General features: G+C 58.4%; 99 protein-coding genes and 2 pseudogenes (1 of these 101 cut by a window edge). 61 read left to right on the top strand and 40 right to left on the bottom strand.

What is annotated here, in order from left to right; all coding sequences use genetic code 11:
- Positions 1-347 precede the first annotated feature (347 nt).
- Positions 348-1,856 (bottom strand): transcriptional regulator GcsR, encoded by a 1,509-nt coding sequence (gcsR, locus tag AC07ZE_RS23450; protein WP_207266819.1) that lies wholly within the window; start codon positions 1,854-1,856, stop codon positions 348-350.
- Positions 1,857-1,994: 138 nt separating this feature from the next.
- Between gcsR and AC07ZE_RS23445 the strand changes: the two genes are divergently transcribed.
- Entirely contained in the window at positions 1,995-2,858 is an 864-nt protein-coding gene (locus tag AC07ZE_RS23445) for a DNA-3-methyladenine glycosylase family protein (RefSeq protein ID WP_207266818.1), read from the top strand.
- 134 nt (positions 2,859-2,992) lie between these two features.
- Here AC07ZE_RS23445 and AC07ZE_RS23440 read toward each other — a convergent pair whose 3' ends face one another.
- From AC07ZE_RS23440 to gap, 10 genes and pseudogenes are all read right to left on the bottom strand, one after another.
- Entirely contained in the window at positions 2,993-4,339 is a 1,347-nt protein-coding gene (locus AC07ZE_RS23440) for a CoA transferase (RefSeq protein WP_207266817.1), read from the bottom strand.
- Between the two features lie 174 nt (positions 4,340-4,513).
- Positions 4,514-5,269, bottom strand: coding sequence for a methyl-accepting chemotaxis protein (locus tag AC07ZE_RS23435; protein ID WP_371807299.1), 756 nt, complete (start codon positions 5,267-5,269; stop codon positions 4,514-4,516).
- Between the two features lie 102 nt (positions 5,270-5,371).
- Positions 5,372-6,379 (bottom strand): annotated as a pseudogene (locus AC07ZE_RS23430) (methyl-accepting chemotaxis protein); the annotation flags it as partial.
- A 473-nt stretch (positions 6,380-6,852) separates the two neighbouring features.
- On the bottom strand, positions 6,853-7,230 hold the full coding sequence (locus AC07ZE_RS23425) for a YbaN family protein (protein WP_207266815.1): 378 nt from the start codon (positions 7,228-7,230) through the stop codon (positions 6,853-6,855).
- A 158-nt stretch (positions 7,231-7,388) separates the two neighbouring features.
- Positions 7,389-7,991, bottom strand: a complete 603-nt coding sequence (locus AC07ZE_RS23420; RefSeq protein WP_207266814.1) for a biliverdin-producing heme oxygenase — start codon at positions 7,989-7,991, stop codon at positions 7,389-7,391.
- A 113-nt stretch (positions 7,992-8,104) separates the two neighbouring features.
- The gene (locus AC07ZE_RS23415; protein WP_207266813.1) at positions 8,105-10,693 is read right to left on the bottom strand and encodes a TonB-dependent receptor; all 2,589 of its coding nucleotides are present in this window, start codon (positions 10,691-10,693) and stop codon (positions 8,105-8,107) included.
- Between the two features lie 122 nt (positions 10,694-10,815).
- Positions 10,816-11,781, bottom strand: a complete 966-nt coding sequence (locus tag AC07ZE_RS23410) for a FecR family protein (RefSeq protein ID WP_207266811.1) — start codon at positions 11,779-11,781, stop codon at positions 10,816-10,818.
- A gap of 109 nt (positions 11,782-11,890) precedes the next feature.
- Positions 11,891-12,409, bottom strand: a complete 519-nt coding sequence (locus tag AC07ZE_RS23405; protein ID WP_207266810.1) for an RNA polymerase sigma factor — start codon at positions 12,407-12,409, stop codon at positions 11,891-11,893.
- 77 nt (positions 12,410-12,486) lie between these two features.
- Complete coding sequence (locus AC07ZE_RS23400) at positions 12,487-12,951, bottom strand: methylglyoxal synthase (RefSeq protein ID WP_207266809.1); 465 nt, start codon at positions 12,949-12,951, stop codon at positions 12,487-12,489.
- A 24-nt stretch (positions 12,952-12,975) separates the two neighbouring features.
- Entirely contained in the window at positions 12,976-13,977 is a 1,002-nt protein-coding gene (gap, locus tag AC07ZE_RS23395) for a type I glyceraldehyde-3-phosphate dehydrogenase (RefSeq protein WP_095193197.1), read from the bottom strand.
- 220 nt (positions 13,978-14,197) lie between these two features.
- Here gap and edd point away from each other — a divergent pair, with 220 nt between their 5' ends.
- The 11 genes from edd (at position 14,198) to AC07ZE_RS23340 (ending at position 27,734) form a co-directional block, all read left to right on the top strand.
- Positions 14,198-16,024, top strand: coding sequence for a phosphogluconate dehydratase (edd, locus tag AC07ZE_RS23390; protein ID WP_207266808.1), 1,827 nt, complete (start codon positions 14,198-14,200; stop codon positions 16,022-16,024).
- A complete protein-coding gene (locus AC07ZE_RS23385; protein WP_207266806.1) occupies positions 16,021-16,971 on the top strand; it encodes a glucokinase in 951 nt (316 codons plus the stop codon). Before edd ends, AC07ZE_RS23385 begins: the two co-directional genes overlap by 4 nt.
- A gap of 159 nt (positions 16,972-17,130) precedes the next feature.
- Entirely contained in the window at positions 17,131-17,862 is a 732-nt protein-coding gene (locus AC07ZE_RS23380; protein WP_207266805.1) for a response regulator, read from the top strand.
- Between the two features lie 31 nt (positions 17,863-17,893).
- On the top strand, positions 17,894-19,321 hold the full coding sequence (locus AC07ZE_RS23375; RefSeq protein WP_404940900.1) for an ATP-binding protein: 1,428 nt from the start codon (positions 17,894-17,896) through the stop codon (positions 19,319-19,321).
- Between the two features lie 142 nt (positions 19,322-19,463).
- A complete protein-coding gene (locus AC07ZE_RS23370; RefSeq protein ID WP_207266803.1) occupies positions 19,464-20,723 on the top strand; it encodes a D-mannose isomerase in 1,260 nt (419 codons plus the stop codon).
- Between the two features lie 118 nt (positions 20,724-20,841).
- A complete protein-coding gene (locus AC07ZE_RS23365; protein WP_207266802.1) occupies positions 20,842-22,149 on the top strand; it encodes an ABC transporter substrate-binding protein in 1,308 nt (435 codons plus the stop codon).
- 152 nt (positions 22,150-22,301) lie between these two features.
- Entirely contained in the window at positions 22,302-23,210 is a 909-nt protein-coding gene (locus AC07ZE_RS23360; RefSeq protein ID WP_095193204.1) for a carbohydrate ABC transporter permease, read from the top strand.
- A complete protein-coding gene (locus AC07ZE_RS23355) occupies positions 23,203-24,048 on the top strand; it encodes a carbohydrate ABC transporter permease (protein WP_095193205.1) in 846 nt (281 codons plus the stop codon). The genes AC07ZE_RS23360 and AC07ZE_RS23355 overlap by 8 nt, the downstream gene beginning before the upstream one ends.
- Positions 24,049-24,052: 4 nt before the next feature.
- Positions 24,053-25,213 carry an ABC transporter ATP-binding protein gene (locus AC07ZE_RS23350; RefSeq protein WP_207266801.1) on the top strand — a complete coding sequence of 387 codons (1,161 nt, stop codon included), beginning with the start codon at positions 24,053-24,055 and terminating at the stop codon, positions 25,211-25,213.
- 208 nt (positions 25,214-25,421) lie between these two features.
- Positions 25,422-26,768 carry a carbohydrate porin gene (locus AC07ZE_RS23345; RefSeq protein WP_207266800.1) on the top strand — a complete coding sequence of 449 codons (1,347 nt, stop codon included), beginning with the start codon at positions 25,422-25,424 and terminating at the stop codon, positions 26,766-26,768.
- A 111-nt stretch (positions 26,769-26,879) separates the two neighbouring features.
- A complete protein-coding gene (locus tag AC07ZE_RS23340; RefSeq protein WP_207266799.1) occupies positions 26,880-27,734 on the top strand; it encodes a D-hexose-6-phosphate mutarotase in 855 nt (284 codons plus the stop codon).
- 154 nt (positions 27,735-27,888) lie between these two features.
- On the opposite strand, the gene AC07ZE_RS23335 is transcribed toward AC07ZE_RS23340, so the two are convergent.
- On the bottom strand, positions 27,889-28,749 hold the full coding sequence (locus AC07ZE_RS23335) for a MurR/RpiR family transcriptional regulator (protein ID WP_170948639.1): 861 nt from the start codon (positions 28,747-28,749) through the stop codon (positions 27,889-27,891).
- A gap of 228 nt (positions 28,750-28,977) precedes the next feature.
- Here AC07ZE_RS23335 and zwf point away from each other — a divergent pair, with 228 nt between their 5' ends.
- From zwf to AC07ZE_RS23320, 3 genes are read left to right on the top strand one after another with little or no spacing between them, the layout of a single operon-like run.
- Positions 28,978-30,447 carry a glucose-6-phosphate dehydrogenase gene (gene zwf / locus AC07ZE_RS23330; RefSeq protein WP_207266798.1) on the top strand — a complete coding sequence of 490 codons (1,470 nt, stop codon included), beginning with the start codon at positions 28,978-28,980 and terminating at the stop codon, positions 30,445-30,447.
- Positions 30,434-31,147 carry a 6-phosphogluconolactonase gene (gene pgl, locus AC07ZE_RS23325; protein ID WP_207266797.1) on the top strand — a complete coding sequence of 238 codons (714 nt, stop codon included), beginning with the start codon at positions 30,434-30,436 and terminating at the stop codon, positions 31,145-31,147. The genes zwf and pgl overlap by 14 nt, the downstream gene beginning before the upstream one ends.
- A gap of 17 nt (positions 31,148-31,164) precedes the next feature.
- Entirely contained in the window at positions 31,165-31,830 is a 666-nt protein-coding gene (locus AC07ZE_RS23320) for a bifunctional 4-hydroxy-2-oxoglutarate aldolase/2-dehydro-3-deoxy-phosphogluconate aldolase (protein WP_207266796.1), read from the top strand.
- A gap of 191 nt (positions 31,831-32,021) precedes the next feature.
- Here AC07ZE_RS23320 and AC07ZE_RS23315 read toward each other — a convergent pair whose 3' ends face one another.
- Both AC07ZE_RS23315 and AC07ZE_RS23310 read right to left on the bottom strand, forming a co-directional pair.
- Positions 32,022-33,203 carry an aminotransferase class V-fold PLP-dependent enzyme gene (locus tag AC07ZE_RS23315; protein WP_207266795.1) on the bottom strand — a complete coding sequence of 394 codons (1,182 nt, stop codon included), beginning with the start codon at positions 33,201-33,203 and terminating at the stop codon, positions 32,022-32,024.
- Between the two features lie 31 nt (positions 33,204-33,234).
- Positions 33,235-33,471 carry a DUF3820 family protein gene (locus tag AC07ZE_RS23310; RefSeq protein WP_003213031.1) on the bottom strand — a complete coding sequence of 79 codons (237 nt, stop codon included), beginning with the start codon at positions 33,469-33,471 and terminating at the stop codon, positions 33,235-33,237.
- Positions 33,472-33,675: 204 nt separating this feature from the next.
- On the opposite strand from AC07ZE_RS23310, the gene AC07ZE_RS23305 reads away from it, so the two are divergent.
- Positions 33,676-34,143: a ferritin-like domain-containing protein gene (locus AC07ZE_RS23305; protein WP_207266794.1), complete on the top strand. Its 468-nt coding sequence runs from the start codon at positions 33,676-33,678 to the stop codon at positions 34,141-34,143.
- A 76-nt stretch (positions 34,144-34,219) separates the two neighbouring features.
- Here AC07ZE_RS23305 and AC07ZE_RS23300 read toward each other — a convergent pair whose 3' ends face one another.
- Entirely contained in the window at positions 34,220-34,690 is a 471-nt protein-coding gene (locus AC07ZE_RS23300) for a MaoC family dehydratase (RefSeq protein WP_095193212.1), read from the bottom strand.
- A 41-nt stretch (positions 34,691-34,731) separates the two neighbouring features.
- The gene (locus AC07ZE_RS23295) at positions 34,732-35,676 is read right to left on the bottom strand and encodes an alpha/beta hydrolase (RefSeq protein WP_207266793.1); all 945 of its coding nucleotides are present in this window, start codon (positions 35,674-35,676) and stop codon (positions 34,732-34,734) included.
- Positions 35,677-35,948: 272 nt separating this feature from the next.
- Between AC07ZE_RS23295 and fadD2 the strand changes: the two genes are divergently transcribed.
- A complete protein-coding gene (gene fadD2 / locus AC07ZE_RS23290; protein ID WP_207266792.1) occupies positions 35,949-37,637 on the top strand; it encodes a long-chain-fatty-acid--CoA ligase in 1,689 nt (562 codons plus the stop codon).
- A gap of 353 nt (positions 37,638-37,990) precedes the next feature.
- Positions 37,991-39,691, top strand: a complete 1,701-nt coding sequence (gene fadD1, locus AC07ZE_RS23285; protein ID WP_207266791.1) for a long-chain fatty acid--CoA ligase — start codon at positions 37,991-37,993, stop codon at positions 39,689-39,691.
- 175 nt (positions 39,692-39,866) lie between these two features.
- On the opposite strand, the gene AC07ZE_RS23280 is transcribed toward fadD1, so the two are convergent.
- The gene (locus AC07ZE_RS23280) at positions 39,867-40,244 is read right to left on the bottom strand and encodes a hypothetical protein (RefSeq protein WP_095193216.1); all 378 of its coding nucleotides are present in this window, start codon (positions 40,242-40,244) and stop codon (positions 39,867-39,869) included.
- Positions 40,245-40,443: 199 nt separating this feature from the next.
- On the opposite strand from AC07ZE_RS23280, the gene AC07ZE_RS23275 reads away from it, so the two are divergent.
- The 3 genes from AC07ZE_RS23275 to def all read left to right on the top strand — a co-directional run bounded on the left by AC07ZE_RS23275 (position 40,444) and on the right by def (position 42,314).
- The gene (locus AC07ZE_RS23275; RefSeq protein WP_095193217.1) at positions 40,444-40,635 is read left to right on the top strand and encodes a CsbD family protein; all 192 of its coding nucleotides are present in this window, start codon (positions 40,444-40,446) and stop codon (positions 40,633-40,635) included.
- Positions 40,636-40,812: 177 nt separating this feature from the next.
- Positions 40,813-41,772 carry a YihY/virulence factor BrkB family protein gene (locus AC07ZE_RS23270; RefSeq protein ID WP_207266790.1) on the top strand — a complete coding sequence of 320 codons (960 nt, stop codon included), beginning with the start codon at positions 40,813-40,815 and terminating at the stop codon, positions 41,770-41,772.
- A 2-nt stretch (positions 41,773-41,774) separates the two neighbouring features.
- Positions 41,775-42,314 carry a peptide deformylase gene (gene def, locus AC07ZE_RS23265; protein ID WP_207266789.1) on the top strand — a complete coding sequence of 180 codons (540 nt, stop codon included), beginning with the start codon at positions 41,775-41,777 and terminating at the stop codon, positions 42,312-42,314.
- 122 nt (positions 42,315-42,436) lie between these two features.
- On the opposite strand, the gene AC07ZE_RS23260 is transcribed toward def, so the two are convergent.
- Positions 42,437-42,868 carry a GNAT family N-acetyltransferase gene (locus tag AC07ZE_RS23260; RefSeq protein WP_207266788.1) on the bottom strand — a complete coding sequence of 144 codons (432 nt, stop codon included), beginning with the start codon at positions 42,866-42,868 and terminating at the stop codon, positions 42,437-42,439.
- A gap of 381 nt (positions 42,869-43,249) precedes the next feature.
- Between AC07ZE_RS23260 and AC07ZE_RS23255 the strand changes: the two genes are divergently transcribed.
- The 7 genes and pseudogenes from AC07ZE_RS23255 (at position 43,250) to AC07ZE_RS23225 (ending at position 49,486) form a co-directional block, all read left to right on the top strand.
- On the top strand, positions 43,250-44,191 hold the full coding sequence (locus tag AC07ZE_RS23255) for a fatty acid desaturase (protein ID WP_207266787.1): 942 nt from the start codon (positions 43,250-43,252) through the stop codon (positions 44,189-44,191).
- A gap of 140 nt (positions 44,192-44,331) precedes the next feature.
- Positions 44,332-45,123 carry a phosphate/phosphite/phosphonate ABC transporter substrate-binding protein gene (locus AC07ZE_RS23250; protein WP_207266786.1) on the top strand — a complete coding sequence of 264 codons (792 nt, stop codon included), beginning with the start codon at positions 44,332-44,334 and terminating at the stop codon, positions 45,121-45,123.
- A 245-nt stretch (positions 45,124-45,368) separates the two neighbouring features.
- Positions 45,369-45,917 (top strand): sigma-70 family RNA polymerase sigma factor, encoded by a 549-nt coding sequence (locus tag AC07ZE_RS23245; RefSeq protein ID WP_207266785.1) that lies wholly within the window; start codon positions 45,369-45,371, stop codon positions 45,915-45,917.
- The gene (locus AC07ZE_RS23240; RefSeq protein ID WP_207266784.1) at positions 45,914-46,927 is read left to right on the top strand and encodes an ABC transporter substrate-binding protein; all 1,014 of its coding nucleotides are present in this window, start codon (positions 45,914-45,916) and stop codon (positions 46,925-46,927) included. The genes AC07ZE_RS23245 and AC07ZE_RS23240 overlap by 4 nt, the downstream gene beginning before the upstream one ends.
- A 142-nt stretch (positions 46,928-47,069) precedes the next feature.
- Positions 47,070-47,729: a peptidase inhibitor family I36 protein gene (locus AC07ZE_RS23235; RefSeq protein WP_207266783.1), complete on the top strand. Its 660-nt coding sequence runs from the start codon at positions 47,070-47,072 to the stop codon at positions 47,727-47,729.
- Between the two features lie 437 nt (positions 47,730-48,166).
- Positions 48,167-48,940: pseudogene (locus AC07ZE_RS23230) on the top strand (PAS domain-containing protein); the annotation flags it as partial.
- Between the two features lie 6 nt (positions 48,941-48,946).
- Entirely contained in the window at positions 48,947-49,486 is a 540-nt protein-coding gene (locus tag AC07ZE_RS23225; RefSeq protein WP_404940899.1) for a methyl-accepting chemotaxis protein, read from the top strand.
- A 66-nt stretch (positions 49,487-49,552) separates the two neighbouring features.
- Here AC07ZE_RS23225 and AC07ZE_RS23220 read toward each other — a convergent pair whose 3' ends face one another.
- From AC07ZE_RS23220 to gntR, 3 genes are all read right to left on the bottom strand, one after another.
- Entirely contained in the window at positions 49,553-50,113 is a 561-nt protein-coding gene (locus AC07ZE_RS23220; RefSeq protein WP_207266781.1) for a hypothetical protein, read from the bottom strand.
- Positions 50,114-50,281: 168 nt separating this feature from the next.
- On the bottom strand, positions 50,282-50,920 hold the full coding sequence (locus tag AC07ZE_RS23215; protein WP_207266780.1) for a glutathione S-transferase family protein: 639 nt from the start codon (positions 50,918-50,920) through the stop codon (positions 50,282-50,284).
- Positions 50,921-51,039: 119 nt separating this feature from the next.
- Entirely contained in the window at positions 51,040-52,071 is a 1,032-nt protein-coding gene (gene gntR / locus AC07ZE_RS23210) for an HTH-type transcriptional regulator GntR (RefSeq protein WP_095193229.1), read from the bottom strand.
- A gap of 214 nt (positions 52,072-52,285) precedes the next feature.
- Here gntR and AC07ZE_RS23205 point away from each other — a divergent pair, with 214 nt between their 5' ends.
- Both AC07ZE_RS23205 and AC07ZE_RS23200 read left to right on the top strand, forming a co-directional pair.
- Entirely contained in the window at positions 52,286-52,819 is a 534-nt protein-coding gene (locus AC07ZE_RS23205) for a gluconokinase (RefSeq protein WP_207266779.1), read from the top strand.
- An 82-nt stretch (positions 52,820-52,901) separates the two neighbouring features.
- Positions 52,902-54,254, top strand: coding sequence for a GntP family permease (locus AC07ZE_RS23200; protein WP_207266778.1), 1,353 nt, complete (start codon positions 52,902-52,904; stop codon positions 54,252-54,254).
- A gap of 58 nt (positions 54,255-54,312) precedes the next feature.
- On the opposite strand, the gene AC07ZE_RS23195 is transcribed toward AC07ZE_RS23200, so the two are convergent.
- Both AC07ZE_RS23195 and alaC read right to left on the bottom strand, forming a co-directional pair.
- Positions 54,313-55,125 carry an RHS repeat-associated core domain-containing protein gene (locus AC07ZE_RS23195; RefSeq protein ID WP_207266777.1) on the bottom strand — a complete coding sequence of 271 codons (813 nt, stop codon included), beginning with the start codon at positions 55,123-55,125 and terminating at the stop codon, positions 54,313-54,315.
- A 213-nt stretch (positions 55,126-55,338) separates the two neighbouring features.
- Positions 55,339-56,556 carry an alanine transaminase gene (gene alaC / locus AC07ZE_RS23190; RefSeq protein ID WP_207266776.1) on the bottom strand — a complete coding sequence of 406 codons (1,218 nt, stop codon included), beginning with the start codon at positions 56,554-56,556 and terminating at the stop codon, positions 55,339-55,341.
- Between the two features lie 139 nt (positions 56,557-56,695).
- Between alaC and AC07ZE_RS23185 the strand changes: the two genes are divergently transcribed.
- The 3 genes from AC07ZE_RS23185 (at position 56,696) to AC07ZE_RS23175 (ending at position 58,497) form a co-directional block, all read left to right on the top strand.
- The gene (locus tag AC07ZE_RS23185) at positions 56,696-57,358 is read left to right on the top strand and encodes a LysE family translocator (protein ID WP_207266775.1); all 663 of its coding nucleotides are present in this window, start codon (positions 56,696-56,698) and stop codon (positions 57,356-57,358) included.
- A 66-nt stretch (positions 57,359-57,424) separates the two neighbouring features.
- On the top strand, positions 57,425-57,910 hold the full coding sequence (locus tag AC07ZE_RS23180; protein WP_207266774.1) for a GyrI-like domain-containing protein: 486 nt from the start codon (positions 57,425-57,427) through the stop codon (positions 57,908-57,910).
- Between the two features lie 98 nt (positions 57,911-58,008).
- Positions 58,009-58,497 carry a GNAT family N-acetyltransferase gene (locus AC07ZE_RS23175; protein WP_207266773.1) on the top strand — a complete coding sequence of 163 codons (489 nt, stop codon included), beginning with the start codon at positions 58,009-58,011 and terminating at the stop codon, positions 58,495-58,497.
- 63 nt (positions 58,498-58,560) lie between these two features.
- On the opposite strand, the gene AC07ZE_RS23170 is transcribed toward AC07ZE_RS23175, so the two are convergent.
- A complete protein-coding gene (locus tag AC07ZE_RS23170) occupies positions 58,561-59,046 on the bottom strand; it encodes a GNAT family N-acetyltransferase (protein WP_207266772.1) in 486 nt (161 codons plus the stop codon).
- 140 nt (positions 59,047-59,186) lie between these two features.
- Between AC07ZE_RS23170 and AC07ZE_RS23165 the strand changes: the two genes are divergently transcribed.
- From AC07ZE_RS23165 to AC07ZE_RS23155, 3 genes are all read left to right on the top strand, one after another.
- Positions 59,187-59,612: a YybH family protein gene (locus tag AC07ZE_RS23165; protein WP_137804002.1), complete on the top strand. Its 426-nt coding sequence runs from the start codon at positions 59,187-59,189 to the stop codon at positions 59,610-59,612.
- Positions 59,613-59,691: 79 nt separating this feature from the next.
- Entirely contained in the window at positions 59,692-60,036 is a 345-nt protein-coding gene (locus tag AC07ZE_RS23160) for a YciI family protein (protein WP_095193239.1), read from the top strand.
- A gap of 1 nt (position 60,037) precedes the next feature.
- Entirely contained in the window at positions 60,038-61,273 is a 1,236-nt protein-coding gene (locus tag AC07ZE_RS23155) for an RNA polymerase sigma factor (protein ID WP_207266771.1), read from the top strand.
- A 43-nt stretch (positions 61,274-61,316) separates the two neighbouring features.
- Here the strand turns inward: AC07ZE_RS23155 and AC07ZE_RS23150 are convergent, their stop codons facing one another.
- Positions 61,317-62,171 carry a LysR family transcriptional regulator gene (locus tag AC07ZE_RS23150; protein ID WP_207266770.1) on the bottom strand — a complete coding sequence of 285 codons (855 nt, stop codon included), beginning with the start codon at positions 62,169-62,171 and terminating at the stop codon, positions 61,317-61,319.
- An 88-nt stretch (positions 62,172-62,259) separates the two neighbouring features.
- Here AC07ZE_RS23150 and AC07ZE_RS23145 point away from each other — a divergent pair, with 88 nt between their 5' ends.
- Positions 62,260-62,697 (top strand): multidrug/biocide efflux PACE transporter, encoded by a 438-nt coding sequence (locus tag AC07ZE_RS23145; RefSeq protein WP_207266769.1) that lies wholly within the window; start codon positions 62,260-62,262, stop codon positions 62,695-62,697.
- Positions 62,698-62,728: 31 nt separating this feature from the next.
- Here AC07ZE_RS23145 and AC07ZE_RS23140 read toward each other — a convergent pair whose 3' ends face one another.
- From AC07ZE_RS23140 to AC07ZE_RS23130, 3 genes are all read right to left on the bottom strand, one after another.
- Entirely contained in the window at positions 62,729-63,751 is a 1,023-nt protein-coding gene (locus tag AC07ZE_RS23140) for a transporter (RefSeq protein ID WP_207266768.1), read from the bottom strand.
- 246 nt (positions 63,752-63,997) lie between these two features.
- Entirely contained in the window at positions 63,998-64,303 is a 306-nt protein-coding gene (locus AC07ZE_RS23135; RefSeq protein ID WP_207266767.1) for a PepSY domain-containing protein, read from the bottom strand.
- A gap of 178 nt (positions 64,304-64,481) precedes the next feature.
- Positions 64,482-65,618, bottom strand: a complete 1,137-nt coding sequence (locus AC07ZE_RS23130) for a glycerophosphodiester phosphodiesterase (RefSeq protein WP_207266766.1) — start codon at positions 65,616-65,618, stop codon at positions 64,482-64,484.
- Positions 65,619-65,840: 222 nt separating this feature from the next.
- On the opposite strand from AC07ZE_RS23130, the gene AC07ZE_RS23125 reads away from it, so the two are divergent.
- Positions 65,841-66,167 (top strand): DUF2025 family protein, encoded by a 327-nt coding sequence (locus AC07ZE_RS23125; RefSeq protein ID WP_207266765.1) that lies wholly within the window; start codon positions 65,841-65,843, stop codon positions 66,165-66,167.
- A gap of 117 nt (positions 66,168-66,284) precedes the next feature.
- On the opposite strand, the gene AC07ZE_RS23120 is transcribed toward AC07ZE_RS23125, so the two are convergent.
- Together AC07ZE_RS23120 and AC07ZE_RS23115 are read right to left on the bottom strand one after the other, a co-directional pair.
- Positions 66,285-66,608, bottom strand: a complete 324-nt coding sequence (locus tag AC07ZE_RS23120) for an antibiotic biosynthesis monooxygenase family protein (RefSeq protein WP_207266764.1) — start codon at positions 66,606-66,608, stop codon at positions 66,285-66,287.
- On the bottom strand, positions 66,605-67,312 hold the full coding sequence (locus AC07ZE_RS23115; protein ID WP_207266763.1) for a CTP synthase C-terminal region-related (seleno)protein: 708 nt from the start codon (positions 67,310-67,312) through the stop codon (positions 66,605-66,607). Before AC07ZE_RS23115 ends, AC07ZE_RS23120 begins: the two co-directional genes overlap by 4 nt.
- A 15-nt stretch (positions 67,313-67,327) precedes the next feature.
- Between AC07ZE_RS23115 and AC07ZE_RS23110 the strand changes: the two genes are divergently transcribed.
- Positions 67,328-68,269, top strand: coding sequence for a LysR family transcriptional regulator (locus AC07ZE_RS23110; RefSeq protein ID WP_207267877.1), 942 nt, complete (start codon positions 67,328-67,330; stop codon positions 68,267-68,269).
- A 76-nt stretch (positions 68,270-68,345) separates the two neighbouring features.
- On the opposite strand, the gene AC07ZE_RS23105 is transcribed toward AC07ZE_RS23110, so the two are convergent.
- Positions 68,346-68,957, bottom strand: coding sequence for a TetR/AcrR family transcriptional regulator (locus AC07ZE_RS23105; RefSeq protein WP_207266762.1), 612 nt, complete (start codon positions 68,955-68,957; stop codon positions 68,346-68,348).
- A 187-nt stretch (positions 68,958-69,144) separates the two neighbouring features.
- Between AC07ZE_RS23105 and AC07ZE_RS23100 the strand changes: the two genes are divergently transcribed.
- Both AC07ZE_RS23100 and AC07ZE_RS23095 read left to right on the top strand, forming a co-directional pair.
- Entirely contained in the window at positions 69,145-70,203 is a 1,059-nt protein-coding gene (locus tag AC07ZE_RS23100; protein WP_207266761.1) for an MBL fold metallo-hydrolase, read from the top strand.
- 130 nt (positions 70,204-70,333) lie between these two features.
- Entirely contained in the window at positions 70,334-71,851 is a 1,518-nt protein-coding gene (locus tag AC07ZE_RS23095; protein ID WP_207266760.1) for an amidase family protein, read from the top strand.
- Between the two features lie 167 nt (positions 71,852-72,018).
- Here the strand turns inward: AC07ZE_RS23095 and AC07ZE_RS23090 are convergent, their stop codons facing one another.
- Positions 72,019-72,336, bottom strand: coding sequence for a helix-turn-helix domain-containing protein (locus AC07ZE_RS23090; protein ID WP_207266759.1), 318 nt, complete (start codon positions 72,334-72,336; stop codon positions 72,019-72,021).
- A gap of 236 nt (positions 72,337-72,572) precedes the next feature.
- Here AC07ZE_RS23090 and AC07ZE_RS23085 point away from each other — a divergent pair, with 236 nt between their 5' ends.
- Positions 72,573-72,920 carry a hypothetical protein gene (locus AC07ZE_RS23085; protein WP_207266758.1) on the top strand — a complete coding sequence of 116 codons (348 nt, stop codon included), beginning with the start codon at positions 72,573-72,575 and terminating at the stop codon, positions 72,918-72,920.
- Between the two features lie 33 nt (positions 72,921-72,953).
- Positions 72,954-73,643, top strand: coding sequence for a DUF6933 domain-containing protein (locus AC07ZE_RS23080; RefSeq protein WP_207266757.1), 690 nt, complete (start codon positions 72,954-72,956; stop codon positions 73,641-73,643).
- A 6-nt stretch (positions 73,644-73,649) separates the two neighbouring features.
- On the opposite strand, the gene AC07ZE_RS23075 is transcribed toward AC07ZE_RS23080, so the two are convergent.
- Both AC07ZE_RS23075 and AC07ZE_RS23070 read right to left on the bottom strand, forming a co-directional pair.
- Complete coding sequence (locus AC07ZE_RS23075; RefSeq protein ID WP_207266756.1) at positions 73,650-74,612, bottom strand: hypothetical protein; 963 nt, start codon at positions 74,610-74,612, stop codon at positions 73,650-73,652.
- Positions 74,613-75,191: 579 nt separating this feature from the next.
- Complete coding sequence (locus tag AC07ZE_RS23070) at positions 75,192-76,367, bottom strand: colicin E3/pyocin S6 family cytotoxin (RefSeq protein ID WP_207266755.1); 1,176 nt, start codon at positions 76,365-76,367, stop codon at positions 75,192-75,194.
- A gap of 195 nt (positions 76,368-76,562) precedes the next feature.
- On the opposite strand from AC07ZE_RS23070, the gene AC07ZE_RS23065 reads away from it, so the two are divergent.
- A complete protein-coding gene (locus AC07ZE_RS23065; protein WP_207266754.1) occupies positions 76,563-76,808 on the top strand; it encodes a type II toxin-antitoxin system Phd/YefM family antitoxin in 246 nt (81 codons plus the stop codon).
- 229 nt (positions 76,809-77,037) lie between these two features.
- On the opposite strand, the gene AC07ZE_RS23060 is transcribed toward AC07ZE_RS23065, so the two are convergent.
- Together AC07ZE_RS23060 and AC07ZE_RS23055 are read right to left on the bottom strand one after the other, a co-directional pair.
- Positions 77,038-77,547 (bottom strand): BRO-N domain-containing protein, encoded by a 510-nt coding sequence (locus AC07ZE_RS23060; RefSeq protein ID WP_207266753.1) that lies wholly within the window; start codon positions 77,545-77,547, stop codon positions 77,038-77,040.
- 388 nt (positions 77,548-77,935) lie between these two features.
- On the bottom strand, positions 77,936-78,355 hold the full coding sequence (locus AC07ZE_RS23055; protein WP_207266752.1) for a very short patch repair endonuclease: 420 nt from the start codon (positions 78,353-78,355) through the stop codon (positions 77,936-77,938).
- A gap of 515 nt (positions 78,356-78,870) precedes the next feature.
- Here AC07ZE_RS23055 and AC07ZE_RS23050 point away from each other — a divergent pair.
- From AC07ZE_RS23050 to AC07ZE_RS23030, 5 genes are read left to right on the top strand one after another with little or no spacing between them, the layout of a single operon-like run.
- A complete protein-coding gene (locus tag AC07ZE_RS23050; protein ID WP_207266751.1) occupies positions 78,871-81,486 on the top strand; it encodes a sigma-70 family RNA polymerase sigma factor in 2,616 nt (871 codons plus the stop codon).
- Complete coding sequence (locus AC07ZE_RS23045) at positions 81,483-82,979, top strand: ATP-binding protein (protein ID WP_259331993.1); 1,497 nt, start codon at positions 81,483-81,485, stop codon at positions 82,977-82,979. Before AC07ZE_RS23050 ends, AC07ZE_RS23045 begins: the two co-directional genes overlap by 4 nt.
- The gene (locus tag AC07ZE_RS23040; RefSeq protein WP_207266750.1) at positions 82,979-85,888 is read left to right on the top strand and encodes a Z1 domain-containing protein; all 2,910 of its coding nucleotides are present in this window, start codon (positions 82,979-82,981) and stop codon (positions 85,886-85,888) included. Before AC07ZE_RS23045 ends, AC07ZE_RS23040 begins: the two co-directional genes overlap by 1 nt.
- Positions 85,872-86,885 carry a PD-(D/E)XK motif protein gene (locus tag AC07ZE_RS23035; protein WP_207266749.1) on the top strand — a complete coding sequence of 338 codons (1,014 nt, stop codon included), beginning with the start codon at positions 85,872-85,874 and terminating at the stop codon, positions 86,883-86,885. Before AC07ZE_RS23040 ends, AC07ZE_RS23035 begins: the two co-directional genes overlap by 17 nt.
- Positions 86,882-88,654 carry an AIPR family protein gene (locus AC07ZE_RS23030; RefSeq protein ID WP_207266748.1) on the top strand — a complete coding sequence of 591 codons (1,773 nt, stop codon included), beginning with the start codon at positions 86,882-86,884 and terminating at the stop codon, positions 88,652-88,654. Before AC07ZE_RS23035 ends, AC07ZE_RS23030 begins: the two co-directional genes overlap by 4 nt.
- Positions 88,655-88,813: 159 nt before the next feature.
- Here AC07ZE_RS23030 and AC07ZE_RS23025 read toward each other — a convergent pair whose 3' ends face one another.
- The 3 genes from AC07ZE_RS23025 to AC07ZE_RS23015 all read right to left on the bottom strand — a co-directional run bounded on the left by AC07ZE_RS23025 (position 88,814) and on the right by AC07ZE_RS23015 (position 92,860).
- Positions 88,814-90,655: a DNA cytosine methyltransferase gene (locus AC07ZE_RS23025; RefSeq protein WP_259331992.1), complete on the bottom strand. Its 1,842-nt coding sequence runs from the start codon at positions 90,653-90,655 to the stop codon at positions 88,814-88,816.
- Positions 90,656-90,808: 153 nt separating this feature from the next.
- Complete coding sequence (locus tag AC07ZE_RS23020) at positions 90,809-92,056, bottom strand: ribonucleotide-diphosphate reductase subunit beta (protein WP_095193262.1); 1,248 nt, start codon at positions 92,054-92,056, stop codon at positions 90,809-90,811.
- A 540-nt stretch (positions 92,057-92,596) separates the two neighbouring features.
- A complete protein-coding gene (locus tag AC07ZE_RS23015; RefSeq protein ID WP_095193263.1) occupies positions 92,597-92,860 on the bottom strand; it encodes a DUF2790 domain-containing protein in 264 nt (87 codons plus the stop codon).
- A gap of 438 nt (positions 92,861-93,298) precedes the next feature.
- Between AC07ZE_RS23015 and acs the strand changes: the two genes are divergently transcribed.
- The 7 genes from acs to argR all read left to right on the top strand — a co-directional run bounded on the left by acs (position 93,299) and on the right by argR (position 101,322).
- Positions 93,299-95,254, top strand: a complete 1,956-nt coding sequence (acs, locus tag AC07ZE_RS23010; RefSeq protein ID WP_207266747.1) for an acetate--CoA ligase — start codon at positions 93,299-93,301, stop codon at positions 95,252-95,254.
- Positions 95,255-95,931: 677 nt separating this feature from the next.
- A complete protein-coding gene (locus tag AC07ZE_RS23005) occupies positions 95,932-96,708 on the top strand; it encodes an ABC transporter substrate-binding protein (RefSeq protein ID WP_207266746.1) in 777 nt (258 codons plus the stop codon).
- Between the two features lie 91 nt (positions 96,709-96,799).
- Positions 96,800-97,489, top strand: coding sequence for an ABC transporter permease (locus AC07ZE_RS23000; protein ID WP_095193266.1), 690 nt, complete (start codon positions 96,800-96,802; stop codon positions 97,487-97,489).
- Entirely contained in the window at positions 97,486-98,184 is a 699-nt protein-coding gene (locus AC07ZE_RS22995) for an ABC transporter permease (protein ID WP_207266745.1), read from the top strand. The genes AC07ZE_RS23000 and AC07ZE_RS22995 overlap by 4 nt, the downstream gene beginning before the upstream one ends.
- Before the next feature lies 1 nt (position 98,185).
- Positions 98,186-99,298: a M14 family metallopeptidase gene (locus AC07ZE_RS22990; protein ID WP_207266744.1), complete on the top strand. Its 1,113-nt coding sequence runs from the start codon at positions 98,186-98,188 to the stop codon at positions 99,296-99,298.
- Between the two features lie 28 nt (positions 99,299-99,326).
- Positions 99,327-100,091: an ABC transporter ATP-binding protein gene (locus AC07ZE_RS22985; RefSeq protein ID WP_007971015.1), complete on the top strand. Its 765-nt coding sequence runs from the start codon at positions 99,327-99,329 to the stop codon at positions 100,089-100,091.
- 250 nt (positions 100,092-100,341) lie between these two features.
- Positions 100,342-101,322 carry a GlxA family transcriptional regulator gene (argR, locus tag AC07ZE_RS22980; RefSeq protein ID WP_207266743.1) on the top strand — a complete coding sequence of 327 codons (981 nt, stop codon included), beginning with the start codon at positions 100,342-100,344 and terminating at the stop codon, positions 101,320-101,322.
- 45 nt (positions 101,323-101,367) lie between these two features.
- Here argR and AC07ZE_RS22975 read toward each other — a convergent pair whose 3' ends face one another.
- Positions 101,368-109,194 (bottom strand): dermonecrotic toxin domain-containing protein, encoded by a 7,827-nt coding sequence (locus AC07ZE_RS22975; RefSeq protein ID WP_259331991.1) that lies wholly within the window; start codon positions 109,192-109,194, stop codon positions 101,368-101,370.
- Positions 109,195-109,402: 208 nt separating this feature from the next.
- Between AC07ZE_RS22975 and AC07ZE_RS22970 the strand changes: the two genes are divergently transcribed.
- The 5 genes from AC07ZE_RS22970 to astB all read left to right on the top strand — a co-directional run.
- A complete protein-coding gene (locus AC07ZE_RS22970) occupies positions 109,403-110,623 on the top strand; it encodes an aspartate aminotransferase family protein (protein WP_207266742.1) in 1,221 nt (406 codons plus the stop codon).
- 227 nt (positions 110,624-110,850) lie between these two features.
- Positions 110,851-111,870: an arginine/ornithine succinyltransferase subunit alpha gene (gene aruF, locus AC07ZE_RS22965; RefSeq protein ID WP_207266741.1), complete on the top strand. Its 1,020-nt coding sequence runs from the start codon at positions 110,851-110,853 to the stop codon at positions 111,868-111,870.
- A gap of 73 nt (positions 111,871-111,943) precedes the next feature.
- The gene (astA, locus tag AC07ZE_RS22960; protein WP_207266740.1) at positions 111,944-112,969 is read left to right on the top strand and encodes an arginine N-succinyltransferase; all 1,026 of its coding nucleotides are present in this window, start codon (positions 111,944-111,946) and stop codon (positions 112,967-112,969) included.
- Complete coding sequence (gene astD / locus AC07ZE_RS22955) at positions 112,966-114,435, top strand: succinylglutamate-semialdehyde dehydrogenase (RefSeq protein ID WP_207267873.1); 1,470 nt, start codon at positions 112,966-112,968, stop codon at positions 114,433-114,435. Before astA ends, astD begins: the two co-directional genes overlap by 4 nt.
- Positions 114,436-114,595: 160 nt before the next feature.
- Positions 114,596-115,343 carry the 5' portion of an N-succinylarginine dihydrolase gene (gene astB / locus AC07ZE_RS22950; protein ID WP_207266739.1) on the top strand. 599 nt of this gene lie beyond the right edge of the window, so the window shows 748 of its 1,347 coding nt (coding positions 1-748); the start codon lies at positions 114,596-114,598; its stop codon lies off the right edge, out of view.

The following is a 115,343-nucleotide window of genomic DNA, read 5'->3' as shown; positions in this document are numbered from 1 at the left end:
TTTTAAATCAATGGCTTATGTGATTTTTTGAGAGATGGTCATTTGCTGTCTGTAGCGAAATCGCTACAGGCATGGCTCAAGAAAAAAGCTGAAGTGGATCAAAGCCTTGCGGGGCAGTGGTTGGAGAGGGGTGTAGCGATATCGTTCCGCTGTAGCGCTTTCAGTACAGGTGGAGGTCGTTTTCAGAGTGAAATTTACGGGTCGAACTCAAAACCTGTGGGAGCCAGCCTGCTGGCGATAGGGTCATCACATTCAACAGCTTTGTTGTCTGTGAGACTGCTATCGCCAGCAGGCTGGCTCCCACAGTAGATTTTTGTTGGCAGGGAGAGGTGTTTCAACTGTAAGGATTACGGCTTGTTGGGAATGCCGTACTTGCGCAACCGATGGGCGATTGCGGTGTGTGAGGTTTGCAGGCGATTGGCCAGTTGACGGGTCGAGGGGTAGCTGACGTAGAGTTTTTCCAACAGGGTTTTCTCGAACTCGTCCATCGCCTGTTCCAGGCTGTCGACGTCGTGGTCGCTCTGGCGCGCTACCGAGGTGCCGGCAATGTCGAGGTCGCCGATGTCCACCAGGCTGCTTTCGCAAATGGCCGCGGCGCGGAAAATAACGTTTTGCAGCTGACGCACGTTGCCCGGCCAGCGGTTGCCCAGCAGGGCCGGATAAGTGCCCGGCGCCAGGCGACAGACCGGGCGCTGGATCTGCGCGCAGGCTTGCTGCATGAAGTAGCGAGCCAGCAGCAGAATGTCCTGGCCGCGTTCGCGCAGCGGCGGGACTTCAACGTTGAGGACATTGAGGCGGTAGAACAGGTCTTCGCGGAACTGCCCTTCGCTGACCATTTTTTCCAGGTTACGGTGGGTCGCGCTGAGGATGCGTACATTGACCTTCACTTCGCGATCGCCGCCCACTCGCCGGAAACTGCCATCGTTGAGGAAACGCAGCAACTTGGCCTGCAAGTACGGTGACATTTCGCCGATTTCATCGAGGAATACCGTGCCCTGGTTGGCCAGTTCCATCAGTCCAGGCTTACCCCCTCGTTGTGCACCGGTGAAGGCGCCGGGGGCGTAGCCGAACAGTTCGCTTTCGGCGAGGTTCTCCGGCAATGCCGCACAGTTCAACGCCAGAAACGGTGCGTTGTGCCGGGCACTGATGGCGTGACAGGCGCGGGCTACCAGTTCCTTGCCGGTGCCGGTTTCACCCTGGATCAACAGCGGTGCGTCAAGGGCCGCCACCCGTTTCGCGCGAACCTTGAGCGTGCGGATCACAGGCGATTCGCCCAACAGCGCGTCAAAACCTTCGGCATGATCATGGTGTAATGCCGACAGGCGTTCGCCGATGCGGTTTGGTTGATACAGGGTCAGCAGGGCGCCGGCGTCGGTGATCGGTGTGGCGTCGAGCAACAACGTCTGGCCATTGACGGTGATTTCCCGCAGTGGCAGGCGAAAGCCGTGTTCGAGCAGGGTGTCGAGCAGCGCCGGGTCGGCGAACAGATCGGCAACGCTTTCACCGGCCGGTTCGCGGCCATACAGGGCAATCAGCGCGGGATTGCCCAGCAGCACCTTGCCGGCACTGTCTAAAGCCAGCACCGGATCGGTCATGGCTGCGAGCAGTGCATCGAGCTGCAAGTGCCGGCGCTGGCCCGGCAGGATATCGACCACCGTCATCGCCTGCACGCCACGCACGCTGAGCAACGCATCACGCAGTTCTTCAAGGACGTCCGGGCTCAGGGTCGGCGCGTCGATATAGACGTTGGGCGGAATCATTTCCACCGCATCCAGATTGAGATTGCGCCCACCGAGCAAGGCCAGGACTTCCTGGGTAATACCGACGCGGTCGATGAAACTGACGTGGATACGCATGGGGCGGTTTCAGGTTCTGGAGTGCGGAGGGTGGCAAGTATGCCTTGGGGCGGGCGATTGGTGAAATCCCTGTGGGAGCGAGCAGGCTCGCTCCCACAAAGGATAATCTGGTCACATTGATCAATTTGAGGGACCGCCATGAAGTTGTTGCTTGCGTTTCAACCACCCTACGACTGGCCAGCCATGCTTGGCTTCTTGTCGGCGCGGGCGATTGCCGGAATGGAAGAGGTGGTCGATGGCATTTATTCGCGCAGCATCGGTTTGAAGGGGCTTCACGGCACCCTGTCGATCAAGCCGGCGACAGCGGATTCCCTGGAGTTGGCCCTGGATTTTCCCGACCCGAAAGCCGTGCCGGAAATCGTCGCGCGAGTGCGGCGGATGTTCGACCTGGATACTGACCTGACCACGATCCATCGACACCTGGCGGTTGATCCGCTATTGGCGCGGTTGATTGCCGAGCGCCCGGGGCTGCGTGTACCCGGAACATGGGACGGGCTGGAGCTGGCGATTCGCGCGGTGTTGGGGCAGCAGATTACGGTGGGTGCCGCGATCAAACTGGCGGGGAAACTGGTGGCGCGATATGGCGCGCCATTGCCTTTACCATCTAACGGCGTGAGCCATGTGTTTCCCGAGGCGGCGGTGTTGGCGGCGGCGGACCTGGCGACACTGGGCATGCCGAAAAGCCGTGGCCGAACCTTGTCGGGCGTGGCTCAGGCATTGCTGGATGATCCGTTGTTGTTCGAGCCTGGTCGGCAGGGGGGCGTGACGCGGTTGCTGGCGTTGTATGGCATTGGTGACTGGACGGCGCAGTACATCGCTTTGCGGCAGTTGCGCGAGATGGATGGGTTTCCAACGGGGGATGTAGGGTTGATCAATGCCTTGGCGGCGCTCGAGGGGGAGGCGGTGACGGCGCGGCAGCTATTGATGCGGGCTGAGGGGTGGAGGCCGTTTCGGGGGTATGCGGCGCAGTTGCTTTGGACTTCGTTGAGTCGTTCTGACTGAATTGATCCGGCTTTTGTGTTGGCTGTTCTGGCGCCTTCGCGAGCAGGCTCGCTCCCACAGTTGACCGAGTTCCCCAGGAGGACCGGTAGCCGATGTGTGGAGCGAGCCTGCTCGCGAAAGCAATCGGACAGTCACTACCACTGCGCGCGATGGGAACCCAATTCAGAGGCTGCAATCGCCCATTGCAATGGCGTACCGGTGATCTTCAGCGGCACATGTAACCGATGCGCCGGTCCCCAGGGTGTCTGCTCGACCAACATTCCCTGGTCGCTTTCATCCTCTGTCCGCAAGGGTCCTTCGATCCCGCGCCCATTCTCGATCAACAACTTTGCCGTGCGTGCCAACGACAATCGCGCCGATCCACTGCGCCCACTGCGCAAGCGCTCGGCCAATAACTGGATCACGCTGGCCGCCATCAGATACCCGGTGGCGTGATCGAGGGCTTGCAACGGCAAAGGCGTCGGCTTATCCGTCTGCTTCCAATGCATGCCGGCCTCGGCAATGCCGCTGCTCATCTGTACCAGGCTGTCGAAGCCGCGACGGTTCAGCCACGGGCCGCTCCAGCCGTAGGCATTGAGGCTGGCGTCGATCAGGCCGGGAGCCAGTTTCTGCCGCTCAGTGGCACCGTAACCCAAGCGCTCCAGGGCATCGGCGCGGTAGCCGTGCAGCACGATATCGGCGTCCTTGAGCAGGCTTTCGAATACGCGGCGATCGGCGTTGTCATGCAAGTCCAGGCGTGCGCAGCGCTTGCCCAAGGTCATTTCCGGCACCACGCCCGGTTCGTTCCAGGTCGGTGGGTCGATGCGCAAGACGTCGGCGCCAAGGCCCGCGAGAAAACGGCTGGCGACGGGGCCGGCGAGTACGCGGGTCAGATCCAGCACCTTGATCCCGGCCAGCGGTTGCGCCACCGAACCCTGCCACGGTGTGCCGTTGTGACTGCTGTGATGGCCGAACTGAATCAGCGCTTCGGCGTTCACGGCCTGACCTTGTGGATGGGCCTGCCACTGTGCCCAGCTGCGCATTTCGGCGGCACAGCCTCCGGCATCGACCACGGCCTGCTCCAGATCGCGCTTGGCCCATTGCGCCACCTTGCTCGCCATCGCCGCACGGTCGGCACAGGCGCCAAGCACCGATTCGGCCGCGGCGCGGTGATGGGGGGCATTGGTGTGCAGGCGAATCCAGCCATCTTTGGCGGCATAGTCACCGGCGATCGGGTCCCACAACGGTGGGACGCTCCAGCCTACAGGCCGGATCGAACTGGAGAACCAGAACGAGGCCAGGCGCCGATCGACTTCCAGGCCGGGTAAGCGTCCGGTTTGTTGCTGCAACAACTCGCTGATTGCCTGGCCCGCGGCGGCGATGCTGGCGCAGGCCAGGTCCGTGACGGCGAACGCCGAGGGCAGGGCGCCCGTAGAGGTGAAAGGGATTGGCGTGTGCGGCAAGCCGAGTGCGGCTTGAATGGACGTGAGTAAATCAGTCATCGAAGGCCCTCCGGAGCGAGAGCCCGAGCATAGATCAAAACGCCGATGAAGCTGATGAAAAACCTGTGGGAGCGAGCCTGCTCGCGAAAGCGGTCTGTCAGTCAACATTCATGTTGACGGTCAATTCGTCTTCGCGAGCAGGCGCGCTCCCACAGGGGGTGTGCGATGGGATCATTACACCCGGAACTGATCCATCAGTTTCATCTGGTGGGTGGTCAGGTTGTTGAGCTGGCTGCTGATCTGCGCCGATTCGGTGGCTTGTCCGGTCAGGGTTTCGGTCACGGTGCGGATCGCCGAGACGTTGCGGTTGACCTCTTCGGCCACGGCGCTCTGTTGTTCGGCGGCGCTGGCGATTTGCAGGTTCATGTCGCTGATCACGGTGACCGCGTCGCTGATCTTGCTCAAGGCCTGGACCGCTTGCTGGATCTGGCCGGCGTTGCTGTGGGCCTGAGTCTGGCTCGAATGCATGGTGGCGACCACGCCGCGGGTGCCGCTCTGGATGCGTTCGATCACCAGGCGAATTTCTTCCACCGAATCCTGGGTACGTTTGGCCAGGTTGCGCACTTCGTCGGCGACCACCGCAAAGCCGCGTCCGCTTTCACCGGCACGGGCGGCTTCAATCGCTGCGTTGAGTGCCAGCAGGTTGGTTTGCTCGGCGATGCTGCGGATCACTTCCAGCACCGAGCCGATTTGCTCGCTGTTGACTGCCAACGCTTCGACCTCGGTCACGGCCTTGCTGACTTCGTCGGCCAACTGATTGATGTCGCGGGTACTGCGTTCGATGATCTGCATGCCATCGCGGGCCGACTGGTCGGCGCCCTTGGCGGCACTGGCCGCGTTCGACGCACTGTTGGCGACGTCGTGGGCGGTGGCGCTCATTTCGTTGGACGCGGTGGCGACCTGGTCGATTTCGCGAAACTGTACCTGCATGCCTTCGCTGGTCTGGCGGGCGATTTCCGAAGACTGGTCAGCAGTGCCGCGAGCGTCAGTGATGCTTTGCTTGATCTGCGCGATGGTCGGTTGCAGTTTGTCGAGGAATCGGTTGAACCAGCTGACCAGTTCGCCCAGCTCATCCTTCTTGCTGTAGTGCAGGCGTTGGGTCAGGTCGCCATCGCCGCTGGCAATCGCCTTGAGCATCTCGGCCACGCTGTTGATAGGCCGGGTGACGCCCGTAGCGGTGAGCCAGATCAACAGCAAGCCGATCAGTCCGGCGATGATCGCCACGCCCACTGCCTTGATCGTGCCGCTTTGCTGGGCGTCGTCGAGCACCGTTTGCAGTTTCACCGAATCGGCCAACAGCACTTGCTTGGGCAAGTCGATCACCACCCCCCAGGCTTTGGAGTCGGCGATCGGGCTGACCGGGTAGACCGCGCGGATCAGGTCACCCTGTTCAAGAATCTTCGGGGTGCCGGCGCTGAGCAATTGCAGGACATCCTTGCCGTCCGCGCCCAGGGTGTCGCCGATGCTTTTACCGACTTTGCCGGCGTCGACGCTGTAGGCGGCGAGCACACCGCTGCCGGAGACGATCAGCATGTGACCGGCGCTGTTGAACAGGTCGCGCTGGGAATCGACAGCCGCCGCTTGCAGGGCATCGAGAGCGATGTCGACACCGACCACGCCGATGGCCTTGCCATCGACCAGCAGCGGCACGGAAATGGTGGTCATCAGCATTTCCTTGCCGGCAACAGTGTCGGCATACGGGTCGAGCAGGCAGGTGCGTTTACTGTCGCGAGGGCAGGTGTACCAGACGTTGTACGGCGTGCCGCTGAGGTTAAGCTCGGTTTTGTTCATGTCGTCTTCGACCATGATCGTGTTCAACCCGGTGCCGCCGGCACGGCTCCAGTAAGTGGCAAAACGTCCGGCTTCGTTGGATTGGCGCGCCGCGTCATTGGCGAATTCACTGTCCTTGCCGTCCAGGCCATCGGGTTCGAACGCCAGCCAGATCCCCAGTACCTTGCTGTTGCGTTCGAAGGCAGTTTTCAGGCTCTGGTTCAGGTCCTCGCGCAAGGCACCGGCTTCAAGCGAACGCTTGGCAGCCATGGCGCGCATGTCCTTGATCTGATCGGCCAGGGCGGTGACCACCAGCAGACTTTCCCCGAAGGTCTTCTGCACCCGCACCGCCTGTTCGGCAGCCTTGGCCTGCAGCAGGTTCTGCACGCTCTCGGTGAGCATCTTGCTGCTGGAGGCGCTGACCAGTTCATCGTTCTGATTGGTCTGGTAGAAGTTCATGCCGACGATCAGCGTGACCACGCCGAGCAGGCACAGACCGGAGAGCAGGACAGTTTTCAGGCGGATGGACAGTGAGTCGAACATAGGGCGAACTCGCGAATGGATGAGTGTTGGCTGTGAGTCGGGTTGACTCGATACGCCAAATCCATTCAGCGCCATTCACTGCACATCGGCGCGGGAATGGCGTTGCATGAGAGGGGTTCCGACGAACGGTCATGGTTGAACGTTTGCGCGGGAAAATATGCCGCAAATCAATAAAAAAACAGAAAAAATCGCCAACGGGTTCAGGAGGATTCCGGTCGCGACCAGATCCAGAGATTGACCATCCCCATTGCGGCGACGGCCAGGTAGATCGGCCAGCCATGATCGAGCATCACCAGCATTAGCGTGGCGCACAGCAACATGCTGACGGTGGCGCTGACCTTGGCCCGACGCGCAATGATTTTGCCGTTGCGCCAGTTACTGAGCAGAGGGCCGAACAGTCGGTGGTTTTCCAGCCAGGCACTCAAGCGTGGCGAACTGCGGGTGGCAGCCCAGGCGGCCAGCAGGATGAATTCGGTGGTTGGCAGGCCGGGAATGACGATGGCAATCAGGCCGATGCCCAGGCTGATGCAGGCCAGCAGACCGAAGAGGAGGCGGATGAGTTTGGAGGAGGCTGGCATGGGCTCGGGGGGGCGTGAGGCGGATCGGGATCTTGCAGACTTGCTCGGACCATTGTGGGAGCGAGCCTGCTCGCGAATGCGGTGTGCCAGCCGACATAAATGCTGGATGTGCCGGCCTCTTCGCGAGCAGGCTCGCTCCCACAGGGGATAGTGTTTCTTCAGGCGAGTTCCGGGGTGTAAGCCTGCTCCAGCAACACGGTAAAGCGGTTGAACGCATCGATGGCGCCTTTATCCAGCTCGGCTTCTTCCTGGGCGCTGAACTCCAGCCCATCGAGTGTCTTGACGAAACGCTTCCAGCCTTCAGCACGGCCACCGGCCGGTTCACCCAGGTGACGGGCACCGAAGGTTTCGCTCAAGCCAAGGCCCACGGCGCGCTTGATCAGGAACGCCGCGCCCAGTTTCGAACCTTCGGAGACGAAGAGCCAGCCCAGCGCCTCAGCCTTGCTCGGGTTACTGACGGCACCAGCAATCGGCGCCGGCACGTCCGTTTCCAGGTCCGCCAGGTCAGCCTTGGCCGCTTCAGCACGGCAGCGATCAGGCAGGTCAGGGACGATGGCAGTCAGCTCGGCATCGTTGTACAGCGCTACCAATTCCGACTGGAACAAGTACTGCGCCACAACGAAACGGGCGAAGTTGGTCTGTGTTTCGAACGGGGCGTGGGCTTTGACCAGGGCGTCGAGTTTGCTGTGGGGTTCGTGGGTGATCTGGTTCAGGCGTTGCGAGCGCAAAGCCGGGCGTTGAGCGGTGTCCTGGGTGGTCATGGGAAGTCCTTGAGAAAGAGAAGTGCCTGCTAACGAGACGAATGAGCAGGCGCATGACAGTAAAAATCCTCACAACGCGACGTTCATCAAGTCGCGCTGCGTGGTGATCGTGGTCAGATATCCCAGATCAGGTTGACCGCGAAGTTGCGGCCCGGTTGAGTCAGGCGATCGAGGTTGGCCGGTTGTGTTACCGAGGCTTCGCCGACGTTGTCGTAGCCGCGCACGTCATCCCACAGCCAGTACTTTTTGTCGGTCAGGTTGTACACGCCACCGCTGACAGTCACGTCGTCGGTCACTTTGTAGTAGGCGCTCAGGTCCAGCACGCCGAAGCCCGGAGTCTTGAACTGGCTGCTGACGCCGTCCGGCGACTTGAAGTTGCTGTCGTCGACGCGATCCTTTTTCTTGACCAGGGTCCAGCTGAGCAAGCCGCCATAGTTGTCCTGGTCGTAACCGAGGCCGAGCACCCCGGTCAGCGGGTTGACGCTGTTGATCGGCTCGCCGTTGTCGTTGTTGCGCCCGTAGGCGTATGCCACCGATCCCTGGGTATAGAGGCCTTGTGGCGCACCAAGGGCGTCGAGGTTCAGGCGGCCCTTGATCTCAGCCCCCTTGATGGTGGCATGTTTGATGTTGGCGCTCTGGAAGGTCGGTTCGTCATAGCCTGGGGTCACGGCGTCTTCGTTGATGAAGTCGCGGTACTTGTTGTAGAACACCGCCACGTCGAAGTAGCCCTGCTCGAAGTTGCCCCGCAGACCGGTCTCGTAGCTTTGGCTTTTTTCCGGATCCAGATCCGGATTCGGTTCCACGCGGTAGCCGGCGGCGGTGTTATCGAAACGTCCGTAAAGTGCCTTCGCGGTCGGGGTGCGGAACCCTTCGGCGTATTGGCCGTACCAGGTGTAATGGTCGTTGAAGGCGTAGGTCAGGCCGAACTTGGGCGAGACTTTGTGCCAGGTCTTGTTGTCGTCGCTGACGGTGCCGCGACCATCGGCGGCCACGGTGTTGAGAAACGCCTGGGTGATGTGCGGCTTGAGCTCGGTGTAGTCGTAGCGCAGGCCCGGTAGAAAGGTCCAGTTGTTCCAGCTGATCTGATCCTGGGCGAACACGCTGTAGGTGTTGATGGTCGGGTCCGGGAAGTCGCTGGATTTCTTCAGTACGTCCGCCGTGCTGGTGGCACCGATGGCGGTGCAGCCGCGACCGACCGCCAGGCAAGTACCGTTACCGCTGCGCGAGCCAGTGACTTTTTGCTGCTTGAGGGTGGTGCCATAGGTCAGCACATGCTCGGTGTCGGCGATGCTGAAGGCTTTATCCAGTTGTGCATCGAACACCCACTGCTTTTCTTCGTAGATCGTGTCCCGGGTACGCAGGACCTGGCGGGTGATCGGAAAGTAGAACTCATCGGTGCTCTGATCGGTTTTGGCGATCTGGTGGTTCAGGCTCCACTTGACGTTGTCCGCCAGCCGACTGTCGAGGACGAAGCTGTGCTCCAGGCCAAAACGCTCGCGGGTAATGGTGTCGTTACCGGTGCGCCACTGGTACATGCCGCCGGGCAGTACGCTGGCGGGAATGGTGGGGGCGCCCGCGAAGAACGGGCCGCCGTAAGCGCTTTTCTGGTCGGTGTCCCGATCGTCCTTGTACTTCTCGTAAACCAGGCCCAGGCGCGAATCTTCGTTGTAGTTCCAGCCGATCTTGGCCAGCACGTTGCTGGCGCGCACGTCTTCCGGGTTGGCGGCGGTGCGTGTCAGGCCGGTGCTGTTGTTGCTGCCATAGGATTCGGTTTCATGACCGTCGCGCTGGCTGTAATGCAGCAGGCCGTCGAACTGATCGGCGCGACCGGCCACGGTGGCGGACTTGAGCCAGCTTTCGTCGGCGGAGCTGTAACCGGTCTTCAGGCGCGCACCGACGTCCTGGCCGGGCTTGATGATGTCGTCCGGGTCGAGGGTGAAGTAACTGACCGCGCCGCCGATGGCATTGCTGCCGTAGAGTACCGAAGCCGGACCGCGGAGAATTTCGACGCGTTTGATGATTTCCGGGTCGACGTAGTTGCGCTGGGTCTTGGCGTAAGGGCCGTTGAAGAAGCCGTTGGGTATTTCAACACCGTCGATCTGGGTCAGCACGCGGTTACCGTCGATACCACGGATGTTGTAGCCGCTGATTCCGCCCCGTGTACCGGCACCCCCCACGGAAACGCCGGGCTCGTAGCGCACCAGTTCCTTGATGGTATTGACGTTGTTGCGGTCCAGTTCTTCGCGAGTGTGCACAGTGACGGTGCTGGGCACGCTGTTCACGTCCTGCTCGTTACGCGTGGCGCTGATGGTCACCTGTTGCAGATTCAGGGTGCCGGCGCTGGTGCGGCGTTCCAGCACGATGTTGTTATTGCCCAGTTTGCGGTAGCTCAGGTTGGTCCCCACCAACAGGCGATCCAGGGCTTTTTCCGGCGCCAGCGACCCGCGCACCCCCGGCGATGTCACCCCTTCAGCCAGTTCTGCCGGCAAGCCGACCTGCCAGCCTGTCACGGCGGTAAAGTCATTGAGTGCCGAGACCAGCGGCTGGGGCGCGATGGCGAACGCGTAGTCGCCCATGTTGCGGCTGGGCTGTTCGGCAGTGGCGGCCATGACCGGTGCAGTGCCGGCCATCAGGATGGCAGCGGTCAGCAGTGAGAGCATGCGCGAAGGTGAAGAGGACTGGCGGGTAAGGCGAGAGGACATCGATAGCGCTCCGTGTCGCACGAATCTTTATAGGTGCTGATTGGCATTCGTAGATGCGAATCAATTGCATTGGCTATAACGAGACGTATGAGCTTTGGCTATCGAGTAAAAATAATTCGGGTTTAGTTGAGAATGACCAGCGCGGGGAACTCCTTGAGCCGTGCCGAGGTGATGTGGGCCAGTGAGCGGACCACGTCCAGCGGTTGGTCGAGACGGTAATTTCCGGTCACGGCGACATCGGCCAGCTGCTCATTGTTGTTGATGATCCAGCCCGGATAGTAGCGACGTAACTCCGCCAGCACCTGGTTCAGCGGGCAGTTTTCGAACACCAGGCGACCCTGGACCCAGGCCAGGTCGGTGGCGGCGTCCAGTTTGGCCGGACGGTCGAAACCATTGGGGCCGATGCGGATGCTTTCGCCGGCCGTCAGGCGAACCCTTGCGTCATCGCGGGTGGCGCGCAGATCGACATCGCCGCGCTGCACTCGAACCTGGGTCACGCCATCCAGATAACGCACGGCGAATGCTGTGTCGCGAACGCTGGCGGTGACCGGGCCGGCGTCGATCTCCAGCGGTTGGCCGCGATGGGGCTGCACCTCGAAAAACGCTTCGCCCTGATACAGGCGCGCCACACGCTGTTGGTCGTTGATGGTGCTGGAAAATGCCGAGTTGGTGTTGAGCAGGACTTTCGAACCGTCCTCCAGTTGCAGGCGCTGGCGTTCACCGACCACCGTCAGGTGATCGGCCTGCAGGCGCAGCGGCAGATTGCTGAAACTGAACAGGCCGAGGATCAGCACAGCAGCGGTGGCCAAGGGTTTCCAGTGCGGGCGCAGGCGCGACAGCAGGGTGACTTTGGCTGGCCGTGCTGCCAGGCTTTGCGCGCACTGCGTGACTTGCGGACCGTTCCAGATCGCCTGGGCCCTGGCGAACGCCTCTGCATGGGCCGGGTCGGCCGCCAGCCATTGGTGGAACTGGCGGGTCTGTTCTTCGCTCGGGCTGTCCAGCACGATCAGCCAGTCCAGGGCCTGGTCCATCGCCTCTGCAGTGGCCTGCGCCGGTGAGGGCGAAGGGGAGCGGTGGGTGTCCGTCACGGGGTTTCCTCAGGCTTTTGAAAAGCAGTTTCAAGCTTCAAGCTTCAAGCTTCAAGCTTCAAGCTTGGTTAGGCCTTTGACTTGCCGTTTTTAACTTGCGGCTTGCAGCTTAAAGCCTGGAGCTGCGTCCTGCGACGCCCATACAGATCGTCATGATCAGTTTCAGCTCCTTTTGCACGGTACTGAGAGACACGCCGAGTTTTTCGGCGATCTCCAGATAGCTGTGCCCGTGCAGGCGACTGAGGATGAAAATTTGTTGCTGACGGGGGCTGAGTTGACTGAGGCGCACGTTCAGACGCTCGAGCAATTGTTCGGCATGGGCGGCGTCCTCGGCACTGCTGGCGGAGGCGGCGACGCTTTCCACCACGTCCAGCGGCACGTCATCGACCATGGTGCGCGAGTGAATGCGTCGCGCACGCAAATGGTCCAGCGCCAGGTTGCGGGCGGTCTGGAAAACGAAGGGTTCCAGGTGATCAATGGTCCGCTCGCCGAGCGCGCGGGCCACGCGCAGGTAGGTCTCCTGCAGCAGGTCTTCAGCGGTGCTGTGATTGTTGACCATCCGCTCCAGCGTGCGCAGCAGGGACACTCGCTGGGTGATGAAGACGTCGTTGAAGCGCGATTGACTCACGGGAAGACCTGATCCGTTTCGAGCGAATGATAATGCTTATCATCCGCTCGAATGGTCAAGTATTGATTTGTGAAGCTTTACGCACGGCCCTGCAAATACGTCGCGTAATCCGGAATCCGGTGCTCGTGCGCCTGATCCATCAACGGGCTGCTGAGCAGGTAGTCAGCACTGCATTCGTTGCAGGCCACCGGGATGTTCCAGACCGCCGCGACCCGCAGTAGTGCCTTGATGTCCGGGTCGTGGGGTTGTGGTTCGAACGGGTCCCAGAAGAACACCAGCATGTCGACCCGTTGCTCGGCAATTCGCGCGCCGAGCTGTTGGTCACCACCCAGTGGGCCACTGATCATGCTCTCCACCGGCAGGTCGAGGCGCTGTTGCAACAACAACCCCGTGGTGCCGGTGGCGACCAGTTCATGCTGCGCCAGCCGGTCTTTCTGCCGCTCGGCCCAGTCCAGCAAAAACACTTTGCAATGGTCATGGGCGACCAGGGCGATACGCTTGCGCGCCGCCAGGGTCTTTTGCGTGAAGCTGATACCGATCATCGGGTGCTGCTCCTGCTTGGCGGCTTATTCGGCGTTGCACAGCGCCAGGCAGTTATCGAGCATGCGGTTGGAGAAGCCCCATTCGTTGTCGTACCAGGCCAGCACTTTGAGCAGTTTGCCGCTGGATTTGGTGTGGTTGGCGTCGAAAATCGACGACAGCGAGTTTTGGTTGAAGTCGCTGGAGACCAGTGGAAGGGTGTTGTAGCCGAGAATTTTCGAGTGCTGGCTGGCTTCTTTCATGATCGCATTGACTTCGTCGGCCGACGCTTCGCGCTTGAGCTGTACGGTGAGGTCCACCAGGGACACGTTGATCACCGGTACGCGCACCGCCATGCCGGTCAACTTGCCGGCCAGCTCCGGCAACACCAGGCCGACCGCTTCGGCGGCGCCGGTCTTGCTCGGGATCATGTTCTGGGTGGCCGAGCGCGCGCGGTACGGGTCGGTGTGATAAACGTCGGTCAGGTTCTGATCGTTGGTGTAGGCATGGATGGTGGTCATCAGACCGCTTTCGATGCCCAGTTCGCGGTGCAGCACCTGCGCCACCGGAGCCAGGCAGTTGGTGGTGCACGACGCGTTGGAAATAATCTGGTGCGACTGGCGCAGAATGTCGTGGTTGACCCCGTACACCACAGTGGCGTCGGCGCCCTTGGCTGGAGCCGAGATGATCACTTTGCGTGCGCCGGCCGTAATATGCGCGGCGGCTTTGGCCCGGTCCGTGAACAGACCGGTGCATTCGAATACCACATCAATCTTTTCCGCGGCCCAAGGCAGGTCGGCCGGATTGCGAATGGCGCTGACCGCGATACGGTCGCCGTTAACGGTGAGGCTTTCCTGATCGTGCTGGACATCGGCGTCGAACGTGCCGTGAACAGTGTCGTACTTGAGCAAGTGCGCATTGATTGCGCTGTCCCCCAAGTCGTTGATGGCGACGATCTGCAAATCCTGACGATAGCCTTGCGTATAGAGTGCGCGAAGGACGTTACGGCCAATACGGCCAAAACCATTGATTGCGATTCGAAGAGTCATTTATCAGCGCCGCCGTCGTTTTGTTGTTGGAATTACAAGATTATTCGCAAAAAAATAGAAAACAAGCCTTTTTAATGGCAATATTTTGTTCAATCTACAACGAGTGACCTGAATCAACTGGTCCGAATGGTCAAAAAAACCGTCTGTCATCCCATCGACACCGGTGTTTGATCAGCATAGACAATCAGGTCGCCACATCCGTTAGCCTGGAGTTCTACACATGCATCCCCGCGTCCTTGAGGTCACCGAACGGCTTATCGCCCGCAGTCGCGCCACGCGTGAGGCTTACCTTGCACTGATTCGTGGCGCGGCCAGCGACGGTCCGATGCGCGGCAAGCTGCAATGCGCCAACTTCGCCCACGGCGTGGCCGGTTGCGGCAGCGACGACAAGAACAGCTTGCGGATGATGAACTCCGCCAACATCGCAATTGTTTCGTCATATAACGACATGCTCTCGGCGCATCAGCCATACGAGGTCTTTCCGGAACTGATCAAAAAGGCCCTGCGCGAGATCGGCTCGGTCGGTCAGTTCGCCGGTGGCACCCCGGCCATGTGCGATGGCGTGACCCAGGGCGAACCGGGCATGGAGCTGAGCCTGCCCAGCCGTGAGGTGATCGCGCTGTCCACCGCCGTGGCGCTTTCCCACAACATGTTCGACGGCGCGCTGATGCTCGGTATCTGCGACAAGATCGTCCCGGGCCTGATGATGGGCGCATTGCGTTTTGGCCATCTGCCGATGATTTTCGTGCCGGGCGGGCCGATGGTGTCGGGCATTTCCAACAAGCAGAAAGCCGACGTGCGCCAGCGCTACGCCGAGGGAAAGGCCAGCCGCGAAGAGCTGCTGGAGTCGGAAATGAATTCCTACCACAGCCCCGGCACCTGCACCTTCTACGGCACCGCCAACACCAACCAGTTGCTGATGGAAGTCATGGGCCTGCATTTGCCGGGTGCTTCCTTCGTCAACCCGAACACGCCATTGCGCGACGCCCTGACCCGCGAAGCGGCGCATCAGGTGACGCGCATTACCAAGCAGAACGGCGACTACCTGCCGATCGGCGAAATCGTCGACGAGCGTTCGCTGGTCAACTCCATCGTTGCCCTGCACGCCACCGGCGGCTCGACCAACCACACCTTGCACATGCCGGCCATCGCCATGGCGGCGGGTATCCAGTTGACCTGGCAGGACATGGCCGATCTCTCCGAAGTGGTGCCGACCCTGAGCCACGTCTACCCGAACGGCAAAGCCGACATCAACCACTTCCAGGCCGCGGGCGGCATGTCGTTCCTGATCCGCGAACTGCTGAACGCCGGGTTGCTCCACGAAAACGTCAACACCGTGCTGGGCCATGGCCTGAGTCGCTACACCCAGGAACCGTTCCTCGACAACGGCGAGCTGGTCTGGCGTGAAGGCATCACCGAAAGCCTCGATGAAAGCATCCTGCGCCCGGTCGCTCGCGCGTTCTCGCCAGAGGGCGGCTTGCGGGTGATGGAAGGTAACCTCGGTCGCGGGGTGATGAAGGTCTCGGCCGTGGCCCTGGAAAACCAGATCGTCGAAGCCCCGGCCATGGTGTTCCAGGATCAGCAGGACCTGGCCGACGCGTTCAAGGCCGGTTTGCTGGAGAAGGATTTCGTCGCGGTGATGCGCTTCCAGGGGCCGCGCTCCAACGGCATGCCGGAACTGCACAAGATGACGCCGTTCCTCGGCGTGCTGCAGGATCGCGGCTTCAAAGTCGCCCTGGTGACCGACGGACGCATGTCCGGCGCATCGGGGAAAATCCCGGCGGCCATTCACGTCAGCCCCGAGGCTTATGTGGGCGGCGCTTTGGCGCGGGTGCAAGAGGGCGATATCATCCGCGTCGATGGCGTCAAAGGCACCCTGGAGCTTAAGGTGGACGCCGAAGAATTCGCAGCGCGCACGCCGGCCAAGGGCCTGTTGGGTAACAACATTGGCACCGGTCGCGAACTGTTTGGTTTCATGCGCATGGCCTTCAGCTCGGCGGAGCAGGGCGCCAGCGCCTTTACTTCTGCCCTGGAGACGCTTAATTGAAACTGGCTTTGGTCGGTGACATCGGTGGGACCAACGCACGGTTCGCGTTGTGGAAAAACCAGCAGCTGGAATCGGTCCAGGTGCTGGCGACGGCCGACCATGCCAGCCCGGAAGAGGCCATCAGTCTCTATCTGAGCCGGTTGGGTCTGGCGCCGGGTTCGATCGGTTCGGTGTGCCTGTCGGTGGCCGGCCCGGTCAGCGGCGACGAATTCAAATTCACCAATAATCACTGGCGCCTGAGCCGCACGGGATTTTGCGAGACCTTGCAGGTGGAGCAGTTGCTGCTGGTCAACGACTTCTCGGCCATGGCCCTGGGCATGACCCGTTTGCAGCCGGGCGAATTCCGCGTGGTCTGCGAAGGCACGCCGGAGCCGTTGCGTCCGGCGGTGGTGATCGGTCCGGGCACCGGGCTGGGCGTCGGCACCTTGCTCGATCTCGGCGAAGGGCGTTTTGCCGCGCTGCCGGGGGAGGGCGGCCATGTCGATTTGCCGCTGAGCAGCCCGCGTGAGACTCAACTGTGGCAACACCTCTTCAATGAGATCGGTCATGTCAGCGCCGAAACGGCGTTGAGCGGCGGCGGCTTGCCGCGAGTCTACCGCGCGATCTGCGCGGTGGATGGCCACGCGCCGGTACTCGACACCCCGGAATCGATCACCGCAGCCGGCCTGGCGGGCGACCCGATTGCACTGGAAGTACTTGAGCAGTTCTGCTGCTGGCTCGGTCGCGTGGCCGGCAACAACGTGCTGACCACCGGTGCACGCGGTGGCGTTTACATCGTCGGCGGCGTGATTCCGCGCTTCGCCGATTTCTTCCTCGAAAGCGGTTTCGCCCGGTGCTTTGCCGACAAGGGCTGCATGAGCGATTATTTCAAGGGGATACCGGTGTGGCTGGTGACGGCGCCGTATTCGGGTTTGGTTGGCGCGGGTGTGGCGCTGGACCAGGCCTGAAACCGCGTCGCCCCCTTTCGCGAGCAGGCTCGCTCCCACAGGATCGCCGATAACCTTGTGGGAGCGAGCCTGCTCGCGAAGAGGTTCTCACAGACACCAAAGATTTACGCACGATCAGGCATAATCCGCCCCAATTCCAACAACAAGGATGCCTTCGAAGTGAGCTCAATCAACAAGTCGATATTGTTGGTCGATGACGATCAAGAGATACGCGAGTTGCTGGACACCTACCTGACCCGCGCCGGTTTCCAGGTACGTACCACGCCCGATGGTGCCGGTTTTCGCCAGGCCCTGAACGATGAACCGAGCGACCTGGTGATCCTCGACGTAATGCTGCCGGACGAGGACGGTTTCAGTTTGTGCCGCTGGATTCGCCAGCATCCGAAGCGGGCGCAAGTGCCGATTATCATGCTCACCGCCAGTTCCGACGAGGCCGACCGGGTCATTGGCCTGGAACTGGGTGCCGACGATTACCTGGGCAAACCTTTCAGTCCCCGTGAATTGCAGGCACGCATCAAAGCCCTGTTGCGCCGTGCGCAGTTCGGTCAGGAACGTTCCGGCAGTGAAGTGCTGGCCTTCGATGACTGGCGGCTGGACATGGTCAGCCACCGACTGTTTCACATCGATGGCGAAGAAGTGATTCTGTCCGGCGCGGATTTCGCCCTGCTGAAACTGTTCCTCGATCACCCCCAGGAAATCCTCGACCGCGACACCATCGGCAACGCCACCCGTGGCCGTGAATTGATGCCGCTCGATCGCATCGTCGACATGGCAGTCAGTCGTCTGCGTCAGCGCCTGCGCGACACGGAAAAACCACCTCGGCTGATTCGCACCGTGCGTGGCAGCGGCTACCAGTTGGCCGCCAATGTGATTGCCAGCAATGGCCACTGAATCCCTGCGCAAGCTTGCCGGACGAATACCCGTGCCACGCTCGCTGCTCGGGCGCATGTTGCTGCTGACCCTGCTGGCGGTGTTGTTCGCCCAGGCGCTGTCGAGCGTGATCTGGGTTTCGCAATTGCGTGCCACGCAACTCGAAGGGCTGGTCACCAGCGCCCGCAGCCTCGCCCATTCGATGACCGCCAGCGTCAGTTATTTCCGTTCGTTGCCGGTGGCGTTTCGGCCGTTGGTGCTCGACCAATTGCGCAGCATGGGCGGCACGCGGTTCGTGGTCACGCTCAACGACAAACCCTTGGGCATGGAGGTGCTGCCGATCACCCCGCGCAAGGCCGCGGTGATCAAGGCGGTGGACGAAGTGCTGCGCCAATCCCTGGGGCAAGACACCGATCTTTCGGTGAACTTTGTCAGCCCCGAAGACCTGCGAATTTTCAATGGCGGCCTGAAACTCGATGAGTTGCCACGCTCCTGGGCGCACTACGCGCTGACGCTGGAGCCGGTGAACCCGCCGGTGCTGGTGACGCAAATCCAGATGGCGCCGGGCGAATGGCTGTACATCGCTTCGCTGTTGCCCGAGCCCTACACCAGTCTTGAAGAGCAAGGCCTGCCGGCGCAGCAGGTGTGGTTCATCGTCCTCACCAGCGGCTTTCTGCTGTTGTTCATTGGCCTGCTGGTGCACTGGCAGAGCCGGCCACTCAAGCGCCTGGCGCGTGCTGCGCGGGACTTGTCGCTGGGTGCCGACGTCGAGCCGGTGGCCGAGGGCGGGGGCAGTGAAGTAGTCGAAGTCGGTCGTGCCTTCAACACCATGCGCGAGCGCATCAGCCGTTACCTGACCGAACGCAGCCAGTTGTTCAGTGCGATTTCCCATGACTTGCGCACGCCGATTACCCGGCTGCGGCTGCGGGTCGAATTGCTCGAAGATGAAAAGCTGCAAGCCAAGTTCGGCCGCGATCTGGATGAGCTGGAGCTGCTGGTCAAGGGCGCGCTGCAATGTGTGAAAGACACCGATATCCATGAAAACATCGAGCAGGTGGATCTCAACTATGTGCTCGACTGCCTGGTGGAACCGTATCTGGCACCGAACGGCAACGGTCGCGTGACCCAACAGGGGCGGGCGCTGGCCACCTATCCGGGCAAACCGCTGGCGCTCAAGCGCTGCATCGGCAACCTCATCGACAACGCCCTGAAATACGGCCAGAACGCGCACCTGCACATCGATGACGATGAGAGTGCGTTTGTGCTGCATGTCGACGACGAAGGCCCCGGGGTTCCCGAGCAGCGGTTGGAGCAGGTGTTCGAACCGCATTTTCGCCTGGCCGGGCAGCAGCAGGGGTATGGGTTGGGGCTGGGGATTGCGCGCAATATTGCCCATAGCCATGGGGGGGAAGTCAGCCTGCAGAATCTGCGTGAAGGTGGTTTAAGGGTGACTCTTCAATTGCCGCGCAGTGTTGATTAGGGATACCGCGTCATCGTGCTTCGCGAGCAGGCTTCAAGGCAATTGTCACTGGTTGGTGACATAACTCGCCCCCTTCGTTACAAGCCCGCCCCGGCCGGTTGTTTAGACTGCCTCTCAGTCATAACAACAAAAAAGGCCCCCCATGGACCACTTCCAACCTGCCTTCAGCAGTTGGCTGAACGCCCCCGCCCATCAGCAATGGCTCGCTGCCGAAGGCCTGCGCCTGCTGGGTTTCGCCAAGGCTTCGAAGCTACCTGAAGGTTTCGGCAATCTCGACGAACGAGGCCATCTGCCTGCGCACGTGCAAGCCGAAACCATGAACACCGCGCGCATGACCCACAGCTTCGCCATGGCCCACATTCAGGGCCTGCCAGGTTTCGCCGAGCTGGTGGATCACGGCATCCAGTCCCTGCGCGGACCGTTGCGCGATGCACTGCATGGCGGCTGGTTCGCCGTTGCCGAACACCGTGACGGCAACACCGGCAAGAACGCCTACCTGCATGCCTTCGTGGCGCTGGCCGCGAGTTCCGCGGTGGTGGCGCAACGTCCCGGGGCGCAAGCCTTGCTCGACGATGCCATCGACATCATCGACACGTATTTCTGGTGCGAGGAAGAGGGCGCCATGCGCGAATCCTTCAACCGTGACTGGAGTGAAGAGGAAGCCTACCGCGGCGCCAACAGCAACATGCACGCCACCGAAGCCTTCCTCGCCCTGGCCGATGTCACCGACGACAACCGCTGGCTGTGCCGTGCCCAGCGCATCGTCGAACGGGTGATTCATGGTCACGCTGCCGCCCATGATTATCGGGTGATCGAGCATTTCGACCGCGACTGGCAGCCGCTGCGCGAGTACAACCGTGACAACCCGGCCGACGGTTTCCGCCCCTATGGCACCACGCCGGGTCACGGTTTCGAATGGGCGCGGCTGTTGTTGCACCTCGAAGCGGCGCGGGTGCGCGCCGGCATGCTCACGCCGGGTTGGCTGGTCACCGACGCGCAGAAACTCTTCGAGCAAAACTGTCTGCATGGCTGGGACATCGATGGCGCGCCGGGCATCGTCTACACCCTCGACTGGGACAATCGCGCGGTGGTCCGCCATCGCCTGCACTGGACCCATTGCGAAGCCAGCGCTGCCGCCAGTGCCTTGCTCAAGCGCACGGGCGATGAGCAGTACGAGCGCTGGTACCGACTGTTCTGGGAATTTTGTGACCGTCATTTCATCGACCGCGAAGGTGGCAGTTGGCACCACGAGCTCGACCCGCTGAACCGTCCGAGCGCCGATATCTGGGCCGGTAAACCCGATCTTTATCACGCCTGGCAAGCACTGCTGATACCTCGCCTGCCCCTGGCGCCGAGCATGGCCAGTGCGCTGGCAGCATTGTCCCAGAGCGCTTCTGTGTAACCATGTGGTGACATTCGCGCGTCCCTTCGTTACCTGCGAAGGGGCATCCCCTGTTTAAAATCCTGTGTAGCGCAAGCACCAGACTTGCAATGCATAACAACAAGAAAGGTACTACTAGATGAATGCGATTTCTCGCCTCGCTACTGTCATTTCTCTCGCCTCCCTGGTTCCTCTGTCCGCGTTCCCGCTCAGTGCCCTTGCCGCCGATTCCAAAGGTTCGGTGGAAGTCGTTCACTGGTGGACATCCGGTGGTGAAAAGGCAGCGGTCGATGTCCTCAAGGCGCAAGTCGAAAAAGACGGCTTCACCTGGAAGGACGGCGCAGTCGCCGGTGGTGGCGGTTCCACGGCCATGACCGTTCTCAAGAGTCGCGCCGTCGCCGGCAACCCGCCGGGCGTTGCCCAGATCAAGGGGCCGGACATCCAGGAGTGGGGCAGCACTGGCCTGCTCAGCACCACCACGCTGACAGACGTCGCCAAAGCGGAAAACTGGGACGGCCTGCTGTCGAAGAAAGTCTCCGATACCGTGAAATATGAAGGCGACTACGTGGCCGTGCCGGTGAACATTCACCGTGTGAACTGGCTGTGGATCAACCCGGAAGTGTTCAAGAAAGCCGGGATCGACAAGGCACCGACCACCCTCGAAGAATTCTATGCCGCCGGCGACAAACTCAAGGCCGCAGGCTTTATCGCGCTCGCCCATGGTGGCCAGCCTTGGCAGGACAGCACCGTGTTTGAAGACGTGGTGCTGTCGGTCATGGGCGCTGACGGTTACAAGAAAGCCCTGGTGGAACTCGATCAGAAAACCCTGTCGGGCGCTGACATGACCAAGGCCTTCACTGAGCTGAAAAAAATCACCACCTACATGGACCCGAACCGCGCCGGTCGTGACTGGAACATCGCGGCCGCCGACGTCATCAACGGCAAGGCCGGCATGCAGATGATGGGCGACTGGGCCAAGAGCGAATGGACCGCTGCGAAGAAAGTTGCCGGCAAGGACTATCAGTGCGTGCCGTTCCCGGGTACCGACAAGGCCTTCACCTACAACATCGACTCGATGGCCGTGTTCAAGCTCAAGGCTGATCGCAAGGGTGACATCGCCGCGCAGCAAGATTTGGCCAAGGTCGCGTTGGGCACCGACTTCCAGAAAGTCTTCAGCATGAACAAGGGTTCGATCCCGGTCCGCACTGACATGCTGAACGAGATGGACAAACTGGGCTTCGACGCCTGCGCGCAAACCGCGGCCAAGGACTTCCTGGCGGACGACAAGACTGGCGGCCTGCAACCGAGCATGGCGCACAACATGGCCACCTCCCTGGCTGTGCAAGGCGCGATCTTCGATGTGGTCACCAACTTCATGAACGACAAGGACGCCGACCCGGCCAAGGCCAGCGCCCAACTGGCATCGGCCGTAAAAGCCGCCCAGTAACCCCCTGCACTGAGTAACCCTGTGGGAGCGAGCCTGCTCGCGAATGCGGTCTGACATTCAAAACAATTGTCGACTGATACACCGCTTTCGCGAGCAGGCTCGCTCCCACAAGGGGTCACTCTGATCCTTACATCTAAACCTGGATTATCCCGATGAGCTCTGTGGCGGTTTTCAGCAAAGCCTCACCGTTCGATGCGCTGCAACGCTGGTTACCCAAGTTGGTACTGGCGCCGAGCATGCTGGTCGTGTTGGTTGGCTTCTACGGTTACATCATCTGGACGTTCATTCTGTCCTTCACCAATTCCAGCTTCATGCCGAGCTACAAGTGGGTCGGCCTGCAGCAATACATGCGCCTGATGGACAACGATCGCTGGTGGGTCGCGAGCAAGAACCTCGCGCTGTTCGGCGGCATGTTCATCGGTATCAGCCTGGTGCTGGGGGTGTTCCTCGCGGTGCTGCTGGACCAGCGCATCCGCAAGGAAGGCTTCATCCGCACCATCTATCTGTACCCGATGGCGCTGTCGATGATCGTCACCGGTACCGCGTGGAAATGGCTGCTCAACCCAGGCCTGGGCCTGGACAAGATGCTGCGTGACTGGGGCTGGGAAGGCTTTCGTCTCGACTGGCTGGTGGACCAGGATCGCGTGGTGTACTGCCTGGTGATCGCTGCTGTCTGGCAAGCCTCCGGGTTTGTGATGGCGATGTTCCTGGCAGGCCTGCGCGGTGTCGATCAGTCGATCATCCGTGCCGCGCAAGTCGACGGTGCGAGCCTGCCGACCATCTACCTGAAGATCGTGCTGCCGAGCCTGCGCCCGGTGTTCTTCAGCGCCTTCATGATCCTTGCGCACATCGCGATCAAGAGCTTCGACCTGGTGGCGGCGATGACCGCCGGCGGGCCTGGCTACTCGTCCGACCTGCCGGCGATGTTCATGTATTCCTTCACCTTCAGCCGTGGCCAGATGGGCATCGGTTCGGCCAGCGCCATGCTGATGCTCGGTGCCGTGCTGACCATCCTCGTGCCGTACCTGTACTCCGAGCTGCGAGGCAAACGCCATGACTAATCAACTCGGCAAACCGGGCATCAGCTTCAGCCGTATCGCGATTTACGCCACGCTGCTTTTGGCCGCTGCGGTGTACCTGATCCCGCTGGTGGTGATGTTGCTGACCAGCTTCAAATCCCCGGAAGACATCCGCACCGGCAACCTGTTGAGCTGGCCGGCGGTGATCGACGGCATCGGCTGGATCAAGGCCTGGGACGTGGTCGGCGGCTACTTCTGGAACTCGGTGAAAATCACTGTGCCGGCGGTTTTGATCTCGACCTTCATCGGTGCCATGAACGGTTACGTGCTGTCGATGTGGCGCTTCCGCGGTTCGCAACTGTTCTTCGGTCTGTTGTTGTTCGGCTGCTTCCTGCCGTTCCAGACCGTGCTGCTGCCGGCCTCGTTCACCCTCGGCAAGTTCGGCCTGGCCAATACCACCACGGGCCTGGTGCTGGTGCACGTGGTCTACGGCCTGGCGTTCACCACGCTGTTCTTCCGCAACTACTACGTGAGCATTCCGGATGCGCTGGTCAAGGCTGCGCGGCTCGATGGCGCGGGCTTCTTCACGATCTTCTGGAAGATCCTGCTGCCGATGTCGATCCCGATCGTGATGGTCTGCCTGATCTGGCAGTTCACCCAGATCTGGAACGACTTCCTGTTCGGCGTGGTGTTCGCCAGCGGTGACGCCCAGCCAATCACCGTGGCCCTGAACAACCTGGTCAACACCAGCACCGGGGCCAAGGAATACAACGTTGACATGGCCGCCGCGATGATCGCCGGGCTGCCGACACTGCTGGTCTACATATTCGCTGGCAAGTATTTCCTGCGTGGGCTGACGTCCGGCGCGGTCAAGGGGTAGAAACATGGCAACTCTCGAATTACGCAACGTCAACAAGACTTACGGCGCCGGTTTGCCGGACACCCTGAAGAACATCGAACTGAAGATCGATGACGGGGAATTCCTGATCCTGGTCGGCCCGTCCGGCTGTGGCAAATCCACGTTGATGAACTGCATCGCCGGCCTGGAAACCATCAGCGGCGGCGCGATCCTGGTGGACGATGCCGACATCAGTGGCATGAGCCCCAAGGATCGCGACATCGCCATGGTGTTCCAGTCCTACGCGCTGTACCCGACCATGAGCGTGCGCGACAACATCGCCTTCGGCCTGAAGATTCGCAAAATGCCGACCGCCGACATCGATGAAGAAGTCGCACGGGTTTCCAAGCTGTTGCAGATCGAACACCTGCTCAACCGCAAGCCCGGCCAGCTCTCCGGTGGTCAGCAACAGCGCGTGGCGATGGGCCGTGCGTTGGCGCGGCGGCCGAAGATTTATCTGTTTGACGAGCCACTGTCCAACCTCGACGCCAAGCTGCGGGTCGAGATGCGCACCGAAATGAAACTGATGCACCAGCGCCTGAAAACCACCACGGTCTACGTGACCCACGACCAGATCGAAGCCATGACCCTGGGCGACAAGGTGGCGGTGATGAAGGACGGGATCATTCAGCAGTTCGGTACACCGAAGGACATCTACAACAACCCGGCCAACCTGTTCGTGGCGAGCTTCATCGGTTCGCCGCCGATGAACTTCATCCCGCTGCGCCTGCAGCGCAAGGACGGTCGTCTGCTGGCGCTGCTCGACAGCGGCCAGGCCCGTTGCGAGTTGCCGCTGGGCATGCAGGACGCCGGTCTCGAAGATCGTGAAGTGATCCTTGGCATGCGCCCGGAGCAGATCGTCCTGGCCAACGGCGAGGCCAACGGTTTGCCGACCATTCGCGCCGAAGTCCAGGTCACCGAACCGACCGGCCCTGACACCCTGGTCTTCGTCAATCTCAACGACACCAAGGTCTGCTGCCGTCTGGCGCCTGATGTTGCGCCAGCGGTGGGCGAGACCCTGACGCTGCAATTCGATCCATCGAAAGTGCTGCTGTTCGATGCCAAGACCGGCGAACGCCTGGGGGTTGCCGGCCTGCCGAAAACCGAGAGCCACGCTGCCAACGTCGCTCAATTCAAAGGCCGCTGAAGATCAAAAATTGTGGGTGATCGATGTGGGAACGAGCCTGCTCGCGAAAGCAGTGTGTCAGACGACATCTGTGTTGAATGCCAGACCGTATTCGCGAGCAGGCTCGCTCCCACAGGGGGATATCTGTGATGGGCGGCCTGTCGCCTGCCACAACCGATGTAACCGCGTTAAACAAAAAAGTTAATAACAATAAGACGAGGATGTAGGGATGAAGAAGAACAACAACGCTCAGCTTATCTGCCAGTTATCAGCCGTCGCGGCCATGATGCTGGCCGGTAGTGTGCACGCCGCTGACGCGTTTAGCGCCGATTCCGAATGGATGACGGGTGATTGGGGTGGCGAACGGACCCGGCTGATCGAGCAAGGCATCGACATCAAGATGGACTATGTCGGTGAAGTGGGCGGCAACCTCCATGGCGGGTTCAACGATGACAAGACCGCCCGCTACAGTGATCAGTTTGGCCTGGGCGCGGCGCTGGACCTGGAAAAACTGTTCGGCTGGGACAACACCCAGGCCAAGATCCAGCTGACCAACCGTAACGGTGAAAACATCTCCAATGACCGTGTCGGTGATCCGCGAGCCGGCACTTTGAGTTCCTCCCAGGAAGTCTACGGCCGCGGCCATATGGTCCGTCTGACCCAGTTATGGATCAAACATCAGTTCTTCGACAACAAACTGGACATCAAGGCCGGTTACTTCGGCGAAGGCGAAGACTTCAACTCCTTCCCTTGCGAGTTCCAGAACCTGGCATTTTGCGGTTCCCAGGTGGGTAACTGGGCGACCAATATCTGGTACAACTGGCCGGTCAGCCAGGCCGCTATTCGCCTGAAGTGGAACATCTCGCCCGAGTTTTATGCGCAGATCGGCGCGTACAACCAGAACCCGTCGCAACTGGAACACGGTAATGGCTTCAAGCTCAGCGGCAGCGGCACCAAGGGCACCGTCTTGCCGGTCGAGCTGGTCTGGCTGCCCAACCCGGGCAACCTGCCGGGCGAATACCGTGTCGGTTACTACAAAAGCACGGCCAGCGCCGATGATGTTCGCGAAGACGACAATGGCAATGACGCAGCCACCAGCGGCAATGCCTATCGCAGCCACAGCAGCAAGCACGGCTACTGGTTCGTTGCACAGCAACAACTGACCACCCACAACGGTGACGCTTCCCGCGGCCTGAACATCGCCGCTAACGCCACTTTCCACGACAAGGACACCAACATCGTCGACAACTATCAGTCGTTGATGTTCGTGTACAAGGGGCCTTTCGATGCGCGTCCAAAAGATGACCTCGGCATCGGTTTTTCCCGTATCCATGTCAACGATGACGTGAAGAAAAACGCCGAGCTGGTGAACGCCGCCAATGGTGTTACCGATTACAACGATCCCCTGTTCTCGCCACTGCGTGACACCGAGTACAACTACGAACTCAACTACGGCTTCCACGTCACCAACTGGCTGACCGTGCGTCCCAACCTGCAATACATCACTCATCCGGGCGGTGTGGATGAAGTCGATAACGCGCTGGTGGCCGGCCTGAAAATTCAGTCGGTGTTCTGACGCGGTTGCGATAAGCTCCTCTCTATGTGCGCATTTTGCGGACAGCCATGGCTGTCCGCTTTTTTTTGGGGTGGCGCACCCAGGTAAAGATGATTTTCAGGACCGTGGCACATGCTTGAGCATCCGCTACAACGCTTCTTCAAATCCTTGCGCGAACGACCGGTGTTTGCTTGGGAGCGCTATCAGAAGCGCGATGTGTTGGTGATTGATCATCCGCTGTGTCAGGCGGTGTTCAGTCGCCAGGGCGCGCAGTTGCTGCACTTTCAGCCCCGGGGCCAGAAACCCTGGCTGTGGTGTGCGGCGAAGTGGCCGCAGGTCGGGGCCATTCGCGGTGGCGTGCCGGTGTGTTGGCCGTGGTATGGCCGTCATCCGAGTGAAAATGCCTGGCCGTCCCATGGCTGGGCACGCTTGCTTGACTGGAAACTGCTCGACAGCAGCAGCGATGATGAGGGCGTGCGCCTGCATTGGCGGCTGGAGTTGTGCGATTGGCAAGTGGACCTGCACGCGCACCTCGGTGAGCGCATGGACCTGCGCCTGAGCACCGAGCATCACGACAGCCTGCCCTGCCAATTGAGCCAGGCGTTGCACGCCTACTGGCGTATTGGTGACGTGGGTGAGGTAGCGCTGTCTGGCCTCGACGGCGCGCAAGGTTACGACCAGTTGAACCGGCAGATTTGCCAGCAGGAAGGCGAACTACGGGTTGATGGCGGATGTCAGCGCGTGTTCCAGCATGACGGCGAACTGCAGCTCAACGACCACGCCTGGCAGCGGGCGTTGTGCATCGATACCGGTGACACGGCGGACACGGTCGTGTGGCATCCAGGCTCCCGGCCCTTGCTTGGGGTGAGCTGGAATGAGATTTCAGAATTCGTTTGCGTAGAAGCGGCAAGCGGCGGCACCGATAGCCTGTGTTTGAAGCCAGGGGAGCGGGCGCATTTGAGTTTGCAGGCGCGGGCGGGGGCCTAGATTAGGGTTTTGTGGTGTTGGGGCGGCCGCCTTCGCGAGCAGGCTCGCTCCCACACTAGGTCTTCAGTGGACACAGGATGTGTGTTCAACGCAGGCCCGCTGTGGGAGCGAGCCTGCTCGCGAAGAGGCCCGGTCAGTCAATGAAAATACTGGATCAGTTGAATTCGTCACCCACCGGATACCGGCTGGCATTCAAGCTCTCCTTGATCTTGCGCAAGTGCGGCTGGAAGTCCACGCCACGGCGCAAGGTCATGCCGGTGGCGAGCACGTCCAGCACGGTCAGTTGAATGATCCGCGAGGTCATCGGCATGTAGATGTCAGTGTCCTCCGGCAGCGGGATGTTCAGGCTCAAGGTGCTGGCCTTGGCCAAGGGGGAGTTCTCCGCGGTCAAGCCAAGCACCGATGCGCCGTTTTCCCGGGCGATGCGGGCCACTTCCACCAGTTCGCGGGTGCGGCCGGTGTAGGAAATGATCACGAACAACTCGCCGGTGTGCGCTACCGACGCAATCATGCGTTGCATCAGTACGTCGGCATGGGCGGTGACGGCCAGGTTGAAGCGGAAGAACTTGTGCTGCGCATCCAGGGCCACCGGGGCTGAAGCGCCGAGGCCGAAGAAGTGGATCTGCCGGGCCTGGATCAACAGGTCGACGGCGCGGCTGATCAGGTTCGGGTCCAGCGCCTGGCAAGCGCTGTCCAGGGACGCAATGGCACTGCCGAAGATTTTCTGGGTATAGGCTTCCGGGTTGTCGTCGGCCTCCACCGCACGGCTGACGTACGCCGCACCGCTGGCCAGGCTCTGGGCCAGTTGCAGCTTGAGCTCGGGATAGCCGCTGACGCCGAACGAACGGCAGAAACGGTTGACCGTCGGCTCGCTGACCGAGGCGGCCTGGGCGAGGGCGGCGATACTGAACCGGGTGGCCTGCTGTGGGTTGAGCAGGATCACTTCGGCGACTTTGCGTTCGGCCTTGTTCAGCTCTTCAAGGCGATTCTGGATCTGTTCCAGTAGATTTCGCACGCGGTCCATTTGGAATTCCTTGATTCACCTGCGCCGATAAGCGCACGGCTAATGCAAAAAGGGCCTTTGATGCGGCCCGTAACGGTGGCCTATCCTACTGATGGCTCCGTCCGACCACCACTCGGAATCTGTATTTTGCGAAAATGTTGTGGTTATTACTACATTTTCCCTTGAGTGATGCCTTGAAAAAAGGTATTTGTAGCTTAACTTGATAAAAGAACAAACATCATGCCTTCGATTACGGTTGAACCGTGCACCTTTGCCTTGTTCGGCGCCCTCGGCGATCTGGCCCTGCGCAAGCTGTTTCCTGCCCTTTATCAACTCGACGGTGCGGGCCTGCTGCACGAGGACACGCGCATCATCGCGCTGGCCCGTGAACCCGGCAGCGAGCACGAGCACTTGGCATTCATTGCCGCCGAGCTGCGCCGCTATGTCGGTGCCAAAGAGCTGGACGAAGCCGTGGTCGAGCGTTTCCTCACGCGCCTGAGCTATTTGCACGTCGATTTCCTCAAGTCCGAAGACTATGTGGCGCTGGCCGAAGCCGCGGGCAGCGCGCAACGGGTCATCGCCTATTTCGCCACGCCCGCAGCGGTTTACGGTGCGATCTGCGAGAACCTGGCCAAGGTTGGCCTGGCGGAAAACACCCGCGTGGTGCTGGAAAAACCCATCGGTTCGGACCTTGAGTCCTCGCGCAAGGTCAACGATGCCGTGGCGCAGTTCTTCCCGGAGAACCGCACGTATCGCATCGACCACTACCTGGGCAAGGAAACCGTCCAGAACCTGATCGCCCTGCGTTTCGCCAACAGCCTGTTCGAAACCCAGTGGAACCAGCACTACATCTCCCACGTGGAAATCACCGTGGCCGAGAAGGTTGGCATCGAAGGCCGCTGGGGCTACTTCGACAAGGCTGGCCAGCTGCGGGACATGATTCAGAACCATCTGCTGCAACTGCTTTGCCTGATCGCCATGGACCCGCCGGCCGACCTGTCCGCCGACAGCATTCGCGACGAGAAAGTCAAAGTCCTCAAGGCGCTGGCGCCGATCAGCCCGGAAGGCCTGACCACCCAAGTGGTGCGCGGTCAATACATCGCCGGCCACAGTGAAGGCAAGTCGGTACCGGGTTACCTGGAAGAACCGAACTCCAACACCCAGAGCGACACCGAAACCTTCGTCGCCCTGCGTGCCGATATCCGCAACTGGCGCTGGGCGGGCGTGCCGTTTTACCTGCGCACCGGCAAGCGCATGCCGCAGAAACTGTCGCAGATCGTCATCCACTTCAAGGAACCGTCGCATTACATCTTCGCTCCCGAGCAGCGCCTGCAAATCAGCAACAAGCTGATTATCCGCCTGCAACCGGACGAAGGCATTTCCTTGCGTGTGATGACCAAGGATCAAGGCCTGGACAAGGGCATGCAGCTGCGTAGCGGTCCCTTGCAGCTGAATTTTTCCGACACCTGGCGCAGTGCACGGATTCCCGATGCCTACGAACGGTTGTTGCTGGAAGTGATGCGCGGCAATCAGAACTTGTTTGTCCGTAAAGATGAAATCGAAGCCGCGTGGAAGTGGTGTGACCAGTTGATCGCCGGATGGAAAAAATCCGGTGATGCCCCCAAGCCGTACGCGGCCGGGTCCTGGGGACCGATGAGCTCCATTGCTCTGATCACGCGGGACGGGAGGTCGTGGTATGGCGATATCTGATTTGAAACTGCCTGAGGGCGTCAGCGCCCATGCGTTCAAGAGCCCCGTGCTCCTGGCCGAAGGCCTGGCACTGAACGTGGCCAAACACCTGAGTGAGGCGATCGAGACCCAAGGCACCGCGACCTTGGTGGTGTCCGGCGGCCGCAGTCCGGTGGCGTTTTTCCAGCACCTGGCCAAGCAGGCGCTGGACTGGTCGAACGTGGTGATCAGCCTGGCTGACGAGCGCTGGGTACCGGTGGAACACGCCGACAGCAATGCTGGTCTGCTCAAGAAATATCTGTTGCAAGGCCCCGCGGCCAAGGCGCAATTCCTGAGCCTGTACAGCGCCACCGCCAACCTGGAACAGGCAGCAGAACAAGCCGACCGGTTACTCGCCGAATTGCCGGCGATCGATGTGCTGGTGCTGGGCATGGGGGACGACGGCCACACCGCGTCGTTGTTCCCGGGCAGCCCGAACCTTGCCGAAGCCCTCCAGGCTGACGGCAGCCGTCGCTGCTACCCGATGCTGGCGCCGACCGTGCCGCATCAGCGCCTGACCATGAGCCGTGCGCTGCTGGCCTCGGCCAAACACAAAATTCTGTCGATTTCCGGTCAGTCCAAGCTGACCACCCTCGATACCGCACTGGCCGGTGACGATGTCGCCGCGCTGCCGATTCGCGCGTTTCTGCAACCCACGTTAGAGATTTACTGGTGCCCATGAGCCAAGGAACAGCCGCTATGAAAAACCCATCCCCGACCGTTTCCATGGCGGATAAAGTTGCCCTGATCGACAGCCTCTGCGCCAAGGCGCGGATCCTGCCGGTGATTACCATTGCCCGCGAGCAGGACGTCCTGCCGCTGGCCGATGCCCTCGCTGCGGGTGGCCTGACCGCCCTGGAAGTGACCCTGCGTTCGCAGTTCGGCCTCAAGGCCATCCAGATCCTGCGTGAGCAGCGTCCGGAGTTGGTGACCGGTGCCGGCACCGTGCTCGATCGACACATGCTGGCCGCCGCTGAAGCGGCGGGTTCGCAGTTCATCGTCACACCTGGCATCACTCGTGATTTGCTGGAAGCCAGCGTCGAGAGCCCGATCCCGCTGTTGCCGGGCATCAGCAACGCCTCGGGCATCATGGAAGGCTACGGCCTGGGTTATCGCCGCTTCAAGCTGTTCCCGGCGGAAGTCAGCGGCGGCGTCGCGGCCATCAAGGCCCTGGGCGGACCGTTCGGCGAGGTTAAATTCTGCCCGACCGGCGGCGTAGGACCGGCCAACATCAAGAGCTACATGGCGCTGAAAAACGTCATGTGCGTGGGCGGTAGCTGGATGCTTGATCCGCAGTGGATCAAGAACGGCGACTGGGCCCGCATTCAGGAATGCACCGCCGAGGCCTTGGCGCTGCTGGACTGATCAGCTTTACCTGACACTTCGTTGTGTGTTCTACGGCTTTACGGTGCGCTTGGTCGGTGCACCGTTTTTTTTTGCCTGGAAGAAGACCGGTGGGATATCTGTGGGAGCGAGCCTGCTCGCGAAAGCGATCTGACAGTCAGCATCTTCATTGGATATGAATCCGTCTTCGCGAGCAGGCTCGCTCCCACACGTCAGCGCAGCTCCGTCAGCGCCGTGACCAATCGTTTCATATGGTCGGCGGTGGTGGTCAGCCCCGGTGTAATCCGGATGCACGGGCCACACGCCGCGCCCGTACGCACCACGGTGAACAGGTTGTAGTCGTTGAGCAGCCGCTTGACCATCGCCTGTTGATCGGACTGGGCGGTAAAGCGCATCGACGTGATGGCGCAATACAGTCGTGGGTCATCCGGGGTCAGGACTTCAATGCCGGGTAATTCGCGCACCGCACGAACCCAGAGGTTACGCAGGTAGTTGAGGCGCGAACCCTTGGCCGCGGAACCGCCCATCGCGTGGTGTTCCTCGATGACCAGCGGCAAGGTCAGCAAGGCCGGGATGTTCGGTGTGCTGTAGGGCGTGCGGGCACGAATGTCGGTCAGCGCAAAGTGCATTTCGCCCATGTCCGGGTCGATGTCGGCCAGGCGTTCGGGGGCGATGTAGAGGAAGCCGAGGGTCAACGGCGCACCGATCCACTTGTGCAGGTTGTAGGCCGCGAAGTCGATGCCCAGTTCATCGAGGTTGAACTCCAATTGACCCAGCGCATGGGCGCCATCAAGGATCACGTCGATACCCTGCTCCTTTGCGGCAGCAGCAATGGCCTGTACCGGCATGACCAGTCCGGTGCGGTGGGTGACATGGGTCAGGGCCATCAGCTTGAGCCGCGGGTAGCGCGCAAAGGTATCCCGGTAGGTGGCGATCAAGCTGTCGAAGCTGGCGGGGTGCCGGTGTTCGATCTCGATGACTTCGACACCGCGATGTTTTGCCAACCAGCGCATGGCGCCCTTGACGGTGTCGTACTCCAGATCGCAAATCAGCACCTGGTCACCCGGCTGCAAGCGATTGTAGTTGCGGATCAGCGACTGCAAACCCTGCGTAGCGTTGCTGGTGAGCGCGACGGCCTCGGCGGGCACTCCGATCAGATTGGCCACCTTCGCCTGGATTTTGATGCTTTCGCCCTGTTCGAAACGCTGGCGCACATGAACCGAGTTGCCGCGATTGATCAGTTCTATATTGCGCTGATACTCCTCGACCACCGTGCGCGACATGCGTCCGAAATAACCGTTTTCCAGGTTGATCGGGCCGGGTTGCAGATCGTAGCGATCGGCAAAGGTTCGCCAGAAGGCTTCATCACGGGCGCGGCGGGTGTTGTCGGGCATGGGCTACTCGATCAGGGGCGGGAAGAGTGAATCAGTGGCGAGGGGCAGGTTTGCCATGTTTGGCGCGCAGCGGTTCGAGCAACTCCGACAAGCCGTTGTGATCGATTTCCTGCATCAGCGCCAGCAGGCCACCCAATTCGCCATGGGGGAAACCTTCCCGGGCGAACCAATTCAGGTAGGGACCCGGCAGGTCCGCAATGATCCGGCCTTTGTACTTGCCGAAGGGCATTTCGCGGGTTATCAGCAGTTCGAGCTTTTCAGGGTTCATCACTGGAGTCGTCTTGATTCAATGAGTCGGAAAAATACAGGCATTCTGCATGCAGGCCAATTGACAGATCATGCAAAAAAAACGGATACAGATTTTCAGGTTTGATCTAACTGTATGAAAAATAACGGTTAATTGATTGGTTCGAAGCTGGCATGCAGGCTGCACTACTTAATGCATCTTTCATCAACCGCAAGGAATTGAAAAATGACCGACATGAATAAAGAAGCGATTTCTGTACTCAACGACCTGATTGAAACCAGCAAGGACGGTCAGGAAGGGTTCAAGACTTGCGCTGAAGACATTAAACACCCTGAACTCAAAACCCTGTTCGTGCAACGTTCGGCCGATTGCGCAGCCGCTGCTGCGGAATTGCAAAGTGCCGTGCGCTCGATGGGGGGCGATCCGGAAACCTCCACCAGTGTCAGCGGCGATTTGCACCGTCGTTGGGTCGACGTAAAGTCAATGTTCACCGGCAAGGACGAAGAGGCTGTGCTGAACGAAGCCGAGCGCGGTGAAGACCATGCGCTGAAGGCTTATCGTGAAGCGATGGAAAAAATCAACAAACACAACCTGGTGGGCATTCGTGACATCGTTGAACGTCAGTATCACGGCGTGCAACGTAACCATGATCAGGTCAAAGCCCTGCGTAACCAGGCGCGCGCACGTTCTTAAGCGCGATGGGTAACCCCTGTAGGAAATCCCATGTGGGAGCGAGCAGGCTCGCTCCCACATTTCTTTGTGCTGTGAATCAGCCGATGCTGATTTCCGGCAGTTCGGTCAAGGTCACCGATTGCTGTTTGCGCGGCGCCAGGATTTCCGCTTCGCCATCGACCACCAGCTCATCGCGCTGGTTGAACACCCGTGTGGCAATGCGCACACGGAACTTGGGCAGTTTTTCCAGGATTTCCAGGCGCACCGTCAGGGTGTCGCCGATTTTCACCGGCTTCTGAAAGCTCATCTGCTGTCCGATGTAGATAGTGCCCGGGCCAGGCAACTCGCAGGCCACCGCGGCGCTGATCAACGCACCGCTGAACATGCCGTGGGCGATACGTTCCTTGAACATGGTGCTGGCGGCGTATTCAGCGTCCAGGTGCACCGGGTTGTGGTCGCCCGACATCGCGGCGAACAACTGAATGTCGCGCTCTTCGACCGTCTTGCTGAAGCTGGCGGTCTGGCCGATTTCGAGGGCTTCGTAAGGGGTGTTGGTAACCTGGGTCATCGGTCTGAATTCCTGTGACGAGTAAAAAGATTCACAAAAAACTATTCGGTTCGGTGTGGCCGGGGATTGTTCAGGGTCTGGTGGATCCAGGCCAGCACATCGGCGGTCACTTCATCGCGGTTGGTTTCGTTGAACAGTTCGTGCCGCGCCTGCGGATAAATGGTCAGTTGCAGGCTCTGGTTGCCAGCCTCGCGCAAGGCGCCGGCCAGATCTTTCAGACGCTTGCCTTCGCTCACCGGATCACATTCACCGCCGATCACCAGCAACGGCAGGCCCGGATCGATCTGGGCGAGATTGGACGCTTTGCTGATTTGCTGCAACCCGCCAAGCAAATCGATCCACAGTTGATTGGTGCACCGAAAGCCGCAGAGCGGGTCGTTGGCGTACAGGTCGACCTCCGCCGGGTCGCGGCTGAGCCAGTCGAATGGGGTGCGCACTGGTTTGAATTTTTTGTTGAATGAGCCGAACGACAGCCATTCGATCAGCGCGCTGCGACCCTTGGGGCCCTGGCGCAGGCGTTCGAAACGGGCGATCTGGCGTGCCGCGCGATAAAGCGCCACGGGCTGGAAGTTCGAGCCGCTGAGAATCGCGCCATGCAGGCTGGCGCTGTGATGCAAGAGGTACGCTTGGGCGATGTAGCTGCCCATGCTGTGGCCCAGCAGCACAATCGGCACCCCGGGATGTTCCTGGCCGATGTGTTGGTTGAGGCACGCCAGGTCACCCACCACTTTGACCCAACCGTCGTTGTCGGCGAAATGTCCGAGCGTCCCGTTTTCGGCAGTTTTGCCATGTCCACGCATGTCCGGGGCGTACACGCCATAGCCTTGATCACAGAGTTTTTCCGCCAGACGCGCGTAGCGACCGCTGTGTTCCGCCATGCCGTGAGCCAGCAGGATCACGGCCTTGAGACTGCCAGTGGGCAGCCACTGATTGACGAAGAGTCGGCTGCGGTCGCTGGTGGTCAGCCAGAACGTATCGTGGATCATCGCGATTCCTTTGCTGGGGCATGGGGCATGGAGCTTGCGGCTTGCAGCTTAAAGCTTGCAGCTCAAGTTTATAGCGCATCCTTCGCCGGCCGTCTGATCAGGCCGTGCCGCGGCAGCAAGATTCACACAATCTATGACACCCGCGCGCATATTTGCCTGATTCACCATAACTGCTAGTGTCCGAGAAGCTCCGCTTTTCCGCTTTCCGAGAAATGAACGAGAAATGACAGAAAAGCGGCCCCGGATAGGCTCAGGTAAAGAGGACAAGAACAATGCAACCTGATTTCTGGAATGACAAGCGCCCGGCCGGCGTGCCACTGGACATTGACGTCGCTGAGTACAAGTCGGTCATCGAGGTGTTCGAGCGTTCCTGCAAGAAGTTTGCTGATCGCCCGGCGTTCAGCAACATGGGTGTCACCCTGACCTACGCCGAACTGGAACGCTACAGCGCAGCGTTCGCCGGCTACTTGCAAGCCCACACCGACCTGGTGCCGGGGGATCGCATCGCGGTCCAGATGCCCAACGTCCTGCAATACCCGATCGCCGTGTTCGGCGCCTTGCGTGCCGGGCTGATCGTGGTCAACACCAACCCGCTGTACACCGCGCGGGAGATGCGTCATCAGTTCAAGGATTCCGGCGCGCGGGCGCTGGTGTACCTGAACATGTTCGGGCAAAAGGTCCAGGAAGTGCTGGCCGACACCGATATCCAGTACCTGATCGAAGCGAAAATGGGTGACATGATGCCCGCCGCCAAGGGCTGGCTGGTCAATACCCTGGTGAGCAAGGTCAAGAAAATGGTCCCGGCCTATACCTTGCCCCAGGCCATTTCCTTCAAAAGCGCCTTGCACCAGGGCAAAGGGAAGGGCATCAAACCACTGAATGCCGGCCTCAACGACATCGCTGTGCTGCAATACACCGGCGGCACCACCGGCCTGGCCAAGGGCGCAATGCTGACCCACGGCAATCTGGTGGCCAACATGCAACAGGCGCGGGCCTGCCTCAGTCAGTTTGCCCGCGACGGCCAGCCGCTGTTGCGTGAAGGCCAAGAGGTGATGATCGCGCCGTTGCCGCTGTACCACATCTATGCGTTCACCGCGAACTGCATGTGCATGATGGTGACCGGTAACCACAACGTATTGATCACCAATCCGCGAGACATCGCCGGCTTTATCAAGGAGCTGAAAAACTGGCGTTTCTCGGCGCTGCTGGGATTAAACACGCTGTTCGTGGCGTTGATGGACCACCCGGACTTCAAGACCCTGGATTTCTCCAGCCTCAAGCTCACCAACTCCGGCGGTACCGCGCTGGTCAAGGCCACGGCCGAGCGTTGGGAGCAGTTGACCGGTTGCCGCATCACCGAAGGCTACGGCCTGACCGAAACCTCGCCGGTGGCGTGTACCAACCCGTATGGCGACCAATCGCGCATCGGCACGGTCGGCCTGCCGGTGCCGGGTACCACGCTCAAGATCATCAACGATGAAGGCGTCGAACAGCCGCTGGGCGAGCGTGGCGAGCTGTGCATCAAAGGCCCGCAGATCATGAAGGGCTACTGGCAGAAACCCGAGGCGACCAACGAGGTGCTGGATGCCGAAGGCTGGTTCAAGTCCGGTGACATCGCGGTGATCGACCCGGACGGTTTCGTGCGCATCGTCGATCGCAAGAAAGACATGATCATCGTCTCGGGTTTCAACGTGTACCCGAACGAGATCGAGGACGTGGTGATGGCGCACCCGAAAGTGGCCAACTGCGCGGTCATCGGTGTACCGGACGAACGTTCAGGCGAGGCGGTGAAGTTGTTCGTGGTTGCCCGCGAAGCGGGTGTCAGCCTTGAAGAGTTGAAGGCCTACTGCAAGGAAAACTTCACGGCGTACAAAGTGCCCAAGCACATTGTCTTGCGTGAGTCGTTGCCGATGACACCGGTAGGCAAGATTCTGCGGCGGGAGTTGCGCGATATCGCGTAAGCGGTCAATGACCGTGCTTCGCGCGGATCGCGAGCAGGCTCGCTCCCACAAGGTTCTCGGTGATCCTGTGGGAGCGAGCCTGCTCGCGATTTTTTTTGCAGAACGCCCCGGATTTCGTGGCTTTCAGCGACATATAGGTTTTTTGCTCTAAAATGACCGCTTGCTATTCTTGAGTCATAAATGTGACCGTAGAGGCCGCTTTTGGCTCTAGTCGACCCTATTCAAAGCTGCTACTCTCGGCGCGCTTTGTGACTTCTCGGCCTAGTAAAAAGCCAGACTCACCTATAGACAAACACCAATAATAATCGCATCAAATGCGGTGCTGAATTCGCGTTGCTGAGGAGTGGGCTTCCATGATCGAAGACTTTTGGAAGGATAAGTACCCAGCTGGAATTGCTGCCGACATCAATCCAGACGAGTACCCGAATATTCAGGCAGTGTTGAAGCAATCCTGCCAACGCTTCGCCAACAAACCGGCATTCAGCAACCTGGGCAAGACAATCACCTACGGTGAACTGTACGAATTGTCCGGTGCCTTTGCCGCCTACCTGCAACAGCATACCGATTTGCAGCCGGGCGATCGAATCGCCGTGCAGCTGCCCAACGTGTTGCAGTACCCGGTTGCCGTCTTCGGGGCCATCCGCGCCGGGCTGATCGTGGTCAACACCAACCCGCTATACACCGCGCGGGAAATGGAACACCAGTTCAACGACTCCGGTGCCAAGGCCCTGGTCTGCCTGGCCAACATGGCACACCTGGCCGAAGCCGTCGTGCCGAAAACCGGGGTCAAGCACGTCATTGTTACTGAAGTCGCCGATCTATTGCCGCCGCTCAAGCGTCTGCTGATCAACAGCGTGATCAAGTACGTGAAGAAGATGGTGCCGGCGTACCACTTGCCAAAAGCCATCAAGTTCAACGACGTGTTGAGCAAGGGCCACGGCCAGCCAGTGACCGAGGCCAGCCCGGCCAGCAGCGATGTCGCGGTGCTGCAATACACCGGTGGCACCACCGGCGTGGCCAAGGGCGCGATGCTGACCCATCGCAACCTGGTGGCGAACATGTTGCAGTGCAAGGCGCTGATGGGCTCCAACCTCAATGAAGGCTGCGAGATCCTGATCACGCCGCTGCCGCTGTACCACATCTATGCCTTCACCTTTCATTGCATGGCGATGATGCTGATCGGCAACCACAACATCCTGATCAGCAACCCGCGCGATTTGCCGGCGATGGTCAAGGAACTGTCGAAGTGGAAGTTCAGCGGTTTTGTCGGCCTCAATACCTTGTTCGTGGCCCTGTGCAACAACGAAGGTTTCCGCAAGCTGGATTTCTCTGCGCTGAAAGTCACCCTGTCCGGTGGCATGGCCCTGCAACTGGCGGCCGCCGAACGCTGGAAAGCAGTCACCGGTTGCGCCATCTGCGAAGGTTACGGTATGACCGAAACCAGCCCGGTGGCCACGGTGAACCCGATCCAGAAGATCCAAATCGGCACCATCGGCATTCCGGTGCCGTCGACCCTGTGCAAAATCATCAATGATGCCGGTGTTGAACAGCCGATGGGCGAAATCGGTGAGCTGTGTGTGAAGGGGCCGCAGGTGATGAAGGGCTACTGGCAGCGCCAGGAGGCCACCGATGAAATCCTCGACAGCGAAGGCTGGTTGAAGACCGGCGACATCGCGCTGATTCAGCCCGATGGCTACATGCGCATTGTCGATCGCAAGAAAGACATGATCCTGGTTTCCGGTTTCAACGTGTACCCGAACGAGCTGGAAGACGTACTGGCGATCTTGCCGGGCGTGTTGCAATGCGCAGCCATCGGCGTGCCGGACGAGAAGTCGGGCGAAGCGATCAAGATATTCATCGTCGCCAAACCGGGCGTGAACCTGACCAAGGAACAAGTGATGGAGCACATGCGTGCGAACGTCACCGGTTACAAGGTTCCTAAAGCCGTTGAGTTTCGCGATGCGCTGCCGACCACCAACGTCGGCAAGATCCTGCGTCGGGAACTGCGCGATGAAGAGCTGAAGAAGATCAACGCGAAGAAAACCGCCGCGTAATCAAACAAGAAGCCCCGCAGATGCGGGGCTTCTTGCTTTTGGCCAGATAAATGTTTGGTGCCTGTCAGGACGCCTTCGCGAACAAGCCCGCTCCCACAGGGGAACGCGTTTTTCTGACATGCCTCGGTCAAAACTGTGAGAGCGGGCTTGCTCGCGAAGCTCTTGGCTTTTGCTTTTATTGGCGGAACGGCGCGAAATTGACGTTGGTGCCCGCCGGGCGCATGTCCTGCAGCCAGGAGTCCTTGTCGGCGCTCAGTTCCAGGCTCAGGGCCGCCTTGCGTTTGCCCTGGTTACGCACCACAAGGCCTTCGAGTTTCTCGCGCAGGAACACCGTCGGCACTTTCAGGTGCAGCAGTTCGTCGGTATCCGGGGTGTGCATCAGCAGGTGAATCCACTCGTACTGACCAATGGCCAGGCGCGCCACCGGGATGTCGAACCACCAGATGTTGCGATTGCGGTTCAATTCGGTGAAATGGCAGTTATTGACGCCAAGCACAGCACCGCCGAGTTCCTGATTTCTGCGGGCAATGGCCTGCTTTTTATCGAGTTTCATAACATTCCTACGGGATTGGATCTTCAGCGCCAGGGCCTGAATACGTTGCGCATTCTCGGGGGTTGCCGGGCAAACATAAAGCCCAACCTGCATTGAACGATGAAATGTCGTCGGGAAAATAAATGAAACTCCCTGCAAACGCCCTCGGTCAACCTTGTGTAACGACTTCTCTCATTGATTTGTTCTCAGGAGAAACACCATGGGCAGCACTGGCGATAAAGTAAAAGGCATGGCCAACGAAGCGGCCGGCAACGTCAAACAAGGCGTTGGCAAGGCCACTAACAACCCGAATCTGCAAGCTGAAGGCAAGGCTCAGGAAAGGAAAGGCGAGGCCCAGCAGGCAATCGGTAAAGCCAAGGACGCGATCAAAAAAGGTGTCGACAAAGCGTGATACGGCCTTTGATGAGCGACAGAAACGGCCATCCACGGATGGCCGTTTTTGTGTCAGCCTGAACTTGAACGACGAAATTGTTTCAAAGTCGCCAGGTAGGCTACTTTGATGAATGAAAACGGCCCCTGAGTCGCCACGATCTCAACCCAATCCTGTATGCGGCGAATGGAGACGCGAATGATTTTCCCGGACATGAGAGGCCTGCCCCTGCACCGTGTGATGATGCGCACGGTCACCGAGTTCGTCGACGACGAGATGTCGACCTATGCCTCGGCGCTGGCCTATCAAATGCTGTTTTCGCTGTTTCCCTTCATTCTGTTCCTGATTGCCCTGATCGGTTTCCTGCATCTGCCGGACTTCTTTTCCTGGTTGCGCCTGCAATCGGAACTGGTATTGCCGCCCCAGGCGCTGGAGCAGGTGAACCCGGTCATCGATCAGCTCCAGCAATCCAAGGGTGGCCTGCTGTCGGTGGGTATTGTGATTGCCTTGTGGACCGCGTCGGCCGGTGTACGCTTGATGATGAGCGCGATGAATGCAGCCTACGATGTGGTCGAAGGCCGGCCGGCATGGAAGCGTTTTCCGCTGTCGATTATCTACACCGTCGGCATCGCCGGCATGCTGCTGATTGCCGCCGCGCTGATGGTGCTCGGGCCGCAAGTGATGAGCTGGATCGCATCGCAGGTCGGTCTTGAATACTTCATTGTCACGCTGTGGAACATTGTGCGCTGGCCGGCGATCGTGATCCTGCTGATGGTTGCCGTGGCACTGATCTATTACGTCATGCCCGACGTCAAACAAGAGTTTCGCTTTATTACCCCAGGTTCTGTGCTGTCAGTGGTGGTATGGATCATCGCGTCCCTGGGCTTCGGCTTGTACGTCAAGGAATTCGCCAACTACAACGCCATGTATGGCAGTATCGGTGCGATCATCGTGCTGTTGCTGTACTTCTATATTTCCGCCGCGGTGCTGCTGCTGGGTGCCGAGATGAACGCGGTGATCGAGCACATGTCGCGCGAAGGCAAGGACCCTGGCGAGAAGGTTCCCGGCGAGCACGGTCCCGTTCATGAGGAAAAACACCACGTGTCGGGACTGGGCCGCGATCATTCAAAACCCAAACCGACCATTGACGAAACCTGACCATGATCCGTGAAATTCTGAAAATGGGTGATGAACGCCTGCTGCGCATTGCCCCTCCAGTGCCGGCCGACATGTTCGACAGCCCCGAGCTGTGGCAACTGATCGACGACATGTTCCAGACCATGGAAAGCGTCGGCGGGGTTGGCCTGGCCGCGCCGCAGATCGGCGTTGACCTGCAGCTGGTGATCTTCGGGTTCGAGCACAGCGAACGATACCCGGACGCCGAAGCCGTGCCGCAGACGATCCTCATCAACCCGCTGATCACGCCGCTGAGCCCGATCATGGAAGAAGGGTTCGAAGGGTGCCTGTCGGTACCGGGGTTGCGTGGCGCGGTGGATCGCTATCAACACATCCGCTACGAAGGTTTCGATCCCAAGGGCGAGCCCATTGTGCGCATCGCCTCCGGGTTCCATGCGCGGGTGGTGCAACATGAATGCGATCACCTGATCGGCCGCCTGTACCCCTCACGCATCACCGACTTCAGCAAGTTCGGGTTCACCGAAGTGATGTTCCCGGATCTTGATCCGAATGCGGATGATTGAGTTCACCATTGGACTAATGTGGGAGCGGGCTTGCTCGCCAAAGCGGTGTGTCAGTCAACATAGATGTTGAATGTGCAGCCGCTTTGGCGAGCAAGCCCGCTCCCACAGGTTCTGTGTAGTTTTCAGTCAATCACTGGGTTGGCTTTGGGTTCCAGGCCCATCGCAATCATCGGTTTGCTGCGGGCGTAACGGCTCAAACGCTCGACCATGGCGTAGGGCATCGCCGGATCGAAGGTAAAGCCGCGGCGCTCATAAAACCCGCGCAAGTCGGGATGGCAGAACAACCACACCGGCAGCTCGAGATCCTTCACCGCTTCAGCAATCAATGCGCCGGCGACACCCTGGTCACGGCAGGCCGGATCGACAAACAAACCCGTCAGCCAATGCCCGCCGGATACCGGACGCAAGCAAAGCGCCGCGATGATCGCGTCACGCCGTGCGACCCACAGCCGTGCGTCGCGAACCGCTTTCATCGACGATTGGTGGGCGCGATAGAACTTGTTCATCAATGGCCATAGCGGCTCATCGAGTCGGGCGTAATGGGTGCTGTGCATGGGACTAAACTGTTGGAGGGGCAAGTGCGCGATTATAAAAGAACGCGCGCGTCAGGATAGGTGTATACCTGTTCTCACCCCCTCGTGAGTGGAGTACGCATCATGTCTAAAGGTATGGAATCAAAAAAAGAGCTGAAGAAAAAACCGGCGAAAACCGCCATTGAAAAACGTGCCGACAAGAAGGCCAAAAAACTGAACGTGTTTGGGCATTGAGCCTGATGATGCACCTCTGTAGGAGCTGTCGCAGGCTGCGATCTTTTGATCTTGCTTTGCTGCAATCATGAAAAGATCGCAGCCTGCGGCAGCTCCTACATAAATAATCTGCAAGAAATTCCGGCGTCGTTGCACAGAAGGGGATTGGTCCCCGATCCGAGCAACGCCATGCCCCATTACTTCGATACCGCCCACCGAGAAGAAATCGAAACCCTGCGCCAACGCCTGACCGCCCGTACCGAGTGGCCGACCTGGTTGCTGTTGACCGGTGTGTACAGCGCCTGGTTCGCCATCGTTCTGAACAGCCATTCGTTGGGTCTGTGGTGGAGCACGTTGTTGCTGATTCCCATGGTGGTGCTCTGGTTGTCGGTGCAGCACGAACTGTTGCACGGTCATCCGACGCGCTGGCCGGCGTTGAACAAAGTCCTGGGTTATGCACCGTTCGCCGTGTGGTATCCCTACACCCTGTATCGCGACAGCCACCTGCTGCATCACCGCGACGAAGACCTGACCATCCCCGGACGCGATCCGGAAAGCCGTTACCTGAGTGCCGAGCGCTGGCAGCGCAGTTCGCTGTTCGAGCAGGGCCTGCACTGGCTGAACAAAACCGCGCTCGGCCGCTTCGCCCTCGGTGCGCCGCTGGCCTTGTTGGGGTTGGCCGGGCAAGAATTGCAACGACTCAAGACCGGTGAGCGCCAGGCCTGGTTGATGTGGCTCAGCCATGGCGCGTTGACCCTGCTGATGCTGTTGTTCATCGCACGCTACAGCGCATTGCCGGTGTGGCACTACCTGTTGCTGGTCAGTGTGCCGGCGCTGTCGATCGCAATGATCCGTTCCTACTATGAACACCGCCCGCATGCGCTACCTGAGCAACGCACCGTGCTCAACGAGGCAGCGTGGCCCTGGCGCTGGCTGTTCCTTAACCTCAACCTGCACCTGGTGCATCACGATTTGCCGGGGTTGCCCTGGTACGACTTGCCCCGGGCCTATCGCACGCGTCGCGAGCAATGGCTGGCCCGCAGTGGCGGGTTCCTGGTGCGGGGGTATGGGCAGTTGTGGCGGGAGAATGGGGTGAGGGCGATTGACAGTCCGCGGCATCCGTTTCACTGATGTCTGCCCACCACTGAACCCTGTGGGAGCGGGCTTGCTCGCGAAAGCGGCGTGTCAGTCGTCATCCAGGTTGCCTGACACACCGCCTTCGCGAGCAAGCCCGCTCCCACATTTGATCTTCGTTGTATGGAATTTTTCTGATGACTCAGCACCTCGCCGAATTACTCATGTACGTCGCCCCCGATCCGATCCGCCAGGCCAACGAGCGCTGGTTGGCGCGTATCCTCGAGCGACTGGGTGCTACCCGCCGCAACGCCGAGGACCTGCCGTTGATGGACCTCTGGCTGTCGCCGCACTTATTTCTGACCCAAACCTGCGGCTATCCGCTGATGACGGCGTTGCGCGGCCAGGTCCGGGTGCTCGGCCGACCTCGCTATGAACTGCCGGACAGCAGCGGCGGCAACCATTGCAGCCTGCTGCTGAGTCGCGCGGACAATCCACGGCGAACCTTGCCGGACTTTCTTGGCTGTCGTGGCGTGATCAACGGCGAAGACTCCAACAGCGGCATGAACCTGCTGCGTCATCGACTGGCACCGTTGCAGCGGGACGGGCAGTTTTTTGAGCGGGTTGGTATCAGCGGCAGCCATCGCGACAGTTTGCGCTGGTTGCGCGAAGATTCGGCTGATCTGGCGGCCATCGACAGCGTGACCTACGCCTATCTGGCTCGGTACGCCGCAGAAGAGGTTGTCGGTTTGCGGGTGGTAGCTCGCAGTGCTATCAGTCCGACCTTGCCGTATATCACTGCGGCGAGTGTGAGTGAGGAGCAGGCTGAAGAGATTCGGGGGGTGATGAATCAGAGCTTAAGCGAGCTGCCGGATGTGTCGGAGGTCCTTGGTTTGCGGGAGGTATTGCCGGCCAGTGAAAGCGACTATCAGATCATTCTCGACTATCAACAGGAGGCCGAGTCCTTGGGGTTCGGAGGCCTTCGTTGACTGAAGACCATTCGCGGGCAAGCCACGCTCCCACAGGTGATGTGTCAATCACATAATTATTGATCGACACATCACCTGTGGAAGCGTGGCTTGCCCGCGATAGCAATCGACCAGACTCTACAAATTTATATTTCAAAAAAGAATATAAAAATGAATTTTAAATATTATTAAAGAATAAGGCTCCTTGCTAGGATCGCGTCACCGGACGACCGGACATTCAGCGACCCCTAACCTTTGGAGCCTCTATGTCCGGCACCGACCTTTCCCATTGCAACGACGTGGGCGGATTGTTCCGCGCCCATTACCCCTGGCTTTGCGCGCGCTTGCGCCAATACCTGGGAACCGCTGCCAGTGCCGAAGACATCGCCGCCGAAACCTTCGTGCAGTTGCTCGAAGCACCGCAGCCGGTGTCGATCCGCGAACCTCGCGCCTTGCTGACCACCATTGCCCGCCGCTTGATTTATCAACTGTGGCGACGACGCGATCTGGAACGCCGACATTTGGATCAACTGCAGCAGGCTGATCAATCTTCAACCGCTTCGCCCGAAGAGCTGGCGCAACTGACCCAGGCGCTGCATGGCCTAGATCGCACGTTGGCGCGTCTGCCCGGCAAGGTCAGGGCGACCTTTCTGTTGTCGCGGGTCGACGGCCTGACTTACCCGCAAATCGCCGCCGAGCTGGGCATTTCCCTGCGTTCGGTCAGCGCCTACATGACCCGCTCCGAGGCCTTGTGTGCCCGGCACAGCGCCAATCAATTGCTCACTCTCCACCCACAGAACAAGAGGTCCGCATGAGATCGATCAAAACCCTGCTCGGCAGTTCGCTGCTGGCCCTGAGCCTGATAGCCAACCAGGCAACGGCGGCGGAAAAAACCACGCCCATCCACTTCGGTGACCTCACTTGGGAGAGCGGGAATCTCATCACCGAGATCCTGCGGCTGATCGTCGAGAAAGGTTACGGCTATCCGACGGACACCTTGCCGGGCAGCACCGTCAGCCTCGAAGCGGCACTGGCCAGAAACGACATTCAAGTGATCGGTGAGGAGTGGGCGGGGCGCAGTCCGGCGTGGGTCAAGGCCGCCGCCGAAGGCAAGGTATTCGGCCTGGGCGACACGGTGAAGGGCGCTACCGAAGGCTGGTGGGTACCGGAATATGTGATCAAGGGCGACCCTGAGCGGGGCATCAAACCGCTGGCGCCGGAGCTGAAATCCGTGGCTGACCTGGCCAGGTACAAGGACGTGTTCCGCGACCCCGAAGACCCCAGCCGTGGGCGCTTCCTCAACAGCCCTACCGGCTGGACCTCGGAGATCGTCAACAGCCAGAAACTCAAGGCCTACGACCTGACGCAAAGCTTCGTCAACTTCCGCACCGGCTCCGGCGCGGCGCTGGATGCCGAGGTGGCATCGTCGATCCGTCGTGGCAAACCGGTGCTGTTCTACTACTGGTCGCCGACGCCGCTGCTGGGCCGTTTCAAACTGGTGAAACTCGACGAGCCGCCCTTCGACGCAGAAGCCTGGAAAACCCTGGCCGACGCCAACCACCCGAATCCCAAAGGCACCCGCTCGATGCCGGCCAGCCTGGCCATCGGTGTGTCCGCGCCGTTCAAGGCACAGTACCCGGACCTGGTGGCGTTCTTCGAAAAAGTCGATCTGCCGATCGATCTGCTGAACCAGACCCTGGGGCAGATGAGCGAAAAACGGCAGAAGCCCCGTGAGGTGGCCGAAGCGTTTTTGCGTGAGCAGCCGCAGGTGTGGAAGGGCTGGGTGCCGGGTGATGTGGCGAACAAGGTCACGGCAAGCTTGTGACCGTTTGCTCCAGGCTGAGGCGCCATAACACCGGTCGTCGGATCTGTTATTTCTGACAGTCGACAGATAATCGCGACACAATCGACTCTGTTCCCTGCATGCGCCTGATTTATTCAACGTTTACAGGGAGTGGAGTGTTTTCATGACTACTAAATGGTTCGTTGGAGTTGTGGCACTGTGTGTCGGCATCGGCGCACTGTTTTTTTCTGCAAGGAATGTGTCGGTCACGCGCATTCCCTACACGTTGTTTGAGCCCGACATGACGGCAGAGCAAAAAGCCGAGGTGCAGCGGCAGATGGATCGGCAGCTGCGGCGCAAAGCGGGGGGCAAACAAGTCAGTCCCACTCAAGTGGTCTATGCCGATGGTTCCATCGTGCTGACATTTGCGGTGCCCGGGGATGCGGGCTCATCCGATAGCACCTGTGATTACGGTTACTTTTGTGTCTGGAGCGACCCGGACTACGCGGGCACAAAACTGTCGCTGCTCAGCACGCCGAAAAGTCATGTCGTCAACCTGTCTGACTTTGGCATGAACGGGCAGGTCTCGTCCTGGCAGCATCACAACAAGGTCCACACCGTCAAAGTGTTTGGGGTGGATGGCCCTGATGCCAAAGGCAACGTGATGATGAGCAATCTCAAGGAAGTCGGGGTGGGCAAGGGTTGCTGCCCGTTCAGTATCCCCGAGCAGGTCAGTCCTACGGGCGCCTGGACTGAAATTTACGCTCAAAATCGACTGGTCGAACATAACGACCGAATGGTCAGCATTGCGCTTGGGCCTATGTTCTTCCTGTTTGCCCAGTAAAAAATCCCTCCACTGCAAGTCCGTGTCTTGTGACGCTGAACCGATTTTGTGCCGGATAGTGGCCGACTAGTGGCCTTGCGCGGCCCTGATGCGTGTCTATGCTGAGGCGTAACTAACTATGTCGGTCGCAATCTGATGCCAGGGATTGAGACCCATAGAGTGCGCAAGCCAAGGCACCGTCACGGGTTGACAGGGAGCGGTTCGATAAATGGAGTTTGCTAACGAGCATGTTAGGGCTGCCCGGCTCCGGGCTATCAAGAGATGGATGTCTTGATGAGGAAGTCGCACCAGGGACCCTCCGATTCAACATCAATTAATTACCTGACAAGTCCTTCCTTTTGGAGGGGCGCGCGTACCTGTTCCAAGGAACGTAGTGGTGAGTGTGAAAGATCCGTTGCTTTCATTTATCAAAAGACCGCGCTTAGGGTGATACGACCATGTTTAACCTGCATAACAAGGCTGACTTGCTGGAAATCGAACGCTTCAGTTGTGCACTGATCGAGGCCAATGCCAAGTTGGCCGCTGTCAGTAGTTCAATGGCGATGATTGAATTCACGCCCGATGGCATCGTGCTGGATGCCAACGAACATTTCTGCAGGGCCATGGGCTACAGCGTCGAAGAAGTGCGCGGCAAGCATCATCGGATATTTTGTGAAGAGGCGTTTTACCGCAGTGAGGAGTACGTCAGGTTGTGGCGCGATCTGGCGCGTGGCGAAGCGGTGAGCGGTACCTTTTTGCGCTTGAACAAGAGCGGCAGGGAAATCTGGCTCGAAGCCAGCTATATGCCGGTGTATGGCCCGGATCGTCAGGTGCGCAGCGTGATCAAGGTCGCCACGGACATCACCGACAGGGTCAACAAGGAACACGAAAACCAAAGCATGCTCGCGGCGATCGGTCGTTCCATGGCGGTGATCGAGTTCACCCCGGACGGCAAGGTGATCACGGCCAACGAAAACTTCCTCAAGACCATGCATTACTCCCTCAATGAAGTCATCGGTCAGCACCACAGCCTGTTCTGTCACCGTGCCGAAGCCGAGTCGTCGGCTTACAAGGCGTTCTGGGCGTCACTCAATCGTGGCGAATATCACTCGCACCGTTTCGAACGCAAAGACAAACACGGTCATACCGTTTTCCTGGAGGCCTCCTACAACCCGTTGTTCGACGCCAAGGGACGGCTATACAAAGTGGTGAAATTCGCCAGCGATATCACCAGCCAGATGACCACCCTGCAAACTGCCGCAGAATCGGCCCACAGTACGTCGGTGCAAAACGACGTCTGCGCGCGCAAAGGCTCCGAGGTGGTGCAGCAAACGGTGCAGATCATCCAGGACATTTCCAGGGACTTGAACGAAGCGGCGCTGAGCATCGATGCGGTGAGCAAGCAGTCCGACATCATCGGCACCATCGTGCAGACCATCCGTGGCATCGCCGATCAGACCAACCTGCTGGCGCTCAACGCCGCCATCGAGGCCGCCCGCGCCGGGGAGCATGGGCGCGGGTTTGCCGTGGTGGCCGATGAAGTGCGCAGCCTCGCCGCACGCACCAGCCAGGCGACGGTGGAGATTGTCGATGTGGTGCGCAAGAACCACGATTTATCCGTGAGTGCGGTGTCGAGTATGCAATCGAGCCTGAGTCGAACCGGGCTCGGAGTGGAGTTGGCGAACGAGGCGGGGGAGGTGATTCTGGAGATTCAGCAGGGCTCGCGGCATGTGGTGGATGCGATCAGCCAGTTCAACTCGACCTTGCAATTGAACTGACCGTCGCTCAGAACCTGTGGGAGCGGGCTCGCTCCCACAAGGGCTTTGTACTTTAGGGTTACAAGGTCACAGCGAAGCCAGGAATTTATCCACGACCTGAACCTTGTTCTGATCGCCTTCCTTTTGCTCTTTTTCGGCCTCCGCCATTTCTCGCTTGTCTTCCATGCGCTGGGCGATTTCTTCACCCACGGCTTTCTGTTTCTCCGGCGGCATCTGTTCAACTTCTTCCGCAGTCAGGCCCATCTCCTCCAGAATCGCATCGCGCATGCGCTGTTCCGGGGTTTTACTCATGTAGTCCTTGAATTCGGAAGTGGCCGAGCCCTCTTTGATCCGATCCTTGACGTCATCCGGCAGTGGCGCATTGACTGCTTGCAGGTTCACGCGGGTCTTGGCAAATGCCTCATCAACGTTGTCGCTGATCCGCGTGGCTTCGCTGACCTGTTGCGTGGCCTGCTGGGTCGCGGATTCCTGAACCTGGGAGCTGGTTTGCGCGGCTTGCGCCTGCACATTGTTTTGCAGGGCCTGGGCCATGGCACCCTGGAGTCCGGCGGCGGCTTCGGCGGTCGGATCTTCACCCGCACGTTTGGAAAGCGGAATGACGTGGTTTGTTATTGCACTGACCAACATGATGAATTGACCTTGTAGGTGGTTGTGGTGCAGTGCTTTGAGCAAATACTGTGCCTGCAAAGGTAAGTTATTAAAAATCAATGACTTACCATTTAATTAACAGGCGTTCAGCTGAAAGGAGGGCAAACGTTTGCCGACGAGCGGCAACGGTTGTAAGTCCCGCGTCGGTCAAGGCAAGCCATTGCAGCAATGCTTGAGAAAACCGGGTCGTGGCGCCAGGCGCTTGAAATAGTCATCAATGGCAGGGAAGTCTGGGCGGGTGAGGGGGGTCATCAGCCAGCGGTTGACGGACAGACCGATGACGATGTCGGCCAGGGAGAATTTGTCCCCGGCGACATACGCCTGGGTGGTCGAAAGTTGATGTTCGAGGATGCCCATTTTCTGGTTCCAGCCACGCACGCCGACTTCCAGGCGATGCGGGTCCTGGTACTCCGGATCCTTGCGCACCAGTGCCATGAACGCGTAGGTCCAGGACGAATTGAGATCAGTGGCCTGCCAATCCATCCACTGCTCCACCCGCGCGCGGGCGGCCGGTTCGGTGGGCAGCAGTTCGTTGTGATGATGGTGGTGTTTGCCGGCCAGGTAGCGGCAAATGGTGTTGGACTCCCAGAGCGGACCGTTCTCATCAATGATCACCGGCACCTGGGCGTTGGGATTGAACCTGAGAAATTCCGGGCTGTGGGTCGAGGCAAAGCCACTGCCCCAATCCTCGCGTTCGTAGGACAGGCCCAGCTCCTCGCAGGTCCACAAAACTTTGCGAACGTTGATCGAGGAGGCTTTGCCGAGAATCTTCAGTGCATGGTCCATGGGGCGACTCCATTGCGAATGGCATACATGCCTTTAATTGTAGGAGCTGCCGCAGGCTGCGATCTTTTGATCCTGTCGTTTGAGGAGCAAAGTCAAAAGATTGCACTTTGCGGCAGCACCTACGTACTTTCGCGCACCTTCAACTCAAACCCCATGTCCTGTACCGGCTTGGCCACGGTATTGCCGGCCATCAGTGTCAGCATCTGCTCTGCCGCGCGGCGGCCGATGGCTTCGCGCGGGGTGCTGATGCTGCTCAGACGCGGGACCATGTGGGCCGAGGCCGGCAGGTCGTTGAAGCCAAGAATGGCTACCTGCTCGGGGATCTTGATGCCGCAGCGCATGGCTTCGAGCAGCGCGCCCTGGGCCAGGTCGTCGTTACCGAAGAAGATCGCATCGACATCGGGATGACTGGCGATCATCTGCAAAAACAACTCGCCGCCCAGGCCGACCGAAGACGGGCGCGGGGTCAGCACTTCCAGCGCGGGGTCATACAGACCGGCCTTTTGCAAGGCTCGGCGGAAACCTTCACCCCGCAGCAGCGTACGCTGATCGAGTTGTGCGCCGATGTAGGCCAGGCGCTTGCGGCCACGGGACAGCAAATGTCCGGCCGCAGTTTCGCCGGCGGCCAGTTGTGAAAATCCGACGCAATTGAGGCCGGCGGCGCTGTCCAGCTCCATCATGTATACGCAGGGAATGTTGCTCGCTTCGATCATCCGTCGCGAACTTTCAGTGCGGTCGAAACCGGTGAGCAGCAAGCCACGGGGCTGATAGGCCATGTAGTTGCGCAGCAGGTTTTCTTCTTCGTCGCGGGAATAGTGGAAGTTGCCGATCAGCACTTCGAAGCCTTTTGGCCGCAGAACCTGATGAATGGCTTCCAGGGTGTCGATGAACAACAGGTTGGACAGCGACGGCACCAAAACCACCACCGAATGGCTCTGGGCCGAGGCCAGGGCGCGGGCCGCGGAGTTGACCACATAGTTGAGTTCAAGCGCCGCGTTCTGCACCTTTTCCACCAGTTCGGTGGCCACGGTGCTCACGCCGCGCAAGGCGCGGGACGCGGTGATCGGGCTGACACCGGCCAGGCGCGCGACTTCGTTGAGGGTAGGGCGGCCAGTGGTGCGGGTATTTTTATCGTTCTTGGTTGAAGTCATCGATGGCTTGCCAAACAAAATTCAAGGCACTAAGGTAGCGCTGTCTCGATGCAGCTGCAAATGCGTGAGCGGGGGTTCGCCTGATCCTCGCTTTTTGGCGTTGGGAACAACATGCTGCAACCCACAAAAATGACAAGAAGGCGTCGGCAACTTCTGCTTTTGGTCCAGTGTCATAGCTGTCAAAGGTAGCGCTGTCTGCGCGCTGAGGTGTTACATGAATCATCCCATCACCGCCCTGGTCATCATGGGCGTTGCCGGTTGCGGCAAGACGTGCGTCAGCGAGGCCTTGTGCCAGCTCAGCGGCGCCACGGCCATTGAAGGCGACTCTTTCCACCCTGCCGCCAATATCGAAAAGATGAGCGCGGGTATCCCCCTGAACGATGAAGACCGTGCCGGCTGGCTTGACAGCCTGTGCGATGAACTGCGCCGCGTCGACGCCCTGGGCCAGCGCCCGGTACTGACCTGTTCGGCCCTCAAGCACATTTACCGCGAACGCCTGCGCAGTGCCTTGCCTGGCCTGGGTTTCGTGTTCCTGGAACTGACCCCCGAAGTCGCCGCCGACCGCGTATCGCATCGCCCTGGCCACTTCATGCCGTCGACCCTGATCGACAGCCAGTTCGCCACCCTTGAATCTCCCGTCGGCGAGGCGTTGACCCTGGCCCTCGATGCCTCGAACCACAGCGTCGATGAGCTGGCTGTTCAGGCCCACCACTGGTGGCTTGAACACGGCCTGAAACGCGCCGGTTAATTTTTGCTTACAGAGATAGCGCTGTCCTTATGGCCTTCGCATTACCCGCTTTAATAACAACAACAACCAGGAGACACCCCTAATGTTTGGCATGTCCCACGAGACGTTCCTGCTGCTCGATGCAGTGGTCACGGTGATCGGGCTTATTGTCCTGATCACCAAGTTCAAGTTTCACCCCTTCATTGCCCTGATCATCGCCGCAGCCTTCCTCGGGCTGACCTCCGGCATGCCGATCGGCACCATCATCAAGGCATTCCAGGACGGCTTCGGTGGCGTACTCGGGTTTGTCGGGATCATCCTCGCGCTGGGCACCATGCTCGGCAAAATGATGGCTGAGTCGGGTGGGGCGGACCAAATCGCCCAGACCCTGATTCGCTCCTTCGGCAAGGACAAGGTGCAGTGGGCGATGATGTTCGCCGCGTTCCTGGTGGGCATTCCGCTGTTCTTCGAAATCGGCTTCGTGTTGCTGATTCCGCTGGTGTTCATCGTCGCCCGGCGTACCGGTGTGTCGATCATCAAGATCGGCATCCCGTTGCTGGCCGGTCTGTCCGCCGTACACGGCCTGGTGCCACCGCACCCGGGTCCGCTGCTGGCCATCGGCGTGTTCGGTGCCGACATCGGCAAGACCATTCTCTACGGCCTGATCGTGGCACTGCCAACGGCGATCATTGCCGGTCCGATCTTCGGTACCTTCATCGCCAAGCACATCCCCGGTCACCCGAATCAGGAGCTGGTGGACCAACTGGCCCGCGAATCGGATTCCGCTGATCTGCCAAGCTTCAGCATCACCCTGATCACCGTGCTGTCGCCGGTGTTCCTGATGCTGCTCAAGACCTTTGCCGATGTGGTGCTGCCGGAGGGTAACTTCTTCCGTACCTTCATGGACCTGATCGGTCACCCGATCTCGGCGCTGTTGCTGGCGTTGCTGCTGTCGCTGTACACCTTCGGCTACAAGCAAGGCATCGGTTCCAACCAGATGCTCAAATGGCTGGACGCGAGCCTGGCGCCGACGGCCGCGATCATCCTGATCATCGGTGCCGGTGGTGGCTTCAAGCAGATGCTGGTGACCAGCGGCGTGGGTACTGTCATCGGCAACATGGCCGTGGCGGCGCAGATTTCGCCCATTCTGCTGGCGTGGCTGGTGGCGGCGGTGATCCGTATCGCGACCGGTTCGGCGACCGTGGCGACCATCACCGGGGCGGGCATCGTGGTGCCGGTTGTCGGGATGATTCCAGGGGTTAACCGTGAACTGCTGGTGCTGGCCACCGGTGCCGGTTCGTTGATCCTGTCTCACGTTAACGACGCCGGTTTCTGGCTGGTCAAACAGTACTTCAACATGACCGTGGCAGAGACATTCAAGACCTGGACGGCGATGGAAACCATCCTGTCGGTGGTGGGGTTGGGCTTTATTCTGTTGTTGTCGTTGTTCGTCTAAATCTGTATCGGGCACAAAAAACCGCAGCGACGCGGTTTTTTGTGCCTGCATTCAGGCGTCAACCGAAATGCTTTTTTTCCTGCGGTTGTCGGATGCCGCTGGAAGTTGAAGGGATCTGTTTGACACCGGAATCGGTGCCACTGATCTTGAGTCCGCCCTTCGTTTTGACTGTATTGAACTCGTTCTGTGGACGCACACCATAGTTGCCCTCGAGAACAATTCCGGTGCGGGCGCTGTTGCTTTTAATCGGAGTAGGGACGTTTGGCTGGGCAGCAGTGCTTGTGAGATGAGGAAGCGTTACCCCTTTTGGCAAGCCTTTTTGTGATTTCGACTTCCCTAACTTCGCTTTGTTTATGGCTTTAGGATAGGTTTTTTGGCTGTTTTCCACTGCACCGCCAAAGACATCAAAAAATTTTCCCATTCCAGAGCTGGGTTGGGTGGGCAGCGCGTTCAATCGCGATCCACTTGATGTATTGGACAAGTTAAAAAAATCCCAGACCTTGAGTACCTTGCTCCAAAAGGTGCGTCCTGTCGGATCCACATTCATCACCGGCTCACAACCACAGTACGCGTACCAATTCACTCCGCCTTCCTCAAACGGGCTCATGCTGTCCGGGCTATGAAACCGCATCAATAACGGGTTATAGACGCGGTATCCCTTCCCCAAAAAATACCAGCCAGTCTTCGCCTCACGCAGTTCGCCATTAAACCCCAGGTGCGTCATGACCTCCTGTGGCGAGGACTGCTGACCATAGGGGGAGTAGACGAGGCGGTGAATGTTGTCGGTCATTTCGGCGAGCACGGTGTTTTCGCTGTCGCCGGCTAACAACAAGGTGCGGGACATGTGATTGGCAGGTTTAGAGGTGTGCATGGGAGTGCCTTTGTTTGACGATGAGTCAATAAAGGCTTCCAGCATTTCACGTAGTGCCAGCGTCGGGAACTGACAGAACTACCAGGTATCGTTGAGTGCTCAGCAAAGCAAATGTGGGAGCGGGCTTGCTCGCGAAGGGGTCATAACATTCAAAGCAAATGTTGAATGTAAGTCCGCTTTCGCGAGCAAGCCCGCTCCCACAGTTGTTATGTGTCAGGCGTTGGATTTGGTTGCGAGCCCATCCGCCCTGAACATCCCGCGAATCCCGCGTACGGCCTGGCGAATGCGATCCTGGTTTTCGATCAGGGCGAAGCGCACGTGATCGTCGCCGTATTCACCGAAGCCCACGCCCGGCGAGACGCACACCTTGGCTTCGGCCAGCAGTTTCTTGGCGAATTCCAGTGAGCCCAAATGAGCGTAAGCCTCGGGAATCTTGGCCCAGACGTACATCGACGCCTTTGGGTTTTCGACCATCCAGCCCAGCTCATGCAGGCCCTTGACCAGCACATTGCGTCGCTGCCGGTATTGCTCGGCGATGTCGCGCACACATTGCTGATCGCCTTCCAGCGCGGCAATCGCCGCCACTTGCAGTGGGGTGAAGGTGCCGTAGTCGTGGTAACTCTTTATCCGCGCCAGGGCGTTGACCAGTTCCGGGTTTCCGACCATGAAACCGATGCGCCAGCCCGCCATGTTGTAGCTCTTGGACAGGGTAAAAAACTCCACCGCAATGTCCTTGGCGCCCGGTACTTGCATGATCGACGGTGCTTTCCAGCCGTCGTAGACGATGTCGGCGTAGGCCAGGTCGTGGATCACCAGCACGTCGTACTGCTTGGCGAGGGCGATCACCCGTTCGAAGAAGTCCAGTTCCACGCACTGCGCGGTGGGGTTGGACGGGAAGCCGAGGATCATCATCTTCGGTTTTGGAATCGACCCGCGAATGGCCCGTTCCAGTTCAGCGAAGAAATCCACGCCCGGCACCAGCGGCACCGAACGCACCTGGGCGCCGGCAATCACGGCACCGTAGATGTGAATCGGGTAGCTTGGGTTGGGCACCAGCACGGTATCGCCTTGATCGAGGGTAGCCAGCATCAAGTGCGCCAGGCCCTCCTTGGAACCGATGGTGACAATGGCTTCGCTTTCCGGGTCGATGTCGACCTCGTAGCGTTCCTTGTACCAGTTGGAAATCGCCCGGCGCAGACGCGGAATGCCCTTGGACGTCGAGTAGCCGTGGGTGTCTTCGCGCTGGGCGACGGTCACCAGTTTTTCGACGATGTGCGGCGGGGTGGCGCCGTCGGGGTTGCCCATGCTCAAGTCGATGATGTCTTCGCCACGACGACGGGCAGCCATCTTCAGCTCGGCAGTGATGTTGAAAACGTAAGGGGGGAGTCGATCGATGCGCGCAAAGCGGCGCGGCGAACCTTGTTCGGCCATTGTTGCCTCGGATAACGTAAGCGCCCGGAACCGTCCGAGCGACGCTGGTCACTGTGGTGACCTGTGGCGGAATGTACGGTGAGCTGTGGCAGACTGTCCAGCCTGCGCGTAAACAATTTTTTCCGAAGGAATTGGGTTGATGGAATTTACCAGTGGCTTCCTGCTGAGCCTTTCGCTGTGCCTGGACATAGGCGTGGCCAACATCGCGATGATTACGCTGGCGATGCAGCGCGGCTATTTTCAAGGCTTTGCGCTGGGCCTGGGCACCTGTGTCGGCGACCTGATCTACGCCGTGCTGGCATTGGCCGGCATGACCGTCCTGCTGCAATACGAAACCGTGCGCTGGGTGTTGTGGATCGGCGGTTCGGCGCTGCTGGTGTACTTCGCGGCGAAGATGATTTATTCGGCGATTCACCACGAGGCGCTGCTGGCCGAGACCGCCGAGGTCGGCCACAACTCCCATCGCAAGGAGTTCTTGCGCGGGATTTTCCTCGCCATGTCGTCCCCCAGTGCGATCCTCTGGTTCGCTGCGGTGGGCGGCACGCTGATCGCCCGTTCCGGTGGCGGCGGGGCCATCAGCTCGGCGCTGTTTCTTGGCGGGTTTCTCTGCGCAGGCATTCTCTGGTGCGTGGGCCTGTGCTTCGCGGCGAGCCATGGCGGCAAGTTGCTCGGCGACAAACTGCTGCGCTATTCCTATATGGCATCGGCGGCGATCTTCTGCTATTTCGCGGTATACGTGATTCTATCGGGTTACAACGAGTTTGTTGGCAGCGTTGCCGTCGAGCAGTTGCACGCCCTGTAATTGGGCGAATCGGGTTTGGCTTCTATACTCCCAGCCGAACCCACTTTTCGCTCCAGGAGTCGAGCCATGGATGAGCAAACACGCGTCGAACCGGCGGAGCCGCGCTTCGAACACGGACATTTCCTGCTGATCGCAGGGCTAGGCGGTCGATTTACCCAGCAAACCACCCGGGACATTCCTGCACTCTGGGAAAAATTCATTCCGCATCTCGGCAATATTCCGGGGCAAAAAGGCGAAGTCACTTACGGCATTTGTTGCAATCCGGATGGAGAGGGCGGTTTCGAGTACATCGCTGGCGTCGAGATCAGCAAACTGGACGACCTGCCTGAAACCTACCGTTGGGTTGAAGTGCAGCCTCAGCAATATGCCGTGTTCGAGCACCGGGGCAAATTGGACAGCTTGCCGCAGACCTTCCAGTACATCTGGAAAACCTGGCTGCCCCAATCCGGCCATCAGGCGGCTGATGCTCCGGAGTACGAGCGTTACAGCGAGGACTTCAACCCGAGTCGGGGTACCGGGAAACTGGAAATCTGGTTGCCTATCAAGTCGTGATCTCTCTGTGTCGGGAGGCGGGTCGAACGATTCGTCTCTCGATGTCATGCCAACGCTGATTTATGATCCCCGGCCTTTCCATCTGATTGCGACCCGCCATGAACACCGTCATCCGCCACGTCACGCCTGCTGATCTGGACCGCTGCTACGCCATCGAAACCGTTGCCTATGAAGGTGACGAAGCCGCAACCCGCGAAAAAATCGCCACCCGCATCGCCACGTGGCCCGAGGGCTTCATCGTTGCCGAAGTGGATGGCGTGGTCGCCGGTTTCATCAATTCCGGCGCGGCGTTCCAGGTGGAAATGTCAGACGAAGCATTCAAGGAACTGATCGGTCACGACCCGGCCGGCCCGCATGTGGTGATCATGTCGGTGGTGGTGCATCCGGACTATCAGGGGCAGGGCTTGGCAAAGCGCCTGATGGGCGAATTCATCGAGCGCATGCGTGCGCTGGACAAGGCCAGCATCAACCTGATGTGCAAGGAGCGGCATATCCCGCTATATGCCGGGTTTGGCTTTGCCTACGTCAAACCTTCGGCATCGGACCATGGCGGTATGGCGTGGCATGAGATGGTGTTGAACCTCTAACCCGAACACAGATCCCCCTGTGGTAGCGGGCTTGCTCGCTTCCACATTGGACTGTGGTCAGCCTCAGAATTTCAGCCCCATCCGCCGTTCATAGCCGATCCGCCCCTTGTACGCCTCGCCACTGTCGACATATCCATACTTTTCATACAGGGCGATGGCCGCGGCATTGTCCGCATCCACCGATAACTCCAGCCCCCTGATCTCCGGCCACGCCTGGCGCGCCACTTCGGGCAGCGCTTGCAGACAGGCTTTGCCATAGCCCCTGCCCTGAACGCGCTGGTCGACCTGCAAGGCATGCAATGTCGCGCTATGCTCATCGGCCCATGCCGGCAACAGGGGCGGGCGCTTGAGCAGCAGGAAGGCCACGGGACTGTCATCGGCCAGTAGGGTAAAACCTTTGACGCCGGGGCCTGGGCGGGACAGCAAGGTGTGTAATGCACCGTGGATATCCCCGGAGAACTTGATTTGATCCGGGTGAATTTCAATGGCCTCGACCTGCTGGCGCTGCAGCGCATTCAGGCTTTCATAAGGCACAAGTCGGGCTGTCATTGGAGTGTCCTTTTTCCATCAAAAATGAGTCTCGGATTCTAGCGAGTCTGGCCGTTTGGATTATTTTTATTTCACCTGTCGATTCGCCGGATCGCCAGACGACTAAGGGTGTCTTCCAATAAAAACCACGGAGAACCACCATGAACTCACAAACCCAGATCCAGAACCTGATCGAGAACTATCGCCAGGCCGTCATCGCCAAGGACGTGGACAAAGTCATGGCCCTGTATGCCGATGACATTGTCTCCTTCGACGCTGTCAAAGCCCTGCAATTCAAGGGCAAACCTGCCTATCGCGCCCATTGGCAGGCCTGCATGGAAATGTGCCCCGGCCCACACACGTTCGAATTCCATGAAGTGACCATCGAGCCGTCCCAGGAGATCGCATTTGCCCACTGGCTGGCCCATTGCGGCGGTACCAACGAGAAGGGTGAAACCCAGGCCTGCTGGATGCGCGTCACTGCGTGCTATCGGCAGGAGGCCGGGTTGTGGCAGATCGTTCACGAACACTGGTCGGCGCCATTCGACATGACCAGCGGCGCGACCCTGTTCGATCTGCAGCCTTGATCGCCGGGCTGTTGATCGGCAAGCCGCGCCAGAGTGCCCCTCTGCGACCATAGTTGATCCGTTCGATCAGGAGAGCGCCATGAAATACCTATGTCTGGTCTACAGCGATGAAAACCTGTTGCATTCGCTGCCCGAAAGCCCGCAGGACGCGGAATGCATGGCGTACGCCGAGACGATCCAGGGCAGTGGCCGGATGGTCGCCGCCGAGGCGCTGGAGTCGGTGCAGACCGCCACCACCGTGCGCATGCGCAACGGCAAGCTGTCGATCACCGACGGCCCGTTCGCCGAGACCAAGGAACAATTGGCCGGTTTCTACTTGATCGATGCCAGGGATCTTAACGAAGCAATCCAGGTCGCCGGGGACATTCCGGCGGCCCGGGTCGGCTGTGTCGAAGTGCGCCCCGTTCGCCAGTTGAATCCTTGAGATGCCGGGTCTTTCGGTGCAGGTGCGGGTCGAGCAGATTTATCGCCAGGAGTCGCGCCGCATTCTGGCGACGCTGATTCGCCTGCTCGGCGATTTCGACCTCGCCGAAGAGGCCTTGCACGAGGCGTTTTTTGTCGCGGTCGAGCGCTGGCAGCAAGACGGTGTGCCGGATAATCCACGCACCTGGCTGGTGTCCACCGGGCGCTTCAAGGCGATCGATGTGTTGCGCCGGCGCGCCCGCTTCGCCGCCTCACGACCGTTATTGATCGCGCAACTGGAGGCGCTGGAGCAGGCCGACTGGAGTGACGAAGACGTGGAAGACGATCGCTTGCGCCTGATCTTCACCTGTTGTCACCCGGCCTTGGCAGCGGACGCCCAGGTGCCGTTGACCCTGCGGGAAGTCTGCGACCTGACCACCGAAGAAATTGCCCGGGCCTTTCTCTCGGCGCCTGCCACCATCGCCCAGCGCATCGTGCGCGCCAAGGCGAAAATCCGCGATGCGAAAATCCCCTATCAAGTGCCATCCCTGACGGAGTTGCCCGAACGCCTCGACAGCGTGCTGCGGGTGATTTACCTGGTGTTCAACGAAGGCTACTCGGCGTCCATCGGCGCGCAAGTGACCCGCGAGGACTTGACCCGCGAAGCGATTCGCCTCGGCCGCTTGTTGATGGAGTTGCTACCGGAGCCGGAAGTCATGGGCCTGCTGGCGCTGATGCTGTTGCACGAGTCGCGACGGGTGGCCAGAACTTCCGCGAGCGGTGAGTTGATTTTGCTGGATGAGCAGGATCGAGGCTTGTGGGACAGCGAGATGATTGCCGAAGGCTGCGCGCTGGTGGAGCGTGCGCTGAGTAGCCGACGCTTCGGCCCGTATTGCCTGCAAGCGGCGATAGCGGCGGTGCATGCCGAAGCGCCGTCGGTGGATGAAACCGATTGGGAACAGATTGTCGGGCTGTATGACGTGCTGCTGCGGGCCGTTCCATCGCCGGTCATCGAATTGAACCGCGCGGCGGCGTTGTCCAAGCGCGATGGTCCGTTGGCGGGGCTGGCGCTGGTCGAAGCGATTCTGGATCGCGGTGACCTGCTGGACTACCACCTGGCGCACTCGGCGCGGGCGGAGTTTTGTCGGCAGTTGGGACGGGTGGAGCAGGCGCGGCAAGCGTATGAGCGGGCCTTGGCGTTGACCCGGCAAGAGCCGGAGCGGCGGTTTATCGAGGGGCGACTCAAGGCGTTGGGGTGATGGATGCCACCGGCCCCTTCGCGAGCCGATTCGTCAATGGCCGCTATTCCAGCATCTTGGTCAACAACCAGCTCCCCGCCGGCCCTGGCGGATTGAGCCGCGACCACAGTGCATCCACGTAAACGGTTTTCGGCCAGCCGCGCACGTGCAGTTCCTGCAGCGATCCCGGGCCAAATCGCTCCACCAGCCAACGCGGCAGCGGTGTCCAGCCGAATCCACCCTGGGCCATTTCCAGCAGCATTAAATAACTCGGCGCCGACCAGACACGCCCCTTCGCCCGGCTTTCATAAGGATTGACGATGGTCGCCAGGCGCAATTCCCGGTGCCGTTGCAGCACCTCCTGATCGACGTGTTTCAGCGTGGCCAAGGGATGTTTGGGCGAGACGAACAGGGCGATTTCCGTGCGTTCATCCACCGTTGCATTCACCAGGTCCGGCGGATAGCTTTCCTGCATTTCGGCGAAGGCGAGATGAGCCCGGCCGCGTTGTACCAGCGCCACCAGGTCGTCGCATTCGGCGATCAGGCATTCAAGTTCCAGGTCCGGATAACGCTGCTCGAACGCACTGAGTGACGCTTCGAAACGGTCGGACTGGTAGGTGTCGGACAGCGCCACGGTCAGTTTCGCCTCGACCCCTTGGGACAACTGACTGGCGCTCATTTCCAGACGGCTGGTAGCGGCCAGGATGTCCTCGGCCCGCTGCAGCATCACATGCCCGGCCGGGGTGAGGGTGGGTTTGCGGCTGCTGCGGTCGAACAGCGTCAGGTTCAGGTCGATTTCCAGGCTGGCCACCGCCGCGCTGATGGTTGACTGACTGCGCCCCAGTTTGCGCGCCGCGGCGGAAAAAGAGCCTTGCGTCGCTGCCTGAACGAACGCCTGCAACACTTCCTGGGAGGCCATGAACTATCGCCTTGATCGATGGTTATTGATTATGAAGTATCGGTGTGATGGTGGACCATGGCAACCATCGTTACTCAGGAGTCAGGTCATGAGCACCCACAAATCCATCACTGAACGTATTTTCCAGGCCATCGGGTTCGAACTGTTGGCCATCCTGATCTGTACGCCTTTGCTGGCGTGGATCATGGACAAGCCGATGGTGGAAATGGGCGTCGTCACCGTCGTCATTGCTGCCCTGGCCCTGGCGTGGAACGTGGTGTTCAACGGCCTGTTCGACCGAGTGCTCAAGCGCTTGGCCATTGCACACAACGCCTGGGTTCGGGTGGTGCATGCGCTGTTGTTCGAAGGTGGGCTGGTGGCGCTTGGCGTGCCGCTGATTGCCTGGTGGCTGAACATCAGTCTGTGGCAGGCGTTTCTGCTCGACATTGGGGTGCTGCTGTTTTTCCTGCCGTACACCTACGTTTACCACTGGGTGTATGACGTGGTGCGTGAGCGGTTCGTTATGCGTGAGCATAGCCACGCATAACCTGCTCGCTCCCACAGGATTTCAAACGCGCTTAATAATCCCGTCGCTTACGAAACGCCCAACGCCCCGCTATCACGGTAAAGGTCGCCACCAGCGCCACCAGAATCCAGAACCCTTCCGGATCCTGGGAAAGCGGCACCCCACCGACGTTCATGCCGAAAAAACCGGCGATGATGTTGATCGGCAACGCCAGCACCGTGACCACGGTCAGGGTGAACAGCGTGCGGTTGCTCTGTTCGTTGAGGTTGGCGGCGATTTCTTCCTGCAACAGCTTGATGCGTTCACCGAGCGCCGTCAGGTCATTGATGATCAGCGCAAACTCCTCGGTGGATTTGCGCAGTTCCTTGACGTCTTCCTTTTGCAGCCACGGTGGCGGGCGGTTGAGCAGCCGCAACAACGACCCCGGTTCCAGCGCCAGCAGGCGTTGCAGACGTACCAACACCCTCCGGTTAGCGCCCAGTTCGGCACGGTTGGTCGACAGGCGTGAGGACAACAATTCGTCTTCGATCTGATCGACGCTCAGGCTGGTCTTGCGCACGATCTGCGTCAGCACTTCACCCTGATCGCGCAGCAGATGCACCAGCAATTCCAGGGGAGAGCGAAAGCACTCGCCGGCCTTCACCGACGAACGCAACTTGTCCACCGAGTGCAACGGTTGCAGGCGCGCACTGATGATCAACCGGCTGCGCACGCACACCCACAACGTCGACACATCCGAGGAGACCATGCTGCTGAGGTTGAACACCACATCGTTGACCACCGCCAGCAGCGCCGAATCGACATGTTCGATGCGCGTCGAACGCGAACCTTCGTGCAAGGCTTCGAAAAATTCGTCGGGCAATTCCAGATGGCTTTTCATCCAACGCTCGCACGCGGCATGGGCGAGGTTCAGGTGCAGCCAGAGAAATTGTTCGTCGTCTTGCGGTTGTTGCAGGTATTGCAATGCCTTTGCCGAGTCGATTTCCCGTCCGCGTTCACCGGGGCGAAAACTGAATCCGTACAGCAAACCGAACAGATCCGGATCGCGATGGCTTTGATCGATGCTGTGGTTCATGAGGACTCGCAAGGGGAGGTATCTCCTGTGGGAGCGAGCCTGCTCGCGATGAACGTCAGGGCACCGCGTTTATCCAGTTACGCCGCGTTTTTGTTAACGACCATCGCGAGCAGGCTCGCTCCCACAGGCCGCATCATCGCAAGGCTGTTTGACGGTTTGGTGACGATTGCGTGACCCTGACCGATCACCCAGACGCAAAAAAAACCGCCCGATCGCGAAATCGTGCGGCTTTTTTGTGCGTGTGTTTCAGTCGTCTTTTTTGTTTTTCAGGACTTCGCCGGTGGCGGCATTCAAGTCCACGTCCCACTCAACTTTATTGGCATCACGCAACTCGACTTCGTACTCGTAGCCATTGAAGTGGTGATCCAGGTCGCTGTCGGTAATCGTGGCACCCGGGTGCAGCTTCAACACGATCTGGTTCAGTTCTTCCAGCGGCTTGATCTTGCCGTCCTTGACCAGTTGCGGGATCTGGTCGACGGGCACATCGGCCTGGGCCAAACCCGCGGTGAGGATCAAGGTTGCGGCGGCGAACAAGGCAGTCAACGTTTTCATGAGCTTCTATCCTTGGGTGAGCTGTTTAAGTGGAATCAGATTAACTGTGGCAACTTAATTCAGCCTTAAATTCCCTTTGTCTGGACTAAAGCCTTCGCGAGCAGGCTCGCTCCCACAGATTTACGCCAATCCCTGTGGGAGCGAGCCTGCTCGCGAATGCAAACGCCTTGGTCCCGGATCAATACCCGTTATTCTTCAACACCTGATCAACACTCGCCGCCGGCCTCTTGTAGAACTTCAACAACTCACTGGCGCGATTGGTAAAGATCCCATCGACACCCGCATCCATGACCTTCTGAAAATCCACCGCTTCATCGATGGTGTAAACGTGCACCAACAGACCTTGATCGTGGGTGTACTGGTTCATCCACGGTTGCACCAGATCCGCATAACTCTGATCGCCACCCTGGGTCAACACGGCCGACGGGCCAGTGCCGATCGCGCCCTGGGCCTTGGCGTAGTCGACCCAGCGCTGGAATTCGGCTTTGTCCTTCGGTTGCTGCTTGGCGTAGTACGCAGCCTTGTCCTTCTCGCCGGACTCGGCAAACGTCACCTTGGATGCAGGCTCGATATTGCCTTCGCCGACCCATAGCAACAGGATCTTCGGCACTCGCGGCATTTCCTTTTGCAGCAGTTCGAGGCTGCTCTTCTCGAAGGTTTGCAGGATCACCTTGCCTTTACCCTGACCGACAGCCAGCTCGCTTTTCGCCAGTTTCGAACCGGCCGGGCTCAGCCAGCCACGGTCCTGGAGTTTCGCTTTCAGGTCATGCTCGATGCCGGGAAACTGCTGCGGTTCCTTGGTCTCGATATACAACCCCGGCTTGTGCCGTGGATTGGCCTGGGCGATGTCGATGATTTCATCGAGGGTCAGGATTTTCAGGCCCGTATAGGAAGGGCGTGCGCGATCCGGGTAGGCGGTGTTGAACCAGCTACCGGCGTCCAGGGTTTTCAGCTCGGCCATGGTAAACGCGTTGGCCGGGCTGTCCTTGCGCTCGGGGAACTTGATCGCGACGTCGGTGGTACGCAGCAGGCTGTTGTCGTGCAGGGCGAACAGCACGCCGTCCTTGCTGCGTTGCAGGTCAAGTTCCAGGTAATCGGCGCCCAGATCACGGGCCAGTTTGTAGGCGGCGTCGGTGGACTCCGGTGCATCGAACGACGCGCCTCGGTGGGCGATCACTGCCGGGTGAGGGATGCCCAATCTTGTAGCCAAAGCAGTGGGGCCAGGTTCGGTGGCGGCTTGGGCCTGAGCCTGGAGTTGAACTGTACCGAGCAGCAAACTCAGCATCAGGGCGCTTTTGGTGAAGGTGGCAGGCATGGTCGAGATCCTTTCGCGATGGTTTACAAAGACGTCCCTTTTAACAACTGAGCGTTGCCAGCGCTATCGCGAGACCGACATAAACCTGTTTAAAGCTGATGTTCGTCAGCGTTTTTGTGCGCTCGTTTGCAGTACCCTTGACCCCGGCAACTTCCCCGGCAGAGGGAAAACCGTTCGCCGGCCCTGCGTGTAAACCAACGATCACTTTTTGTGAGGTTTACCATGCGCGTCACATCCCAGCTCATTTGCCAGGCTGCCGACCAACTCAAAGGCTTCGTCGGCCTCAATCGCAAGACCGGCCATTACATCGTCCGCTTCAGCGAAGATGCTTTCGGCATGGACGTGGCGGACGACGGCATCATCCCCGCCAGCGAATTCGTCTGGGCACCGGGCCCCGAACACACCATGACCCTCAAGCGCGAGTTGATTCAGTTGCTGCTGGATCAGAACATCGACGACAGCATCAACATCACCGAACCGTTGCGGGTGTACATGAACAGGCGGGATGTGCCGCAGATTTCGGCGGTGCGCAGTTTGGTGCGAGGCTGATGGTTTTGGGCTGACTGTATCGGCCTCTTCGCGGGCAAGCCCGTTCCCACAAGGGTGTGCGTTAAACCTGTGGGAGCGGGCTTGCCCGTGAAGACGGCCTGAAAAACACCCAATCAACTACAGACTGAACTCATACGCCCGCTCAACCCGACACACCCGCGTATGACACCGGGCATACCAGGTCGACCGCCCCCGCTCACGAATTTCACTGTGCTCGGGATGATGCTTCCAAGCCAGAATCGCCGCCTCGCTGGCCCAGTACGAAACGGTAATCCCCACCCCGTCATCGCCCCGAGCCGACTCCACCCCAAGAAATCCCGGTTGCTCGCGCGCCAACTCCACCATGCGCGCGGCGGCCTCGGCGTAACCCTGGTCACCCTCAGTGCGCCGCGAGGTAAAGATCACCGCGTAATACGGCGCGGGCGGTGTATTGGCCATCATGAGCGCTGCTCCGTGCATGCTTCGACCAAGGCTCTTACCAGCGGCGGCGGGATGCCCTTGAGCGCAGCACGTTCCGGCTGGAACAGCGTGGCAATGAAGAACGGATGCCGCTTGAGCTCCACCGCGCGCAGGCCCTGCGATTGATCATGACCGACACCCTGAAGATCATGCTGTAGCAAGGCCTGCTCGAACCGCGGATTCACACCATAGCGGCAGCGATAGCCCTCACGAATCTTGGACGTTTCATACGCCTTGGCGATCAACGAACCTTCACGCAAATGAATGCTGTCGACAGCCTCCACCAGCGAGCACTCCAGGGGTGTGAGCAATGCGCGATCAGCATCGGGCGACGTCTCGCCATGCACGGCATCCGACCAACCGAGCACATTGCGAGCGAATTCCAGCACCGCATGTTGAAAACCGCCGCAGGTGCCGAGGAAAGGTCGCCGCTGTTCGCGGGCAAAGCGAATCGCCCGTAGCGCGCCGTCCAGGCTGCGATAGGGGCTGGCCGGTACACACCAGAAGCCGTCGAACTCATCGAGCGGCGCGCCGGCCTCGATGCTCTCGGTGGCGAGCCATTGCCCTTGCACGTTCCGGCCAGTGATTTCGGCGGCCATCCCTAGCGCCACCGGGATAGCCTGGTGGGCGGTGACTTGCGGGTCGTAATCGCCGATCAGGGCGATGCGGATGACGGGGTTTTCCATGAGTGGCCTCTGCGCTTGTTGATTCCTGGCGCTCACTATAGATTGGCGTTCACGCACTCAATATTGGCGTTTATCCAAGTGATCAATGCAGTGGCGCACTATCGACTGGACTATCCGGACCTGGCCCTGATCCTTGCGCTGGTTCGGGGCGGCTCGCTGGCCCGGGCTTCGCAGCTGATGAAGGTGGATGTCTCTACGGTGTTTCGGGCCGTGCGTCGGTTGGAAGCCGCATTGGGTCAGCCGTTGTTCGAAAAAAGCCGCGCCGGCTACCTGCCCACCACCTTGGCGCAGTCGTTGGCCGAGCAGGCTGAGCGGGCCGAACAGGCCTTGGAGGCGGCGCGCATCGGCGTGGAGCAGGGTGGCGAAGTCATCAGCGGCACCGTGCGCCTGACTTGCACCGATTCGGTCCTGCAAGGTTTGCTGTTGCCGGCGCTGGCGCAGTTCATGCCCAACTACCCGGCGCTGACCCTTGAACTCAGCACCTCCAATGACTTTGCCAACCTCAGTCGCCGCGACGCTGACATCGCCCTGCGCCTGACCCGCACGCCACCCGAGCATCTGGTGGGGCGACGATTGGCGGACATTGCGTACCGGGTGTGTGCCAGTGAGGGTTATCTGCAATCAGTCGATGCCGGAGACCTTGCTGCATTGACCTGGATTGCCCCCGACGACTTCCTGCCGGATCACCCGACGGTGACCTGGCGCCGTCAAGCGCTGCCGGGCGTGATGCCGGGCTATCGCTGCAACAGCATGCTGTCCGTCACGGAACTGGTTCGAGCGGGATTGGGCGTGGCGGCGTTGCCGGACTTTTTGATCGGGGACGGATTGCAGCCACTGGGCGAGCCCCTTCAGGGTTACGGCACGGCGCTGTGGCTGCTGACCCGCCCGGATTGCCGAGCCTTGCGCTCGGTGGTGACCTTGTTTGATGAGTTGGGGCGTGCGCTGAAGTTGCCGTAAAGTTGCAGCGACAGTTTCATCCTGAAACACATTGCGGTGATCGATTTGGGGCTATCGGCCTGATCGACATTGTCATTTATGGCACCTGATAACAGGCCAGAAACATATCCAGTGCCGACTCCACCACAGTGCCCTGCATCTCGGCCGACAAGCCGGGCATACCCATGGAAATCTGCGGCCAGAACGCGAAGGACTTGAGCAGGCCGTGGACTTGCTGTGCGGCAAAGTCGGGGGCGACCGCTTTCACGCGACCATCGGCCTGGGCGGAGCGAATCCACAGGGTCAAACCCTCTTCATGCTCACCCATGCGCGTCACCATGCTCTGCGCGCGTTCCGGGGAATGGATAGCCGCTGCAATAGCCACCCGCGCCAGGTCGAGGAAATTGCCATCGCTCAACATTTGCATCTTTGCCGCCAGTATCGGGCGTAACTGATCACGTAGCGGCAAGTCTGGGCGGTAGGGCGTTTCCTGCTCTGCCGTCACCCGCGCCCATAGTTGATTAAGGATCTCGGCGAACAACTCTTCTTTGCTGGGGAAGTGGTTGTACACCGTGCGCTTCGACACGCCAGCGGTGGCGGCAATCTTGTCCATGCTGGTGATCTCGAAACCGTTGGCCCGGAATTCGGCGATGGCCGCCTGAATGATGGCTTCACGTTTTCGGTCGGTCAGGCGCTGGGGAGCTGTCATAAATGCGGCTTCGGCAGAATGAAGGGGAAATTACACTCGGTAGTTTACTTGCGATCAGCTTTGATGCAACCTAGAAACTACACTGTGCAGTGTAATGTATTGTTAATCCTGCACGGTCATAAATAGAGTGTTCGGCTGATGCGTGCGTGCCTTGGCCATTTATCGTCCCAAACGAGTTATTTCAGTCATGGCCAACTCAACTTCCCCGGCGGATATCGCCGACACCGCTGACGCTTCCCGTCAGACACAAGGGCAATACCGCAACCATGCACCGTTCAAGCGCGAGGGCTTTCGCAAGACCCTGCGCATTCTCTGGAACGTCATCTTCCACAAACCGCGCGATACACGCCCGAGCGCACCGGTCCCGGTACAAACTCTGACGCAGGCGGCGCTGATCGCTGCGCCGAACCACAGCGTCTATCGCCTCGGACATTCCACGGTATTGCTCAAGCTGCGGGACAAGTTCTGGATCACCGACCCGGTCTTCGCCGAACGTGCCTCGCCGGTGCAGTGGGCCGGTCCCAAACGCTTTCACCAGCCGCCGATCAGCCTGGAGCAATTGCCGCCGATTGAAGCAGTGATCCTGTCCCACGATCATTACGATCACCTGGATTATCAGGCGGTGTTGAAACTTGCCGACAAGACCCGTTATTTCCTTGCCCCGCTGGGCGTGGGCGACACCCTGATCAAATGGGGAGTCGACGCCAGCAAGGTCCGGCAACTGGACTGGTGGGAAGGCACCGAGGTCGAAGGCATTCGCTTTATCGCCACACCGTCGCAACACTTTTCCGGGCGCGGCCTGTTCGACGGCAACAGCACCCTCTGGGCCTCATGGGTGATGATCGATGGCAACACGCGCATCTTCTTCAGTGGCGACAGCGGCTACTTCGACGGCTTCAAACGCATCGGCGAACAACACGGCCCGTTCGACCTGACCCTGATGGAAACCGGCGCCTACAACGTCGAGTGGCCGCACGTGCACATGCAACCGGAACAAACCCTGCAGGCCCACCTTGACCTCAAAGGTCGCTGGCTGTTGCCGATTCACAACGGCACCTTCGACCTGTCGATGCACGCCTGGTACGAACCTTTCGACCGTATCCTGGCCCTGGCCTGGGAGCGCAGCGTTTCGATTACCACGCCACAGATGGGCGAGGCCTTTAACCTGATGCATCCGCAGCGGGGTGGAGCCTGGTGGCTGGAGGTTGAACAGCAGATGTTCGAGGATCAACAAAGCGTCGGGTAGGGCGACTACAAACAGAGGCGAACATTCGCACGAGAAGCTGTGAGCCGTGATGACGGACAATTTCGGCCGCTTCTGTAGGCTCAATAGCGGATGAAATCATTCATCCGCCATCAGTCAGAAGGATTTTTACATGGACGTAACGTTAAACGGCTGCATGAAGCGGCTGGCCGCAATTGCCCTGTTTTCAATGGCGGCAAGCGTCGCTAGCGCGCAGACCTCCGCGCCCGAGACCGGGCTGGAGTACTTGAGTGTCGATGAAATCAACCAATGGATGGATCGCGGCCAGCTGAATTCCGTGATGCTGGTCCGGCATTTGTTGGCACGGATCGACAAGCTGGATAAAAACGGGCCGGCGATCAATGCGATCATCGAGCTCAATCCTGAGGCGTTGGCCATGGCCGAGGCGCTGGACCGGGAGCGAAAGGGTGGTTACACCCGAGGTCCGCTGCATGGCATTCCGGTATTGCTCAAGGACAATATCGATACCTCCGATCAAATGCAGACCAGTGCCGGCTCGCTGGCCATGGTCGGTGAACCCGCTGCGCAGGACGCCTTTATCGTGCAACGCCTCAGGGCGGCCGGCGCGGTGATTCTTGGAAAAACCAATCTCAGTGAATGGGCAAATTTTCGCGACCTCGATCTCCCCAGCGGCTGGAGTGGGCGGGGCGGGCAAACCAAAAATCCGCACGTGCTCAGTGGCGATCCCTGTGGTTCCAGTTCCGGCTCCGCCGCAGCCGTCGCGGCAGGTTTTGCACCCCTGAGCGTCGGAACGGAAACGTCTGGCTCGATCAGCTGCCCGGCGTCCATGAATGGTGTGGTGGGCATCAAACCCACGGTGGGACTGTTAAGCCGCAGCGGCATCATCCCGGTGACTCAAAAACTGGACACGCCCGGGCCGATGGCGCGCACGGTTCGCGACGCGGCACTCCTGCTCAATGCCATGGTGGGCAACGATGTCGCGGATCCGATCCAAAAGCCGCATAACCTGGAAACGGTGGATTTCACCACGTTGTTGCGTCCCGACGCACTGGTCGGACGGCGAATCGGCTACCCCGCGAAATTTGATCGCGGTAATTTGCCGCTTCTGACCGATCCGCAGTTTTCCCAAGCGTTGGAACTCATGCAGGCAGCAGGTGCAACCTTGATCCCCGTTGAACTGAGTGACCCGCTTTCGGAGCAGGTAGAGGAAGCACTGCAAATGGGCATCAAGCGCGAGTTGCCTCGTTACCTGGCAACTCGAACCGGCGTTCCCGCCCAGACACTGGACGATCTGTTGCTGTTCAATGCCGGCAGCGTCGAAAGTCAGAAGCAGAACACCTTGATGGCGGCCAGCAAAATTGCCTTCGACGAGCAAACCTACAATCAGCTCTGGAAGAAAATTCAAAGCGAAAACGCCGCCGCCATCGATCAGTTGCTAACAACCCATCAACTGGACGCCCTCGTATCAGACGTCGAATCACCCGCCATGAACGTCGTACCGCTGGCGGGTTATCCCGGCATCATGGTGCCTTCGGGAATAGACGATGACGGCGTACCTACTTCGGTCTACTTCTTCGGGCCTCGCTGGAGCGATGCCAGGCTTCTGGCTTTGGCGTATGGTTATGAACAGGTCTCCCATGCGCGGCGGGCGCCTGTGTTCAAACCGTAGTGATTGCGTGAAAGTGGGGGATGCGAAGGCGATCGTACTGTAGGAGCGAGCTTGCTCGCGATTGACTCAAGGGCACCGCGTTTTGCCAGTCAATACGCGTCACTGTTAACGACCATCGCGAGCAAGCTCGCTCCTACAATCGATCCCTCGTCAATTAACGCACCAACTCACTCAACCATCGCAAAATCCGCCCGCCCCACGGGATTCGGCGTCGACCCTTTCACATTCATCCCACGCCCCGGCGCAAACCCCGGGAAGAACACCAGCCCCTCCGACTCAAACCGATATGCCAAGGCCAACCGGGTGACATCCAGCACCTCACGCCTGGCCTCGAATCGCTGAATGGCCTCCACCGAAACCCCGGCTTCCCGAGACAATTCCTCCACACTCCAACCCAGCATCGCTCGGGCCTGGGCGCAATGGGCCGGGGTGAATTGGAAAAGGGCGATACGCTCCAGGGTGATTTTCATCGCTTGAGAGGCCATGGTGTTCTCCGGGCTCGAGAGAGTTGATCAAAATATACTGTGTTTTTGTACAGTTGTTTTGAGCGCGGATCAAATTGATTTTTTGATTTGTGCGACTTTGTCCCGTTCAGCCAGACGGACGGTGCTGATCGAAAAATGTCACTGGGTACGAGCGTAAGTTCGGGGCTAAGCTTTCATGCCTGTCTGGGCGTCAGTCGTCGCGCGACATCGCTCAAAACCCGGTAAAGGAGGTTGTCTTGTCGATATCAGAAAGCGACTGGAAGAAGTACAAAGGGCTTTACGAACTTGCGCTGGAGCGCTTTTGCCAAAGCGTTCTGGTAAACGCCCAAACCATCGCTCAGAACGATGCCTTATCGGCACACGCTCGATACCTTACCCTCTATCGCCTCATGCGAAATCGGGACAAGGATCTGGCGATGGCATTCGACGGTTTTCGTCGTTCGGGGGCATCATTGTCTTTAAGATTGATGATCGCGTACGACCTGCTTAGCGAAGAAGAACTGTCGGTCCTGAGTGAGGAGTTGCGTGAAAGAATTTCTGACGCCGTACGCCAGCCTTATGAAATCGAATGGGCCAAGGACTGATAGCATTTTTCTAGCATCTACCAGAGAACCAGGATGTTGATCTTCAATTGCACCGAAGCCGCCAGCAACTTTTTCAGCCGTGTCCACAAGGGCAAGAAAATCACCCCTGTGGAAAAACCACCAACGCCCACCATTGAAGACGATGTGCATGTTGAGTCAGCCGAACAGTGGCTGGTCCACGCCATCAGCGTTCAACGCAAACACGTGCTGTTCGTCATCCATGTGCAAACCCGGTATTGCATGATTTTCGCGGGCGCGAAAAAGGCCGATGTGGAGGGCTTTGTTAAACGCTTTACTGATCGCTGGCTTAATGGAGTGATGCGTGATGCGATGAACCACGACGCTTTGCAATGGATCGCTCCTGACGTCATGCAGGAGCGATTCGACGAAGGCTGTCATGACTATCAGTTGTACAAGCGCGGTCACCGTAGCGCGCAAGGCCATATCAAAGAAATCGCCTGGATCTTTGAGGACTACGCGGCTGAGTGGGGATGTTTGCCACCTGATGAAATCATGGCGAGCCGCTTTGATGCCAGGATCAATGGCTTCGTCAGGGGCAACAATAGCGTCAAAGGTTATGCCTTGCCGGATGAAGAAATGATGGCTCACTGGCTACGCCAGTATTGCGGTCTTGATGAGTCCGGCGTTCAGAAAGCCCGCAACCGACGTCAAGAAGTCAGGCGAGAAATCCGGGCGTTCGAAGAGGCTGACGCGAGTCATTGATTCGAGTCACTTCCCCTCCAGCCCCGGCGCCTCCCGCACAATAAAGTGATCCAGATTCTCAATGTCGGCACTGAACACCCCAAACGTCTGCTCGGGGTTTTTCTTGCTCGGCACCTGCTTCAAGGCCGGCGTCACCCCATAAAAGAAGCAGTACAACTCACGCCCACTCTCGATGGCATGCTTGATCTCCTCCAGAAACGCCTTGCGCTTGCGGTAGCTGTCGATCAGCTTCTTGCTCAGGTAAACGTTGACCGAATACGGCTTCTTCTCGAACCAGACCTTCTTCTCGAAGTCGATGCGAAAGCTCTGGGTGTAGTCCTTGATCTCCTTGACCTTGCCCCAGTAAATCAGCCCCTTGTTGTCCTGCAGATACTCGATCTTCTTGAAAAACGCCCCGTAGGTCGCCGCATGTTCACCGATCTTCAGTGGCATGCGCTTGAGCAACTCCTTGTCCTCGAAATTCGAGACAAAACACTCGACGGGATGGGCGAAGACGTGGGTCTTGTCCGGTGCCGAATCCTGGGTTGAAGGCTCGACGCCACTGTCCGCTGAAGACCTAATCGTCTCATCTCTCACAACCTCCGCCACCCCCTTCGGACTGTGCGGCTTGCGCACATACTGACGCCGCGTCAGCAACAACTCCGACGGAAAATGCTCCTCACGACCGTCATCCGCGTCGGCCTCCACACCCGACGCAGGAGCCTTCAGACTCACATAAGGACAACCCTCGACATGCCGCGTACTCGGCAGATTCTTGAAATGCGGCGTGCGCACGTAATTCACATTCTTGGCGTTGAATGTCCCCAACCCATTCGCCGCATCAAACGCCAAACGACAGGCATCGTTGGGGCACTGGAAATGCTCCTGGGCGGAATCGAACGCCAAGGTTTCGTCGAAATTGAGATCGCGCACGTCATAAATCGACAGTTTGGTGTCGAGGCTGAGGCAGTAGGCGAGGTCGAATTTCATGGGGGCTCGGGTCCGTGAGAGGGAAGGGTATTAATAGCGGGAGGCGAGACCGGTTGCACTCACTGTTTTCAACACCCCACAAAATCAACGGCAACCCACCAAACCTGTGGGAGCGAGCCTGCTCGCGAATCCCGAAATCCCCACAGCCATCAAGCCAACCACCCACCTGTGGCGAGGGGATTCATCCCCGCTGGGTTGCGAAGCGACCCCAAAACCAGCTAACGCGGTAAATCAGGCAGACCGCGTTGCGCGGATTGGCGACGGCTGCGCAGTCGAGCGGGACGGTGCGGTGTTCCGACATGCTCCCTCGCCACAGGTTTTTGTTCAACTCACTCACTCGGAATCATTTCAGTTATCGACTATCACTACAGGTTAAAAACAGAGTTAGGTTGTGTGGGAATGATATGGCGCAAATCTTCTCGATTTCGCTGATTTGTTTTTTCGTCAACTTGTAGTCGTACACATAATTTTCTTCACTTTTCCAGCCCATTAATGCAGCTAGCTCGTCGCTGGGAATGGGGAGCGTTTTTTCATATGACGCGAAATCATCCCCATCGCGTACTCCCATTATTGTGTGCTTCAAGGCTCTATACTCCGTGTCGGATCTGCAGGTTTTGTTTGAATTCCTGAGTTATGGTCGAACTCTCCTAAGTGTTTCCCACGTTTGTTGTATTTCTCCACTGCGCCATGCTGAAAGTCCCATTCGTAAATTGTTCCAGTACCATCCTTCCAACGAGGGCGGAGACCGCCACCCTTCATACGTGTTTTGGGTGGGGCCCATTTTGCACCTGGGAATGCGGGTAATAGGTCCGGTTTAGGGTGGTATTTATGAGAAACACTCACCACAACATAAACCGGCCTCACCCCCGACCCCACCGGAAACACAAGAATGAAATCCTTGTACTCAGGCGGATAAATCGGATTCACGATGATGGCGTCAGCCTGTTTCGTCGGCGGGAAAACCCAGATATGCGGCGCCTGCGGGGCAGCCTCCAGTTTGGGAATGCCGAGGATGTCGGAGCCGTCGACGGCTGGGGTCCAGATCAGTTCGATACCTTCACCGAGATCGGCGACGTACTGGCTGCCGCGCGAAGCGATCTGCACGACATCGACCATCTCCCAATCGCGATTGTTGCCGGTGTAGAAGCCGTAGCCCTTGAGGCTGCCATCAGCCTGTTGCTCGATTTGCAGGCGCACGCGGGTGCGGGCTTGTTTGAGGGCGCGCAGTTGGTCTTCGGAATAGAGGGCGCTGTCGCCCAGGCTGGGCGACCAGAACACGGCGACCAGACCGGTCAATGCAGCGCTTGCAACCGCACCCACGGCTGGCAGAGTGCGTAAAACTGGCTTGCGCAGTTCGAGTCGCCCAACACCAAGCGAAAGAGTGGCGCCGCTGATCGTTTCCAGATTCAGCAGCCCGTCATCGTCTGCCTCACGAGCGCCGAGCCAGGCGATTTCACCGTAATCCTCAAGGCTGTCGGTGGGCACCATCCCCGAAGGATTCGAGTAGTTGATGACCGCGTCCGGCAGCTTGCAGGATTTGGCGAAGACGCAGCCCACTTGAACAGCTTCTTGTTCGACCTCGACGATCTGGCGCTTGCGCATGTATGCGTCTTGCCTGGCGAGCATGGCCTCGTAGTCTTGTTGCCGGGCCTCGCGCTCGGCCAGTTCGTTGGCCGTCATGTAGCGGTAGGTGACGTGATGACCGTCACCGGAGGGCGGGTTTCTGACGAGGGGAATGTCCTTGTTACGAGCCACTGACTGTCCTTGTGTGTTCATCCATCGACAGCCCCAGATAAGGGCTGCGCGACGTTAACGAGCGGGACAGTTTGTGGCTGTAGGGCGGTTCTTTAATGACCGTAGGGGTTGTCTCGAATGCTCAGGATGGCAGTACAGAGCTTGTACAGCTCGCCGCTTCTTCAGCTAGCTTGGCTAAATCGGTGGAGGTGCCATATGACTGAACGAATACAAGTAAACATGCACGAGGCAAAATCCCAGCTCTCTCGACTTGCTGAGCGTGCAGGGCATGGCAACAAAGTTGTGATTACCAAGGCTGGCAAGCCTTATGTGGATCTACTGCCTCATGTTGATGTACCTAGGGCGCGCAAGCCTGGGCGGTTGAAGGGGAATATTCGGATGTCTGCGGATTTCGACAAGCCCCCTGAAGACATCATTGATGGATTCGAGGACAGTCTGTAACTCCGCCACAGAAGTCCTGTGGTCGCGATTCCCAAGAACAACTAGTACTCAAGCCAGATACTCAGATTGTGGCGAGGGAGCTTGCTCCCGTTGGGCTGCGAAGCAGCCCCAAAAACCACACTAAGCGGAACATCAGGCAAACCCACGCGTGCATCCTGAATGCTTGTACCCAGAAACAAAAAATCCGCTGCCGATTTCTCAAGCAGCGGGTTTTAGTAGTGGCGAGCAGTCAGTACCCACGCATCACTCGTGATGCCTTCCGCCACCAAGATTCATGCCGATTAAAAGGATCATCCGCCAACACGCACGGCATATCCCGCAACCGAATCCACGGTTCATCCTGCCAATGCAGCATGCAGAGCGACATCTTCGGCCAATCAAGGACACTCAGCGTCGGGCGTTCCACCATGCGCGACGGCTGCGCATCACGCAGCGCTGGCACCACCTGATGAGTCAGCCACTCCCGCAGTAATCGATTCTCAGGGCAGTAGTGATAAATCAACAACGCATACGCGCCTGACTCGCTCACCATCAAGCGCTCTTTCGCTGCGCCATAGACTTCGACGAACATCATTTGCCTCTGGTCCGCATCAAGCTTTCGTGTCATGCGTTCATCAAGGTGTTTGCCCATCAGCCGTCCTAAATCATGCGCGCCGAACCACGCCTGGTTTTCCAAAAGAAGAGCATGCAGGTGGACGTTGTGACGAGTGAAACGGGTAGGTCTGAGCGATTCAAGCATGGCGCGCCTCCTGGAGCGGAAGCGCGTGGTTGGATCTGTGGGTACGGCGATTTACCTTCATCGTGAAGGTCGAATGGTCAGGCATTTCCTTTACCTCTGGCTGCTTTCTTAGGGCATTCGTTAAGGGTGTCGGGAGCTAAGAAACCCACCAGAGACGGGCCGGACATATTCCCCTTTCGGGTCTTGTATTCGCCCACTCCCGACATAACGGGACTTTTTCGCAGACGTAGGAAAACCGCAGACGAAAAAAAGCCGCATGACTGTCGGGTGCGGAGGACCGCTCTGGTTGGGGCGTTTCTTAGGCGCCGGATTGAAAGACTATGGGGTCAAAGCAATATGGTCAACCCAATAAAAACGATCATCGACTGCCTGGCCAAAGCGTGTAGGCCTAAGCCTCGGCACCGACTGCAATGCGGATTTCATTGCGTAAGACTTCTCTGTCTTTAGTGTGACATTCCCAAACAATCACCACTTTCCACCCGAGTGCGTGTAGTGCCTGCTGAGCGGTCAGATCCCTTTCAACATTTTTCGCGAGTTTAGGCAGCCAAAAGTCCTGCCTACTCTTGGGCGTATACGCATATTTGCAGTCAGGATGTCTGTGCCAAAAGCAGCCGTGGACGAATATGCACAATCGGTATTTGGGGAACACCAAGTCAGGTTTTCCGGGGAGATCCTTCCTATGCAAGCGATAGCGAAGTCCCATTTCATGACACACCGATCGCACGACCATTTCAGGTTTCGTATTCTTGCCTTTGATCATCGACATGATCTTGGAGCGATGTTCTGGGGAAACGATGTCTGCACTCAATACATGAATCCTAGCTTGTCCATTGACTTGGTCTTTTTCGGGGCTTCGTCATTCGATTCTAGCTTTTTATTCGCCGAAGCTCGCTCGCAGCACTAGCTCACGATGATCTCGTGCTGCGTCCGGATTCATGTGCACGATGCGTTAACTTTTCCTACGCGACGATGCCGACACGCATTGCGCTCACTCGGAGCTTTCTTGAGTCGCGGTCAGTTTTTTATCCTGTACTCCGCTGTTTCTTTACGTGCTTCTGACAAGTAGATATTGTGAATGGCATTGCGCCACTGCAAGCCTTGATGACATATCAACATAATTGATTCTCAAGGATTGACATACAATCATCTTGTCATTATGGGGTAGGCCAGCTTTGAGGTTGGCTATTTATTAGCAAGACTGAGAGGACTGAAACATGGACAAGGTCTGGCCCCTGAAAATAGATGATCGCAGCCAACTCATTTCTCGAATCATTGCTGCCGAAGCGATCTGTAACGCTTACGCATGCATAGGTGGGGCGTTCCGTGGCTAAGCTGAACCCCTTGCTTCGCATGGCAACCATTGCTGGTGTCGAGGTCGCAGTCAAACTCCACATTGCGCGGGGCGACGACCTCAACGCCCGAGATGGTGGCGGTGTTACTCCTCTGATGCTGGCCTCTGCCCGAAAGAAAAAGGGCATTGTGCAGTTGCTTCTGGCTGCAGGTGCAAAACCTGAGCTTCTCGACCCCGAAGGCAGAAACGCTCTCCAATACGCGGAGATGGGAAAGTGTGCCCAATGCATCGCTTTATTGAGAGAGGCTCTTAGTTTTTCTAGGCTGGTAAATGAAAGCGACGTAAACGATGTAGATCCGTCTCAGACTGACGTGCAGGCAGTGGGGGCTTTTCACCCCGTCTTCGCGAGAGAATCGTCGTGTCAAGACGAGGAGGATGAAAAGGCTGAGGTGGCGCCTCAGGTTGATGAAGTCGTTATCTCCGCCGCCCGCCCGGTGCCTGGCCCCGCTGTATGCGATGAGCGTCCTTGCCTCCGAACTGACGAGCATATAGTTGAGAATGGCGAAGCAGCGTCGCACTCAAATTCAATTGATTTAGACGATGAGCCTCTCGATGTCGGATTCGAAGACGACTGGGTTGCAGAGTCCGAAGCGATTGCGCCAAAGGGGGACATGACAGTAGCTGGAGATATCAGTGCGCTTCAAGGAGCTATAGGTCAGCACAAGGCGATTGATACCGATGTGGAATGGGACGATATCGATCTGTTTCTTCCAGAAAGGGCGCTTCCGTTAGCGAACGATGATGGCGAGGGCATCCGTGGATTGCTCTTCCGGGGATTACGCGAAGGTACCGTATCCGAGACAGCTCTTATCGATCTATGTCGAGATGTGGGCAGCGCCCGCAATGAAGATGCTGAACGTCTTCTGACTATAATTTTGGGCGATCTCAGCATTGTGATCGATGAATGGACAGGGTTGGCTGAGCAATCGGATCTTCTTGAGCCAACGACAGACGAAGAACTCAGGCTATCAGAAGCCTTGGAGTTCGTAGAAGACCTCGCATCAGGTCGCAACGAGCCGCTGAGGTTCTATGTAAAGGGGTTGAAAAAAGACCTGCTTCTGGCAGCAGAGGAAATAGCTTTAGGCAAGGAAATGGAGAATGCGCGGAGGCAGGCGCTGGATGCGTTGTCGCGCTGGCCCTTGGGCCTCGGAGCCGTTTTTGAAGCAGCCGACAAAGTAGCATGTGGGGAAGCTAGCCATGAGGAGTTCACCTCTCGAGACGATCTTCTCGGCGAAAGTGAGGGTACCGAGAGCGCAGCTGAAACATCTTCCGGTGAGGAAGTTGAGCACGAAGACGAGGAGACCGGACTCGATTCGCTCGCAGCAACCTTTGTCTCTGCAGTTTCAACTGCACGCTCTGCTGGTGATGACTTTTTGAAAGTCCGCGATGCGCTCGCCGCTGCCAATCTTTCCAGAGTCTTTCTCATCGAGCTTTCGATGAAAGCAGATTGTGACTTGTCAGGTGCAGACTTCTCTTCTGCAATTGGACGCCAGGAAGCTGCACGGGAAAGGATGATTCTTTCCAACCTTCGCTTGGTGCTTTCTATAGCTAATAAGTATCGATGGTCTGCGCTTCCTTTCGACGATCTTGTGCAGGAAGGCAATATAGGTCTGATGAGGGCAGTTGAACGTTTCGACTGGCGAAAAGGGTTTAGGTTTTCGACTTATGCAACATGGTGGATTCGCCAGCAAATTACGCGCGCAATTGCAAATCAAGAACGAGCAGTCCGTGTTCCCGTTCATATGCAAGATCTCGCAAGGAATATTTTACGCGAACGGGATAAGTTCGAGTTTCAGATGGGGGGCTCTGAAAGCGAGCGCGAGACATCCCATCGAACAGGCATAGGCCTCGATAAGCTCAAGCTTCTTTTGACCGTATTCGAGAAGGTCAGCAGTTTGGACGAACCCTTTGAAGGCTCCACAGCTTCCTTGCTGGATATTCTTTTGGAGGAGGAACCATCAGACCCAGCGATTGCTGCAGAAAATGCTTCTTTACGGGCTATTTTGTTAGACATGCTTGGTGAACTTGACGAACGTGCAGCCAAGATAATCACTCTCCGTTTTGGCTTGGGCCACGATGACGCGATGACCTTGGAAGAGGTTGGATCTCTATTCGACGTTACTCGTGAGCGTATTCGACAAATCGAGTCGAAGGCACTGAAAAAACTATGCCATCCGATAAGAATGGAAAAGTTAGTTTTGTATGTGGGCGACTACTTCGAGATGAAACAGTCCCTTTCTTTAGGGGGGCAGCCGGAAGCAGACACAACTGAGCGTGCCAAGCGCGACGGTAAACGTGAGCATCGTCAATCGCTTGCTGAGGAGGGAGGAGTCGTTCCTCAAGTCCAAGATGAGCCTGCTTTGTCCGAGTCTCTGGCGGAGACAAATGTCCTTCCTCACGAGCGGCGTTTATTCGATCTTCTCGATGAGGCTAGGGCTCTTGGCCTTAGTGTTGAAGAGCAACCTTCTGGTGATGGGAGAATTCACGTATTGCTGCCATCACAGCCGGATGCTCAGGTTCGTAAAGTAGCCCGCCGGATGGTTGATATTGGTTTCACACTTCTTTCTGGAACTACTTACGTAAAATGAATGAGCGTACCAGGTATGCCCCGCCGCGAGCCGGCGCGATGCTGGAAGCCCTACGTGGCCTCGGATACTCGACCTCCGCAGCTTTAGCTGATGTGATTGACAATGGTGTTTCCGCCGGAGCGTCAGAAATACATGTAACGTTCGCATGGGACGGCGAGAAAAGTCGAATTTCCATCTTGGACAACGGGCGAGGCATGGACGATGCCGAGTTAGAGGCAGCAATGACTCTCGGTGCTAAGAGTCCCCTTGATGAGCGTGCGGCTAATGATCTTGGCCGATTTGGGATGGGCTTGAAAACTGCGTCCTTCTCTCAGTGCCGCTGTCTCACTGTTGCATCTAGGCGGATGAATGGTCCGGTGTCCTGTCTGCGTTGGGATCTCGATGCTATAGCTGCATCAACGGACATTGGATGGAGGATGTTTGAGGGGGCAGCTCATGGCTCCGAAGACTTCATTGAGCCGGCCGAAGCACTTCATTGCGGAACAATAGTCCTTTGGGAAAAGTTGGATCGAATCGTCACGGCTGGCTATAACCCTGATCACTTTGCTGACTTGATAGACGATGTTGAGCTACGTTTGGCAATGGTCTTCCATCGCCTATTAGAAGGGCCGAGCCCGGTTTTTCGCCTGTTCCTCAACGGCAAGATCGTTAGTCCATGGGACCCCTTTATGACAGGGCACCCTGCGAAGCCGTGGCATTCGCCAGTAGCCAGAATCATTACCTCATCAGGCCTTGTGGAGGCTCAATGCCACGTTTTACCCCATAAAGATCGGCTTTCTGAAGAGGAGTTTCGTAAGTCGGGTGGGGCAGACGGTTGGACCTCTCAACAAGGATTTTACGTATATCGGAATCATCGTTTACTTCTGGCAGGCGGTTGGCTTGGGATTGGGCAGGGGCGTGCATGGAACAGAGAGGAGCCTCATCGGCTTGCGAGGATTAGACTAGACATCCCAAATACAGCCGATTCCGATTGGAAGATCGACGTAAAGAAGTCCACCGCCCGTCCTCCCGTAACAGTGCGGCCATGGCTTACGAAATTGGCTGAGGATACGAGAGAAAGAGCCAGAAGAGTCTTTGCTTTTCGGGGCACGCCAATGCCTGGGCCAGGAGGGCTCAAGATTGAGCATCAGGCATGGCGTGTCGATAGGCTAAAAGATGGTGTTCGCTACCGCATTGACGAGAGACATCCGGCGGTGACAGCGGTGATTGAGGCTGTTGGCGGCAATGCAAGTCTTGTTCGGGCCATGCTACGGGTCGTCGAGGAAACTGTGCCTGTACAGCGGATATGGCTTGATACAGCCGAGAACAAAGAAACTCCTCGTACCGGTTTCGAGGGGGAGCCCAACGCGGCCGTAGTTGAGGTTGCAGGCGTTCTATTTAATGACTTGATCGAACGCAAGGGGTTAAGCGTCGAAGAAGCTCGAAAATCGATGCTCAGAACCGAGCCATTTCAAAAATACCCAACATTGATTGCCAAGTTAGGGGAAAGCTAATGACCTCAGCGGAAGAGATAGCTGCGCAAGTAGAGCTACTGGAAAATGTTATTGCTACTGCTCAGCGGTTGGTGAAAACCGAGAAGGATAAGTCCAAAATTACCCCGACCCTCATTGCCGAGAAGGTCCGGCTTGCGACGGAAATGTTCTCTGGCGATTCAGCTTATATAGTTGACCAGGGAAAGGCGGTAGCCACGCTTATCCAGCGCTTCAGCCACTGGATTGGCAAATCGACCACATTAAAAGACAACGCAGGCCACTTTGACTGGCTTACTTCCTCGCGCAAAAGAGATTGGCAATACTGGCGTCGTTACGAGGATTTTTTGGAGTCCAAGCTCTCCGACACGGTGGTTGAAGGGATTGATGAGGCCACGGATGACATCCTGGGTCTGTTGGAAGACCCACAGCGTGGAGACGACTGGGATCGCAGAGGACTTGTGGTCGGTCATGTGCAGTCAGGGAAAACCAGTAACTACTCTGGACTCATTTGTAAGGCGGCCGATGCGGGATACAAAATAATCATCGTGCTCGCGGGAATGCACAACAACCTGCGTTCGCAAACCCAAATGCGGCTAGAGGAAAGCTTTTTAGGCTACGAGACTACCATTGACCGGGATCCGGGCATGCCCATTGGCGTAGCTGAATTCGGCGAAGACCTTAAGACGAACTCTGCAACCACGCGTGCGGAAAACGGCGACTTTAACAATGCTATCGCTAGACACTTCCACGGCATCTCTCCTGAGGAGCGGCCATGGCTTTTTGTAGTTAAGAAGCAGAAGACTGTCTTAACTGCCCTGTTGGATTGGATACAAAGACGAGTTGCCGATAGCACAGATGCGAGTGATGGACGAAGGCTCGTCACAAAGCTACCTCTACTGATGATTGACGATGAAGCAGATAATGCGTCGGTCGATACAGGTGAGCAGATGTTCAACGACGACGGAACGCCGGACGAGGAGCATCAACCTAAAACTATTAATCGCCTCATCCGCCAGTTACTGCATGCGTTCTCACGCAAGGCCTATGTCGGATATACGGCCACGCCTTTTGCAAATATCTTCATTCATCATAAAGGCGCGACCGCTAATGAAGGACCGGACCTGTTCCCTAGGTCTTTCATAATTAATCTTGCCGCCCCTTCCAACTATGTGGGCCCTGCCCGCATGTTCGGCAAGATGACAGAGGACGGACGCAAGGGCGCGCTTCCCCTCTCCCGGAGCATTGCAGATCACTATGATGCCGAGCTGGATTCAGGATGGATGCCGCCCAAGCACAAAAAGACTCACGTCCCGACCTACAAGGGAGAGGAGATCATTCCGCCTTCCCTGAATGAGGCAATATGCGCATTCGTACTGGCTTGTGCGGTACGAGAGCTACGCGGCCAGGATGGTCAGCACAATTCTATGCTGGTTCACGTCACGCGCTACGTAGATGTGCAAAACCATGTTCGTGAGCAGATTGAGGCCGCCGTGCGTCGCATGCGCCAGAGGATTACTCGCGGCGTTGATGCCGAAGTGCAGTTAGAGCAGTTGCGCAAACTCTGGGATGAAGATTTTCTTCCCATCCGCGACCAAGTGGCACAGCTCTCTCCAGTCGAGGACCGTCCGCCAACAATGCCAAGTTGGGATGATATCCTTGCAATATTGCCTGATGTGCTGGATGACATTGAGGTCCGCTCGATCAACGGCACCGCTAAGGACGCGCTAGATTATGCGACACCCGGCGCGGTACTCAAAGTGATTGCAGTTGGGGGAGATAAGCTTGCTCGTGGTCTGACGCTGGAGGGGCTATGTGTAAGCTACTTTGTGCGTACGACCAAGATGTACGACACGCTCATGCAAATGGGCCGCTGGTTCGGCTATCGTCCCGGCTACCTTGATCTGTGCCGTCTCTACACTTCTCCTGATCTGGTGAAGTGGTTCGGTCACATTGCCGATGCTTCGGAGGAACTTCGGGAGGAGTTCGACTTTATGGCCGAAGCGAAGCTGACGCCGGAGCAGTACGGACTCAAGGTGATGTCGCATGAGGTGCTTACTGTCACCTCTCCGTTGAAAATGAGAAACGCGCAGACGCTCTCGTTGACGTATAGCGGGACTCGACCACAGACCATCCTATTTCATCGTGACGCCAAGGTTCAGCAACAGAATCTCGATGCTACCGATTCTCTAATCGGGTCACTCGGCAATTCATGGGAGAGTTCGCCGAAGCATGTTCGCGATGGTGATCCAGACTCATGGCCGAATGGACGTCTCTGGAAAGACGTTAGCGTATCCAAGGTTCTAACGTTCCTTAGCGCATACACGACGCACCCGAATGCCACCAGTGCCAAGTCTGTCTTGCTATCGGAGTTCATAAACAAGATGGTCAGCACCGGGCAATTGACGAAGTGGAGCGTCGCTCTTCTCGGCGGTGGTAATGGCGTTGGTGATCCGCACGTATTCCCCGGCGGCGAACCTTCGGATAGTTATTCGGTTCGCAAGACTGAGGACTCTGTCGATCCTGAGAGGGTTGATCCAAAGAGTTTCGCCATTGGTGTACTCACCGACCCCAAAGACGAAGGTATTGACCTAAACGATGACGTTTGGCGAGAGGCATTGGCTCTTACTCGTGCGGCTTGGAAACCTGAACCCTCGCGCGGCCGGACCTCTTCGCCGAACTTTCCGAGTGGCAAGGGTATTCGCGAAATTCGTGGAAGGCTCGGTGGGGACGCCGACCGTGGTTTGCTTTTGCTCTACCCGCTAACACCGTACTTTTACAAAGAAAATAGGCCTGAACGACTAATCGTCCCAGGGTGGAGCAAACCCATTATGGCCTTCGCTATCGCGTTCCCCAGCAGTGAAAACCCAATTAGCGTGGAATACGAAGTTAACCTCCTCTACTGGATGCAAGAATATGGTCCGTCCGAATGAAGAGTTCATGCTGGCTTGGTCGTCGCTTTCCGGAAACGACACCATACCAGGCTGGCAGGTTATTTCCCTAGCACCTGCTGGAACTGTCGAAGTGCAGGCAGGACGGCGCTCACCGGCCAACGTGGAGGCGATATTGTTTTGCTTCCCGACTGCTAAGCTAGCCCGCACGGAAAAATTGCCTGAGGGGCAGGGCTTCTTGATCGAGAGAGCCGAAGAAGTAAATTCTGGAGGGCTCACGTTAGCGCTCACCCGGCAAGAAGCTGGAAGTATTGAGCTTTTCGCTGCGATGGTTTGCGATGTCGTTGGCGCTCTAGACGAGACTGCATCTACTGGCGTTGACGAAAACAAGTTGTTGCGGGTCTTAATAGGGCGAGTAATTGCTTGGAAGCAGTTCATGTCGCGTGGTGCGAATCCGCTCAGTCTCGAAGCAGAGCTGGGTTTGATAGGCGAGCTCAACTTTATGATTGCTCTTCTGGAGTCAGGAGTTCCCGCCGGGGAGGTAATCAGAGGCTGGGTAGGACCAGATGACGCTCCGCAAGATTTCCTTTTGGGAGACGGTGCGGTTGAAGTTAAGGCAACGATGTCCACGTCTGGCTTCCCTGTGAAAATAACTTCCCTTGAGCAGTTGGATGACTCCGTAGCTTCTCCTCTCTTTCTCGCTGCCGAGCGTTTTTCTCGTGAAGAGTGTGGGCATACTCTTCCCGAGTTGGTTGCGAAAACCGAACTACGTCTAGATGGTGAACCTGGGGCTGTCAACTTTCTTAGAGAGAGGCTCATGGTTGCTGGTTACTTTGAAGGTCACTCAAGCCACTACACCCGAAAATTCGAATCGAAGGAGAAGCGCGTTTTCTCTATATCCGAAGGCTTCCCGAGGTTAACGCCAGGAACTGTTCCCGCTGGAGTGATTCGGACCCTTTATGAAATCAATCTGGACCACGCCAGAGAGTTCCTCTCGGACCTCGACGCGGCTCTGAAACAATTAGGAGTAACTGGATGACGATTGATGATTTTTTCGCAGAGACTAGGAGCGAGATAGCGGTCCAGATGTCTGATGGAGCCACATTTGGTGAGCTTGTTTTTTCCGAAGTGGTGATGCAGCACCTCGTTGATGCTGGAATGACTTTCGATCCAGTTGTCTGCCATTTTCAGGGAAAAGTCGGTAACGCGAATCTCCGCTTAAGTGGCTATGCGATGTCAGAAGACGCTGACCAGCTTGACCTTTTCGTAAGTCTTTACGAAGGCTTCGAAAGCCTGAGCCCGATTCCCGATCAAGATATCAAGACGGCAGCTGCCCAATGCGTTCGTTTCTTGGAGCTTTGTGCGGCAGGGCGCATTGCAGAAAAGCTGGATCCATCAAGTGATGTCCATTCCCTTGCACTAACGATTCGAGAAATTTACGACGGGCTTGAACAGGTTCGTGTTTATGTACTTACGGACGGTATAGCGAAGTCGAAAAGTTTCCGATCTCGAGACGTTGGCGGAAAGCTTGTGAAACTTGAGGTTATGGATATGGAGAGGCTTTACCGCCATCGTTCTGAAGGTAAGCCTCGTGATGAACTGGTCATTGACTTCAATGAGGTGTCCGGTTCCCCGCTTCCATGCGTTTTTGTGCCTGGTGAGACAGGAGATTATGACTACGCACTTACCGCGATCCCTGGTGAAGCTCTTCGTTTTGTTTATGAAAAATTTGGCCCTCGGCTACTCGAGGCTAATGTGCGCTCTTTCTTAAGCGTGAAGGCGAAAGGTGTGAATGCGGGCTTACAGAATACCTTGCGGAATGCTCCCGAACGATTCATGGCTTACAACAACGGAATTGTATTAGTCGCCGATGAGATGCGGTTGGATCGCGCCGTAGATGGATCACCGGGCATAGCTTGGTTACGTGGCATGCAAATTGTCAACGGCGGCCAAACCACCGCGTCCATTTTCTTTGCTAAGAAGAAGTATTCAGATACGGATTTGAGCAAGGTTCGCGTCCCAGCAAAAATCATCGTTATGAAAGAGCAGGATCCTGCAAAAGAAGAGGCGCTCGTCTCCGACATATCGCGTTATGCCAACAGTCAAAATGCGGTCCGGCAATCAGATCTGTCAGCAAACAAGCCATTTCATGTTGATATTGAGCGGCTATCGCTTTCGGTCTATTGCCCTGATGGTACGGGGCGATGGTTTTACGAGAGGGCTGCGGGTAGTTACAACACTCTACTCTCTCGTGAAGGTGTCACTCCAGCTAAGCTTCGGGCCCTCAGGGAGTCTGTGCCAACCTCGAGAAAAATAACAAAGACTGAGTTGGCGAAGTACTCCACTGCGTGGGATGGCCAAGCTGATATTGTGAGCCTTGGTGCTCAGAAATGCTTTGATCGGTTCATGTCAGGTATGACTGACGTCGAAGCTAAGGGCACAACTTTTACCCCGGATGTCGCTTATTTCAAGGGCATTGTCTCGAAAGCTTTGCTGTTCAAGGCAGTCCACAAGACTGCGCGACCAATAGTACCTGCCTTTCTCGCGAACGTTGCGGCTTACACTGTTGCATTAATTTCTCAAACCTATGGTAAGACCTTTAACCACGAGCGTGTCTGGAGTAGGCAGGGCATTTCTCCTCAGCTTGTCAAGCAGATCGAAATTTGGGCTCGGGAAATCAATGATCGTCTTCATGAAACTGCAAATGGCAAGATGATTTCTGAATGGGCAAAGCGCCCAGAATGCCTAGAGGCTATGTTCTCTAAACCGTTCTCTTCTCCCTTGGCAGATATTCCTGAGGCGCTCTGACATCGATGACCCAGATTGAAAGCGCAAATCTATTGCCTCAGGCTTTGAGAGTCGCAACGGAAGTAACCTGAAAATTTACCGGATAATTTAAGGGAGGGCATCTCCCCTCCTTAAACTATCCGGTGCAGATTTTTTTGCTCGATAGTCGCTCCTGTTCGATCAAATGCCCAATGACGCTTGGCGGTTTTTCCCCGAACGATAGGAGTCGATGATCTCAGCGACAACAGCTGCGATCTTTCTAGCAAGAAGTGGAGGGACTGCGTTTCCGATTTGGGTGTACTGCTGTGTTCTATTTCCTTCGAAGAAGTAATTATCAGGAAAAGTCTGCAGTCGCGCAGCTTCGCGAACAGTCAGGCTGCGGCATTGGCTTGGATCCGGGTGAATGTAGTAATGACCGTCTTTAGCTATGTGGGCTACAACTGTGGTCGACGGGCCATCTTCCATTTGGACTCTGAAGCGGTCACTAAAGGGAACGGAATCGGAAGATACGTTCTCATGTGCTGGCAGAAGTTGCGCAGGGAACTGGTGTATTTTGGGCGAGGTACCATTCAGCCTTGCATAGCTTGCTGCAAAAATATACCTATGTAGGTCAGTGCGCATATGGCTTCTAGCTTCATGCTGTAGCACTCCTTTTAGTCTTGAGTCGAGAAACCACTCTCGTTGCTTGGCATTCATTTTTGGAACGGCATTCCAACGTATGAATACACTGCCACTGGATTTTAGCCTTCGTGCCTCTTCAGCAGCAGTTTTCATGGCATCTATCAAGTTTCCTCGGCCAGCTTCATAGGATTGGTAAAGCATTGAACTGGCCTCCTCCAAGGTGGAGAGCCATGCTTCGAGGGAGTCTCCACCTCTTGAAATTTTGCTCCGTACTGGAGGAAGTCCTGATAAAGCTTGTCCAACTGTGAAAACCGTTTTGCTGGTTTCCATTACCATCTTGTGGGGACGTTCCAAGAGAGCAGGGCAGTTCGAGGCAACGTCAGAGCGAACCCCTAGCAGAATAACCCTGTGTCGAGCCTGCGGAAGGCCGTGTCGTTCTGCTTGAATCACAAAATCATGTGGATCTGGCTTTTCCACATCTTTAGGGACGACTAAGGAGCGGATGTTGTAAGAAAGGTCGCCACCTGGATTCGAAAGGTCGTCAAGAATTTGCTGGAAAATGTTCGAGCCACTGTGCTTCGAGGACAGAATGCCTTTCACATTCTCCATGACGAAAATAGTAGGTTTGAACTCGCGAATAATTCGCAGATATTCCTTGTAGAGGAAGTGTTTTTCGTCGCTTTCAAACTTCTCTTGGCTTTCGCGTGTCCGACGGGCACGGCCCGCGACAGAGTAGGCTTGGCACGGTGGACCGCCTATAAGAATCCATTCATCTGCGCCAATCAGAGCTTCCCTAATCCAGCGGTCAACCTCGTCTGGCGAAATTTTACCAAGCTCTGCGAGCTTAGCTTCTTTCGAGGCCTCCACGGCTTCTGCCGGGATATCTGGATGTGCGAAAAGCTCCTCCCTAGTAATTTCGCCCCGGACGTACTGGTAGTAGGCGTCTGGGACTTCACCTTTCGGAAAAGCGCGAAACAATGCGCGAAGGGATAAAGTTTTGTGAGCGAGAGGGTCTTTCTCGATCGAGACGCGTAGCTGAAACTTACGTACTCCCTTCTCAGGGCCACCGATTGAAGAGAATCCCTCTCCTAGTCCGCCGGGGCCGGCAAAGAGGTCGATGACCGGAATAGAATCCTTATATTTCATTGATTTAGTCGATGCGCCTAAGAAGAAAATAAAAAAGCGCACTGTAGCGCTTAGGTGAGTTGCGGCCCAGAAATGAGCCGCCCTATGTGCGATAAATGGTAACGGTTCACTAGATGCCGGGCAAGAAATGAACTTTAGGTAGAGGTACCAAGTTCGACCGAACGTAGGTATTCGGAAAGCTGCCAGTGCATTTCTTTTTTTTGTAAAAAATCTCAACGGTCGGGCTGCCATAACAGTTAGGGTTTTGGTGGTCATTGAGATGGAAACTGCCGCAAATGTTGTAGGAGTTTTTAAGAGAGAAAAGGGTGTGAATACCTCGGCGAATAAAAAAGCCCCGATCAAATCGGGGCTATTTTTAGTTTTTTCGATGTATGACGACCATCGTCAAACCGCGGAAAAACTAGGGAATCAATCCCAGCTCAACGCCCCACCCGTCTGATACTCAATAACCCGAGTCTCAAAGAAGTTCTTCTCTTTCTTCAAGTCCATGATCTCGCTCATCCAAGGGAACGGGTTCGTAGTCCCCGGATACTCTTCCTTCAACCCAATCTGCGACAGGCGACGGTTAGCGATGAACTTGAGGTAGTCCTCCATCATCGCCGCGTTCATGCCCAGCACGCCGCGAGGCATGGTGTCGCGGGCGTATTCGATCTCCAGTTGAGTGCCCTGCAGGATCATCTGCGAGGCTTCTTCCTTCATTTCGGCATCCCACAGGTGTGGGTTTTCGATTTTGATCTGGTTGATCACGTCGATGCCGAAGTTCAGGTGCATGGATTCGTCGCGCAGGATGTATTGGAACTGCTCGGCGACGCCGGTCATTTTGTTGCGGCGGCCCATGGAGAGGATTTGGGTGAAGCCGCAGTAGAAGAAGATGCCTTCCAGAACGCAGTAGTAGGCGATCAGGTTGCGCAGCAGTTCCTTGTCGGTTTCGACAGTGCCGGTTTCGAACTTCGGATCGGAGATCGAGCGGGTGTATTTCAGGCCCCAGGTGGCTTTTTTCGCGACCGATGGGATCTCGTGGTACATGTTGAAGATTTCGCCTTCATCCATGGCCAGCGATTCGATGCAGTACTGGTAGGCGTGGGTGTGGATCGCTTCTTCGAACGCCTGGCGCAGGATGTACTGGCGGCATTCCGGGTTGGTGATCAGGCGGTACACGGCCAGGACCAGGTTGTTGGCCACCAGGGAGTCGGCGGTGGAGAAGAAGCCGAGGTTGCGCATCACGATGCGGCGCTCGTCGTCGGTCAGGCCTTCCGGGTTTTTCCAGAGGGCGATGTCGGCGGTCATGTTGACTTCTTGCGGCATCCAGTGGTTTGCGCAGCCGTCCAGGTATTTCTGCCAGGCCCAGTCGTACTTGAAGGGCACGAGTTGGTTGAGGTCGGCGCGGCAGTTGATCATGCGCTTTTCGTCAACGGCGACACGGGCGGAGGCGCCTTCGAGTTCGGCGAGGCCTTCGGCGACGTCGAGAGAGTCCAAGGCGGCTTTGGCGCGGGCAACGGCGGCGGAGTCAGCGGCGGTCACGGCGCGGGCTTCCAGGGCGGCGGCACCACCGGCGCTGTCGAGACGGTCCATATTGGCTTCGGTGGCGTGGCCGGCGTTGGCGCTCTTGGCCGCTACTTCCGTGTCTTCTTTGTCGAATTCGTCCCAGCTCAGCATGACGTGTCGTCTCCTGCGTGAGGGCCAGTGTGCCCGTGTGAAAATGGATGGTCTGGTTTTTCACACGGCCTTACTGGCCGCGTTGATAGCGTTTTTTGCAGCGGTACACGCAGGCAAATAAACATAATTTTGTACGGGTGCTGAGAGCCTCTGACGGGCGCAAAAGTCGGTGACGACTTCGGCGTGGGCTTCAGACTGGCTGTCATCCCTGTAAGGGAATATTGCAGGCCCGTTTAAGGCGGCATTATAAGGAAATTTTTACGGCCGTGGTGGGGCGAATCCGCGCATGGAGCGGTCGATGAGCAGGGTTTTTCGGTCGGAGCTAGGGATTATAGGGCTTTGCCGGGTGCAGATTTTTTTTCAGAAAAAAAGCTTGATATCGGATTTGCTCAAGAAGTGATCAAAAAAGGCCTTTTTTCACTACATCTTGTGTTTCGAAACGCTTTTCGATGACTCCAGACACAACTGAGCCCGACCGAAGCCGGGCTGAAATCGACCCTGGGCGTTGCGCGGAAAAGGGGGCGATTCGGTGCAGTCTGATCAGCCGCTGGAGCAGCCATTGCCCATGACGCTGTAGCGCAGAATATGACGTTGGCCTTTGGAGTCGTCGTATTCCATTTTCATTGGGACAACTTCGCACACATTGGGCACTTCGCTCATGGAAATAACGTTGGCGATGTCCAGGTGCATTGAGTAGGTGTAATCCTCAATAGGCGGTTGTTGCTGTGCGACGTCAGTCTGGACCTCGTCTGCCATGGCGGTTAAGCACAGACTGCCGAGAGCCAGTACCCATAAAGCTTTCATTTAATGTTTACCTTTTTGAGGGCGAAGGGGGGTACGCAACCTTTTTGGGGTTGCGTGTGGAACTGCACTACTTGGTTTGGGTTAACGGCCTTCGTGGGGGCTGTAACTGGGTTAACTCAGGTTGCCGGGTTGGCGAGGCGAATTTTAGGCGTGGGGGATACGTTCATATAGGCGTGGTTCTGATAAACACTTTTGACAGATCCTGTAACAATCCGCTTTCTGTGGAAGCGAGCCTGCTCGCGATGGCGCGCCAGGTGAGAAATGGGGGTGTTTGATTGCCCCTCCGCGAGCAGGCTCGCTCCCACAGAAACCGCGGTGATACGGGTATCCACGACATTTTGTAGGGCCTTGTTACTACCATCGTCGAATGGTTCTATAGCGCCGGCCCGGCTAAAACGGGGGCCATACAAAAACAACTATTCCACCGAGGTAAGAAAGATGAGTGCGGCTTCTCTGTATCCCGTTCGTCCCGAGGTTCTGGCCAATACGCTGACTGACGAGGCGACCTACAAGGCCATGTACCAGCAGTCGGTCGTCAACCCGGACGGTTTCTGGCGCGAGCAGGCCAAGCGCCTCGACTGGATCAAGCCTTTCACCACGGTGAAGCAGACTTCCTTCGACGATCACCATGTCGACATCAAATGGTTCGCCGATGGCACCCTGAACGTTTCCTACAACTGCCTCGACCGTCATCTGGCCGAGCGCGGCGATCAAGTGGCAATCATTTGGGAAGGGGACGACCCTTCCGAAAGCCGCCGCATCACCTACCGCGAACTGCATGAACAGGTCTGCAAATTCGCCAACGCCCTGCGTGGCCAGGATGTGCACCGCGGCGATGTGGTGACTATTTATATGCCGATGATTCCCGAAGCCGTGGTCGCCATGCTGGCCTGCACCCGGATCGGCGCGATTCACTCGGTGGTGTTCGGTGGCTTCTCGCCGGAAGCCCTGGCGGGTCGCATTATCGACTGCCGCTCGAAAGTGGTGATTACCGCCGATGAAGGTATTCGTGCCGGCAAGAAGATCCCGCTCAAGGCCAACGTCGACGACGCCCTGACCAACCCGGAAACCAGCAGCATCCAGAAAGTCATCGTGTGCCAGCGCACCGGTGGCGACATCAAGTGGAACCAGCACCGCGACATCTGGTACGAAGACCTGATGAAAGTGGCCGGCACCGTTTGCGCGCCGAAAGAGATGGGCGCCGAAGAAGCGCTGTTCATCCTTTACACCTCCGGTTCCACCGGCAAGCCGAAGGGCGTGCAGCACACCACCGGCGGTTATCTGTTGTACGCGGCCATGACCCACGAGCGCGTGTTCGACTACCGTCCGGGTGAAATCTACTGGTGCACCGCCGACGTCGGCTGGGTCACCGGCCACAGTTACATCGTCTACGGCCCGCTGGCCAATGGCGCGACCACGCTGCTGTTCGAAGGTGTGCCGAACTATCCGGACATCACCCGTGTGGCGAAGATCGTCGACAAGCACAAGGTCAACATCCTCTACACCGCACCGACCGCGATCCGCGCGATGATGGCGGCGGGTACTGCCGCTGTTGAAGGCGCCGATGGCAGCAGCCTGCGCCTGCTCGGTTCGGTGGGCGAGCCGATCAATCCGGAAGCCTGGGACTGGTACTACAAGAATGTCGGCCAGTCCCGTTGCCCGATCGTCGACACCTGGTGGCAGACCGAGACCGGCGGCAACATGATGAGCCCGCTACCGGGCGCTCACGCCCTCAAACCGGGTTCCGCCGCACGTCCGTTCTTCGGCGTGGTACCGGCCCTGGTGGACAACCTGGGCAACATCATCGAAGGCGAGGCCGAGGGCAATCTGGTGATCCTCGATTCGTGGCCAGGCCAGGCGCGCACGCTGTACGGCGACCATGACCGTTTCGTCGATACGTACTTCAAGACTTTCCGCGGCATGTATTTCACCGGTGACGGCGCCCGTCGCGATGCCGATGGTTACTACTGGATCACCGGTCGTGTGGATGACGTACTCAACGTTTCCGGCCACCGCATGGGTACCGCCGAGATTGAAAGCGCGATGGTCGCTCACCCGAAAGTCGCCGAAGCGGCGGTGGTCGGGGTGCCGCACGACATCAAGGGGCAGGGTATTTATGTCTACGTCACCTTGAACGCTGGTGAAGAAACGAGCGAGCAATTGCGCCTGGAGCTGAAAAACTGGGTGCGTAAAGAGATCGGCCCGATTGCTTCGCCGGATGTCATCCAGTGGGCGCCGGGGCTGCCGAAGACGCGTTCGGGCAAGATCATGCGGCGGATTCTGCGCAAGATCGCGACCGCTGAATACGAAGGGTTGGGGGATATTTCCACCCTGGCCGATCCGGGTGTGGTGCAGCATTTGATTGATACGCACAAGACGATGAATGTTGCGTAAGCGGCAATCCTGAGTCATGGAGCCCCGCCAGGTGTTGCGCCTGGTGGGGTTTTTTATTGTCTGAAGGTTTTGTGTTGGCTGGGTGGGCCTCTTCGCGAGCAGGCTCGCTCCCACATGGGCCGAGTTGAAGCATCCCCTGTGGGAGCGGGCTTGCTCGCGTAGGCAATCTTTCAGGCGCCCCATAAGCAACAGCCAATAATTATCGGTTTCCCTCGTAGGACCTTTTCCACTGTTACCTGCCAGTTCTCAAGTAACCCAATGTGTAACCGCACGCGCCGATACGGGGCGTTGGGAAACGCGAGTCGCTCTGTGCAGGTCTCAAAAACACCGCAATAAAATAACACCCCACGCCAAGCTTGCCGGATTAGAAGGGTTTGCCAATAATAGGCCCGCAATTTGCAATATAGATTGGTTTACTCTCTTTTGCTCTTGCATGATTTTGCAAGGCTGTCAACGTGCCCTAGCGGCTTTCTCAGTGCATCTGTAACTAGTTGTCGCATTGAAGAAATATCGGCTTCGGGCCTGTCGTTAGAATGCCGATCATTCGCTCGTCGTTGTCTGTGTTGAAATTTCGCACACGCAATGTAGGACGCAGCAACGCTTTCCGGTTCCACTCATTCGCATATTGGGCTGTCGCTCACTCTGCCGTTTTAGCCCTTTTCCGATGGAGTCCCAAGATGAAGAAACTCGTGCTGCTTGGCGCCCTGGCACTGTCTTGCGTGCTGTCCCTGCCAACCTTCGCCGATGAAAAACCTCTGAAAGTCGGTATCGAAGCGGCTTACCCTCCGTTTGCGTCCAAAGCGCCGGACGGCAGCATCGTTGGTTTTGACTACGACATCGGCAACGCGCTGTGCGAAGAGATGAAGGTCAAGTGCGTGTGGGTCGAGCAAGAGTTCGACGGTCTGATCCCTGCACTCAAAGTGCGCAAGATCGACGCGATCCTGTCGTCCATGTCGATCACTGAAGATCGCAAGAAGTCCGTGGACTTCACCAACAAGTACTACAACACCCCGGCACGCCTGGTCATGAAGGCCGGTACTCAGGTCAGCGACAACCTGACCGAGCTCAAAGGCAAGAACATCGGCGTGCAACGTGGTTCTATCCACGAGCGCTTCGCCCGCGAAGTCCTGGCGCCACTGGGTGCCGAGATCAAACCATACGGTTCGCAGAACGAAATTTATCTGGATGTCGCCGCCGGCCGCCTCGATGGCACCGTGGCAGACGCTACGCTGCTGGATGACGGTTTCCTGAAAACCGACGCTGGCAAAGGCTTCGCCTTCGTAGGCCCGGCCTTTACCGACGTCAAATACTTCGGCGACGGCGTAGGTATCGCGGTGCGCAAGGGTGACGCGTTGAAAGACAAGATCAACACCGCGATCGCTGCCATCCGCGAAAACGGCAAGTACAAGCAGATCCAGGACAAGTACTTCGCCTTCGATATCTACGGCAAGTAACACGTCCCGGCGACAAGTCCGAAATGGCGCAAGCAACAGGGTCTCTGCGGTTTGCGCCATTTTTTCATCCCAACTCTCGAGGACCTGAATCATGTTGAAAGGCTACGGGGCTGTCATCCTCGATGGCGTTTGGCTGACGCTTCAGCTCGCCTTGTCGTCCATGGCCCTGGCCATTGTTCTGGGTCTGATCGGCGTAGCACTGCGTCTGTCGCCGGTACGCTGGCTGGCCTGGCTGGGCGATCTGTACTCCACGGTGATCCGTGGCATTCCCGATCTGGTGCTGATCCTGCTGATTTTCTACGGTGGCCAGGACCTGCTCAACCGCGTCGCGCCAATGCTGGGCTACGACGAATACATTGACCTGAACCCGCTGGCCGCCGGTATCGGCACCCTGGGCTTCATCTTCGGTGCGTACCTGTCGGAAACCTTCCGTGGCGCGTTCATGGCGATTCCCAAAGGTCAGGCCGAAGCCGGTATGGCTTACGGCATGAGCAGCTTTCAGGTGTTCTTCCGGGTGCTGGTGCCGCAGATGATTCGCCTGGCGATTCCGGGCTTCACCAATAACTGGCTGGTACTGACCAAGGCTACCGCGCTGATTTCGGTGGTGGGTCTGCAAGACATGATGTTCAAGGCCAAGCAGGCGGCCGATGCCACCCGTGAGCCTTTCACGTTCTTCCTCGCAGTGGCGGCTTTGTACCTGGTGATCACCAGTGTCTCGTTGCTGGCATTGCGTCACCTTGAGAAGCGCTACTCGGTAGGCGTAAGGGCGGCTGATCTATGATCTTCGACTACAACGTCATTTGGGAGTCCTTGCCGCTGTACTTCGGCGGCCTGGTGACCACCCTCAAACTGCTCGCACTGTCGCTGTTCTTCGGCCTGCTGTGTGCGCTGCCGCTGGGCTTGATGCGGGTCTCGAAAAACGCCGTGGTCAACTTGACCGCGTGGCTCTACACCTACGTGATCCGCGGCACGCCGATGCTGGTGCAGCTGTTCTTGATCTACTACGGTCTGGCGCAGTTCGAAGCGGTGCGTGAAAGCTTCCTCTGGCCGTGGCTGTCCAGCGCTACGTTCTGTGCGTGCCTGGCGTTCGCCATCAACACCAGCGCCTACACGGCCGAAATCATCGCCGGCAGCCTGCGGGCCACACCGAACGGTGAGATCGAAGCGGCCAAGGCCATGGGCATGTCGCGGGTCAAGATGTACAAGCGCATCCTGCTGCCGTCGGCCCTGCGTCGCGCACTGCCGCAGTACAGCAACGAAGTGATCATGATGTTGCAGACCACCAGTCTGGCGTCCATCGTGACCCTGATCGACATCACTGGGGCCGCGCGCACGGTCAACGCGCAGTTCTACCTGCCGTTCGAGGCGTACATCACCGCCGGTGTGTTCTACCTGTGCCTGACCTTCATTCTGGTGAAGCTGTTCAAGCTGGCCGAGCGCCGCTGGCTGGGCTACCTGGCCCCGCGGAAGCACTGATATGGAACGCATCGATCATGCATTGCCGTGGAGTCATCTGGGCAGCGAGCGCCAGATCTCGGTGTTTCGCTTCGGCAGTGGCGAGCGCAAGGCCTACATCCAGGCCAGCCTCCACGCCGATGAGCTGCCGGGGATGCGCACGGCCTGGGCGCTGAAAAAGCGCCTGGCCGAACTCGAAGCCCAGGGCTTGCTCAACGGTGTGATCGAGCTGGTGCCGGTGGCTAACCCGCTCGGCCTCGGTCAACTGCTGCAGGGCAATCATCAAGGGCGTTTCGAGGCGGGCAGCGGCAAGAATTTCAACCGCGACTTCGTCGAACTCAGTGCGCCTGTGGCCGCTGAGCTCGATGGGCATCTGGGTGATGACCCGCACGCCAACATCCGTTTGATTCGCCAGACCATGAGCGATGTGCTGGCCGCGTTGCCACCGGCCACCAGCCAGTTGCAGGGCATGCAGCGCGTCTTGCTCAGCCATGCCTGCACCGCCGATGTGGTGCTGGACCTGCACTGCGATTGCGAAGCAGCGCTGCACCTGTACGCCTTGCCGCAGCATTGGCCGCAGTGGCGTTCGCTGGCCGCGCACCTGAATGTGCGGGTCGGCCTGCTGGCGGAAGATTCCGGCGGCAGCTCCTTCGACGAAGCCTGTTCGCTGCCGTGGCTGCGATTGTCGCGTCTGTTCCCGGACGCGCAGATTCCGTTGGCGTGCCTGGCGACTACCATTGAACTGGGTGGTCAGGCCGACACCGGTCGCGCTGAGACCGAGGCGCACGCCGAAGGCATTCTGGCGTTCCTCGCCGAGCAAGGCCTGATCAGCGGCGACTGGCCGAATGCAGCGCATGAGCCGTGCGAAGGTCTGCCGTTTGAAGGCACTGAGTTGCTGTTCGCGCCGCATCCGGGTGTGGTGAGTTTTCTGCGTAAACCCGGCGAGTGGATCGAAGCCGGCGACGAAATTTTTGAAGTGATCGATCCGCTGGCGGATCGGGTCAGCACGGTGTGTGCTGGTACGTCCGGGGTGCTGTTTGCCATTGAACGGCTGCGTTATGCCCAACCCGGTTTCTGGCTGGCCAAGGTGGCGGGGCGCGAAGCGCTGCGTCACGGGCGCTTGCTCAACGACTGACTGACTGCTTTTTGTGAGAACCGACCGCATGTACAAACTTGAAGTCCAAGACCTGCATAAACGCTATGGCAGTCACGAAGTGCTCAAGGGCGTGTCCCTGAAAGCGGCGGCTGGCGATGTGATCAGCATCATCGGCTCCAGTGGCTCCGGCAAAAGTACCTTCCTGCGCTGCATCAACCTGCTGGAGCAGCCGCACGCGGGCAAGATCCTGCTCAATAACGAAGAGTTGAAGCTGGTGGCGAACAAGGACGGCGCGTTGAAGGCCGCCGACCCGAAACAGCTGCAACGCATGCGTTCGCGCCTGTCGATGGTGTTCCAGCACTTCAACCTGTGGTCGCACATGACGGCGCTGGAAAACATCATGGAAGCGCCGGTCCACGTACTGGGTGTATCCAAGGCCGAAGCACGGGAGAAAGCCGAGCACTACCTGAACAAAGTGGGCGTGGCACATCGCAAGGACGCCTACCCGGGTCACATGTCCGGCGGCGAGCAACAGCGCGTGGCGATTGCCCGTGCGCTGGCGATGGAACCCGAGGTGATGCTGTTCGACGAGCCGACCTCGGCGCTGGACCCGGAGCTGGTCGGTGACGTGCTGAAAGTCATGCAGGCCCTGGCCCAGGAAGGCCGGACGATGGTGGTGGTGACCCACGAAATGGGCTTCGCCCGTGAAGTGTCGAACCAGTTGGTGTTCCTGCACAAAGGTGTCGTCGAAGAAAGCGGCAACCCGCGTGAAGTGCTGGTGAACCCGCAATCGGAGCGCTTGCAGCAATTCCTCTCGGGCAGCCTCAAGTAATCAAGACTGCCGGTGTGCACCGCGATAGTGCATGCTTCGCAATCTAAGGCCGGCCCTGCCGATCTCCTGTGGGAGCGAGCCTGCTCGCGAATGCGGTGTGACATCCAACGCAAATGTTGACTGATCCACCGCTTTCGCGAGCAGACTCGCTCCCACAATTAGATCTGAGCCGGTTTGAGATTTGTGTTCATTTACGGGCTAGCATTGGCCCATGCCTTCATCACTGTTCTTCGTTTCGGATTGCCCACCCATGACTGCCCATCGAATTGGTTTCCTGATTTGGCCCAGCACTAAAGCACTGACGCTTGCGCTGGCTGAGGAGGCCTTGCGTGTTGCCCAGCGTGTGCATCCGGACGTGGTCTACGAACTGTCGTTCTTGCAGGCCGAACCGCCAACCGAAAGCGCCTGGCAATTGCCCGGCGAAGCCTGGACCGGCAAGCTCGAAAACTTCCAGAAACTGTTCCTGCTCGCCGACGAGCCTCCGACGACTCTGGCGCCGGCGCTCAGCAGTGCGTTGAAGCAACTGGTGCGTTCCGGGTGTGTCATCGGTGGCCTGTCGGCCGGTGTCTATCCATTGGCGCAACTCGGCTTGCTCGATGGCTATCGCGCGGCCGTGCACTGGCGCTGGCAGGATGATTTCGCCGAACGCTTCCCGAAGGTCATTGCCACCAGTCATCTGTTCGATTGGGATCGCGATCGCCTGACTGCGTGTGGCGGCATGTCGGTACTCGACCTGTTGCTGGCGGTGTTGGCCCGTGATCATGGTGCGGAGCTGGCCGGTGCGGTGTCGGAAGAACTGGTGGTCGAGCGCATCCGCGAGGGCGGCGAGCGTCAGCGCATCCCATTGCAGAATCGCCTCGGCTCCAGCCATCCGAAGCTCACCCAGGCCGTGTTGCTGATGGAAGCCAACATCGAAGAACCGCTGACCACCGACGAAATCGCCCAGCATGTGTGCGTGTCCCGTCGACAATTGGAGCGGATCTTCAAGCAATACCTCAACCGTGTGCCGAGCCAGTACTACCTGGAGTTGCGCCTGAACAAGGCCCGGCAGATGTTGATGCAAACCAGCAAGTCGATCATCCAGATCGGCCTGTCGTGCGGCTTTTCCTCGGGGCCGCATTTTTCCAGTGCCTACCGCAACTTCTTCGGCGCCACGCCGCGGGAAGATCGCAACCAGCGACGCAGCAGCAGTCCGTTCGAGTTGTCTTCAGTGCCGTCGGAACGCGGTTGACTGCCCTTTAAAAGGCCATGCAATTGCATCCATGGCCTTGCACGATCAAGCGCTTTCCCTCTCTACGTCAGGCGGCCGGTTGCCTGGCCTCGGCATGCCTGCCACAGCGTCGATCCCCAGGGTGTTTCCCGTCTCATGAAAGTAAGTGGCAATACGCTGCAGGCTTTGTGCGGTAAACGGATTGCCTCTGAAGTTGTAGTTCGCGGTGAGATCTGGATTGGCCTGCATCAGCTCGACCGGCATCTCGGTAACGGCGTTACCGGACAAATCGACTTGTACCAGGTTGGGACTCTCGAACAATCCCTTCGGTACATCCCTGAGCCCAGTGTTGCTCAAATTCAACGTGGACAATTGCTGCAGGTTACGCAGGTCGGGCGTGCGGCGCAGTGGGTTGCCGCTGAGGTTCAGGCTGTCGAGATTGATCATGCCCGCCAGTGCATCGCGTGAGTTGCGCGAAAGCGTGATACGACATTCCGGCAGGCTCAGCGCGGTCAAGCTGTGCATCTTGAAGACCGCCTGTGGAATGTCGTCGAGTTGATAGCCCCGTATAGCCAGGCTGCTCAGGTTAGGGAAGTAGTCCAGAAATTGGCCGGCCCTTGGGGCAATGTTCCCGGTGCTTGTCAGGAAAAGCTCCAGTACATGCCCGAAATCGGCCGTCAGCACGGGCAGATCACCCATGATTGAGAGGTTGGATGAAAAGCCAAAATCGCTGGTCGAGGCGTTTTCTGTCGGTATCTGGCGCCAGCACCGCTCGAGATTTTCCTTGAAGGTTTTTCTTTTGAGTTGTTCCTGCAGCAACTCTTCGCCGCTGAGGGGGTGGCCGGTGATGGGGTGGTCGGGAATATTCGTGGTCCATACCTCCAGATCGCTGATCAAGTCGGCGAGTTCGGTTTGCTTGCGTGTCAGTTCAATGCGCCCATCGATCAGGGTGCCTGGCAGACGATAGATGAGTTTGCTGGCTTGCTCGATGTCCAGTGCGGGATAGAGTTCAATGGTTTGATCGATATCCGCCAAGGGAGCCAAAACGCCAAAATCATTTTCGGTTTGACGATAATGGGTTTTTATCCGTTCCCGGACCGGTGTGGACAGTGGATTGTGGCCAAAGTCGAAACCGTCACTGACGTCGGCGGCCAGGTTGAAGAGTTCATCGGGTAGCTCAGTGATCCGGTTGCTGCTCAGGAGGGCTGTTTCAAGTTGTGGATGGTTGAGCAGCCCAGGGGGAATGCGATCAATGCCCGTGCTGGAAAGATCAACGAATCTGAGTGCCAGCAGAGTGCTTAGATCCGGGATGCGTTCCAGTGGGTTGTCGAACAGATCCAGCAGGGTCAGATGGGCGCGTGATGCAAGCATCGCCTGACCTTCGGCATCCAGTACCACGCCGCAATGGCTCAATACCAGTTTTTCGAGCGAGGGCATACGAGTGATCGCCTGCGGTATGCCGCCCAGTTGGAAGTCGCGCATTTCCAGATGTTCCAGGCCAGTGAAGCACTCAAGGAAGCCAGACGAGGCTTGCAGGGCATTGTTGCCGATAAGGGACAGTTGCGAGACATAACTGAAGTCGGCAGTTAACGCGGGCATATCTCCCATGAAGGGCAGATCCGCTCTGAATGCTTGCACCCTCATTTCGGGTGCCGCAATGTCCCTTTGGCGCCAGAATTGCACGATCTCGTCGGAAAACTGCTTCCGGTTGCTACGTTCTTCGCTCAATTCCATGGCGCGCAGAGGTTGGGCGGTGGTGGGGGATAGCGCCGGGACGTCATCGGCCCAAGCGCTGAGTTCATCGGTCAACCAGGTGATTTCCTCCTCCCAGCGTGTCAATTGAGTGCGACCGTCTTCCAGCGATCCAGGCAGTTTGTAGATGACATGACTGGCATTTTTGTTATCAAGCTGTGGAAACAGGACTCGTGCCCGATCGATATCAGCCTGATTGGCCGGTACGGCGAAGTCGTACTTGTGCTCTGCGTAGTGGGTTTTGATCTTGTTACGGCTGGCTTCGGACAGCGGGTTGTTGGCCAGATTGAGCTCCTCTATGAGGTCCGTGTCGAGGCTGAAGAGCGTGTCAGGGAGATGGGAAATCAGGTTTCCATCCAGCAGGGCGGTGCTCAAATGTTCAAGCTTGGTGAATCCATGCGGCAAGTTGGAAATACCGGTATTGGACAGTCGAATTTCGTTCAACAAAGGCATGGCGCTCAGGTCGGGCGAAAGACCCAGCGGATTACCGCTCAGATCCAGCAACTCGAGATGACCGAGCGATGAAAGCGCTGCCTGGCTCTGGGGCGTAAGCGCCATCTGGCAACTGCGCAGTCTCAATTCCTTGAGACCCTGCAGACGTGTGATTGCCGTGGGTATTCGATCGAGTGAAAAGTTGTGCAGACGCAGGGTGTGCAGGTTCGGGAACAGTTCAATAAACGGGTCGATTGCGCGGATCGCAACGTTTGCGTTCAAGGTCAGGCTGGATACATGGCGAAAATCCGCCGTGAGCTGAGGCATATCGCCTGAGAAGGTCAGGTTCGCTTCGAATACCGTTTCGCGCGCGCGAGACGATTGCGATCGACGACGCCAGAATTGCTCCAGCGCCTGCCTGAACTCGGCCCTGGAGACGTAGTCGGAAAACCGTTGGTCGGCATTGCGCGGTTGTCCAGTGACAGGGTGATGGGCAGGCACATCGCGTTCCCATGCCCTGAGGTCGTTACTCAGTTGCGTGAACTCGGCGTTCCAGTGCCTGAGTTGGACCCGGCCGTCTTCCAGTGTGCCGGGCAAGTCATAAATCACATCACTGGCGTCTTGTGCATCCAGGGCAGGAAACAATTGTTGCGCAAGCTCGATATCGGCCTGGTCAGCCCACACACCCAAATCTTGCCCGGTCGAACGGAAGAAGGCCTTGATCTGTTCCCGGCTTGCCAGCGAAAGGGGGTTGTCGGCGAAATCAAAGCCATCCAGACGATTGAGTGGAAGATTGAACAGCGCTTGCGGCACTTCAGGCAGCAGGTTGTTATTGAAAATAGCGGATTGCAGGAGCGGATGGTCGGCCAACCCGGCAGGAACGCTGGTAATACCGGTATTGGACAGGTCCAGATACGTCAATTCGGGCAGCGTTGTCAGATCGGGGGGCGTACCCAAGGGATTATGGGATAGCTCCAGCGTTTGCAGCTTTTGCAACGAAGTCAGTGCTGCCTGAAAGTCGGGGGTGAGCACCACGCCGCAATTTTCCAGAGTCAAGGTGTCAAGGTCCGGCATGCGGGTAATAACCTGGTGTGCCTGATCCAGGGCAAAGTTGTTCAGATGCAGGCTGCGCAGCCCCAAAAACCTTTGCAGGAATGGGGTGGTTGCGCTGATCGTGGTGTTGCCTGTGAGGGTCAGGTGGGCGATGTGGCTGAAGTCTGCCGTGAGTATCGGCATGTCGCCCATGAAATTCAGCTGCGAGCTGAAGTGGACCTGATCGTTACTCGGTCTGTTGCGCCAGAGCTGCTCCAGTTGTTGGCTGAAGGCTTCTCTTGCGACCTGTTCGGAGAAGGTTTCATTAATGTTCAACGGGTGCCCGGTGCCAGGGTGATTCAGCGGAACATCGGTATTCCAGCGCGAAAGGTCGCCAGTCAAACGATTTATTTCCGCTTCCCATTCGGTGAGTCGTGCTCGACCCTGCGCCAGGGGGCCGGGAATGCGATAGAGCAAATCAGTCGCTTGAGTGACATCCCTGTTCGGAAACAGGGCGATCACCCGATCGATATCGACCTGTTCGGGAAGAATCCCGAAGTGTTTTCCGGTCCGGGCGTAGTAAACCTTCACACGCTCACGCATGGCGGGCGTCAGCGGGTTGTGTCCGAAGTTAAACCCGTCGGCGAGGTCTGGCTCCAGCGTGAAGAGTTCCGCGGGCAGTTCGGTGATCTGGTTGTCAGTGAACAGGCCTTTGGTGAGCTGAGGGTGGTCCAGCAGTCCGGCGGGGGCAGCGGTAATACCCGTTCGGCTCAGTTCCAGGTATCGCAACGAGGGCAGGGTATGGATGTCGAGAGGAAGCGCCAGTGGATTGTTCTTTAGGTCCAGCAGCGTAAGCTGACGCAATGACACCAGCGTTTGCTGATCGGCGGCGGAGAGCGTGATGCCGCCATTGCGCACGATTAATTGTCGCAGCGTAGGCATTGCTGTAATCGCGCCTGGCAGTTTCGCCAGGGCGAAATTCTCGATATGCAGATGCAGCAGCCTGGGGAAACCCTGCAGAAACGACTCGAGAGATGCATGACCGGAACCGCCCATTATCGTTAGCGCGCTGACGTGGCTGAGGTCGGCATTCAATACCGGGAAATCACCGAACAACGGACCTTCAATGTGCAGCACATAGCCAACCGTTGTGCGTGTTTCCTTGCGCCAGCATTTCTCGATGTCTGCCTTGAAATTCCTGCGATTGAGCGAGGCGATCCGGCGTTGCTCTGCGGTCAACGCAAGCCCGCTGACGGGGTCGTTGTCCGGTATGTCGTTTGCCCAACGGTGTAAATCGTTGACGAGTCGGGTGTATTCGCTGTTGAGACGGGAAAGTTCTGCGCGAACACCGGCAGGATGGTTTTGCAGTTGTGAAATCAGCGCCTCGATTTCTTCAGGAGAATGCCCTGGATACACCTCGCGTGCGCGGTCCTGCAAGGTGCGATTCTGTGTATCGACGATGCGTCGATATCCGTCCGAACCCACCAGGCGGAGGGTGTCCACGACCGGGGTTGGTATTGGCTGGGGCGATATCGCCACGCGAAGCTCGCTGCGCTCCAGTGGTCGAGCGCGAATGGCTTCTTTGAGTCTGGGACCCTGGCCAATGTGAATGTCCAGCGCGCGGCGCTCTGAGTCGGGCAGGGCGTGCAGGATGCTGGAGTAAAAGTCGGTGGAAGGACTCAGTGCCTCGCCTCGATGGTTGTAGGGCTGCCATTTGCCATCGGACTGTCGAACCAGCACTTTCTGTTCGGGGGCGTCTACCCGACCGGTACTATCGAATGGTTGTCCCTCGTATTCACCTTCGCGAAGCTCGATGCGTACCTCGCCGGTCCAGCCGTCCAGCCGTTGCAGGCTATGCAAGGCCAGGGTATCGGTATCAGGGTTGTTTAGAGAGTCCAGCTCAAGTCCTTCAAAGGCGCGGTTGACACGCACTTCCTGGCTCGCCAGCTGCATCAGCGCTTGCTGACGTTCGGGCAGCCTGCCTTCGCTGATTTGCTGAAGTTCTGTGGTCGAAGCGGTGATGAGCAGTTCCCTGGTGACGCTGGCAGGCAGTTGCCGATCGTGTTGAGCGAGTTTCTGTGCCAGAGGATCGTTGGTTGTCTGCAGCGCTTCATAGCGGGATTCGAACATCGACGGTCGTTGTTGCCGCGCAACCTTCGCCAATTGTTTGCGCAGCGTTCGGGTTCGCACCTCCAGTGCGAGAGGGGGGCCGTTGGGCACTTCTCCCAAGAGCGTTTTGATTTCGCTTTCGTCCAAGGATCGAAGCAGCGTTCCAAGCGGGTCCCCGTTTAGCAAGCTGTCCTGACGAAGGACTGTCAGCGGCAGGGTTTCGTCGGTCGAAGACGTCCAGGCGATATCACCTTGTTCATCCACCCAGCCCAGCCTTTTTCGGGGTGGCCATTGGTCATGCTCTGTGAGTAGTTGCAGTTGAGTCACAGCGTCGGCCTTGAGGTACTGTTGCGGCTGTTCGCTGTCCAGCTGCTCGATGAACTGCTGCAGGTCCTGATCGATCCGAAAGCGCTTGATGCTATCGGCCAGCAGTGGGGGAAGCGGCTCCTGATTGACATGCATTTTGCGCAGCGCATCTTCGGTGCAGCCACTGACCTGGAGAATCTGCTCGCGCCGGGCAGGCGAGAACCCGTCGACAGCAGGACCGATCCGTCGCAACGCGGTGGCGGTGTCCCATTCCAGCGGTTGCTCAAGCTCAGCGTGCCATGCGCCTTCGCCATTGTGGCGCAGGGTTGGTTTGTAAGCATTTGGCCTCGTCGGGTGGTCAATGCGGTACTGGCCGGAGACTGGATCTTCACTGACGGCAAAGTGGGCTTGGTCAATGGGCAACAGTTGCACTTGCTCATCCAGATGCAGCCCCAGGGCGTTGGCCCGCGATTGTGGAACGTCTTTTTGCTCGTAGGTCGTAAGGTCCGGCTTCCAATAGCGGGTTTGACCGTCGGGCAATTCGACCTTCTTGAATCGATCAATGAATGCAACGATCTCTTTGGGTAAAACCTTGTGGTATTCGCCGGCCGCTATGGTGCCGCCTATCGCAAAGGCCCCCAGTTGTATCAATGCTTCCAAGCTCCCCATCAGGTGTTCGAACGCTTCGGTGGTTTGCCCTTCGGCCCATTCGATAATGCCTTCGAACGTTTCGTCGAGTAATTGATACGCCATGTAGGCCATCATCGCTTCACCCAGCACCGGCACGAACGGTGCGACGATGAACGCGGCAGCCTGGAGAATGGCGGAAGCGATGTTGGCGAAAGAATCCCACAGCGCCCAGCGCGCTTTTTGATCGGCAGTGGCTGTCGAGACCGCGATAACACGAGCGTCGTTGAGGATCTTGCTTAGTTTGGTCTCATACAGGTGCCTCCACAGTGGGGGGGTGATTGCCGTGGTCACAAACTGCAGGTTCGGTTTGTCGATGGGCGTTTCCCGCCATGTGGGCAGGGAGCTTCCCGGAACGGGTTCATGCCACTCCAGTTTGCTCAGGCGATGATTGAGGTTGGCGAAGAACACGCCTCGCTTCTCGTGGTCGACAAAGCGGCTGAAAAACCGCTGGTAATCCTTGGAGCGCAATTTGCGGGTCAGCTCGACCGTCATCTCTTTTGGGGAGGCGTACTCCTTGAACGGGTGCTCGGGGTCATCCGGTACATACGCCACCACGCGACTTGTCTGTCGACTCTGCTCAAGGTCGGGGACAAATACCACGATGCCGGTGAGGTTGGCGGACAGCATCGTCAGGTCATGGCACTGCAATGCCTGTCCATCGATGCGCAGACCTTGCAATTCATCGAGCTGCCCGCCGATCAGGCGGAAGTATTCTTCACAGATATCGTCGTTCATTCGCGCCCATTGCAAGGCGGCCATCATTGCGGCTTTTTGACTTTTGTTGATTTTGACTTGCAGCGCCGTTGCGGCGACCGGTTCGCCCAGGCCAAGGTTTTCGCCGAGATGGCTTGCGTACCGGGCTCCGATGTCCAGTTCCCGGCACAGTTGAATAAACGCCGGGATGCTCAGCTTTTGCTTGATGGCGGGCAGGGGGGCGAACTGTCCTGTCTGCGTGGGGGCGGTGATATAGGTCGAGTGGGACTCATAGGCATCATCTTCGGCCTCCTGCTCTTCGAAGTTGTGCAACGCCGCGTCCAGCAGCGACACCGTCCAGGCGCGGGCGCCGCCGGTTTTGACCGAAAACCAGGGGATGGTCGCGGGTATGTAAAGTCGCAGGTAGGTGTTTCTGACGTCCAGTTCCAGGCCGAAACGGCTGCTTAAGGCCGCTTTGAGCAAGGGTTCGGCAAAGGTGCTGGCGTCTTGCAGGTGCGCCAGCCGTTGGTCGACATCATTTTGTGCCGTCCAGTGGGTCGCGTTGAGTGCCTTCATGTCCTGGTGCAGCTTGGCCGGCGCAGCCTTCAGGCGGTCGAGGAGCTGAGGTTGAGTGTTCTTCAAGGCCATGCGTCTGGCGGGCGAGGCGTGGCCCAGCCATTCGGGCAGTGCGTTCTTCAGGTGTTGATAGTGACTATCGGGGTTTTGCGCAGACAACGTGTCGGTTGTCGCTGCGGGCTTTGGTCCTTGGGGCAATTTCATCGTACCAATCCTTGAGTATTTAAGAATGCCCAAGCAAATCAGAACGTGGCGCTCAAGATGCGGTACATAGTTAGGGCATGGGCCGTTGGCGCAAATCAAATCCCGGCAACCCTGCCGCTAACCCTGCCAGGCAGTTAAACTGCGCCTTTGCGACCCTATATGTCGCATTGCCGTAAACCCGGGGAAATCCGGGGTTTGCGCTATAAGAAGTTGTCGCTTGGCGGCAAGGCCGGGCTGAAAACTGTCCTTACAATCCCCCCCATCGCTCGCCAGTTTCAGGTGAGTGTTTTCTCTTCAGGAGACTCCGATGTCCGTTGAGCACGCTGCGGTACAACGCGCCGATTTCGACCAGGTTATGGTTCCCAACTACGCGCCTGCCGCCTTCATTCCTGTGCGTGGCGCCGGTTCCCGCGTCTGGGACCAGTCCGGTCGCGAGCTGATCGACTTCGCCGGCGGGATTGCCGTAAACGTATTGGGCCATGCGCACCCGGCGCTGGTCGGTGCCTTGACCGAGCAGGCCAACAAGCTGTGGCACGTGTCCAACGTGTTCACCAATGAGCCGGCGTTGCGCCTGGCCCATAAGCTGATCGATGCCACCTTTGCCGACCGTGCCTTCTTCTGCAACTCCGGCGCTGAAGCCAACGAGGCCGCCTTCAAGCTGGCCCGTCGTGTTGCTCATGATCGTTTCGGCACTGAGAAGTACGAAATCATCGCGGCCCTCAACAGCTTCCACGGGCGCACCCTGTTCACCGTGAACGTCGGTGGTCAGTCGAAGTATTCCGACGGGTTCGGTCCGAAAATCACCGGTATCAGCCACGTGCCGTACAACGATCTGGCCGCGTTGAAAGCTGCCATTTCCGACAAGACTTGTGCCGTGGTGCTGGAGCCAGTCCAGGGTGAAAGCGGCGTGATCCCGGCTGAGCTCGAATACCTGCAAGGCGCCCGCGAACTCTGCACCGCGCACAACGCGCTGCTGATTTTCGACGAAGTGCAAACCGGCATGGGCCGTACCGGCAAACTGTTTGCGTACCAGCATTACGGCGTGACCCCGGACATCCTGACCAGCGCCAAGAGCCTGGGCGGCGGTTTCCCGATCGCGGCGATGCTGACCACCGAAGACCTGGCCAAGCACCTGGTCGTCGGCACCCACGGCACCACCTACGGCGGTAACCCGCTGGCATGCGCGGTCGCCGAAGCGGTGATCGACGTGATCAATACCCCTGAAGTGCTGGCCGGCGTCAACGCCAAGCACGACAAGTTCAAGGCGCGCCTGGAGCAGATCGGCGAGAAGTACGGCCTGTTCACCAAGGTGCGTGGCCTGGGCCTGTTGATCGGATGCGTGTTGAGCGACGCCTGGAAAGGCAAGGCCAAGGACATCTTCAACGCCGCTGAAAAGGAAGGCCTGATGGTGCTGCAAGCTGGCCCGGACGTGGTGCGTTTCGCCCCGAGCCTGGTGGTGGAAGACGCCGATATCGACGCTGGTCTGGACCGCTTCGAACGTGCCGCGGCAAAACTGACGCAAGCCTGATAGACCCTTCGACGCCTGATCGTTCAGGCGTCGAACCAAATTTTTGTTTCGGGCTGAATCAAAAGTGTGGGAGCCAGCCTGCTGGCGATGAGGGCCTGATAGCCAACATCATTGTTGCCTGACAGGACGATATCGCCAGCAGGTTAGCTCCCACAGTTGACTCTGAGTTGTTTCAGGGATGGCCCGGGATTTTTCTTCTGTAAGTTCTGAGATTAAGGAGTGACACCATGCTGGTGATGCGCCCCGCGCAAATGGCTGATCTGGGCGAGGTACAGCGTCTGGCTGCGGACAGTCCGATTGGTGTCACTTCCTTGCCGGATGACGTTGAACGCCTGAGCGACAAGATCGCTGCGAGCGAAGCCTCGTTTGCCGCCGAAGTGAGCTTCAACGGCGAAGAGAGCTATTTCTTCGTCCTCGAAGACACCGACACCGGCAAGCTGGTGGGCTGTTCGGCAATCGTTGCCTCCGCCGGTTATTCCGAGCCGTTCTACAGCTTCCGTAATGAAACCTTCGTTCACGCTTCTCGCGAGCTGAAGATTCATAACAAGATTCACGTGCTCTCCCAGTGCCATGACCTGACCGGCAACAGCCTGCTGACCAGTTTCTACGTGCAGCGCGAGCTGGTGGGCTCGCCTTGGGCCGAGCTCAATTCCCGTGGACGCCTGCTGTTCGTGGCCAGCCATCCGGAGCGCTTTGCCGATTCCGTGGTGACCGAGATCGTCGGCTATAGCGATGAAAATGGCGACTCGCCGTTCTGGGATGCCATTGGCCGCAACTTTTTCGACCTCAACTACGCTGAAGCCGAGCGCCTGTGCGGCCTGAAGAGCCGAACGTTCCTGGCCGAACTGATGCCGCATTACCCGATCTACGTGCCGTTGCTGCCGGACTCCGCGCAAGAAGCGATGGGGCAGGTGCATCCACGTGCGCAAATCACCTTCGACATTCTGATGCGTGAAGGCTTCGAGACTGATCACTACATCGATATTTTCGACGGCGGCCCGACGCTGCACGCCCGTGTCTCGGGGATCCGCTCGATTGCCCAGAGCCGTGTGGTGCCGGTGAAAATCGGCGAGCCGGTCAAAGGTGTCGGTCGCCAGTACCTGGTGTCCAACGGCCAGTTGCAGGATTACCGCGCGGTCTTGCTCGAGCTTGATTACGCGCCAGGCAAACCCGTGACCCTGGATCTGGAAGCGGCCGAAGCCCTGGGCGTCGGTGAAGGTGCGAGCGTGCGCCTGGTGGCGGTTTAACGCCTGCGTCAAAAAATGCCTGAAAAGCAGCGAGTTTCACGGGTGGCGCAAGCGGCCCGTTTGAGGAGATAGCATGATCGTTCGTCCCGTACGCAGCAGCGATTTACCCGCTCTGATCGACCTGGCCCGCAGCACCGGCACCGGCCTGACCACTTTGCCGGCCAACGAAGAGCGTCTGGCCCATCGGGTCGGCTGGGCCGAGAAGACCTTTCGCGGCGAAGCCGGGCGGGGCGATGCGGACTACCTGTTCGTGCTGGAAGACGACAATGGTCGCGTGGTCGGCATTTCCGCCATCGCTGGCGCCGTCGGCCTGCGTGAGCCCTGGTACAACTTCCGCGTCGGCCTGACCGTCAGCGCTTCGCAAGAGCTGAGCATCTACCGCGAAATCCCGACGCTGTTCCTGGCCAACGACTTGACCGGCAACTCCGAGCTGTGCTCGCTGTTCCTGCACGCCGATTTCCGCAGTGGCCTCAACGGCCGCATGCTGTCCAAGGCGCGAATGCTGTTCATCGCCGAGTTCCCGCAACTGTTCGGCAACAAGATCATCGCCGAGATGCGCGGTGTGTCCGATGACGCCGGGCGTTCGCCGTTCTGGGAAAGCCTGGGCCGCCACTTCTTCAAGATGGAATTCAGCCAGGCCGATTACCTGACCGGCGTGGGCAACAAGGCGTTCATCGCCGAACTGATGCCAAAATTCCCGCTGTACACCTGCTTCCTGTCGCCAGATGCGCGCAATGTGATCGGTCAGGTGCACCCTGATACCGAGCCTGCGCTGTCGATGCTCAAGAGCGAAGGCTTCAGCTACCAAGGTTACGTCGACATTTTCGACGCCGGTCCTGCGATCGAGTGCGAGACCGGCAAGATCCGCGCCGTGCGCGACAGCCAGGCGCTGGTGCTGGCCATCGGCACGCCGGGCGACGACGCCACGCCATTCATTATCCACAACCGCAAGCGCGAAGAGTGCCGCATCACTGCCGCACCCGCACGCCTCGCCGCCGGCACGCTGGTGGTCGACCCGCTCACCGCCAAACGTCTTCAACTCAACGCCGGCGATCAGGTGCGCGCCGTTCCGTTGTCTGCAGCCCGGGAGTCGAAATAATGAAGTCGCTATATATTGCAGGTGAATGGCTGGCCGGTCAGGGCGAAGCCTTTGAGTCTCTGAACCCCGTGACCCAGCAAGTGCTGTGGTCCGGTCAAGGCGCCACGGCCGCTCAGGTTGAATCAGCGGTGCAAGCGGCGCGTCAGGCGTTCCCGGGCTGGGCTCGCCGGCCCCTGGAGGAGCGTATCTCGGTGCTGGAAGCCTTTGCTGGCGCCCTGAAAAATCACGCTGACGAATTGGCCCGCACCATCGGTGAGGAAACCGGCAAGCCCCTGTGGGAATCGGCGACCGAAGTCACCAGCATGGTCAACAAGATTGCAATCTCGGTACAGAGCTACCGCGAGCGCACGGGCGAGAAGAGCGGCCCGCTGGGCGACGCCACCGCCGTCTTGCGTCACAAACCACACGGTGTGGTAGCGGTATTTGGTCCATACAATTTCCCTGGCCACTTGCCCAACGGGCATATCGTGCCGGCGTTGCTGGCCGGTAACAGCGTGTTGTTCAAGCCTAGCGAGCTGACGCCGAAAGTCGCCGAGCTGACGGTCAAATGCTGGATCGAGGCCGGTCTGCCGGCCGGTGTGCTGAACCTGCTGCAAGGCGCCCGCGAAACCGGTATCGCTTTGGCGGCGAACCCGGGCATCGACGGTCTGTTCTTCACCGGCTCCAGCCGCACCGGTAATCACCTGCATCATCAATTCGCCGGTCGCCCGGACAAGATCCTCGCGCTGGAGATGGGCGGGAATAACCCGCTGGTGGTCGATCAGGTCGCCGATGTGGACGCTGCTGTTTACACCATTATTCAGTCGGCGTTCATTTCCGCCGGCCAACGTTGCACTTGCGCACGCCGCTTACTGGTGCCGCAAGGCGCTTGGGGCGATGCGTTGCTGGCGCGATTGGTGGCGGTCAGCTCGACCCTTTCGGTCGGTGCTTTCGATCAGCAACCGGCGCCGTTCATGGGCTCGGTGATTTCCCTTGGCGCGGCCAAGGCATTGATGGAAGCCCAGGAGCATTTGTTGGCCAACGGTGCTCTGCCCTTGCTGGAAATGACCCAGCCTCAGGCTCAGGCCGCATTGTTGACCCCAGGCATTCTCGATGTGACCGCCGTGACCGAGCGCCCTGACGAAGAGCTGTTCGGCCCGTTGCTGCAAGTGATCCGCTACGCTGATTTTGAAGCGGCGATCGCTGAAGCCAACGACACCGCGTACGGTCTGGCAGCGGGGCTGCTGTCGGATTCCGAGGCGCGTTATCAGCAATTCTGGCTGGAAAGCCGCGCCGGTATCGTCAACTGGAACAAGCAACTGACCGGTGCTGCGAGCAGCGCGCCTTTCGGCGGTGTCGGCGCTTCGGGCAACCATCGCGCCAGTGCTTACTACGCGGCGGATTACTGCGCCTACCCGGTGGCCTCGCTGGAAACCCCGAGCCTGGTGTTGCCAGCAGCGCTTACACCTGGCGTGAAGATGGCGTGATGCCCATCGCCAGCAGGCTGGCTCCGACAGGTTCAGTGGTGTTCACACATTTTGTGTACCACGCTATCACTGTGGGAGTCAGCCTGCTGACGATGGCCGCGCCTTGGTCTCAAATCTCGTTACTGAAGCCATAACAACAGATTCTCGTGGAGCCTCGCTGATGAAATCCTATGAAGTCAATTTTGACGGTCTAGTGGGGCCGACCCATAACTACGGCGGCCTGTCCTACGGCAACGTCGCGTCCCAGAGCAACAGCCAACAGTCTTCGAATCCGAAGGAAGCCGCGCTGCAAGGCCTGGCGAAGATGAAAGCGTTGATGGACATGGGCTTTCAGCAAGGTGTGCTGGCGCCACAGGAGCGACCGGACGTGGCAGCACTGCGTCGCCTGGGCTTTGGCGGCACCGACGCTGAAGTGATCGAACGCGCGGCAAAAGACGCGATGCCGCTGCTGGTCGCCAGTTGCTCGGCGTCGAGCATGTGGGTTGCCAACGCCGCCACCGTCAGCCCGAGTGCCGACACTGCGGATGGCCGCGTGCACTTCACCGCCGCTAACCTCAATTGCAAATACCACCGCAGCATCGAACACCCGACCACCAGCCGCGTGCTGGGGGCAATGTTCGCTGACCAGAAGCACTTCGCGCACCACGCGGCCCTGCCGGCCGTGGCCCAGTTCGGTGACGAAGGCGCGGCCAACCACACCCGCTTCTGCCGCGAATACGGCGAAGCCGGTGTCGAGTTCTTCGTGTTCGGTCGCAGTGCCTTCGACAACCGCTACCCGGCTCCGCAGAAGTATCCGGCCCGCCAGACTCTGGAAGCGTCCCAGGCCGTAGCGCGTCTGCACGGCTTGAAGGATGACGGTGTGGTCTATGCCCAGCAGAGTCCATCGGTGATCGATCAGGGTGTGTTCC

This window comes from Pseudomonas sp. GW101-3H06 (assembly GCF_059424605.1).
This window is presented reverse-complemented; position numbering and strand designations above follow the sequence as displayed.

Bases quoted from the DNA above. Each gene is read 5' to 3' on its own strand.
- gcsR (WP_207266819.1), bottom strand. From the start codon at position 1,856: ATGCGTATCCACGTCAGTTTCATCGACCGCGTCGGTATTACCCAGGAA.
- AC07ZE_RS23445 (WP_207266818.1), top strand. From the start codon at position 1,995: ATGAAGTTGTTGCTTGCGTTTCAACCACCCTACGACTGGCCAGCCATG.
- AC07ZE_RS23440 (WP_207266817.1), bottom strand. From the start codon at position 4,339: ATGACTGATTTACTCACGTCCATTCAAGCCGCACTCGGCTTGCCGCAC.
- AC07ZE_RS23435 (WP_371807299.1), bottom strand. From the start codon at position 5,269: ATGCAGGTACAGTTTCGCGAAATCGACCAGGTCGCCACCGCGTCCAAC.
- AC07ZE_RS23425 (WP_207266815.1), bottom strand. From the start codon at position 7,230: ATGCCAGCCTCCTCCAAACTCATCCGCCTCCTCTTCGGTCTGCTGGCC.
- AC07ZE_RS23420 (WP_207266814.1), bottom strand. From the start codon at position 7,991: ATGACCACCCAGGACACCGCTCAACGCCCGGCTTTGCGCTCGCAACGC.
- AC07ZE_RS23415 (WP_207266813.1), bottom strand. From the start codon at position 10,693: ATGTCCTCTCGCCTTACCCGCCAGTCCTCTTCACCTTCGCGCATGCTC.
- AC07ZE_RS23400 (WP_207266809.1), bottom strand. From the start codon at position 12,951: ATGATCGGTATCAGCTTCACGCAAAAGACCCTGGCGGCGCGCAAGCGT.
- gap (WP_095193197.1), bottom strand. From the start codon at position 13,977: ATGACTCTTCGAATCGCAATCAATGGTTTTGGCCGTATTGGCCGTAAC.
- edd (WP_207266808.1), top strand. From the start codon at position 14,198: ATGCATCCCCGCGTCCTTGAGGTCACCGAACGGCTTATCGCCCGCAGT.
- AC07ZE_RS23370 (WP_207266803.1), top strand. From the start codon at position 19,464: ATGGACCACTTCCAACCTGCCTTCAGCAGTTGGCTGAACGCCCCCGCC.
- AC07ZE_RS23365 (WP_207266802.1), top strand. From the start codon at position 20,842: ATGAATGCGATTTCTCGCCTCGCTACTGTCATTTCTCTCGCCTCCCTG.
- AC07ZE_RS23360 (WP_095193204.1), top strand. From the start codon at position 22,302: ATGAGCTCTGTGGCGGTTTTCAGCAAAGCCTCACCGTTCGATGCGCTG.
- AC07ZE_RS23355 (WP_095193205.1), top strand. From the start codon at position 23,203: ATGACTAATCAACTCGGCAAACCGGGCATCAGCTTCAGCCGTATCGCG.
- AC07ZE_RS23350 (WP_207266801.1), top strand. From the start codon at position 24,053: ATGGCAACTCTCGAATTACGCAACGTCAACAAGACTTACGGCGCCGGT.
- AC07ZE_RS23345 (WP_207266800.1), top strand. From the start codon at position 25,422: ATGAAGAAGAACAACAACGCTCAGCTTATCTGCCAGTTATCAGCCGTC.
- AC07ZE_RS23340 (WP_207266799.1), top strand. From the start codon at position 26,880: ATGCTTGAGCATCCGCTACAACGCTTCTTCAAATCCTTGCGCGAACGA.
- zwf (WP_207266798.1), top strand. From the start codon at position 28,978: ATGCCTTCGATTACGGTTGAACCGTGCACCTTTGCCTTGTTCGGCGCC.
- pgl (WP_207266797.1), top strand. From the start codon at position 30,434: ATGGCGATATCTGATTTGAAACTGCCTGAGGGCGTCAGCGCCCATGCG.
- AC07ZE_RS23320 (WP_207266796.1), top strand. From the start codon at position 31,165: ATGAAAAACCCATCCCCGACCGTTTCCATGGCGGATAAAGTTGCCCTG.
- AC07ZE_RS23315 (WP_207266795.1), bottom strand. From the start codon at position 33,203: ATGCCCGACAACACCCGCCGCGCCCGTGATGAAGCCTTCTGGCGAACC.
- AC07ZE_RS23310 (WP_003213031.1), bottom strand. From the start codon at position 33,471: ATGAACCCTGAAAAGCTCGAACTGCTGATAACCCGCGAAATGCCCTTC.
- AC07ZE_RS23305 (WP_207266794.1), top strand. From the start codon at position 33,676: ATGACCGACATGAATAAAGAAGCGATTTCTGTACTCAACGACCTGATT.
- AC07ZE_RS23300 (WP_095193212.1), bottom strand. From the start codon at position 34,690: ATGACCCAGGTTACCAACACCCCTTACGAAGCCCTCGAAATCGGCCAG.
- AC07ZE_RS23295 (WP_207266793.1), bottom strand. From the start codon at position 35,676: ATGATCCACGATACGTTCTGGCTGACCACCAGCGACCGCAGCCGACTC.
- fadD2 (WP_207266792.1), top strand. From the start codon at position 35,949: ATGCAACCTGATTTCTGGAATGACAAGCGCCCGGCCGGCGTGCCACTG.
- fadD1 (WP_207266791.1), top strand. From the start codon at position 37,991: ATGATCGAAGACTTTTGGAAGGATAAGTACCCAGCTGGAATTGCTGCC.
- AC07ZE_RS23280 (WP_095193216.1), bottom strand. From the start codon at position 40,244: ATGAAACTCGATAAAAAGCAGGCCATTGCCCGCAGAAATCAGGAACTC.
- AC07ZE_RS23275 (WP_095193217.1), top strand. From the start codon at position 40,444: ATGGGCAGCACTGGCGATAAAGTAAAAGGCATGGCCAACGAAGCGGCC.
- AC07ZE_RS23270 (WP_207266790.1), top strand. From the start codon at position 40,813: ATGATTTTCCCGGACATGAGAGGCCTGCCCCTGCACCGTGTGATGATG.
- def (WP_207266789.1), top strand. From the start codon at position 41,775: ATGATCCGTGAAATTCTGAAAATGGGTGATGAACGCCTGCTGCGCATT.
- AC07ZE_RS23260 (WP_207266788.1), bottom strand. From the start codon at position 42,868: ATGCACAGCACCCATTACGCCCGACTCGATGAGCCGCTATGGCCATTG.
- AC07ZE_RS23255 (WP_207266787.1), top strand. From the start codon at position 43,250: ATGCCCCATTACTTCGATACCGCCCACCGAGAAGAAATCGAAACCCTG.
- AC07ZE_RS23250 (WP_207266786.1), top strand. From the start codon at position 44,332: ATGACTCAGCACCTCGCCGAATTACTCATGTACGTCGCCCCCGATCCG.
- AC07ZE_RS23245 (WP_207266785.1), top strand. From the start codon at position 45,369: ATGTCCGGCACCGACCTTTCCCATTGCAACGACGTGGGCGGATTGTTC.
- AC07ZE_RS23240 (WP_207266784.1), top strand. From the start codon at position 45,914: ATGAGATCGATCAAAACCCTGCTCGGCAGTTCGCTGCTGGCCCTGAGC.
- AC07ZE_RS23235 (WP_207266783.1), top strand. From the start codon at position 47,070: ATGACTACTAAATGGTTCGTTGGAGTTGTGGCACTGTGTGTCGGCATC.
- AC07ZE_RS23225 (WP_404940899.1), top strand. From the start codon at position 48,947: ATGACCACCCTGCAAACTGCCGCAGAATCGGCCCACAGTACGTCGGTG.
- AC07ZE_RS23220 (WP_207266781.1), bottom strand. From the start codon at position 50,113: ATGTTGGTCAGTGCAATAACAAACCACGTCATTCCGCTTTCCAAACGT.
- AC07ZE_RS23215 (WP_207266780.1), bottom strand. From the start codon at position 50,920: ATGGACCATGCACTGAAGATTCTCGGCAAAGCCTCCTCGATCAACGTT.
- gntR (WP_095193229.1), bottom strand. From the start codon at position 52,071: ATGACTTCAACCAAGAACGATAAAAATACCCGCACCACTGGCCGCCCT.
- AC07ZE_RS23205 (WP_207266779.1), top strand. From the start codon at position 52,286: ATGAATCATCCCATCACCGCCCTGGTCATCATGGGCGTTGCCGGTTGC.
- AC07ZE_RS23200 (WP_207266778.1), top strand. From the start codon at position 52,902: ATGTTTGGCATGTCCCACGAGACGTTCCTGCTGCTCGATGCAGTGGTC.
- AC07ZE_RS23195 (WP_207266777.1), bottom strand. From the start codon at position 55,125: ATGCACACCTCTAAACCTGCCAATCACATGTCCCGCACCTTGTTGTTA.
- alaC (WP_207266776.1), bottom strand. From the start codon at position 56,556: ATGGCCGAACAAGGTTCGCCGCGCCGCTTTGCGCGCATCGATCGACTC.
- AC07ZE_RS23185 (WP_207266775.1), top strand. From the start codon at position 56,696: ATGGAATTTACCAGTGGCTTCCTGCTGAGCCTTTCGCTGTGCCTGGAC.
- AC07ZE_RS23180 (WP_207266774.1), top strand. From the start codon at position 57,425: ATGGATGAGCAAACACGCGTCGAACCGGCGGAGCCGCGCTTCGAACAC.
- AC07ZE_RS23175 (WP_207266773.1), top strand. From the start codon at position 58,009: ATGAACACCGTCATCCGCCACGTCACGCCTGCTGATCTGGACCGCTGC.
- AC07ZE_RS23170 (WP_207266772.1), bottom strand. From the start codon at position 59,046: ATGACAGCCCGACTTGTGCCTTATGAAAGCCTGAATGCGCTGCAGCGC.
- AC07ZE_RS23165 (WP_137804002.1), top strand. From the start codon at position 59,187: ATGAACTCACAAACCCAGATCCAGAACCTGATCGAGAACTATCGCCAG.
- AC07ZE_RS23160 (WP_095193239.1), top strand. From the start codon at position 59,692: ATGAAATACCTATGTCTGGTCTACAGCGATGAAAACCTGTTGCATTCG.
- AC07ZE_RS23155 (WP_207266771.1), top strand. From the start codon at position 60,038: ATGCCGGGTCTTTCGGTGCAGGTGCGGGTCGAGCAGATTTATCGCCAG.
- AC07ZE_RS23150 (WP_207266770.1), bottom strand. From the start codon at position 62,171: ATGGCCTCCCAGGAAGTGTTGCAGGCGTTCGTTCAGGCAGCGACGCAA.
- AC07ZE_RS23145 (WP_207266769.1), top strand. From the start codon at position 62,260: ATGAGCACCCACAAATCCATCACTGAACGTATTTTCCAGGCCATCGGG.
- AC07ZE_RS23140 (WP_207266768.1), bottom strand. From the start codon at position 63,751: ATGAACCACAGCATCGATCAAAGCCATCGCGATCCGGATCTGTTCGGT.
- AC07ZE_RS23135 (WP_207266767.1), bottom strand. From the start codon at position 64,303: ATGAAAACGTTGACTGCCTTGTTCGCCGCCGCAACCTTGATCCTCACC.
- AC07ZE_RS23130 (WP_207266766.1), bottom strand. From the start codon at position 65,618: ATGCCTGCCACCTTCACCAAAAGCGCCCTGATGCTGAGTTTGCTGCTC.
- AC07ZE_RS23125 (WP_207266765.1), top strand. From the start codon at position 65,841: ATGCGCGTCACATCCCAGCTCATTTGCCAGGCTGCCGACCAACTCAAA.
- AC07ZE_RS23120 (WP_207266764.1), bottom strand. From the start codon at position 66,608: ATGATGGCCAATACACCGCCCGCGCCGTATTACGCGGTGATCTTTACC.
- AC07ZE_RS23115 (WP_207266763.1), bottom strand. From the start codon at position 67,312: ATGGAAAACCCCGTCATCCGCATCGCCCTGATCGGCGATTACGACCCG.
- AC07ZE_RS23105 (WP_207266762.1), bottom strand. From the start codon at position 68,957: ATGACAGCTCCCCAGCGCCTGACCGACCGAAAACGTGAAGCCATCATT.
- AC07ZE_RS23100 (WP_207266761.1), top strand. From the start codon at position 69,145: ATGGCCAACTCAACTTCCCCGGCGGATATCGCCGACACCGCTGACGCT.
- AC07ZE_RS23095 (WP_207266760.1), top strand. From the start codon at position 70,334: ATGGACGTAACGTTAAACGGCTGCATGAAGCGGCTGGCCGCAATTGCC.
- AC07ZE_RS23090 (WP_207266759.1), bottom strand. From the start codon at position 72,336: ATGGCCTCTCAAGCGATGAAAATCACCCTGGAGCGTATCGCCCTTTTC.
- AC07ZE_RS23080 (WP_207266757.1), top strand. From the start codon at position 72,954: ATGTTGATCTTCAATTGCACCGAAGCCGCCAGCAACTTTTTCAGCCGT.
- AC07ZE_RS23075 (WP_207266756.1), bottom strand. From the start codon at position 74,612: ATGAAATTCGACCTCGCCTACTGCCTCAGCCTCGACACCAAACTGTCG.
- AC07ZE_RS23065 (WP_207266754.1), top strand. From the start codon at position 76,563: ATGACTGAACGAATACAAGTAAACATGCACGAGGCAAAATCCCAGCTC.
- AC07ZE_RS23060 (WP_207266753.1), bottom strand. From the start codon at position 77,547: ATGCTTGAATCGCTCAGACCTACCCGTTTCACTCGTCACAACGTCCAC.
- AC07ZE_RS23045 (WP_259331993.1), top strand. From the start codon at position 81,483: ATGAATGAGCGTACCAGGTATGCCCCGCCGCGAGCCGGCGCGATGCTG.
- AC07ZE_RS23040 (WP_207266750.1), top strand. From the start codon at position 82,979: ATGACCTCAGCGGAAGAGATAGCTGCGCAAGTAGAGCTACTGGAAAAT.
- AC07ZE_RS23035 (WP_207266749.1), top strand. From the start codon at position 85,872: ATGGTCCGTCCGAATGAAGAGTTCATGCTGGCTTGGTCGTCGCTTTCC.
- AC07ZE_RS23030 (WP_207266748.1), top strand. From the start codon at position 86,882: ATGACGATTGATGATTTTTTCGCAGAGACTAGGAGCGAGATAGCGGTC.
- AC07ZE_RS23025 (WP_259331992.1), bottom strand. From the start codon at position 90,655: ATGACCACCAAAACCCTAACTGTTATGGCAGCCCGACCGTTGAGATTT.
- AC07ZE_RS23020 (WP_095193262.1), bottom strand. From the start codon at position 92,056: ATGCTGAGCTGGGACGAATTCGACAAAGAAGACACGGAAGTAGCGGCC.
- AC07ZE_RS23015 (WP_095193263.1), bottom strand. From the start codon at position 92,860: ATGAAAGCTTTATGGGTACTGGCTCTCGGCAGTCTGTGCTTAACCGCC.
- acs (WP_207266747.1), top strand. From the start codon at position 93,299: ATGAGTGCGGCTTCTCTGTATCCCGTTCGTCCCGAGGTTCTGGCCAAT.
- AC07ZE_RS23005 (WP_207266746.1), top strand. From the start codon at position 95,932: ATGAAGAAACTCGTGCTGCTTGGCGCCCTGGCACTGTCTTGCGTGCTG.
- AC07ZE_RS23000 (WP_095193266.1), top strand. From the start codon at position 96,800: ATGTTGAAAGGCTACGGGGCTGTCATCCTCGATGGCGTTTGGCTGACG.
- AC07ZE_RS22995 (WP_207266745.1), top strand. From the start codon at position 97,486: ATGATCTTCGACTACAACGTCATTTGGGAGTCCTTGCCGCTGTACTTC.
- AC07ZE_RS22990 (WP_207266744.1), top strand. From the start codon at position 98,186: ATGGAACGCATCGATCATGCATTGCCGTGGAGTCATCTGGGCAGCGAG.
- AC07ZE_RS22985 (WP_007971015.1), top strand. From the start codon at position 99,327: ATGTACAAACTTGAAGTCCAAGACCTGCATAAACGCTATGGCAGTCAC.
- argR (WP_207266743.1), top strand. From the start codon at position 100,342: ATGACTGCCCATCGAATTGGTTTCCTGATTTGGCCCAGCACTAAAGCA.
- AC07ZE_RS22970 (WP_207266742.1), top strand. From the start codon at position 109,403: ATGTCCGTTGAGCACGCTGCGGTACAACGCGCCGATTTCGACCAGGTT.
- aruF (WP_207266741.1), top strand. From the start codon at position 110,851: ATGCTGGTGATGCGCCCCGCGCAAATGGCTGATCTGGGCGAGGTACAG.
- astA (WP_207266740.1), top strand. From the start codon at position 111,944: ATGATCGTTCGTCCCGTACGCAGCAGCGATTTACCCGCTCTGATCGAC.